The sequence below is a fragment of the Nocardia arizonensis genome (assembly GCF_001310275.1).
GTDB classification, from domain to species: Bacteria; Actinomycetota; Actinomycetes; order Mycobacteriales; family Mycobacteriaceae; genus Nocardia; species Nocardia arizonensis.
Map to the genome: position 1 here is coordinate 57,672 of NZ_LGYZ01000049.1, position 114,167 is coordinate 171,838.

101 protein-coding genes and 5 pseudogenes (1 of these 106 only partly in view) are annotated in these 114,167 nt (G+C 68.9%); 48 read left to right on the top strand and 58 right to left on the bottom strand.

Annotated features, from left to right (window positions below; all coding sequences use genetic code 11):
• Positions 1 to 5: 5 nt before the first annotated feature.
• Positions 6 to 764: an alpha/beta hydrolase gene (locus APZ21_RS08300; protein WP_204249066.1), complete on the bottom strand. Its 759-nt coding sequence runs from the start codon at positions 762 to 764 to the stop codon at positions 6 to 8.
• 466 nt (positions 765 to 1,230) lie between these two features.
• Between APZ21_RS08300 and APZ21_RS08305 the strand changes: the two genes are divergently transcribed.
• The 7 genes from APZ21_RS08305 (at position 1,231) to APZ21_RS08335 (ending at position 8,588) form a co-directional block, all read left to right on the top strand.
• Positions 1,231 to 1,662, top strand: a complete 432-nt coding sequence (locus tag APZ21_RS08305) for an Hsp20/alpha crystallin family protein (protein ID WP_054812652.1) — start codon at positions 1,231 to 1,233, stop codon at positions 1,660 to 1,662.
• A 135-nt stretch (positions 1,663 to 1,797) separates the two neighbouring features.
• Positions 1,798 to 3,609: an acetate--CoA ligase gene (gene acsA, locus APZ21_RS08310; protein ID WP_174553573.1), complete on the top strand. Its 1,812-nt coding sequence runs from the start codon at positions 1,798 to 1,800 to the stop codon at positions 3,607 to 3,609.
• 5 nt (positions 3,610 to 3,614) lie between these two features.
• The gene (gene pdhA, locus APZ21_RS08315; RefSeq protein WP_371852297.1) at positions 3,615 to 4,577 is read left to right on the top strand and encodes a pyruvate dehydrogenase (acetyl-transferring) E1 component subunit alpha; all 963 of its coding nucleotides are present in this window, start codon (positions 3,615 to 3,617) and stop codon (positions 4,575 to 4,577) included.
• Positions 4,574 to 5,542 carry an alpha-ketoacid dehydrogenase subunit beta gene (locus APZ21_RS08320; RefSeq protein ID WP_054812653.1) on the top strand — a complete coding sequence of 323 codons (969 nt, stop codon included), beginning with the start codon at positions 4,574 to 4,576 and terminating at the stop codon, positions 5,540 to 5,542. Before pdhA ends, APZ21_RS08320 begins: the two co-directional genes overlap by 4 nt.
• Position 5,543: 1 nt before the next feature.
• Complete coding sequence (locus tag APZ21_RS08325) at positions 5,544 to 6,929, top strand: 2-oxo acid dehydrogenase subunit E2 (RefSeq protein ID WP_054812654.1); 1,386 nt, start codon at positions 5,544 to 5,546, stop codon at positions 6,927 to 6,929.
• Between the two features lie 2 nt (positions 6,930 to 6,931).
• Positions 6,932 to 7,216 carry an acyl carrier protein gene (locus APZ21_RS08330; RefSeq protein WP_054812655.1) on the top strand — a complete coding sequence of 95 codons (285 nt, stop codon included), beginning with the start codon at positions 6,932 to 6,934 and terminating at the stop codon, positions 7,214 to 7,216.
• 1 nt (position 7,217) lies between these two features.
• Complete coding sequence (locus APZ21_RS08335; protein ID WP_054812656.1) at positions 7,218 to 8,588, top strand: phosphoribosyltransferase family protein; 1,371 nt, start codon at positions 7,218 to 7,220, stop codon at positions 8,586 to 8,588.
• A gap of 31 nt (positions 8,589 to 8,619) precedes the next feature.
• Here the strand turns inward: APZ21_RS08335 and APZ21_RS08340 are convergent, their stop codons facing one another.
• The 6 genes from APZ21_RS08340 to APZ21_RS08365 are packed head-to-tail and all read right to left on the bottom strand — an operon-like array spanning position 8,620 to position 13,578.
• Positions 8,620 to 9,108 carry a hydrogenase maturation protease gene (locus APZ21_RS08340; RefSeq protein ID WP_054812657.1) on the bottom strand — a complete coding sequence of 163 codons (489 nt, stop codon included), beginning with the start codon at positions 9,106 to 9,108 and terminating at the stop codon, positions 8,620 to 8,622.
• Positions 9,105 to 10,397, bottom strand: coding sequence for a Ni/Fe hydrogenase subunit alpha (locus tag APZ21_RS08345; RefSeq protein WP_054812658.1), 1,293 nt, complete (start codon positions 10,395 to 10,397; stop codon positions 9,105 to 9,107). The genes APZ21_RS08340 and APZ21_RS08345 overlap by 4 nt, the downstream gene beginning before the upstream one ends.
• Positions 10,381 to 11,154 (bottom strand): NADH-quinone oxidoreductase subunit B family protein, encoded by a 774-nt coding sequence (locus tag APZ21_RS08350; RefSeq protein ID WP_054812659.1) that lies wholly within the window; start codon positions 11,152 to 11,154, stop codon positions 10,381 to 10,383. Before APZ21_RS08350 ends, APZ21_RS08345 begins: the two co-directional genes overlap by 17 nt.
• On the bottom strand, positions 11,154 to 11,984 hold the full coding sequence (locus tag APZ21_RS08355; protein ID WP_054812660.1) for an FAD/NAD(P)-binding protein: 831 nt from the start codon (positions 11,982 to 11,984) through the stop codon (positions 11,154 to 11,156). The genes APZ21_RS08350 and APZ21_RS08355 overlap by 1 nt, the downstream gene beginning before the upstream one ends.
• Positions 11,981 to 12,463, bottom strand: a complete 483-nt coding sequence (locus tag APZ21_RS08360; RefSeq protein WP_204249067.1) for a Crp/Fnr family transcriptional regulator — start codon at positions 12,461 to 12,463, stop codon at positions 11,981 to 11,983. Before APZ21_RS08360 ends, APZ21_RS08355 begins: the two co-directional genes overlap by 4 nt.
• A complete protein-coding gene (locus APZ21_RS08365; protein WP_054812661.1) occupies positions 12,460 to 13,578 on the bottom strand; it encodes a 4Fe-4S dicluster domain-containing protein in 1,119 nt (372 codons plus the stop codon). Before APZ21_RS08365 ends, APZ21_RS08360 begins: the two co-directional genes overlap by 4 nt.
• 206 nt (positions 13,579 to 13,784) lie before the next feature.
• On the opposite strand from APZ21_RS08365, the gene APZ21_RS08370 reads away from it, so the two are divergent.
• Positions 13,785 to 14,441, top strand: coding sequence for a hypothetical protein (locus tag APZ21_RS08370; protein ID WP_054812662.1), 657 nt, complete (start codon positions 13,785 to 13,787; stop codon positions 14,439 to 14,441).
• A 144-nt stretch (positions 14,442 to 14,585) separates the two neighbouring features.
• A complete protein-coding gene (locus tag APZ21_RS08375; protein WP_307586990.1) occupies positions 14,586 to 14,861 on the top strand; it encodes an SHOCT domain-containing protein in 276 nt (91 codons plus the stop codon).
• A 73-nt stretch (positions 14,862 to 14,934) separates the two neighbouring features.
• Here the strand turns inward: APZ21_RS08375 and APZ21_RS08380 are convergent, their stop codons facing one another.
• The 3 genes from APZ21_RS08380 to APZ21_RS08390 are packed head-to-tail and all read right to left on the bottom strand — an operon-like array spanning position 14,935 to position 18,275.
• Positions 14,935 to 16,389, bottom strand: a complete 1,455-nt coding sequence (locus APZ21_RS08380) for a serine hydrolase domain-containing protein (RefSeq protein WP_082392934.1) — start codon at positions 16,387 to 16,389, stop codon at positions 14,935 to 14,937.
• Positions 16,389 to 17,411 carry a universal stress protein gene (locus APZ21_RS08385; protein WP_239476546.1) on the bottom strand — a complete coding sequence of 341 codons (1,023 nt, stop codon included), beginning with the start codon at positions 17,409 to 17,411 and terminating at the stop codon, positions 16,389 to 16,391. Before APZ21_RS08385 ends, APZ21_RS08380 begins: the two co-directional genes overlap by 1 nt.
• 54 nt (positions 17,412 to 17,465) lie before the next feature.
• Positions 17,466 to 18,275, bottom strand: coding sequence for a hypothetical protein (locus APZ21_RS08390; RefSeq protein ID WP_156370866.1), 810 nt, complete (start codon positions 18,273 to 18,275; stop codon positions 17,466 to 17,468).
• A gap of 239 nt (positions 18,276 to 18,514) precedes the next feature.
• Between APZ21_RS08390 and APZ21_RS08395 the strand changes: the two genes are divergently transcribed.
• Positions 18,515 to 18,922: a hypothetical protein gene (locus APZ21_RS08395; RefSeq protein ID WP_054812665.1), complete on the top strand. Its 408-nt coding sequence runs from the start codon at positions 18,515 to 18,517 to the stop codon at positions 18,920 to 18,922.
• 240 nt (positions 18,923 to 19,162) lie between these two features.
• Here APZ21_RS08395 and APZ21_RS08400 read toward each other — a convergent pair whose 3' ends face one another.
• Positions 19,163 to 20,332, bottom strand: a complete 1,170-nt coding sequence (locus APZ21_RS08400) for a site-2 protease family protein (protein WP_054812666.1) — start codon at positions 20,330 to 20,332, stop codon at positions 19,163 to 19,165.
• 351 nt (positions 20,333 to 20,683) lie between these two features.
• On the opposite strand from APZ21_RS08400, the gene APZ21_RS08405 reads away from it, so the two are divergent.
• The 3 genes from APZ21_RS08405 to APZ21_RS08415 all read left to right on the top strand — a co-directional run bounded on the left by APZ21_RS08405 (position 20,684) and on the right by APZ21_RS08415 (position 23,450).
• Positions 20,684 to 21,595 carry a universal stress protein gene (locus APZ21_RS08405; protein WP_054812667.1) on the top strand — a complete coding sequence of 304 codons (912 nt, stop codon included), beginning with the start codon at positions 20,684 to 20,686 and terminating at the stop codon, positions 21,593 to 21,595.
• A gap of 200 nt (positions 21,596 to 21,795) precedes the next feature.
• On the top strand, positions 21,796 to 22,371 hold the full coding sequence (locus tag APZ21_RS08410) for a TerD family protein (protein ID WP_054812668.1): 576 nt from the start codon (positions 21,796 to 21,798) through the stop codon (positions 22,369 to 22,371).
• Positions 22,372 to 22,637: 266 nt separating this feature from the next.
• A complete protein-coding gene (locus tag APZ21_RS08415) occupies positions 22,638 to 23,450 on the top strand; it encodes an SAM-dependent methyltransferase (RefSeq protein ID WP_239476547.1) in 813 nt (270 codons plus the stop codon).
• Between the two features lie 73 nt (positions 23,451 to 23,523).
• Here APZ21_RS08415 and APZ21_RS08420 read toward each other — a convergent pair whose 3' ends face one another.
• Together APZ21_RS08420 and APZ21_RS08425 are read right to left on the bottom strand one after the other, a co-directional pair.
• Positions 23,524 to 24,318 (bottom strand): hypothetical protein, encoded by a 795-nt coding sequence (locus APZ21_RS08420; RefSeq protein ID WP_156370868.1) that lies wholly within the window; start codon positions 24,316 to 24,318, stop codon positions 23,524 to 23,526.
• 111 nt (positions 24,319 to 24,429) lie between these two features.
• The gene (locus tag APZ21_RS08425; RefSeq protein WP_082392946.1) at positions 24,430 to 42,597 is read right to left on the bottom strand and encodes an amino acid adenylation domain-containing protein; all 18,168 of its coding nucleotides are present in this window, start codon (positions 42,595 to 42,597) and stop codon (positions 24,430 to 24,432) included.
• 927 nt (positions 42,598 to 43,524) lie between these two features.
• Here APZ21_RS08425 and APZ21_RS08430 point away from each other — a divergent pair.
• A complete protein-coding gene (locus APZ21_RS08430) occupies positions 43,525 to 44,385 on the top strand; it encodes an oxygenase MpaB family protein (RefSeq protein WP_054812757.1) in 861 nt (286 codons plus the stop codon).
• Positions 44,386 to 44,859: 474 nt separating this feature from the next.
• Positions 44,860 to 46,089: an FAD-binding oxidoreductase gene (locus APZ21_RS08435; RefSeq protein WP_054812758.1), complete on the top strand. Its 1,230-nt coding sequence runs from the start codon at positions 44,860 to 44,862 to the stop codon at positions 46,087 to 46,089.
• 163 nt (positions 46,090 to 46,252) lie between these two features.
• Here the strand turns inward: APZ21_RS08435 and APZ21_RS08440 are convergent, their stop codons facing one another.
• From APZ21_RS08440 to APZ21_RS08450, 3 genes are all read right to left on the bottom strand, one after another.
• Positions 46,253 to 46,591, bottom strand: a complete 339-nt coding sequence (locus APZ21_RS08440) for a hypothetical protein (protein WP_156370870.1) — start codon at positions 46,589 to 46,591, stop codon at positions 46,253 to 46,255.
• Positions 46,592 to 46,737: 146 nt separating this feature from the next.
• The gene (locus tag APZ21_RS08445) at positions 46,738 to 47,565 is read right to left on the bottom strand and encodes a SigB/SigF/SigG family RNA polymerase sigma factor (RefSeq protein WP_082392936.1); all 828 of its coding nucleotides are present in this window, start codon (positions 47,563 to 47,565) and stop codon (positions 46,738 to 46,740) included.
• Between the two features lie 164 nt (positions 47,566 to 47,729).
• Positions 47,730 to 48,830 carry a glutamate--cysteine ligase 2 gene (locus APZ21_RS08450; protein WP_054812671.1) on the bottom strand — a complete coding sequence of 367 codons (1,101 nt, stop codon included), beginning with the start codon at positions 48,828 to 48,830 and terminating at the stop codon, positions 47,730 to 47,732.
• 246 nt (positions 48,831 to 49,076) lie between these two features.
• Between APZ21_RS08450 and APZ21_RS08455 the strand changes: the two genes are divergently transcribed.
• Entirely contained in the window at positions 49,077 to 49,775 is a 699-nt protein-coding gene (locus tag APZ21_RS08455; RefSeq protein WP_054812760.1) for a PAS and ANTAR domain-containing protein, read from the top strand.
• Between the two features lies 1 nt (position 49,776).
• Here APZ21_RS08455 and APZ21_RS08460 read toward each other — a convergent pair whose 3' ends face one another.
• From APZ21_RS08460 to mbp1, 3 genes are all read right to left on the bottom strand, one after another.
• Positions 49,777 to 50,577, bottom strand: coding sequence for a DUF72 domain-containing protein (locus APZ21_RS08460; protein WP_054812672.1), 801 nt, complete (start codon positions 50,575 to 50,577; stop codon positions 49,777 to 49,779).
• Positions 50,577 to 50,972 (bottom strand): F0F1 ATP synthase subunit epsilon, encoded by a 396-nt coding sequence (locus APZ21_RS08465; RefSeq protein ID WP_162240322.1) that lies wholly within the window; start codon positions 50,970 to 50,972, stop codon positions 50,577 to 50,579. Before APZ21_RS08465 ends, APZ21_RS08460 begins: the two co-directional genes overlap by 1 nt.
• 327 nt (positions 50,973 to 51,299) lie before the next feature.
• Positions 51,300 to 51,542, bottom strand: coding sequence for a microaggregate-binding protein 1 (mbp1, locus tag APZ21_RS08470; protein ID WP_054812674.1), 243 nt, complete (start codon positions 51,540 to 51,542; stop codon positions 51,300 to 51,302).
• Between the two features lie 125 nt (positions 51,543 to 51,667).
• On the opposite strand from mbp1, the pseudogene APZ21_RS08475 reads away from it, so the two are divergent.
• A pseudogene (locus tag APZ21_RS08475) lies at positions 51,668 to 51,841 on the top strand (DUF4383 domain-containing protein); the annotation flags it as partial.
• 51 nt (positions 51,842 to 51,892) lie between these two features.
• Here the strand turns inward: APZ21_RS08475 and APZ21_RS08480 are convergent.
• Positions 51,893 to 52,444, bottom strand: coding sequence for a response regulator (locus APZ21_RS08480; protein WP_082392937.1), 552 nt, complete (start codon positions 52,442 to 52,444; stop codon positions 51,893 to 51,895).
• Positions 52,445 to 52,820: 376 nt separating this feature from the next.
• Between APZ21_RS08480 and APZ21_RS33850 the strand changes: the two genes are divergently transcribed.
• Positions 52,821 to 52,967 carry a hypothetical protein gene (locus APZ21_RS33850; RefSeq protein WP_156370874.1) on the top strand — a complete coding sequence of 49 codons (147 nt, stop codon included), beginning with the start codon at positions 52,821 to 52,823 and terminating at the stop codon, positions 52,965 to 52,967.
• A gap of 64 nt (positions 52,968 to 53,031) precedes the next feature.
• On the opposite strand, the gene APZ21_RS08485 is transcribed toward APZ21_RS33850, so the two are convergent.
• Positions 53,032 to 54,171, bottom strand: a complete 1,140-nt coding sequence (locus APZ21_RS08485; RefSeq protein WP_054812677.1) for a glutathione-independent formaldehyde dehydrogenase — start codon at positions 54,169 to 54,171, stop codon at positions 53,032 to 53,034.
• Positions 54,172 to 54,418: 247 nt separating this feature from the next.
• On the opposite strand from APZ21_RS08485, the gene APZ21_RS08490 reads away from it, so the two are divergent.
• Entirely contained in the window at positions 54,419 to 54,658 is a 240-nt protein-coding gene (locus tag APZ21_RS08490; RefSeq protein WP_156370876.1) for a hypothetical protein, read from the top strand.
• Positions 54,659 to 54,683: 25 nt separating this feature from the next.
• Here the strand turns inward: APZ21_RS08490 and APZ21_RS08495 are convergent, their stop codons facing one another.
• A complete protein-coding gene (locus APZ21_RS08495) occupies positions 54,684 to 55,619 on the bottom strand; it encodes a helix-turn-helix transcriptional regulator (RefSeq protein WP_054812679.1) in 936 nt (311 codons plus the stop codon).
• A 477-nt stretch (positions 55,620 to 56,096) separates the two neighbouring features.
• On the opposite strand from APZ21_RS08495, the gene APZ21_RS08500 reads away from it, so the two are divergent.
• The 3 genes from APZ21_RS08500 to APZ21_RS36285 are packed head-to-tail and all read left to right on the top strand — an operon-like array spanning position 56,097 to position 57,952.
• On the top strand, positions 56,097 to 57,110 hold the full coding sequence (locus APZ21_RS08500) for an iron-containing redox enzyme family protein (protein ID WP_054812680.1): 1,014 nt from the start codon (positions 56,097 to 56,099) through the stop codon (positions 57,108 to 57,110).
• The gene (locus APZ21_RS08505; protein ID WP_054812681.1) at positions 57,097 to 57,771 is read left to right on the top strand and encodes a HemK2/MTQ2 family protein methyltransferase; all 675 of its coding nucleotides are present in this window, start codon (positions 57,097 to 57,099) and stop codon (positions 57,769 to 57,771) included. Before APZ21_RS08500 ends, APZ21_RS08505 begins: the two co-directional genes overlap by 14 nt.
• The gene (locus APZ21_RS36285) at positions 57,752 to 57,952 is read left to right on the top strand and encodes a CDGSH iron-sulfur domain-containing protein (RefSeq protein ID WP_054812682.1); all 201 of its coding nucleotides are present in this window, start codon (positions 57,752 to 57,754) and stop codon (positions 57,950 to 57,952) included. Before APZ21_RS08505 ends, APZ21_RS36285 begins: the two co-directional genes overlap by 20 nt.
• Positions 57,953 to 58,018: 66 nt before the next feature.
• Here the strand turns inward: APZ21_RS36285 and APZ21_RS32835 are convergent.
• From APZ21_RS32835 to APZ21_RS08535, 7 genes and pseudogenes are all read right to left on the bottom strand, one after another.
• Positions 58,019 to 58,180, bottom strand: a pseudogene (locus APZ21_RS32835) (Orn/Lys/Arg family decarboxylase); the annotation flags it as partial.
• Positions 58,181 to 58,468: 288 nt separating this feature from the next.
• Complete coding sequence (locus tag APZ21_RS08515; RefSeq protein ID WP_054812683.1) at positions 58,469 to 58,855, bottom strand: CinA family protein; 387 nt, start codon at positions 58,853 to 58,855, stop codon at positions 58,469 to 58,471.
• Positions 58,836 to 59,675, bottom strand: a complete 840-nt coding sequence (locus APZ21_RS08520) for an SDR family oxidoreductase (RefSeq protein WP_054812684.1) — start codon at positions 59,673 to 59,675, stop codon at positions 58,836 to 58,838. Before APZ21_RS08520 ends, APZ21_RS08515 begins: the two co-directional genes overlap by 20 nt.
• A gap of 31 nt (positions 59,676 to 59,706) precedes the next feature.
• A complete protein-coding gene (locus APZ21_RS08525; RefSeq protein ID WP_054812685.1) occupies positions 59,707 to 59,949 on the bottom strand; it encodes a DUF6480 family protein in 243 nt (80 codons plus the stop codon).
• Positions 59,950 to 60,009: 60 nt separating this feature from the next.
• A complete protein-coding gene (locus APZ21_RS08530) occupies positions 60,010 to 60,633 on the bottom strand; it encodes a flavodoxin family protein (protein ID WP_054812686.1) in 624 nt (207 codons plus the stop codon).
• A 62-nt stretch (positions 60,634 to 60,695) separates the two neighbouring features.
• Positions 60,696 to 60,863, bottom strand: coding sequence for a hypothetical protein (locus tag APZ21_RS35040; RefSeq protein ID WP_169812067.1), 168 nt, complete (start codon positions 60,861 to 60,863; stop codon positions 60,696 to 60,698).
• Between the two features lie 214 nt (positions 60,864 to 61,077).
• Entirely contained in the window at positions 61,078 to 61,902 is an 825-nt protein-coding gene (locus APZ21_RS08535) for a SigB/SigF/SigG family RNA polymerase sigma factor (RefSeq protein WP_082392940.1), read from the bottom strand.
• Positions 61,903 to 62,294: 392 nt separating this feature from the next.
• Between APZ21_RS08535 and APZ21_RS08540 the strand changes: the two genes are divergently transcribed.
• The 3 genes from APZ21_RS08540 to APZ21_RS08550 are packed head-to-tail and all read left to right on the top strand — an operon-like array spanning position 62,295 to position 64,605.
• Positions 62,295 to 62,726, top strand: coding sequence for a DUF3618 domain-containing protein (locus APZ21_RS08540; protein WP_054812687.1), 432 nt, complete (start codon positions 62,295 to 62,297; stop codon positions 62,724 to 62,726).
• A complete protein-coding gene (locus tag APZ21_RS08545) occupies positions 62,719 to 63,048 on the top strand; it encodes a hypothetical protein (RefSeq protein ID WP_174553574.1) in 330 nt (109 codons plus the stop codon). The genes APZ21_RS08540 and APZ21_RS08545 overlap by 8 nt, the downstream gene beginning before the upstream one ends.
• A gap of 30 nt (positions 63,049 to 63,078) precedes the next feature.
• A complete protein-coding gene (locus APZ21_RS08550; protein WP_054812688.1) occupies positions 63,079 to 64,605 on the top strand; it encodes an FAD-dependent oxidoreductase in 1,527 nt (508 codons plus the stop codon).
• A 94-nt stretch (positions 64,606 to 64,699) separates the two neighbouring features.
• On the opposite strand, the gene APZ21_RS08555 is transcribed toward APZ21_RS08550, so the two are convergent.
• From APZ21_RS08555 to APZ21_RS08565, 3 genes are all read right to left on the bottom strand, one after another.
• Positions 64,700 to 65,284 (bottom strand): pyridoxamine 5'-phosphate oxidase family protein, encoded by a 585-nt coding sequence (locus tag APZ21_RS08555; RefSeq protein ID WP_054812762.1) that lies wholly within the window; start codon positions 65,282 to 65,284, stop codon positions 64,700 to 64,702.
• Positions 65,285 to 65,331: 47 nt separating this feature from the next.
• Positions 65,332 to 66,732, bottom strand: a complete 1,401-nt coding sequence (locus APZ21_RS08560; protein WP_054812689.1) for an O-antigen ligase family protein — start codon at positions 66,730 to 66,732, stop codon at positions 65,332 to 65,334.
• 412 nt (positions 66,733 to 67,144) lie between these two features.
• Positions 67,145 to 68,005 carry a TetR-type transcription factor C-terminal domain-containing protein gene (locus APZ21_RS08565; protein ID WP_054812690.1) on the bottom strand — a complete coding sequence of 287 codons (861 nt, stop codon included), beginning with the start codon at positions 68,003 to 68,005 and terminating at the stop codon, positions 67,145 to 67,147.
• A gap of 176 nt (positions 68,006 to 68,181) precedes the next feature.
• Here APZ21_RS08565 and APZ21_RS08570 point away from each other — a divergent pair, with 176 nt between their 5' ends.
• Positions 68,182 to 69,393 carry an acyl-CoA dehydrogenase family protein gene (locus APZ21_RS08570; RefSeq protein WP_054812763.1) on the top strand — a complete coding sequence of 404 codons (1,212 nt, stop codon included), beginning with the start codon at positions 68,182 to 68,184 and terminating at the stop codon, positions 69,391 to 69,393.
• Positions 69,394 to 69,444: 51 nt separating this feature from the next.
• Positions 69,445 to 70,206, top strand: a complete 762-nt coding sequence (locus tag APZ21_RS08575) for an SDR family NAD(P)-dependent oxidoreductase (RefSeq protein ID WP_054812691.1) — start codon at positions 69,445 to 69,447, stop codon at positions 70,204 to 70,206.
• A gap of 24 nt (positions 70,207 to 70,230) precedes the next feature.
• Here APZ21_RS08575 and APZ21_RS08580 read toward each other — a convergent pair whose 3' ends face one another.
• From APZ21_RS08580 to APZ21_RS08590, 3 genes are all read right to left on the bottom strand, one after another.
• The gene (locus APZ21_RS08580; RefSeq protein ID WP_054812692.1) at positions 70,231 to 70,683 is read right to left on the bottom strand and encodes a hypothetical protein; all 453 of its coding nucleotides are present in this window, start codon (positions 70,681 to 70,683) and stop codon (positions 70,231 to 70,233) included.
• 47 nt (positions 70,684 to 70,730) lie between these two features.
• Positions 70,731 to 72,248 (bottom strand): sulfatase family protein, encoded by a 1,518-nt coding sequence (locus tag APZ21_RS08585; RefSeq protein ID WP_054812693.1) that lies wholly within the window; start codon positions 72,246 to 72,248, stop codon positions 70,731 to 70,733.
• A 326-nt stretch (positions 72,249 to 72,574) separates the two neighbouring features.
• A complete protein-coding gene (locus APZ21_RS08590) occupies positions 72,575 to 73,018 on the bottom strand; it encodes a winged helix-turn-helix transcriptional regulator (RefSeq protein WP_054812694.1) in 444 nt (147 codons plus the stop codon).
• A 120-nt stretch (positions 73,019 to 73,138) separates the two neighbouring features.
• On the opposite strand from APZ21_RS08590, the gene APZ21_RS08595 reads away from it, so the two are divergent.
• The 4 genes from APZ21_RS08595 to katG all read left to right on the top strand — a co-directional run bounded on the left by APZ21_RS08595 (position 73,139) and on the right by katG (position 77,772).
• Positions 73,139 to 74,053 carry an NADP-dependent oxidoreductase gene (locus APZ21_RS08595; RefSeq protein WP_054812695.1) on the top strand — a complete coding sequence of 305 codons (915 nt, stop codon included), beginning with the start codon at positions 73,139 to 73,141 and terminating at the stop codon, positions 74,051 to 74,053.
• Positions 74,054 to 74,220: 167 nt separating this feature from the next.
• On the top strand, positions 74,221 to 75,021 hold the full coding sequence (locus APZ21_RS08600) for a hypothetical protein (RefSeq protein ID WP_156370878.1): 801 nt from the start codon (positions 74,221 to 74,223) through the stop codon (positions 75,019 to 75,021).
• Between the two features lie 86 nt (positions 75,022 to 75,107).
• The gene (locus APZ21_RS08605) at positions 75,108 to 75,551 is read left to right on the top strand and encodes a Fur family transcriptional regulator (protein ID WP_063125103.1); all 444 of its coding nucleotides are present in this window, start codon (positions 75,108 to 75,110) and stop codon (positions 75,549 to 75,551) included.
• Positions 75,544 to 77,772: a catalase/peroxidase HPI gene (gene katG / locus APZ21_RS08610; RefSeq protein WP_054812698.1), complete on the top strand. Its 2,229-nt coding sequence runs from the start codon at positions 75,544 to 75,546 to the stop codon at positions 77,770 to 77,772. The genes APZ21_RS08605 and katG overlap by 8 nt, the downstream gene beginning before the upstream one ends.
• 68 nt (positions 77,773 to 77,840) lie before the next feature.
• On the opposite strand, the gene APZ21_RS08615 is transcribed toward katG, so the two are convergent.
• From APZ21_RS08615 to APZ21_RS08625, 3 genes are all read right to left on the bottom strand, one after another.
• Positions 77,841 to 78,602, bottom strand: a complete 762-nt coding sequence (locus tag APZ21_RS08615) for an SDR family NAD(P)-dependent oxidoreductase (protein ID WP_054812699.1) — start codon at positions 78,600 to 78,602, stop codon at positions 77,841 to 77,843.
• A gap of 254 nt (positions 78,603 to 78,856) precedes the next feature.
• Entirely contained in the window at positions 78,857 to 79,141 is a 285-nt protein-coding gene (locus tag APZ21_RS08620; protein WP_054812700.1) for a hypothetical protein, read from the bottom strand.
• A gap of 310 nt (positions 79,142 to 79,451) precedes the next feature.
• Positions 79,452 to 79,730: a hypothetical protein gene (locus APZ21_RS08625; protein ID WP_054812701.1), complete on the bottom strand. Its 279-nt coding sequence runs from the start codon at positions 79,728 to 79,730 to the stop codon at positions 79,452 to 79,454.
• Between the two features lie 18 nt (positions 79,731 to 79,748).
• Between APZ21_RS08625 and APZ21_RS08630 the strand changes: the two genes are divergently transcribed.
• Positions 79,749 to 80,402, top strand: coding sequence for a hypothetical protein (locus tag APZ21_RS08630; protein ID WP_054812702.1), 654 nt, complete (start codon positions 79,749 to 79,751; stop codon positions 80,400 to 80,402).
• Between the two features lie 402 nt (positions 80,403 to 80,804).
• Positions 80,805 to 81,182, top strand: a complete 378-nt coding sequence (locus APZ21_RS08635) for a hypothetical protein (protein ID WP_054812703.1) — start codon at positions 80,805 to 80,807, stop codon at positions 81,180 to 81,182.
• A 95-nt stretch (positions 81,183 to 81,277) separates the two neighbouring features.
• On the opposite strand, the gene APZ21_RS08640 is transcribed toward APZ21_RS08635, so the two are convergent.
• From APZ21_RS08640 to APZ21_RS08660, 5 genes are read right to left on the bottom strand one after another with little or no spacing between them, the layout of a single operon-like run.
• Positions 81,278 to 82,525: an ABC transporter substrate-binding protein gene (locus APZ21_RS08640; protein WP_054812704.1), complete on the bottom strand. Its 1,248-nt coding sequence runs from the start codon at positions 82,523 to 82,525 to the stop codon at positions 81,278 to 81,280.
• Positions 82,525 to 83,577: a branched-chain amino acid ABC transporter permease gene (locus tag APZ21_RS08645; protein WP_054812705.1), complete on the bottom strand. Its 1,053-nt coding sequence runs from the start codon at positions 83,575 to 83,577 to the stop codon at positions 82,525 to 82,527. Before APZ21_RS08645 ends, APZ21_RS08640 begins: the two co-directional genes overlap by 1 nt.
• Positions 83,574 to 84,455: a branched-chain amino acid ABC transporter permease gene (locus APZ21_RS08650; protein WP_054812706.1), complete on the bottom strand. Its 882-nt coding sequence runs from the start codon at positions 84,453 to 84,455 to the stop codon at positions 83,574 to 83,576. Before APZ21_RS08650 ends, APZ21_RS08645 begins: the two co-directional genes overlap by 4 nt.
• 3 nt (positions 84,456 to 84,458) lie before the next feature.
• On the bottom strand, positions 84,459 to 85,181 hold the full coding sequence (locus tag APZ21_RS08655) for an ABC transporter ATP-binding protein (RefSeq protein WP_054812707.1): 723 nt from the start codon (positions 85,179 to 85,181) through the stop codon (positions 84,459 to 84,461).
• Positions 85,178 to 85,936 (bottom strand): ABC transporter ATP-binding protein, encoded by a 759-nt coding sequence (locus tag APZ21_RS08660; RefSeq protein WP_082392941.1) that lies wholly within the window; start codon positions 85,934 to 85,936, stop codon positions 85,178 to 85,180. Before APZ21_RS08660 ends, APZ21_RS08655 begins: the two co-directional genes overlap by 4 nt.
• Positions 85,937 to 86,454: 518 nt before the next feature.
• On the opposite strand from APZ21_RS08660, the gene APZ21_RS08665 reads away from it, so the two are divergent.
• Entirely contained in the window at positions 86,455 to 86,823 is a 369-nt protein-coding gene (locus APZ21_RS08665; protein ID WP_054812709.1) for a hypothetical protein, read from the top strand.
• Between the two features lie 37 nt (positions 86,824 to 86,860).
• Here the strand turns inward: APZ21_RS08665 and APZ21_RS08670 are convergent, their stop codons facing one another.
• Complete coding sequence (locus APZ21_RS08670; protein WP_054812710.1) at positions 86,861 to 87,484, bottom strand: class I SAM-dependent methyltransferase; 624 nt, start codon at positions 87,482 to 87,484, stop codon at positions 86,861 to 86,863.
• A gap of 216 nt (positions 87,485 to 87,700) precedes the next feature.
• On the opposite strand from APZ21_RS08670, the gene APZ21_RS08675 reads away from it, so the two are divergent.
• The 3 genes from APZ21_RS08675 (at position 87,701) to APZ21_RS08685 (ending at position 91,813) form a co-directional block, all read left to right on the top strand.
• Positions 87,701 to 89,032 carry a family 1 glycosylhydrolase gene (locus APZ21_RS08675; RefSeq protein ID WP_054812711.1) on the top strand — a complete coding sequence of 444 codons (1,332 nt, stop codon included), beginning with the start codon at positions 87,701 to 87,703 and terminating at the stop codon, positions 89,030 to 89,032.
• 91 nt (positions 89,033 to 89,123) lie between these two features.
• Positions 89,124 to 90,296, top strand: coding sequence for an aminoglycoside phosphotransferase family protein (locus tag APZ21_RS08680; RefSeq protein ID WP_054812712.1), 1,173 nt, complete (start codon positions 89,124 to 89,126; stop codon positions 90,294 to 90,296).
• A 278-nt stretch (positions 90,297 to 90,574) separates the two neighbouring features.
• Positions 90,575 to 91,813, top strand: a complete 1,239-nt coding sequence (locus APZ21_RS08685) for a cytochrome P450 family protein (protein ID WP_054812713.1) — start codon at positions 90,575 to 90,577, stop codon at positions 91,811 to 91,813.
• A 45-nt stretch (positions 91,814 to 91,858) separates the two neighbouring features.
• Here APZ21_RS08685 and APZ21_RS35525 read toward each other — a convergent pair.
• From APZ21_RS35525 to APZ21_RS08700, 4 genes and pseudogenes are all read right to left on the bottom strand, one after another.
• Positions 91,859 to 92,061 (bottom strand): annotated as a pseudogene (locus APZ21_RS35525) (biotin transporter BioY); the annotation flags it as partial.
• Between the two features lie 219 nt (positions 92,062 to 92,280).
• On the bottom strand, positions 92,281 to 92,553 hold the full coding sequence (locus APZ21_RS08690) for a GlsB/YeaQ/YmgE family stress response membrane protein (RefSeq protein ID WP_054812764.1): 273 nt from the start codon (positions 92,551 to 92,553) through the stop codon (positions 92,281 to 92,283).
• Positions 92,554 to 92,662: 109 nt separating this feature from the next.
• Positions 92,663 to 93,358, bottom strand: coding sequence for a type 1 glutamine amidotransferase domain-containing protein (locus APZ21_RS08695; protein ID WP_054812714.1), 696 nt, complete (start codon positions 93,356 to 93,358; stop codon positions 92,663 to 92,665).
• A 215-nt stretch (positions 93,359 to 93,573) separates the two neighbouring features.
• Positions 93,574 to 94,128, bottom strand: a complete 555-nt coding sequence (locus tag APZ21_RS08700; RefSeq protein WP_239476549.1) for a TetR/AcrR family transcriptional regulator — start codon at positions 94,126 to 94,128, stop codon at positions 93,574 to 93,576.
• A gap of 216 nt (positions 94,129 to 94,344) precedes the next feature.
• Between APZ21_RS08700 and APZ21_RS08705 the strand changes: the two genes are divergently transcribed.
• Together APZ21_RS08705 and APZ21_RS08710 are read left to right on the top strand one after the other, a co-directional pair.
• Positions 94,345 to 95,394, top strand: a complete 1,050-nt coding sequence (locus tag APZ21_RS08705; RefSeq protein WP_054812716.1) for a Rieske 2Fe-2S domain-containing protein — start codon at positions 94,345 to 94,347, stop codon at positions 95,392 to 95,394.
• A 44-nt stretch (positions 95,395 to 95,438) separates the two neighbouring features.
• Positions 95,439 to 96,524, top strand: a complete 1,086-nt coding sequence (locus tag APZ21_RS08710) for an NAD(P)H-dependent amine dehydrogenase family protein (RefSeq protein ID WP_054812717.1) — start codon at positions 95,439 to 95,441, stop codon at positions 96,522 to 96,524.
• A 45-nt stretch (positions 96,525 to 96,569) separates the two neighbouring features.
• Here APZ21_RS08710 and APZ21_RS08715 read toward each other — a convergent pair whose 3' ends face one another.
• Both APZ21_RS08715 and APZ21_RS08720 read right to left on the bottom strand, forming a co-directional pair.
• A complete protein-coding gene (locus APZ21_RS08715; RefSeq protein ID WP_054812718.1) occupies positions 96,570 to 98,918 on the bottom strand; it encodes a glycoside hydrolase family 65 protein in 2,349 nt (782 codons plus the stop codon).
• Complete coding sequence (locus APZ21_RS08720; protein ID WP_156370880.1) at positions 98,915 to 99,652, bottom strand: HAD family hydrolase; 738 nt, start codon at positions 99,650 to 99,652, stop codon at positions 98,915 to 98,917. Before APZ21_RS08720 ends, APZ21_RS08715 begins: the two co-directional genes overlap by 4 nt.
• Positions 99,653 to 100,062: 410 nt before the next feature.
• On the opposite strand from APZ21_RS08720, the gene APZ21_RS08725 reads away from it, so the two are divergent.
• Positions 100,063 to 100,689: a P-loop nucleotide/nucleoside kinase family protein gene (locus APZ21_RS08725; RefSeq protein WP_204249068.1), complete on the top strand. Its 627-nt coding sequence runs from the start codon at positions 100,063 to 100,065 to the stop codon at positions 100,687 to 100,689.
• A gap of 324 nt (positions 100,690 to 101,013) precedes the next feature.
• Positions 101,014 to 101,172 (top strand): annotated as a pseudogene (locus tag APZ21_RS36290) (GNAT family N-acetyltransferase); the annotation flags it as partial.
• Positions 101,173 to 101,295: 123 nt separating this feature from the next.
• On the opposite strand, the gene APZ21_RS08730 reads toward APZ21_RS36290, so the two are convergent.
• Positions 101,296 to 102,294, bottom strand: a complete 999-nt coding sequence (locus tag APZ21_RS08730; protein ID WP_054812720.1) for a zinc-binding alcohol dehydrogenase family protein — start codon at positions 102,292 to 102,294, stop codon at positions 101,296 to 101,298.
• A gap of 179 nt (positions 102,295 to 102,473) precedes the next feature.
• Here APZ21_RS08730 and APZ21_RS08735 point away from each other — a divergent pair, with 179 nt between their 5' ends.
• Both APZ21_RS08735 and APZ21_RS08740 read left to right on the top strand, forming a co-directional pair.
• A complete protein-coding gene (locus tag APZ21_RS08735) occupies positions 102,474 to 103,439 on the top strand; it encodes an Acg family FMN-binding oxidoreductase (protein WP_054812721.1) in 966 nt (321 codons plus the stop codon).
• 287 nt (positions 103,440 to 103,726) lie between these two features.
• Positions 103,727 to 103,957 (top strand): hypothetical protein, encoded by a 231-nt coding sequence (locus APZ21_RS08740; RefSeq protein ID WP_156370882.1) that lies wholly within the window; start codon positions 103,727 to 103,729, stop codon positions 103,955 to 103,957.
• Positions 103,958 to 103,975: 18 nt separating this feature from the next.
• Here APZ21_RS08740 and APZ21_RS36170 read toward each other — a convergent pair.
• Positions 103,976 to 104,053: pseudogene (locus tag APZ21_RS36170) on the bottom strand (VOC family protein); the annotation flags it as partial.
• A 70-nt stretch (positions 104,054 to 104,123) separates the two neighbouring features.
• The gene (locus tag APZ21_RS08745) at positions 104,124 to 104,543 is read right to left on the bottom strand and encodes a DUF6223 family protein (RefSeq protein ID WP_054812723.1); all 420 of its coding nucleotides are present in this window, start codon (positions 104,541 to 104,543) and stop codon (positions 104,124 to 104,126) included.
• Between the two features lie 196 nt (positions 104,544 to 104,739).
• Here APZ21_RS08745 and APZ21_RS08750 point away from each other — a divergent pair, with 196 nt between their 5' ends.
• Both APZ21_RS08750 and APZ21_RS08755 read left to right on the top strand, forming a co-directional pair.
• Positions 104,740 to 105,867, top strand: coding sequence for a sensor histidine kinase (locus APZ21_RS08750; RefSeq protein ID WP_054812724.1), 1,128 nt, complete (start codon positions 104,740 to 104,742; stop codon positions 105,865 to 105,867).
• Complete coding sequence (locus APZ21_RS08755) at positions 105,864 to 106,520, top strand: response regulator (protein ID WP_054812725.1); 657 nt, start codon at positions 105,864 to 105,866, stop codon at positions 106,518 to 106,520. The genes APZ21_RS08750 and APZ21_RS08755 overlap by 4 nt, the downstream gene beginning before the upstream one ends.
• A gap of 175 nt (positions 106,521 to 106,695) precedes the next feature.
• On the opposite strand, the gene APZ21_RS08760 is transcribed toward APZ21_RS08755, so the two are convergent.
• Positions 106,696 to 107,598 (bottom strand): SGNH/GDSL hydrolase family protein, encoded by a 903-nt coding sequence (locus APZ21_RS08760; RefSeq protein ID WP_162240323.1) that lies wholly within the window; start codon positions 107,596 to 107,598, stop codon positions 106,696 to 106,698.
• A gap of 349 nt (positions 107,599 to 107,947) precedes the next feature.
• Positions 107,948 to 108,586, bottom strand: a complete 639-nt coding sequence (locus APZ21_RS08765; protein ID WP_054812727.1) for a TetR/AcrR family transcriptional regulator — start codon at positions 108,584 to 108,586, stop codon at positions 107,948 to 107,950.
• A 232-nt stretch (positions 108,587 to 108,818) separates the two neighbouring features.
• On the opposite strand from APZ21_RS08765, the gene APZ21_RS08770 reads away from it, so the two are divergent.
• From APZ21_RS08770 to APZ21_RS08780, 3 genes are all read left to right on the top strand, one after another.
• Complete coding sequence (locus APZ21_RS08770; protein ID WP_054812728.1) at positions 108,819 to 109,757, top strand: metal-dependent hydrolase; 939 nt, start codon at positions 108,819 to 108,821, stop codon at positions 109,755 to 109,757.
• Positions 109,757 to 110,914 (top strand): hypothetical protein, encoded by a 1,158-nt coding sequence (locus tag APZ21_RS08775; RefSeq protein ID WP_054812729.1) that lies wholly within the window; start codon positions 109,757 to 109,759, stop codon positions 110,912 to 110,914. The genes APZ21_RS08770 and APZ21_RS08775 overlap by 1 nt, the downstream gene beginning before the upstream one ends.
• 506 nt (positions 110,915 to 111,420) lie before the next feature.
• Positions 111,421 to 112,611, top strand: coding sequence for a PucR family transcriptional regulator (locus APZ21_RS08780; RefSeq protein WP_054812730.1), 1,191 nt, complete (start codon positions 111,421 to 111,423; stop codon positions 112,609 to 112,611).
• A 69-nt stretch (positions 112,612 to 112,680) separates the two neighbouring features.
• On the opposite strand, the gene APZ21_RS08785 is transcribed toward APZ21_RS08780, so the two are convergent.
• The 3 genes from APZ21_RS08785 to APZ21_RS08795 all read right to left on the bottom strand — a co-directional run.
• Positions 112,681 to 113,052, bottom strand: a complete 372-nt coding sequence (locus APZ21_RS08785; RefSeq protein WP_054812731.1) for an RsbRD N-terminal domain-containing protein — start codon at positions 113,050 to 113,052, stop codon at positions 112,681 to 112,683.
• Between the two features lie 135 nt (positions 113,053 to 113,187).
• On the bottom strand, positions 113,188 to 113,526 hold the full coding sequence (locus tag APZ21_RS08790) for a histone-like nucleoid-structuring protein Lsr2 (protein ID WP_054812732.1): 339 nt from the start codon (positions 113,524 to 113,526) through the stop codon (positions 113,188 to 113,190).
• Between the two features lie 383 nt (positions 113,527 to 113,909).
• Positions 113,910 to 114,167, bottom strand: partial view of a TetR/AcrR family transcriptional regulator gene (locus APZ21_RS08795; protein ID WP_054812733.1) — the 3' end only. The gene runs 447 nt beyond the window's last position; 258 of the gene's 705 nt are visible here — the last part of the coding sequence; the start codon falls outside the window, past its right edge — the gene reads right to left on this strand; it ends in the stop codon at positions 113,910 to 113,912.

Genomic DNA, 114,167 nt, shown 5'->3' on the forward strand with positions numbered 1-114,167 from the left:
CATCTCTACCGTACGTGCCGCATCGCATCGACCTCACCCGGCATGTGCGCGTCCAGCCAGGCTGTCATCGCGTCCAACGCGAACCGGAATCCATTGAGCTGAGGGCGATTCAGGTATCCGTGCCAGGAATTCGGCACCACGGTGTACGACACCGGGACGCCGGCGGCGGCGAGCTCGGCGGCGAATGCCTCGCCGGAAGCGCGGAGGGTGTCGTGATCGGCGTCCAGCAGCAGGGCGGGCGGCAAGCCGGTGAGATCACCGCCGCCGGGGAAGGCGCCGGAGTCCAGCAGGTCCTCTCGGCCGACATAGTTGACATTCAGCCGGTGGACAGCGGGAGGGGACAGCTGCCGGTAGCCCGCGAGTCCGCGCAGGCTGTCGCGCACCGATTCCGGCAGGGGCGGCAGTTCGGCGTGGTAGAGGCCGTAGCACAGGAGCAGTCCGGCCACGCCGGACAGGCGTTGCGCGCCGGTGACGGCGAGGCAGGCGCCCGCGCTGGCGCCGCCGAGTACGACCCGGCCGTGCTCGGCCGCCAACGCGCGCCCCGCGTCGACCACGTCGTCCAGCCCGGCGGGAAAGTGGTTGACCGTGGATGACGCGGCCCAGGGGAAGCGCGGCGCGAGCCGGTAGTCGACGGTGCGGACCCTGCGACCGGACTCGGCCAGACGCAGCGCGACCATGTGGGATTCGGCCTGATCCAGGTTGCCCCAGACGAATCCGCCGCCGTGCAGCCACAGCACGGCCGCGGCGTCTTCCCGGCATTCCACCGGAAGGTAATCGCGAACGGGAATCTCGCCCCGTCTGCCTCGCAGTGTCCGGTCGCGGGTACGAACCCGCATCCGAACGCTGTCGGCCCCGTCCGTGGCCGCGCGCTCGTCGCTCATCGGCGCCGCGGGTCGTGATCGTCGAGCATGGCAGTCCTGACCTGGCGAGAACATTCCAGCCCGGCAGCCTACTCGACGTCGATCCGCCGACCGGACACCCGGCTCCCGCCACGGCGCGTGCCATCCGGCGACCAGCGCGCTGCGCGACCTGCGAGCCGGGCAGCGCTCCGGGCCCGAGGTCGGCGGTGGGGCTTCGGTGCGGGCGGTGACAGGCCGTCCCGGCGTCACCGTCACTCGCGTCAGAGGACTTCGGTCCTCACGGCCGTCGACCCGAGGCCCCTACTCCCGCCGCCGCCATCGGAGTGGAATAGCGACGGTAAGCGCATACTCGCGACACGAGGAGAATTCCATGAGTCTGCTTCCTGTCCATCGCTCCCGCGGCTCGCTGATGCCGGATTTCACCGACCTGTGGAACGCATTCACTCCCGTCGGCACGCTCACGCCGATGTTCAATTTCCATACGATCCGGTTGGAAGACGCCCTCGATGACGGCCACTACACCGTCCGCGCCGAAATTCCCGGCATCGATCCGGCCAAGGACCTCGAGGTCACCGTCGCCGAGGGACATCTGACCATCCGAGCGGAGCGCAGTGTGCAGAAGGAGGAGAACGGCCGATCGGAGTTCGGCTACGGCTCCTTCGTCCGCACCATCGCGCTGCCCGCAGGCGCCCAGGAGGAAGGTGTCGACGCCGAATACGCCAAAGGGATTCTGACCGTCACGGTGCCTATGGCCGAGGCGAAGCAAGCCGCCAAGAAGATCGAGGTCAAAGCGGGAGAGTAGCCCGCGCCGGTCATCCGTGCCCTGTCCCCCGCCGATCGAACGCCGGGGGACGGCACGGTCGACATATTCGCACGCAACGATCCGCATTCCGCCCTCGACGCCCGGCACGGTGGTCGCGGGTACCCGGAGGCCCACATGACCGACACGAGCGCCCGAACCACCGATTTCGAGCCGTTGACCTGGGAACCGATCGAGAAGACCGCGGACGAGCGCGCCGGCTGCGCGATGACCGACTACGACCTCTCCTGCCGCGAATTCGACTGGCAGACAGCGCGGTCGGCGCTGGCCGGACTTCCGGGCGGCGCGCTGAACATCGCACACGAAGCCGTCGACCGACATCTGGGCACGCCCACGGCCGAGATGACGGCGCTGCGTTGGCTGAGCGTGGCGGGCGGCGGAATCGAACTGACCTACACCGACCTCGCCGTCCTCAGCAACAGGTTCGCCGGTGTGCTCCGCTCGCTGGGGGTGCGGCGCGGCGAACGGATCTGTCTGCTGCTCGGACGCACCCCGCAGCTGTACATAGCCGCCCTCGGCGCGTGGAAGGCCGGCTGCGTCGTATCGCCGCTGTTCTCGGCCTTCGGCCCCGAGCCGGTCCGGCAACGGCTCGAGATCTCTGGGGCGACGACCCTGGTGACCACGACGGAGCTGTACCGGCGAAAGGTCGCGCCGCATCGCGACGCGGTGCCCGCGCTGCGCAACGTTCTCGTCACCGACGACCTCGGACTCGAATCGGGGGGTGGCCTGATCGAGCTGTCGCAGGCCATGGCGTCGGTCTCGGACACCTTCCCCATCGAACACACCGATCCCGAGGAGCCCGCGCTGCTGCATTTCACCAGCGGCACGACGGGCAAACCGAAGGGCGCCGTCCATGTGCACGGCGCCGTGCTCGCACACCGGGTCAGCGCCCGATACGCGCTCGATCTGCGTGCGGGTGACCGCTTCTGGTGCACCGCGGATCCGGGATGGGTCACGGGCATGTCCTACGGCGTGATCGCCCCGCTGTGTCTCGGCGTCACCGTGATCAGCGACGAAGCCGAGTTCGACACGCGACGCTGGTACGACATCCTCACCGCCGAGCGGATCTCGGTCTGGTACACCTCCCCGACGGCGTTGCGCATGCTGATGCGCGGCGGTGACCGACTGCCGCCCGGCGCCGACCTGTCGAACCTGCGCTTCGTCGCGGGTGTCGGTGAACCTCTCAACCCCGAAATCGTGGTGTGGGGCAAACGGGTACTCGGCAGAACGGTGCACGACAACTGGTGGCAGACCGAGACCGGCGCGATCATGATCGCCAACTTCGCGGCCGAACAAGTGCGGCCCGGGTCGATGGGCAGGCCCCTGCCGGGAATCGAGGCCACCATCGTGCGACGCGGCAGCGACGGACGCGCCGCCGTCGTCGACGGGGGCGTCCAGCCCGCCGGGACCGGTGAAGTCGGCGAGCTGGCCATACGCGCGGGCTGGCCATCGATGTTCCGTGGCTACTGGAACGACCACGAACGCTACGAGCGTGCGTTCGTGCGCGACTGGTACCTGTCCGGCGACTTGGCCCGGCGCGACGCGGACGGCTACTACTGGTTCATCGGGCGCGCCGACGACGTCATCGAATCCGCCGGACACCTCATCGGGCCCTTCGAGGTCGAGAGCGTGCTCATGGCGCATCCGGCGGTCGCCGAGGCGGGCGCCATCGGCACCCCCGACCCGGTCGCGGGCGAGGTGGTCAAGGCGTTCGTCACCCTGCTGCCCGGTCACCCGCCCACCGAGGAACTGCGGACCGAACTACTCGCTTTCGGCCGCCGCTCGCTCGGATCGGTCGCGCCCCGACACCTCGACTTCGCCGACCGACTCCCCCACACGCGCAGCGGAAAGGTGATGCGCCGTCTGCTCAAGGCGCGCGAACTCGGGCTGCCCGAAGGTGACACCTCCTCCCTCGAAGGAGCGACGTAGTGGGCATTTCCGACGAGGAACGGATCGCGTTGTTGCGCCAGATGATGCGCATCCGCAGATTCGAGGAGCGCTGCGTGCGGCTCTACAGCGCCGAGAAGATCCGCGGCTTCCTGCACCTCTATATCGGTGAGGAAGCCGTGGCCGCCGGACTCTTCCACGAGATCGGACCCGAGGACTCGGTGGTCTCGACCTACCGGGAGCACGGGCATGCCTTGGCGCGCGGCATTCCGACCGCCGCGCTGATGGCGGAGATGTTCGGGCGCACCAGCGGATGCAGCGGCGGCCGGGGCGGATCGATGCACCTGTTCGACGCCGAGCGGCGCTTCTACGGCGGCAACGCGATCGTGGGCGGCGGGCTGCCGCTGGCGGTCGGTTTGGCGCTGGCGGACTCGCTGCGCGAATCCCCGGCGGTCACCGTCTGCCTCTTCGGCGACGGCGCCGCCGCCGAAGGCGAATTCCACGAATGTCTGAATCTCGCCGCGCTGTGGCGTCTTCCGGTCCTGTTCGCCTGCGAGAACAACCGCTACGCCATGGGCACCGCGCTGGCGCGCGAGCACGCCGCCACCGATCTGGCCTTGCGCGCCGCGAGCTACGGACTGGTTTCCTGGCCGGTGGACGGCATGGACGCCGAAGCGGTGGCCCTCGCCACGCGGCGGGCGGTGCAGTACATCCGCGGCGGCGGCGGTCCGTGCCTGCTCGAGATGCGGACATATCGCTTCCGCGCCCACTCGCTCTACGACGCCGACCGATACCGGGACAAGGCCGAGATCGAGAAGTGGCGGGCGCGCGATCCCATTCCGGCACTGACCCGAGCGCTTCTCGACGCGGGCGCATGCTCCGAAAGCGACCAGCGCGATTGGGAATCGGCGATCGAGACCGAACTCGACGACGCCGTGGCCGCGGCCGAGGCCGGTCCACTCGAACCCACGGCCGATCTCACCCGCCACGTGTACGCGGAAACCTCATGACCAGCTACCGAGAGGCGGTGCGGGAAGCATTGCGCGAGGCGCTGCACCGCGACGAACGGACCTTCCTCATGGGCGAGGACGTCGGCGCGTACGGCGGCTGTTTCGGTGTGAGCCGCGGTCTGCTCGAGGAATTCGGGCCGACGCGTATCCGCGACGCTCCACTCAGCGAATCCGCGTTCGTCGGCGCGGGTATCGGAGCGGCACTCGGCGGGCTGCGCCCGATCGTGGAGGTCATGACCGTCAATTTCAGCCTGCTCGCCCTCGACCAGATCCTCAACAACGCGGCGACACTGCGGCACATGTCCGCCGGTCGGCTCGGGGTGCCGCTGGTCATCCGCATGGCGACCGGCGCGGGAAGACAACTGGCGGCGCAGCATTCCCACAGCCTCGAGAACTTCTACGCCCACATCCCTGGCCTTCGGGTGGTATCGGCCGCGACCGTCGCCGACGCGCGCGGCATGCTGTGGTCCGCGTTGCAGAGCCCGGACCCGGTGATCGTGTTCGAACCGATCGCGCTCTACAACACCGAAGCCGAACTGCCGCCGGACGCGGGAGCCGTCGATATCGACCGCGCCGTCGTGCGCAGGCCGGGCGCCGACCTGACCCTCGTCGCCTACGGTGGGTCGCTGCGCGTCGCCCTCGAGGCCGCCGAGCGGATCGCCGGCGAAGGTGTCTCGGCGGAGGTGATCGACCTGCGGACCCTGCGGCCGCTCGACGAGGACACCCTGCTGGAGTCCATCGCGCGGACCCACCGACTGGTGATCGTGGACGAGGGGTGGCGCAGCGTGGGTATCGCCGCCGAGATCGCCGCTCGCGCCGCCGAGTACGCCTACTTCGACCTGGACGCGCCGATCGCGCGGGTGTGCACCGCCGAGGCGCCGATTCCGTATGCCAAACAACTCGAGGACGCCGCGCTGCCAGGACCGGACGCTGTCGTCGACGCGATCCGACGGGTGGTGAGCTGACATGGTCGATTTCCGCATGCCCTCACTTGGCGCCGACATGACCGAGGGCACGCTGCTGCGGTGGCTGGTCAATCCCGGCGACGCCGTGCACAGCGGGGACATCGTCGCCGAGGTGGACACGACGAAGGCGGCGATCGAGGTCGAGTGCTTCGACGACGGCGTCGTCGGCTCGCTGCTGGTGCCCGAAGGCGCGACGGTGCCCGTCGGCACCCCGCTGGCGACGATCGACACGGCCGCGACAGCGCCGCCACGGCCCGCGCCGGAAACCGCGCCGCCGCCGGAGGCCGCGGGCGCGGTACGCGCCACCCCCTTGATCCGCCGACTGGCCGACGAAGCCGGCCTCGACGTGGCCGAGGTGCACGGATCGGGACCGGACGGGCGGATCGTGCGGGCGGATATCGCGCGGGAGGTCGAGGCGAAGTCCTCGACCGAACACCGCGACGGCGAAGTGGCGGCCGCGGCCGGCGCGTCCGCCGACGCCGGCGGGCAGCGCCCGCCGTCCACGGAATTCGCGCGCGCCTCCGGCTACGCCCGGCGACTGGCCGCCGAATCGGCTGTCGACCTCGCCGCGATCAACGGAACCGGCCCTGGCGGGGCGATCAGAGCCCGCGACATCCGCGCCACCGATATCACGGCGGCCACCGCCGCGGGGCCCGCGCCACGAACCGAGCACACGCCGGTCGAAACGACACCTACCGGCGAAGCCGCGAAGGATCACCGCCACGATCCCGACGCCGTTCGCACGCTCATCGCCGCGGCGATGACCCGGTCGAAACAGACCGTCCCGCACTACTACCTGTCGAGCACGATCGACCTGGACACCACGATGCGCTGGCTGCGAGAACGCAACCGGCGAGCGGCGGTCGCCGAACGCGTGCTCACCTCCGCCGTGCTGCTGTGCGCCACCGCGCGCGCGGCCACGATCGTCCCGGAAACCAACGGGCACTGGGTCGACGACCGATTCCGCCCCGCGACGGCCGTGCACCTCGGCATGGTCGTCTCCTTACCCGGCAGCATCGCCCTGCCCACCATCCCCGACGCCGCCGACCTGAACCCGCAGGCCATGATGGGCGCACTGCGCGACGTGGTCGCCCGCGCCCGCGCGGCACGCCTGCGGTCGACCGACACCGTCCCGGCCACGATCACGGTCACCAACCTCGGCGACCTCGGTGTCGACTCGGTCTTCGGCGTGATCGCCGCCCCGCAGGTCGCCATTGTCGGATTCGGCGCGGTGACCGAACGTCCCTGCGCGGTCGACGGAATGCTCGGCGTGCGCCCGCAGGTGTGCGCGACGCTGTCGGCCGACCATCGCGCCAGTGACGGCGCCATCGGCGCCCGCTTCCTCAACACCATCTCCGAACTGCTCCAACACCCCGAGGAGTTGTGAATATGACGAGTAAGGCACCCTCCCGCACGGTCGCCGAGGACACCGTTCGCGCCTGTCTGCGCGGATTCGCCACGCAGGCCGAGATCGACGCCCTCGATGTCGACGCTCCCCTGCGCAGCACGCTGGAACTCGACTCGATCGACTTCCTGACCTTCGTCGAACGGCTCTCCGCGGCGGGCCGCCGGATCGAGGAGAGCGACTATCCGCGATTGGCGACCATTCGGTCCTGTGTCGACTTCCTCACCGAGGAAGCGCCCGAACTCCGTGACGGCGCGACGGAGACCTGAGATGGCTCCCGAGCCGGTGGCGCGATTCGCCGACCGGCGAGACGCCGGACGCCGACTGGCGGCCCGGCTGGAAGGTGTACGCGGCGAAGATCCGGTCGTGGTCGGCGTGCCGCGCGGCGGCGTACCCGTCGCGCACGCCGTGGCGGTCTGCCTGGCCGCTCCTCTCGATGTGATCGTCGTGCAGAAGCTCGGCCTGCCGCATCAACCGGAGGTCGGCTACGGCGCGCTGAGCGAGGACGGCAGCGTGGTTGTGGACGACCGGATCGTCGATCGCGGCGGACTCACGAGCCGCGAGATGCGCCGGGTAGAGCACAACGCGCGCCACGATCTGCTCCGGCACGCCGCCCGATTGCGCGGTGTGCGACCGCGCTTGTCCCTGCTCGATCGCACGGTGGTGATCGTCGACGACGGCATCGTGACCGGTGTGACCATGCGCGCGGCCTGTCGGGACGCGCGGGCACGCGGCGCCCGCCGCATCGTGGTCGCCGTCCCGGTCGCGGACCCGTACGCCTTCCCGCTGCCCGACGCCGACGAGGTGGTCTGCCTGGCCGCACCGACCCATCCGGACGCCCTCGGCCGCTGGTATCACCGGTTCGAGCAGGTCACCGACGAGGATGTCATCGACTACCTGCATCGGGCGGCCCGACACCTGCCCTACCCCGCACCGCCGTTCGACGTGGACGAACCGCCGCCCCTTCGCGACGAATCGGTCCGAGTCGAAACCGCCGACGTCGCGGTCTTCGCACAGCTCACCGTGCCCGCGAATCCGATCGGCGCCGTGGTGTTCGTGCTGGCCTGCGCCGACGGACGGTTCAGCCCGCGCAACCGCTACATCGCGGGAAGGCTCAACCGCGCGCGTCTGGCGACGATGTCGGCCGATCTGCTCACCCCCGAGGAACAGCTGCGCCGCCGACACGTCTTCGGAATCGACACCCTGACACGGCGACTCGTCTCGACCACCCGGTGGGTCACCGCCCAGCGGGAGGTCGCGGGACTGCCGGTCGGCTACTTCGGCGCGGACACCGGCGCCGCCGCCGCACTGCGGGCCTCGACCGACTCCGCCATGCGGATCGGGGCCATCGTCTGCCGCGCCGGACGACCGGACCTCACGGGGCCGGCGATCGCGGAGGTCCGCGCGCCGACACTGTTCATCGTCGGCGGCATCGACCACGGCCTACTCGAGGCCAACCGCAGGGCCGCGCGGGAGATGTCGTGCGAGACACAGGTCCGGGTCGTACCCGACGCCTCCCGTCGCTGCGCCGAACCCGAAGACCTCACCCAGGTCGCCGACTACGCCGAAGAATGGCTGGTCGACAAGCTCACCGCCGAATCGGCCGCGATCGCCACCGATCGCCGAGCCGACCGACGCTGACCCGCCCAACCGACCGGCCGCACCGCCGAGGTCACCGGCATGGCGGCGGTGTCGGACCGATGCCGAGACGCGCGAGTTCGGCCAGCACCGCCGCCACCGCCTCGGGTTCGGAACGCGCCACTGCTTCGGACAGACCGACGCCGAGGTCGACGCGTTCGGCCTCGACGGCGACGACGACTAGTTCCCCGGGCAGACGACCGAGCGCACGTCCGAGGGGTACCGCCTCCGGGACGCCGAGCGCATGGGAACTCGCGGCATGGGCGAGGCCGTGCAGACCGTCAACGGTGGTGCGCCATATCCGCCCCGGCGTCGAGGGTTCGCAGAGGACGGCGTCGACCACCACGGCCAATTCGGCGCCGGACCACATGTCCAACAACGCGGTCGGCTCGCCGTCACAGGTGCGCACCCGGACATCCGGCAGTGCCAACTCGTCGAGACGAGCGGCGACCACCGGCCCGATTCCGTCGTCGCCGCGGAATTCGTTGCCCACGCCGATCACGACCGCGCGTGGGGCGGTCACCGGCCCAGCACCTCGAGGTCGAGGAAGTGGGCCGAGCAGGAGATGCAGGGGTCGTAGTTGCGGATCGTGCGTTCGCACAGCGCGGTGAGCGCGGCGTCGTCCATGTCGAGGTGGTCGGCCACGACGTCACGCAGATCGTCCTCGATCGCGGTCTGGTTCTGCGCGGTGGGCGGCACGATGACCGCGGCGCGGACGATTCCGTCGGCGTCCAGCTCGTAGCGGTGATACAGCAGCCCCCGCGGCGCCTCGCTGATCCCGTGACCCACCCCCGCGCGCGGCGGCACCGGCACCGACGCACGCGCCGGCGGCTCGTAGGCGTCGATGAGCCGCAGCGCCTCCTCGACCGCGTAGACGACTTCGACAGCGCGAACGAGGATGCTGCGGAAGGGATTTCGGCACTCCGTGCCCAGACCGACCTGTGCGGCCACCTCGCGGGCGAACGGCGAGAGCCGAGCGTGGTTCAGCGAGTACCGGGCCAATGGACCGGTGAGGTATCGCTTGCCGTCGAGTCGGGCGTGCAACGCGGTCGAATGCGCGACCTGGTGCTCGGCCACGTGATCGCCGAACGCCGACGGCGGGAACACCGTTCCGCTGCCGGTGCGCAGGTTGCCGTCCTCGATCGCGTACCGGTCCGGCGCGACGGCGGCGAGCAGGTCGTGGTCGAGCGTGCGGTCCGGGAAATCGAACTCGGCGGCCGCCAGCGCCGTGTCCACGGCGAAGTCCTGTGCGCGGCGCAGTGATTCGGCCACGGGGGTCAGCGCCGCGCGGCTCGGTGTCGAGTAGAAGCCGCCGAGCCGGACGTTGATCGGGTGGATCGACCGGCCTCCGAGGAGTTCGAGCAGCGCGTTGCCCGCCTTCTTGAGCGAAAGGCCCCGCTCGACGAGTTCGCGGTGATCGGCCGCCAGGGAGATGGCGTCGGGGTAGCCGAGGAAATCCGGGATGTGCAGCAGATGGATGTGCAGGGCGTGACTGGCGATCCACTCACCGCAGTACAGCAGCCGCCGCAGATCACGCAGGGCCGGGTCGAGTTCGATCCCGCATGCCTGTTCCAGCGCGTTACAGGCGCTGGTCTGGTAGGCGACCGGGCAGATTCCGCAAATCCGCGCCGTGATATCCGGCGGCTCGGTGTAGGCGCGGCCACGCAGGAATGCCTCGAAGAAGCGCGGCGGCTCGTAGATGCGCAACTCCGCGCGGTCGACCCGTCCGCCGTCGACGGTCACCCGAAGCCCGCCCTCGCCCTCCACCCTCGCCAGCGAGCCGACCCGTAACTGCCTACTGCGATGGCTCATCGTCGCTCCTGTCGGCGAACTCGGGGGCAGCGGCGGCGTAGGTGGCGAACACGCGGTCGATGTCGTCGGTCGACATGCCGTTGACCCGCAGGATCGGCAGCAGCGCACCGACGTTCGGCTTCGTCATGGGGCCGAAGCAGCCGTAGCAGCCGCGCTGGTAGGTGGGGCACAGCGCGCCGCATCCGGCGTGGGTGACCGGTCCGAGGCAGGGGGTGCCGTTCGCCACGGTCACGCAGGTGTTGCCGCGCCGCTTGCATTCGGTGCACACGCTGGTGTCCGGTAGATCGGGGGCTCGTCCTTCCAGCAGCGCGCACAGGGTCCGCACCAGTTGGCCGCGGTCGATCGGGCATCCGCGCAGTTCGAGATCCACCCGAACGTGCGCGCTGATCGGCGTCGCGGTGGACAGCGTCGCGATATGTTGCGGACTGGCGTAGACGACGGAGGCGAACTCGGCGACGTCGGCGAAGTTGCGCAGCGCTTGAATGCCGCCGTGGTTGGCGCAGGCGCCGATCGCGACGAGTACCCGTGACTGTGCGCGGATCTCGATGATCCGCCGCTGTTCCTCCGGGGTCGTGATCGAGCCCTCCACCAGCGACACGTCGTAGGGCCCCGGCCGGACCGCGCTGCTCGCCTCGGTGAAGTGGGCTATGTGTATCCGGCCCGCGAGCGTCAGCAACTCGTCCTCGCAGTCGAGCAGCGTGAGCTGACAGCCGTCACAGGAGGTGAATTTCCAGACCGCGAGCGTGGGAGTGTCCATCACAGCTCCCGCACCGAGAGCAGGGGTTCGGCCACCGTATAGTCCACCACGGGCCCGTCCCGGCAGAGCAGCAGTCCACCGAGCTGACAGTGCCCACACCGGGCGACACCGCACTGCATATTGCGTTCCAGCGAGACCCGGATATCGCCGGCCGCGACGCCCTTGCGCAGCAGCGTCTGCGCGCACAGGCGCATCATCGGCTCGGGACCGCACAAGAAGGCCGTGGTGCGGGCCGCGTCGAGGGCGAGCCGGGCCAGCGGTTCGGTGACGAAACCTACCGGCCCGTTCCAGCCGGGCGCCGGCCGATCGACGGTGTGGTGCACCTCGGCCGCGCCCGATGCGTGCCAATGCCCCTGATCGCGCCGGAACAGGATGTCGGCCGGGGTGCGGGCGCCGGTGAGCACCACCACCCTGCGGTATGCCGCGCGCCGGGCGAGCGCGCCGAGCACCACCGGGCGCAGTGGCGCGAATCCGACTCCGCCACCGACGATGACCAGATCGCGCCCGTCCGCGGACTCGATGTCCCAGCCCATGCCGAACGGCCCGCGCACTCCGATCAGGCCGCCGACGCGGGTGTCGCACAACGCGCGGCTGATCGCGCCGACACCGCGGACGGTGTGCTCCACGACGTCGTCGCCCGCCCGCGGGTTCCCGCTGATCGAGATCGCGACCTCGCCGATGCCGTACCGATACAGCATCATGAACTGTCCCGCTCGGAACCGCGGCGCGGCGGTGGCGACCGGCCGCAACCGCAGCGTCACCGTGTCCGCCGTCTGCGGCGTCCTTTCGACGACTCGGTACGGCCGCATGACCTCGTCGACGCGGTTCATCGTCTCGCCTCCACCCGGAGTTCGGCGGGCTCGGCGTAGAGGTCGAGCAGGCGGGCCCTGGTGGCGTGCAACCGATCCAGCACCGCCGTCAGCAGCATCCTGGTCAGGGCGTGGCCGAATTCGGGATCGGTATCGCCGAAACGGGTCAAGGTGGCCGCGTCGAACTCGATCGCCCGGACCGGTTCGGCGGTGCGGGCCCCGAACTGCCATCGGTAGGGCGGCACCAGCCAGGACCAGCCGAGCAGATCCCCCGGACCGAGCGTCTGCACGACGACCTCGCCGCGTCCCGGTACGTGCGCGTCGAGCACCACCTGCCCCTGCGCGATCAACCAGCATCGGTCGGCCCGACCGCCTTCCACAAGCAGCCGATGCCCGCCCGGATAGCGGACTTCGCTCGCCGTCCGCGCCAACGTCGCCAGATGCGCGGCGTCGAGTTCGGACAGCGGGGCGAAGCGCGCCAGTTCCGCGGCCGCGATCACGTCGGGCTCTCGGCATCGGCGGCGAAACGCGCGACCTCGACGGTCAGATCGATGCCCGCCGGACACCAGGCGATGCACCGCCCGCAGCCCACGCAGCCCGAGGTGCCGAACTGGTCGTACCAGGTGCTCAACTTGTGGCTGAGCCATTGCCGGTAGCGGGCGGCGCCGGACTGCCGGACACTGCCGCCGTGCAGGTAGGAGAAGTCCAACTCGAAACAGGAGGCCCAGCGCTCCCAGCGTTCGGCGTGGTCGCCGGTGAGATCGGTGACGTCCTCGGTGCTGGTGCAGAAGCAGGTCGGGCAAACCATGGTGCAATTGGCGCAGGTCAGGCACCGGGAGGCGATCTCGTCCCAGCGCGGTGACTCCCGGGAGTCGCCGATGAGCGCGCGCACGTCGACATCGGGCATGGTGCGGCCCATCCGGTCGGTGGCCGCGATGACGGCCGCCCGCGCGTCGGCGAGTTCCGCCGGTCGCGCGGTTCGCGTGGCGAGTGCGGCCAGTACGTCGTCGCCCGCGTCGCTGCCCACCTCGACCAGGAAGCGGTGCCCGAACTCGTCGACGCGCTCGGTGAGCGCCAGGTCGTATCCCGCCCCCGCGGCCGGTCCGGTCCCCATCGACGCGCAGAAGCACACGCCACCGGGTTCGGTGCAGTTCACCGCGATCACGAACAGCCCGCGCCGCCGAGCCGCGGCGGCCGGATCCGGGTATTCGCCCCCGTCCAGTACGTGGCTCAGCACGGCGATCGCCGCGAGATCGCAGCCGCGCACACCGAGCAGTGCCAGCGGCGTCCGCGGTTCGTCGGCCGTTTGCAGGGTCAGGTCGGGGCCGGATTGCCACACCTTCCGGCGGGGCGGATGCAGGAATTGCTTCCACGATCCGGGTCCGGCGGAATGAGCGAACACCGCTTCGTCCGGGCGGCGGAACACCCGGTAACGACCGGGCGCGGTCTCCACACCCCATCCCCCGGGCAGCTCCGTCCCGGACTCGAGGTCGTCCAGCACGATCGCGTCGTCGCGAAGGCGCGGGCCGATCACGCGGAATCCGCGCGCTCGCAACACCTCGATCATGTGGTCGAGGCCGGCGCGGTCGATCATCACGGTATCGCCGATACTCATGCCGACACTCCCGTCGCTGGGTGTTCGCCCGATTCGAGTCTGGTCGTATCCGAACGCGAGGGTCAGGGCCGAAGGTCCTCTCGACAACGGCCCCACGCACCGGAAGAGCCGTCGCTCAGCCGCTCGTCGAAACGAAGACCATGGTCGATTCCGGCACGGGTCGAAGTGCCCTTCAACCGTCTCCGATTCCGCGAGACCGTATCGGTATGAACAAGACGACGGCGATCGGAATCGGGATCGCGACATACCTTGTCGGACTGGCGGTGGGCTACCAGGCGCTGGTGCGCGATCGCTGCCTCAACTGGGGTTCGACCTCCGACGAGGTGAAACGAACGATGCCCGGCGACGATCTGCTGCCCACACCCGACATCGTGACGACCAGATCCGTCACCATCGACACCGAACCCGCCGCGATCTGGCCGTGGCTGGTGCAGATGGGCCCCGGCCGCGGCGGCGCCTACACCTACGACTGGATCGAGAATCTGCTCGGGCTGGACATGCACAGCGCCGAGGAGATCCTGCCGCAATTCCAGAACCTCGCGGTCGGAGACGAATTCACACTCGGCGAGAGCGGACCGACACTGCGCGTGGCGGTGCTCGAACCCGAACGGGCACTGGTCTTCCGCTCGACCGACGGACATTGGGTCTGGGCTTTCGGGCTCTACCCGGACGGCGGCGGCACACGATTGGTCAGCCGCAACCGGATCGCGTTACCCGGCGCCGCCGCACCCGTCCGGCTCTTCAACCGGTTGATCATGGAACCGGGGAGCTGGGTAATGGAACGAAAGATGTTGCTTGGCGTCGAACAACGCGCCGAACGCGGCACCGCGACCGTACCGGTCGTCGCCGCGGGTCGGACCTGAGCAGCCGAGGAGCAAGAAGGCGGACGTGATGGACATGGGTTCACCGATGATGCAGGTGATGCACGCGATCATGATGTGGATGCAGGACCTCGGCCTGTTTCCGCCGATGACTATGCCGATGTGAATCGGTGGAGAGTAGCGGTGATGATGTGGTACGGCCCGGGAATGGGCGGATGGGGCTTGGGGCTGATGGCCGTGAGCATGATCGTGTTCTGGGCGCTGGTGATCGCGGGGATCGTCCTCCTGGTCCGTTACGCCAACGGTGCGCCGCCGTCCACCACGGTGACCCCCCACCGCCCGGACCCACAGCGGATCCTCGCCGAACGGTACGCCCGCGGCGAGATCGATGACGAGGAATACCTCCGGCGCACAACGACTCTCGCCACCGGCGCGGCGCACTCCGACGGCGCCGACGGCTGAGCGGGCCGCACGCCGGCTCGCTCGTCGCCCCCTTGCCACGGGGGCGCACTGCGACATCGGCGGAATTCGACCGTCAGCTACCGGAGGATCGGGCCGATCGCGTCGGGCGGCGGTGCGCCGTGATCGGTGCGGCCTCCAGGTACATCGCGGTGGAACCGGACAGGGGCGAGGGCGCGAAGACGACGCGCAGGCTGCCGAGACCGTGCTCGGCGAGGTCGACGCGGAAGACCCACGGGTCGTCGGGATCGTCGGGGTGCAAGGGTATGCCTCGATACAGCGCGGGCAGCGGGCTGAGCACGCGCAGGACCAGTCGCCCCCCGCGGACCTGAACACGCAGGCCCGCGCCGACCATCGCTCGGGTGCGCACGTCGGTGAGCCGTCGGGGCACGCGGTAGTCGCCGCACAGCGCGTCCCAGATCGCAGGCCGCTGGGGGAGGTCCTCGCGGATGCCGTCCTCCTCGGTACCGAGTAGCCGCCGCATCAGGTTCGAGGTCTCGGCGGGCAGCCACAGCACCGCTCGATGCGCGCCGTTGGTGAACGCCATCACCCCGACTCTGTCCTCGGGCGCCACCCATATCTGCGAGTCGAAGCCGGTGAGGACGCCTTGGTGTTCCACCAGACGATGCCCGCCCAACTCGGCGCGGAAGAAGCCCAGTCCCATGCCCGGTAGCCGCGAATCCGGTTGATAGTGCGGCTCGAACATCATCGCGAGGGTGTCGGCGGCGAGTACCGCGCCGAACTCGTTCGCGCCGCCACCCATCAGCGCCGCGAGATAACGCCCCATGTCGCGGGCGGTCGAGTACGCCGATGCCGCGCCCGCGGTCACCATTTCGCGCATCGGGACGGCCCGCGGTCCGCGGCGGTGGAATGTGTAGCCGGTCGCCAGGCGCGCCTGCGGATAGCCCCACGGCGACAGGCTCGTGTCGTGCATACCCAACGGTTCGAAGACGTGCTCGCGCAGGTACACCGCCAGCGGCACGCCGCTGAGATCCTCGACGATCTGCCCGAGGGTGGCGAAACCGTGGTTCGAGTAGGTCCATCGCGTTCCCGGTTCCGCGTGCACCGCCAGCGCGCCCCGGTAGTACTCGGCCAGGGTTGGGACGGCACGCCCCGGCTCGACACTCTCCCCGAAATCGGGGAGCGCGAGCCTGCCGGGGCGCGCGGTCTCGCCGATGCCCGCGGTGTGGGTCAGCAGGTGCCGCAGCGTCGGCGGCGGGAATTCCGGTCTGTCCGTGACCAGACGATAGGCGCGTAGGTATTCCTGTGCGGGCGCGTCGAGGTCGACCCGGCCTTGTTCCCACAGGCGCATGACCGCGATCGCGGTGAACGTCTTCGTGATCGACGCTATACGGAACACCGTGTCCTCGGTGACCGGTCGCCGCGCGGCGGTATTCGACATGCCGTGCGCTGTCAGGGATTCCACCCGGCCGTCGCGAATCACTGCGATCACCGCGCCGACCATCGCGCGACGTCCGAGCATTCCGGCGACCGCGCCGTCCACCTCGCCTCCGATAGCACCCGACACCATCAACTCCCTCCCTCGCCTGGCGTGGCCGCCGACGAACCGGCCCGCGCCACGATCGGCCGCGAGTCCGCTCGGTCGTCCGCACCGACGGCCGTCGTGCGCGGGATGTGCGCCGTCGGCGCGGCGACCGGGTGCACCACCATCACCGGGCACGCGGCGTGCTGGACCAGAGTGTTCACCGTCGAACCGAACAGCAGGCCCGCGAATCCGCCTCGGCCCCGGCTGCCGACGACCACCAACCTGGCCTGTTTCGACATCGCCAGCAAGCAGTGTCCAGGTTCGGCCGTCCGCACCTGCCTGCGCACCCGCACGCGCGGATACCTCTGCCGCCCTCTCGCGAGCCGTTCGGTGAGGATCGCGTCGGCGAGCCGGTCGGCTTCGTCGTCGGGACGGCCGGTCCTGTCGTCGAATCCCGCGTAGGCCCAATCGTTTCGGCAGTGGACGGCGACGAGTTCGGCCCCGCGCGCGTCGGCCTCGGCGAACGCGGCGGCGATCGCGGCCGCGCAGGACGGATCGTCGTCGACGCCGACAACCACCGGTCCGACCCGGCCGATCGCGCCGTCCGCGTCCGTTTCGCCCCGGACCACGACGACCGGTCCCTCGGCGTGAGCGGTCACGGCAAGCAACGTCGAACCCAGATGCGCGATCGTCCCGGTATTGCCGGTCGCACCGAGCACCACGGCGTCCGCGTCGTGACTGTGCTCGATCAGCAGACGTCGTCCGCTGTCGGTCGCGAGCTCGCTCGACACGCGCAGGCCGGGTGCGACGGCCAGCGCGATGTCCTCGGCGCGGGCGAGCACCCGTTGGCCCTGCTCACGCACCGTGTCGATGACCGAGGGCAGCAGAATCTCGTAATCCCCTGCCACCCAACTGGTTCCGATCGACTCGCAGCCGTGGACGATCAAGAGTTCGCGACCGCGCGCGGCCGCGAACTCCGCGGCCCACCGCAGGGCGGCCCACGATCCCTGTGACCCGTCGACGCCGACGACGACGCGGTCCGAACTCACCGCGGGGGATACGCTCATCGCCGTTCCTTCCATTGGAGCCGATCTCGCCGCCCGGGCACGCGTCCCGGGCCGTCAGGACATCTCCCCGCTCGGCGGAGGCGATCCGGGTGACCTGACCACTCCGATTCGACCAAGCCCCGCCCCGGCGAACCAGGGACCGCGGTCCCGTCGGCGCGGGACATTCGTCGCCATCGACGATGGCGAAAGTAGGCGCACCAGGAACCAGCCGGTGATCGCGGCCATCACCGCGGCCATCAGCACACCGCCGACCACCCCGATGGCCAGAACCACCACCCGCGTCTGTCCCGGCTGCCACAGCGGGGTCGTGAACGCGGTGAAGGCGCCCAAACCGCCCAACCAGGCCAGCGCGGTCGCCCAGATCCACCGGACCGCGCCGGGTATAAGTCTCCGCAGGACCAGCCACTGGGCCACACCGATCGAGGAAAGCAGCACGGCGCCGCCTATCGCCGCGGCCGCGACCACGGCGATCGGGGGCCAGCCCGCCAACCCGTCGGTCAGCATCGGCACGGTACCCACCGACCACGCGACCAGCGCGCCGCATATCGTCGCCCCGATCCATCGGATCGACCGGAACTCGGCGATCACGGCGCGCAGGACGCGAGCCTGGAACCAGCCGAGGATTCCACCTTCGATCACGCCCGCGAGCAGCAGAGCCGCCGCGGCGATCGACGCGGCGGCGTCCACGGTCAGCGCGCCGGCGGACGCGGGGGCGAGAAATCCGAGGAATTCCCCCGCCGTGACCCCGACGAACCAACGCCGCCACAACGTCCGACGGCCACCGTCGGCGAGGGGCCCGCTCGAACCTTCGACTCGCGCCGACGATGCCGAATCGGCATTCGTGGACCGATCTTTCCGGTACATATCCCGAGTCTCACCGATCCGGGTCGTTCCGGGCAGGGGTACAAGGCCCTCTCTTCGGCATCGACCGCACGACACCGGCCGTACGACCGCCCGTCGCGGCGGCGGGACCGAAGGCGGCCGAACCCGGGGCGACGTTGGTCCTCACCGCCGGGGTACTGCGCCTCTGCCGGACCGAGGGCGACAACGGCGACACTCGACGCGGACCTCTACCATCTACGGCCCGACCTAGCGGAGGCACCATGTCGACCCTGGCGCAGCGACGCACCGAACGTCGTCTGCGCACGGCGCTGGCCGGAATCGCCGCCTTCGTGGCGTTCTGGGCATACGCGGGTGCGATCGGACTCGCCTGCGGCGCGATCGACCTCGGCGCAGACGCCACGGCCCGGCTGCCGTTCGGCAGTCCGGTGTTCGCCGCGACGATGCTGACCCTGGTGGTCGCGATTCCCATGACGGCCACCGTCCCCGCCGCCGCCCGCCCCGGCCCCGGCGTCATCGCCATCGGCGCGGGCAGCGGTCTGCTGCTGGTCGGCTGGATCGCGATCCAGCCGTTCGTCGTGGACCGGGTCATCTGGCTACAGCCCGTATTCGGGGTGCTGGGGTCGGTGATGTGCGTCCTCGCCTACGCGCTGTGGCGGCACCGCCACTGAACGAACCGAACCACGCCGACGGAAGGAAGACATCGTGAACTGGCCCCTCGCGGTGGTGATCATCGCCATCGTCTTCGCACTGATGGTAATCATCACCACATATCTGTCGACCAAACGCCAATGACACCTCGCGACCAGGTACCGCCCGCGTCCGCGACCCGGCACCGGTAGCGCCGCCGACAGCGTGACCGGCCGGTCATGACCCCGGCCGGTCACGCGGCGCACCGCGACGCGGCTTCGTCACCGCGAACCTTTCGAGTGGTCTACCGGTGTGCGTGCCGGGCGCGGCGACAGCCCGAGGGCGGTGCGCTGACAGGTCGCGGTGAGGTCGGTGGAGGTCACCACCCCCGTTATCCGGCCATCGGGTCCGACCGCCGCGACGAGATCGAGGTTCGGCCGCAGCACCGCGCGTGCGACCACATCGCGGAGCAGGACCTCGTCGCCGACACGCATGGTCGTGGGCAAGGGCCGGGCCACCGCGCCCACCGACGCCGAGGCGCGGGTGGTATCGGGCAGTCGAAGCACATCAGACCACGACAGGACCGCGACCGGACGACCGTCCGCGTCCACGACCGGGAATACCCGATGGCTGGTGTCGGCCACGGGAGAGTTCAGGAACTCGACCAGCGACCAGGCCGCCGGGACGGTGACCGGGTCGGCGGTCATGACGTCGCGGACGCGAAGGTCGCCGAGGCGATGACGCAGTCCCGCGAGGGTGAGTTCGGCATTGGCGGCGCTGAACAGGAACCAGCCGAGCAGCATCAACCACAGTCCGCCCGCGTTGCCGATCACCAGCAACTCCGCCGCACCCAACGCGAGCAGGCCGCCGCCGCACCAGCGGCCGCCGCGGGCGGCGACGGTCTCGGCCCGCAGCCGGTCACCGCTGGCGCGCCACACCACCGCGCGAAGTATCCGTCCGCCGTCCAGAGGTGCGGCGGGTATCGAATTGAACACGGCCAGCACGATATTCATCGCCGCCAACCACCCGAGCGCCGATGCGACGAGTTCGCCGCCCGCGACCGCGCTCACCGCCGCGGCCGCGAAGAACACCGCGCCCAAGCCGACGCTCATCGCGGGTCCGGCCGCCGCGATGCGCAGATCCGCTCCGGCGTCGGGCGCTTCGTCACGCAGTTCGGACACCCCGCCCAGCAGCCACAGGACGATCCCCTCGACCTGCACGCCGTTGCGCCGGGCGATCACCGAGTGCGCGAGCTCGTGCGCCACCAGCGAACCGAACAGACCCGACGCACCCGCCACGGCCACCAGCCACGCCCCGATCGATCCACCGTAGGCATGGGTGAGCGCCCCACCCAGCATCCACGTGAACAACCCGACGGTGATCAGCGCCGACCAGTGCACCCCGATTCGGATACCCGCGACGCGACCCAGAGGGACCGTTGCTTTCAACATCCCGACACTCCTCTCCACGACTCACCGGCACCGCGACCGGCTCATGCGTCAAGCCTGATCCCGTCTCCGCGGCGGCCCTAGGGACCAAGGTCGGGGGCACGGAGGCCACTCGTCCCGCACACCGCGGCCGTACACTCGATTCGGGTCGGGCGTGGGGTCACCGCCGAGGGGGTTCTTTGGTCACACACGGCGGGGCAGGACTGCCCTTCTGACCGAACCACGAATCCGACAGTCTCGGGACATGACGATTCCCGCACACTACGCACGGGGCGCGGTCCCCGCGGCGCCGTCGGGTGTGCACCGCGGCCGCCGTCGCGGCTGACGGCAAGTACTCGCCGGAAAGGTCTTGCGATGAACACCCGACCCGATGTCCCCGATTCGAATGTTCCCGCGCCGGTTGTCGTCGGCGTCAACGGTTCCGCGGGCAGCCGTCCGGCCCTGCGCTGGGCCGCCGAGACCGCCGCACGCCGTCATCGCCCGCTGCGCGTCGTCTTCGGCCTCGACCTGTTCCGGCTGAGCACGACCGTCGAAGGACGCGAGGTCATCACCCCGTCGATCATCGACTCGGTGCGCGAGAACGCCCGCACCGTGCTGGCCGAGGCGGCCGGGGTCGCCCGCGAGATCGCACCCGACCTCGACATCGACACCGAGGTCTGCGACGACTCCCCCGCCAAGGCGCTGATCGAACGATCCGAATCCGCGCACCTGGTCGTCCTCGGCGCCACCGGCGACGCGGGCACCCTCTCCCACCTCGGCTCCACACTGCTCAACGTGACCAGCCACGGTCACGGGTCGATCGTCGTCGTACGCGGTACGGGGACGGACTATCCGCACGAGGGACCGGTCGTGGTCGGCACCGACGGCAGCCCCATCAGCGAAGCCGCGATCGCCGCGGGATTCGCCGAGGCGTCCGCGCGCGGTACGAGTCTGGTCGCCGTGCACTCCTGGAGCGATTGGGACGCGGGGGAATTCGTCGGCAAGCATCCCATCGTCATAGACGCGAACCAACTCGAGACCGCCGAGCAGGCCATACTCGCCGAACGTATGGCGGGTTGGCAGGAGAAGTACCCGGACGTCGAGGTCACCCGCAAGGTGTATCTGGCCGGCCCGGTCCAGACGCTCATGCAGTGGTCCGCGCACGCGCAACTGCTCGTGATCGGCAGTCGCGGTCGCGGCGGATTCGCGGGCCTGCTGTTGGGCTCCACCAGCAACTTCCTCGTCCAGCACGCCAATTGCCCGGTCCTGGTCGCCCATTCGGGGTGAGCCACCGGCGTGCCGCCGTTCCCACGCTCGCCGCGCCGTCGCCTTCGAGTCCGCTGAGGGTTTTCGGCGCGGCGAGCGTTCGCGCGACCGATCCGGCTAACCTGGCGAGTGCCCCGCCGCGGGTGGTATCACTCGGGTCCAGGTCCACGGCGGGACGACGGTCACGAACTGCGATCTATCGGAACGAGAAGGGAATCGATATGGGTGTGTCGCTGGCCAAGGGCGGCAATGTGTCGCTGTCGAAGCAGGCGCCGAATCTGACGGCGGTCGCGGTGGGTCTGGGTTGGGACGTGCGTTCGACCACGGGCTCGGACTTCGACCTCGATGCCAGTGCGCTGGCGACCGGACCGAACCAGAAGGTGCTCTCCGACCAGCATTTCGTCTTCTACAACAACCTGCGCTCCCCCGAGGGCAGCATCGAGCACACCGGCGACAACCTCACCGGTGCGGGCGAGGGCGACGACGAGGTGATCAACGTCGACTTGGCCGCCACGCCGCCGACGATCACCAATATCTTCTTCCCCGTCTCGATCCACGACGCCCAGGCCCGCCAGCAGTCCTTCGGGCAGGTCCGCAACGCGTTCATCAGGGTCGTCGACCGCGCCACCGGCGCCGAACTGGCCCGCTACGACCTCACCGAGGACGCTTCGACCGAGACCGCGATGGTGTTCGGCGAGCTCTACCGCAGCGGCGCCGAGTGGAAGTTCCGCGCGATCGGACAGGGCTACGCCTCCGGACTGTCCGGTATCGCCCGCGACTACGGCGTCAATATCTGATCCTCCACCGGTACGCCGGAGATCTCGTGGCTTCCGCTCCCCGGGGCCGTGCGCCGTCGACGACACCCGCGCCCGACCCCGGCGCCGCCGGATGCCGCGCGACCCCGGGAGCGGACCGACGCCGGAATCAGAGACCGATATTCGCGAGATCGTCCGTGGCGCGGGCACCGGAATCGGGATGGGACAGCCGAATTCGCCTGGGCGACAGGTGCGGATACCGTATACCCCGATACGGAAACCCGTTCCAGTGAGAAGGAGACCTCGCCGTGTCCGACGGCCCCATCGACCTGCGCACCGACGTGGCGCACCCGGCACGGATGTACGACTACTTTCTCGGCGGCAAGGACTTCTACGACGCCGATCGCCTCGCCGCCGAACAAGCGCTGCGAGACTTTCCCGCCGTCCGTTTGACGGCGCGCACCAACCGCGAGTTCATGCGCCACGCGACGCGGTTTCTGGCGGGGCAGGGTATTCGCCAGTATCTCGATATCGGCACCGGGATTCCGACCGAACCGAACCTGCACCAGGTCGCCCAGGAACTCGCGCCTGCGTCGCGGGTGGTCTACGTCGACAACGACCCGATCGTGCTCGCGCACGCCCGTGCGCTGCTGGTCAGTTCCCCCGAGGGGAAGACCACCTATCTTCAGGCCGATGCCGCCGACCCGGCGGCGATAATCGGCGCGCCGGAGTTGACGGAGACGCTGGATCTGTCGCAGCCGGTGGCGGTCTCGCTCATGGCGCTGCTGCATTTCGTGCCGGGCGATGTCTACGAGATCGTGAAGACGCTGATGGAGCCGTTGGCGCCCGGGTCGTATCTCGCGATCTCGCATGTCACCACCGAATTCGACGACGGCGCAGACGATTCGGAGGGTATGGCGCGATTGTTGCGAGTCTACCGTGATCGCGGGATTCCGGTGCGGCCCCGCGACCGCGACGAGGTCGAGCGGTTCTTCGACGGGCTCGAACTCGTCGAGCCGGGTATCGAGGTGATCCACCGGTGGCGCAACGACGGAATCGAGCACCCCCGCGGCCACGACAAGCAGGTGTCGCTCTACGGCGGGGTCGGAAGGAAACCCTGAGTCCCACGGGTCACCGCGCCGCCTTCGGATGCCGGACAGCCCGGACCGGTGCGGGCGAGCCGGCGCGCGGCGTTCAGCCCACGGCAGGCGGCGGATCAAGCGGCTCGTTCCACCCCTGGACCGCGCCGACGACGGCCCCGACCACGGCGCCGGTGACGACTGCGGGCGCGACGACGAACGCGGCGACCATGGCCGCGCCCACCACCGGCCCGACCACGAGACCGGTGGGCAGGAACGGAATCCCGAGGACGAATCCGCCCACACCGCCGACGAGTGCGCCGACGGCCGCCGCCACCGGTGCGATCGCCACACCGCCGACAACCGCGCCGATCACACTGTCACCGACCACTCGGTCCGCCACCTCGTCGGAGCGTGCCGGGTCGACACCGGAGCTGTCGAGCACATCCGACAGTCCGTCCACGACCTCGGCGGCACCCGAATTGATCTGCGCCGCCGCCTCCGGCGCGACGGTGCTCGGACGGGTGAGTTCGATGCTGCCGATGCGGATCTCCTCCGCCCGGGGCAGCGGCGGCGCATCGGAATCGGACTGCGGTGGGACGTCGACCGGCTCGGCCGCGGGCATCGGTGCGACGGCGCCGGGGGCCGGGCCGAGTACCGAGCCGACGAGTCCGGCGAGATCGACACCGGGCAGTGTGGGCAGGAGCCCGTCGACGGGCGGCGGGCCACCCAAGGCAAACACGGCGGGTCCGGGCGCCTCGGCGACGGCTACGGGCGCGGCGAACGGGTGGGCGTCGGCGAGTGCGGGTGCGGTCCCGGCGACTGCCGCGACGACCGCGCCGCCAAGCAGGACCACGGCGGGGCGTAGGGCGCAAGTGCGTGCGGCGACCGGCTTGTGGGCTGTGCCCATGAGCTACCTCTCTCCTGAGTAGAGACCTACCGTTCTGCATTCGAAGCCGCGCGGCGCTCGGATCGGCGGCAATCGGAAATTGCCGCCGATCCGTGAGCTGCCGTCCCGGAATCAATCCAGATGTGCGTTGAGGGTCTCCGCGATCTGGGCGACCGCGGCCGCCTCCGTCATCGCCAGGTGGGTCGCGTCGACATCGATATTCGTGATCCGGCCACTGACGAAGGGCGCCCATCCTTCGTGTCCCGCCGCGTCGGACCGCCGCTCTCTGGTCGCGGTGAAATAGACCAGGTCGACGTCGACGACCGGTGGCTGCCAGTCGGCCGCCGCCTGGATCGACAGGTTGTAGGCGTCGGTCAGGCGTTCGATCGTCGCGGCGTCGATTCCGAGGCCGTCGCCGAGGCGTTCGGCGATCTGCTCGGCGGCCTCCTCGGCCGTCGCGTCGGGACTCACGAAATCGATACCCATGACCGGGCCGAGATTGCTGATCAGCTCGCCCGCGGTGATCGTGGAGACCGCGGAGGCATCGAAACCGTCCGCCTCGGAGTCCAGCATCGCCAGCAGCGCGACCTGCTCCCCCGCCTCCCGCATGGCCGCGGCGACGGCGTGGGCGATCTGGCCGCCCAGCGACCAGCCGAGCAGATGGTAGGGGCCGTGCGGCTGAACGGTGCGGATCTCGTCGAAGTAGCGGGCCGCGATCTCCGCGATCGTCCTCGGACCGGTGTCCTCACCGCCTATCTGCGGCGCCTGGACACCGTATATCGGCCGCCCGTCGGCGACGTAGTTGTCGAGGGTGTGGTAGCACCAGGCCAGACCCGAGGCGGGGTGGACGCAGAACAGCGGCGGGCGCTCGCCGCCGGGGCGGATCGGCAGCAGGACCTCGAATCCGAGCGCGTCGGTGTCGGCGGCGTCGATGCCGGTGCGCATGCCGGTCTCGATGCGCTTGGCGAGATCGGCCGGGCTCGGGTCCGACAGCATCCAGCTGACCGGGATCTCGAAGTGCAGTTCGCTCTTCAGTTCGCTGACCACCTGCACCGAGCGCAGCGAGTTGCCGCCGAGCGCGTAGAAGTCGTCGTCGGCGCCGACCTTGGGCACGCCGAGCACCTGTTCGAAGGTGTGCGCGATCTCCTCCTCGAGCCAGGTCGACGGTTCCCGGAACTCGCCCACCGTGAGCGTGGGCTCCGGCAGTCGGGCGCGGTCCAGTTTGCCGGAGGCGGACAGCGGCACCGCGTCGATGACCATGACGGTGGTGGGCAGCATGTATCCGGGCAGTTCGGTGGCGGCGTAGGCGAGCACCTCGGCGGTGTCGACGGTGGCCCCCGCGGCGGGGACGAGGTAGACGACCAGGAAGTCGACCGTGTCGGTGGTGGCCACGGTGGCGACGGCCCGCGAGACGGCGCGGTGTTCGGCGAACACCGCCTCGATCTCGCCGAGCTCGATGCGCAGGCCGCGCAGCTTCACCTGGAAGTCGGTGCGGCCCAGATATTCCAGTTCGCCGGTGAGCCGCCTGCGCGCCAGGTCGCCCGTGCGGTACATGCGACGGCCTTCGGCGTACGGGTCGGCCACGAATCGTTCCGAGGTCAGGCCGGGGCGCGCGTGGTAGCCGCGAGCGATCTGGTTGCCCGCCAGATAGAGTTCGCCCGCGACGCCGGGCGGTACCGGCCGCAGCCGCTCATCGAGAATGTAGGCCCGTACATTCCACACCGGTGTGCCCATGGGCATGGGGCCGGTGTCGGACTCGCGGACCGGGTGGGCGGTCGCGTGCAGGGTGAATTCCGTCGGCCCGTAGAGGTTGTGCAGTGCGGTGTCGGGCAGCGCCGCCCGTGCCGCGGCCACCACCTCCGGGCCGAACGCCTCCCCGCCGACGAGCAACACGCGCAACGAGTCCAGCGCTGCCGCGGGTGCGGCGTCGGCGAATACCGCCAGCATCGAAGGCACGAAGGACGTGGCCGTAACCCGTTGGGCCGCGATGGTTTCGGCGAGGTAGGCGGGATCGGTGTGTCCGTCCGGGCGTGCGACGACAAGCCGGGCGCCGACGGCGAGCGGCGCGAAGAGTTCCCACACCGAGACATCGAAGGTGGCGGGGGTCTTCTGGAGCACCACGTCGTCGGCGGTGAGTTCGTAGGTCCCGATGATCCAGCGCAGCTGGTTCACCACGGTGCGGTGCGTCACCGCGACGCCCTTGGGCCGTCCGGTCGACCCGGAGGTGAACAGGACGTAGGCGACGTCGTCGGGCCGCAGGCAGCCGAGGCGGTCGGCGTCGGTGACGGGTGCGTCGTCGAAGACGGACAGGTCGAGATCGTCGAGGGAGGACAGGACCACGTTCGCGCCCGCGGTCTCGAGCATGTACTCGATGCGGTCGGCCGGATAGTCGGGGTCGACCGGGACGTATCCGCCGCCCGCGGCGTGCACCGCGTACATGGCGACGATCTGGTCGGGTGAACGCCGCATGCGCAGCGCCACCAGCGATTCGGGACCCACGCCCCGCGAAATCAGCCAGCGGGCCAATCTGTTGACGCGCGAGGAGAATTCGGCATAGGTCGACGACCGGTCGCCGAAGGTCAGCGCGGGCCGGTCCGCGAAGCGTAGCGCGGCCTCGGCGAAGATGGAGGCGACGGTTTCCTGTGGGTCGAGTGCGTGATCGGTCGCGTTCCAGCGCACCAGAACCGTTTCCCGTTCTTCGGGGTCGAGCAGGTCGACGTCGTGGACCGCCTGCGCGGGGTCGGCAACCAGCGCGTCGAGCAGACGCCGGAAGCGGTCGACGAACGCGGTGACGGTCGCCGGGTCGAACAGATCGGTCGCGTAGGTGACCACGCCGGTGATGCCCGCGGGTGCGCCGGTGTCGTCGTAGCGGTCCGATACCGAGACCTGGAGGTCGAACAGTGACGTGGCGGTGTCGGCTTCGACGCCCGACATGCTCAGCGCGGGCAGTTCGAGCTCGGTCGAGGTGACATTCTGGAAGGCCAGCATCACCTGGAACAGCGGGTGGTGGGCATGCGACCGCACCGGGTTGAGTTCCTGCACCAGCCGTTCGAACGGGACGTCGGCGTGGCCGAAGGCGGCCAGGTCGGTGTCGCGGACCTGTTCGAGCAGCCGCGTGAACGACAGGCCCGGTGTCACCCGCGTCCGCAGGACGAGGGTGTTGACGAACATGCCGACCAGGTCGTCGAGTTCGGGTTCGCCGCGTCCCGCGTACGGTGTGCCGATCGTGACATCGTCGGTGGCGGCCAGCCGGGCCAGCACGGCGGCGAGCGCGGAGTGGAAGACCATGAACAGGGTCGTGTTGTGTGCCCGCGCGACTCGCTGTAGTCCCGCGTGCGACTCGGCGTCGACGGTCAGCGGGACACTCGCGCCCGCGTAGGACTGGACCGGCGGACGCGGCCGGTCGGTCGGCAATTCCAGAAGTGCGGGCGGATCGGCCAACTGCGTTGTCCAGTAGTCGATCTGGGCGCGCAGGAGCGATTCGGGGTCGTCGTCGGCGCCGAGGACGACCCGCTGCCAGATCGAGTAGTCCGCGTACTGCACCGCGAGCGGCTTCCAGGACGGGGTCTGCTCGCGCAGCCGCGCGGTGTAGGCGATCATGACGTCGCGGGCGAGCGGGGTCAGTGACGATCCGTCACCGCAGATGTGGTGCATCACCACGGCCAGCACCCATTCGTCGTCGCCGAGTTCGAACAGGCGCACCCGCAACGGCGCCTGCGCCGTCACGTCGAACGGGGTCGCCACCACCGACGAGACCGCCTGCGCCAGTTCGGGTTCGGTGACCGAGGTGACGGCCATCGGCACCGTGGCCTCGGCGGCGGGGATGACGAACTGGGTCGGTTCGCCCGCCACGTCCGGGTAGACGGTCCGCAGGATCTCGTGGCGGGTGACCACATCCGCCATCGCCGCGTGCAGCGCGTCGATATCCAACTGTCCGCGCAGACGCAGGACGATGGGGATGTTGTAGGCGGGCGAGTCGGGCTCGAACCGGTTGAGGAACCACATGCGCTGCTGGGCGTAGGACAGCGGAATGTGTTCCGGGCGCGGCTGCGCCGTCAGCGGGATGCGGGCGGTGTCGGTGTGGGATTCGGCGCGGGCGGCGAGTTTCTCGACGGTGGATGCCTCGAAGATCATCGAGACCGGGACGTTGGTGTCGAGTGCGGCGCCGATCCGCGCGACCACGCGGGTGGCGATGAGGCTGTTGCCGCCGAGTGCGAAGAAGTCGTCGTCGGCGCCGACGCCGCTGATGCCGAGCACCTCGGCGAACACACCGGCCACGATCTCCTCCACCGGCGAGGCCGGTGCGCGGAACTGCCTGGCCGCCAGGACGGGCACGGGCAGTGCCCTGCGGTCGAGCTTGCCGCTCGGTGAGAGGGGGATCTCGTCGAGGACCATGACCGCGGCGGGGACCATGTACGGCGGCAGCGACTCGGCCAGCGAAGCCCGCAATTGCTCACCGGAGACGGTCGCCGCCCCCGCGGGCACCACGTAGGACACCAACCGCAGCGGTGTGTCGCCGTCGCGGCGCGGCACGGTCACGGCGAATCCGACGTCCGGGCGGGCGCCGAGTGCGGCGTCGATCTCGCCGAGTTCGACCCGGAAGCCGCGGATCTTGACCTGGAAGTCGTTGCGTCCCATGAATTCCAGCGCGCCGTCGGGGTTCCAGCGCACGAGGTCGCCGGTGCGGTATACGCGGCTGCCCGGGTCGCCGAACGGGTTCGCGACGAACCGCGCCGCGGAGACGCCGGGCCTGTTCAGGTATCCGCGTGCCAGCGCCGGACCGGCCAGGTACAGCTCGCCGCCGACCCCGACCGGGACGGGCCGCATCCGGGTGTCGAGCACGAGTGCCCGCATGCCGGGGACCGGCCCGCCGATGGTCGAGGGATCACCCGGTCGCAGTCCGCCCGTGGCGGTGGCGACGATGGTGGTCTCGGTCGGGCCGTAGAGCACCCGGAACTCCCGGGCGGCGGCAGCGTCGGTGCGTGCCCAGCGGTGCACCAGGTCGGCGGGCACCTCGTCGCCGCCGGACAGCACGACCCGCAGGTCGTCCAGGCCGGCCGGGTCCACCGAGGCCAGTGCGGCCGGGGTGACGAAGGCGTGGGTGATCCGCTCTTCGCGCAGCAGTTCGGCGAGTTCGTGCCCGCCGCGCAGCGCCGGGGGCGCCACCACCAGCGTCGCCGCGCCACTCACCGCGAGCAGGATCTCCAGCAGTGAGGCGTCGAAGGAGGGCGAGGCGAAGTGCAGCACCCGGGAGGTGTGCCCGAGCGCGGGATCGGATCGCTGTGCGAGGCGATAGTGCGCGATACCGGAGTGGGTGACGGCGACGCCCTTCGGCACGCCGGTCGAACCCGAGGTGAACACCACCCACGCGGGATTCGACACACGCAGCGGACGCGTCCGCTCCGCCTGCTCGATCGCCGAGGACTCGAGCTCACCGAGTCGGGCGGTGACGGCGGCGTCGTCGAGCACGATCCAGTCGAGGCCGTCCGGTAGTCCCGGGCGCGCGGCCGCGACCGTCACGCCAAGTGCCGCACCGGAATCCGACACCATCTGCTCGATGCGCGCCGCGGGGTAGTGCGGATCGACCGGTACGTACGCCGCACCGGATTTCACCACGGCCCACCAGGCCGCGACGGATTCCACCGACCGCTCGACGGCCACCACGACGCGCCGCTCGGGGCCCGCGCCGGCGCGAATCAGCAGGCGCGCCAACCGGTTCGATCGTTCGTCGAGCTCGCGGTAGGTCAGCCGCGTCTCACCCGAGACGACGGCGACGCCGTCGCCGTTGTCGCGGACGGCCGCCGCGAACACCTCGGGCAGCAGTACCGGCGCCGTCGCGACGGGCGAACCCACCCGCGACAGCAGCGCCGTGCGTTCGTCCGCGTCCATCCAGTCGATATCGCCGATCGGCGTGGTCGGGTCGTCGACGATTTCTTCCAGCACCCGGGTGAAACGGCGGACGAAGCCTGCGATGGTCGACTCGTCGAACAGGTCCTTGGCGAAGAACATCATGCCCGAGATGCCCTTCGTCGCGCCGTCGTCGGCGTAGGAGTCGGAGAGCACCAGTTGCAGGTCGAACTGCGAGATCCCGGTGTCGAGGTCGACTTGGGCCACCGTGACATCGGGCAGGGCGACCTCGACCGTGGACAGGTTCTGGAACGCCAGGGCGACCTGGAACAGCGGATGCTGCGCCGCCGACCGCTGCGGGTTCAATTCCTCCACGACCCGCTCGAACGGCACGTCCGCGTGTTCGAATGCGTCGAGGTCGGTCTCGCGGGTGCGATCGAGCAGGTTCGCGAAGGACTCGGAGCCCTCGAGCGGGGTGCGCAGCGCCAAGGTGTTGACGAACATGCCGACCAGCGCGTCGAGTCCCGGTTCGCCGCGACCGGCGACCGGGGTGCCGACCACCACGTCGTCGCTGCCGCTCAACCGGCCGAGCACCACCGCGAGCGCGGCGTGCACCACCATGAACAGCGAGGCGCCTCGGGCGCGCGCCAGAGCGTGGAGCCGCTCGTGCAGGCGCGCGTCGATCTCGAGCGGCACCCGCCCGCCCACGAAGGAGGCCGCCGCGGGGCGGACCCGATCGGTCGGGAGTTCCAGCAGGTCCGGCGCACCGGCCAGGGTCGAGCGCCAGAAGGCCAGTTGCGCGTGCATGAGCGAGGCCGGGTCGTCGGCCGCGCCCAGCATCCGCCGCTGCCACAGGGCGTAGTCCGCGTACTGGACCTCGAGGGGTTCCCACGCGGGGGACCGTCCCGCCAATCGGGCCGCGTACGCCGCCATGACGTCGCGGGCAAGCGGTCCCATGGACTGACCGTCACCTGCGATGTGGTGGACCACCAGCACCAGCACGTATTCGCCGCTGTCGCTGTCGCTGTCGGTGTCCTCGCGTTCGAACAGGCCGACGCGCAGGGGCACCTGGGAGGTGACGTCGAATCCGCCGAGGACGAATTCGCCCACCACGTCCGCGATGGAGTCCGCGGGCACTCGCCGCGAGCGCACCGGCACATCCGCTTCGGCGAGCACCAGTTGCCGCGGCTCGCCGTCGGTCTCCGGGTAGATGGTGCGCAGCACCTCGTGCCGTGCGACCACATCGCGCAGGGCCGCGCGCAGCGCGTCGGTATCGAGTCGTCCGGTCAGCCGGAGCATCACCGGAATGTTGTAGGTGGCCGACTCCGGCTCGAGCCGGTTCAGGAACCACATCCGCTGCTGGGCCAGCGACAGCGGGACCGGATCGGGACGCGTCTGCGCGGTCAGCGGGATTCGGCCGCCGCTGTCGAGCGCCCCGGCCAGCGCCGCCAGTCTCCCGACGGTCGGCGCTTCGAACAGCGACCGGACCGGCACGCGGACGCCGAGGGCCGCGCCCACCCGCGCCACCACAAGCGACGCGCGCAGTGAGTCGCCGCCGAGCTGGAAGAAGTCGTCGTGCACGCCGACTCGTTCCAGGTCGAGCACCTGCTCGAAGGCCGTCGCCACGACCGATTCCAGCCACGTCGACGGCGCGGTGAACACCCTTGCGGGCACGACCGGTTCGGGCAGGCGCGCGCGATCGAGTTTCCCGTTCGCGGTCAGCGGCACCTCGTCGATGACCACGACGGCCGACGGCACCATCGAGGAGGGCAGGACTTCGCTCACCGAGGCCCGCAACTCCTCGCCGGAGACAGTGGTCCCCTCGGCGGGCACCACGTAGGACACGAGCGTCACCGGCCGGTTGTCGTCGCGGCGGGCGAGGGTGGCCGCGAAGGCCAGGTCGGCGCGGGCGGCGAGCGCGGCGTCGATCTCGCCGAGTTCGATGCGGATACCGCGCACCTTGACCTGGAAATCGTTGCGTCCCACGAATTCCAGTCGTCCGTCCGACCTGCGCCGCACGATGTCGCCGGTGCGGTACATCCGCTGTCCCGGCGTCCCGAACGGTGATGCCACGAACCGCGCCGCGCTCGATCCGGTCCTGCCGATATAGCCGCGGGCCAGGCCCGGACCCGACAGGTAGAGCTCACCCGCCACTCCGACGGGCACCGGCCGCAGCCAGGTATCGAGCACCGCCGTCGCGATCGAGCCGACCGGCCCGCCGATGGTGACGGCGCCTCCGTGCGCCGACACGCGGCCCGCGGTGGCCCAGATGGTGGCTTCGGCGGGCCCGTACAGGTTGATCATGGTCCGGCCCGGCGCCCACTGCTCGACCAGTTCCGGCCCGACCTGTTCACCGGCGGTCGCCAGCACCCGCAGTTCGTCGAGGCCATCGCGCGGTACCGTCGCCAGCGCCGACGGTGTCAGCACCGCGTGCGAGACATGTTCGCGCCGAATCAGTTCCGCCAGGTCGCGACCGCCGTACACATCCGGCGGTGCGACGACGAGCCGCCCGCCCGACCCGTGCGCCATCAGCATCTCGAACAGCGAGGCGTCGAAGCTGGGTGAGGCCACGTGCAGTACGGTCGAATTCCGGTCGACGCCGAGCACGCGGCGCTGCGCCGCGACCAGATCGGCCAGGCCCCGGTGACCGACGAGCACGCCCTTGGGCTGTCCCGTCGACCCGGACGTGTAGATCACATAGGCCGTGCGGTCCGGGCGAATCGGTTCGCCCCGTTCGGCATCGGTGATCGGGCCGGAGTCGGCCGCGGCCACGAGCCGAGCGGTGTCCGCGTCATCGACGACCAACCAGTCGACGGTATCGGGCAGCCGCACCCTCGAGGCGGAATCGGTCAGCCCCAGTGCGGCATTCGAATCCGACAGCAGGAATTGGATGCGTTGGGCGGGAAGTCCCGGGTCGACGGGCACGAAGGCCACACCCGCCTTCGTGGCGGCCCATACGGCGACGATCGCGGCCCGCGAGCGCGGCAGGACACTGGCGAGCACGGCCGGTTCCCCGCCGACGCGCCGCAACAGCATCCGGGCCAGCCGGTTGGACTGTTCGTCCAATTGCCGGTAGGTCATCGCGGACTCGCCGGAGGTCACCGCGACGGCATCGGGTGCGTTCGCGGCCGATGCCGCCAGAATGTCCGGCAGCGCGACCGCGGGCCCGGGATTCTCCCCCACCGCGATCGCCGATTCGTCCGTGCACTCGACGGCGCTCAGCCGGGCGGTCGAATCCTCGGCCGTGCGGCAGAGCATTTCGACGAAGCGGTCGAGGATTTCACGGGCCCGCTCGGAATCGAATTCGTTCTCGAAGTAGCGCAGGGTGATCTGTAGTCCCTGTTCCCCGTTCTCCTCGTACCTCGGCGCGACGACCAGGCTCAGCGGGTAGGGGGTGGCGTCGACGCCGGTGACCTCGTCCACGCGCAGACCGGCCGAGTCGACGAGGCGTTGCAGGCCCGTCCGGTCCAGCGGGAACGACTGGAAGGCGAGCGCGGTGTCGAACAGTGCCTGCACACCGGCGCCGCGGTGGATGTCGGGCAGACCCACGTGGTGGTGGTCGAGCATTCGAGCGTGCTGTTCCTGGATGCGGATCAGCAGATCCCGCATGGACAGCGCGGGCTCGAGCCGGACGCGGACGGGGATCGTGTTCAGGAACATGCCGAGCGTCCGATCCACCCCAGGCAGGTGCGGCGGGCGGCCCGAGACGGCGGCGCCGAAGATCACCTCGGTCTCGCCGGTCAGTATCCGCAGGCTCATGGCCCACGCCGCGGCGACGGCGGTATTGACGGTGACGGCCGCTTCCGCGGCGACGGCCCGCAGCTGCCCGAACCGTTCGGCCGACAGTTGCGCGTCGACCTCGCCGGCCGAGGCGCTGTCGGTCACGGTGTCACCGCGACCGACCAGCGTCGGCGACCGCACATCCGAGAATTCCCGCGCCCACGCGTCCTTGGACACTTCGGCATCCTGGCGCGCCAACCACGCCAGATAGTCGCGGTAGGAGGGTGCGGGCCCGACGGCTCCGATATCGGCCGGTGAGCCGTAGTTCTCGAGCAGTTCCCGCATCAGCAGCGGCATCGACCAGCCGTCCAGTATCACGTGGTGGTTCGTGACCAGCAGTCGGAACGCGCCCGCGCGGAGGCGGATGAGCGTGAACCGGATCAGCGGCGGCTCGGACAGGTCGAAGCCCGCCGCCGCGTCCGCGGCGGCCACGGCGTCCGCGTCGCCGCCGCCGGCTACGTCGATCTCACGGAAGTCGACGTCGGCGTGTTCGAGCACGATCTGGCACGGCCCCGCGGTGGTCTCCGCGTACGCGGCGCGAAGGATGTCGTGCCGGTCGACCAGCGCCTGGGCGGCCCGGCGCAGGCGTCCGCCGTCGACCTCGCCGGAGAATCCGATCATCGTCTGAACGGTGTAGTTGTCCACCGTTTCCGGGGCGAAGATCGAATGGAAGTGAATTCCGTACTGCATGGGCGAGAGCGGCCACACGTCGGCGAGGTCGCGGTAGCGCTGCTCCAGATGTTCGATATCGGACGGCGCGAGCTCGACCAGCGGGAAGTCCGACGGCCGCAACGGGCGTCCCGGCACCCGGGGGCCGGGGGCCTGCTCGAGCGCGGCGGGCGTCGAATCCCCGCGCGCCATCGCCGCGAGGGCGGCGACGGTCTTGCCCTCGAAGACATCTCGCGGCGTGATCACCAGCCCGGCGACCTTCGCCGAGGCCACCAGCCGCATCGACACGATGCTGTCGCCGCCGAGGGTGAAGAAATTACTGTCGGCGGAGACGGTCTCCAGATGCAGTACTTCGGCGAACAGTCGCGCCATGAGCTGTTCGACGGGGGTGGACGGGGGCCTGCCGCCGACCGTTTCCGCTTCGAATGCGCGTTCCCGCAGGGCGTTCCGATCGATCTTGCCGGTGGTGGTCAGTGGCATGGCATCGAGTTCGATGATGGCCGCGGGGTTCATGTACGCCGACAGCTCGTCGGCGAGTTCGGCGTGCAGCGCGGGCACGTCCAGCGTGGCGTTCGGCGCGGAGACGACATAGGACACCAGCACCGGCTCGCCCGCGGGCCCCTGCGCCACGACGGTGGCGACACTCGAGACCGCGGCACGGCGGGCCAGGTGCGCGTCGATATCGCCGGGTTCGATCCGCAGGCCGTGGATCTTGACCTGCTGATCGGTGCGGCCGAGATACTCCAACTCCAGGCCGTCGCGGCCACGTACCCAGCGCACGGAGTCGCCGGTTCGGTAGATCCGCGCGCCGCGGGCCGAGCGCGGGTCCGCGACGAAGCGCGACGCGGTCACGTCCGGCCGGTCGAAGTAGCCGCGGGCGAGTCCGGGTCCGCCGATGTAGAGTTCGCCCGCGACCCCGACCGGTACCGGCCGCAGCCACATGTCGAGAACCGTCGCCGACACGCCGCGGATCGGTCCGCCGATCGATACGGGTTCGCCGGGTGTCAGCGTGTCCGAGCCGGTCGCCCAGATCGTGCATTCGGTCGGACCGTAGTGGTTCATGAGCCGACGCCCGGGTGCCCACCTGTTCACGGTGTCGTACCCGGTCGCCTCGCCGACGACCGCGATCACGCCGAGGGACGGCAGCGCGGCGGGGTCCATCGTGTTCAGCGCGGACGGGGTGATGATGGCGTGCGAGACCTTCTCCGCCCGAATCAGTTCCGCCAGATCGTCACCGGCGTACACGTCCGGCGGCGCGATCACCAGGCAGGCGCCGCTGCCGTGTGCCAGCAGCAGTTCCGACACGCAGGCGTCGAAACCCGGTGAGGCGACCTGCAAGACCGCCGAATCCGTGTCTACGCCGAAGGATTCGGCCTGCGCGGCCACCAGGTCGGCCAGACCACGGTGCCCGACGTGTACCGCCTTGGGCTTACCCGTCGATCCCGAGGTGTAGATCACGTAGGCCGCGCTGTCGGCGCGCAACCTCCCGGCCCGCAGGCCGGTCGTGCACGGCGGTTCCTGTTCGGCGTCCACGGCCACCCAATCGACCGTGTCCGGCAGCCGGGACGCGACGTCGGCGGTCGTCACCCCCAACTCGGTCCGGGAGTCGGCAACCAGTTCCGCGATCCGATTGGCGGGATTGGCGGGATCGAGCAGGACGAACGCGGCACCGGTCTTGGCCACCGCCCAGATCGCGACGACCAGTTCGATCGACCGGGGAATCGCCACCGCGACAAAGGATTCCGGGCGCGCGCCGCGGCCGATGAGCAGGCCGGCGAATCCGTCCGCGCGACGGTCGAGCTCGCGATAGGTCATGGCGGTGCCGCCGAAACGGACGGCGGGCGCGTCGGGATGCAGCCGCACGCTGGTCGACAGGATCTGCCGCAGCGTGCGCGTCGGCTGGGGCGACTCGCCCTCGACCGACAGGAGTTCGGCGCGTTCATCGGCCCGGCAGGTGGAGACCGCGGCGACCTTCCGGGCGGGATCGGCGGCGATCTGCCGCAGGATCAGCTCGAAGCGTTCGAGCAGCGTGCGGGCGTCCGCGAGGCTGATGCGGTCGGTGGAGAAGCGCAATGTCACCGTGTAGCCGCCGGTGTCGCCGTTCGGCCGCGGCGGGGTCACCTGGAGGCTCAGCGGATACGGCGTGGCGTCGTGTGCGTCGACATCGATGAACCGCAGACCGGCCTCGCCGAGGGTCTGGGCGAGCCGCTCCCGGTCCAGCGGATAGGACTCGAGCACCGTCACCGTGTCGAACATGTCGGCGATTCCGGTCACCCGCTGCAACTCGGCCAGACCCACGTGCCGGTGCCCCAGCATGGCGGCCTGTTCGGCCTGGAAACGGACCAGCAGATCGGCCACGGCCTCGTCGGGATCCATGCGCACCCGGACCGGCAGCGTGTTGATGAACAGGCCGACCATGCGCTCGACATCGGTGACCTGCGGCGGACGATGCGACACCACATTGCCGAACACCACGTCCGACCGGCCGGTCAGCACCGCGACCAGCAGCGCCCACGCCGTCTGCAAGGCGGTATTGGCGGTGACGCCGTGCGAACGCCCGAGCTCGAGAATCGCCGCGGTGGTGGCGGCGTCGAGATCGAGGCCGACCGCGTCGTCGCGCCCCGGGCCGGTCAACACCGGCCCGGTGACCCGGGTCGGGCCCTCGAGACCGTCGAGCACCTGCTGCCACGCGGTGATCGCCGCGTCGCGATCCTGCGCGTGCAGCCACTGCACGTAGTCACGGTAGGACCGCGGCGCGGGCAGGTCGGCGGCGTCACCGTCGGAGCTGTAGAGCGAGAGCAGGTCGTGGATCAGCAGCGGCATCGACCAGCCGTCGAGTACGAGGTGGTGGTTGGTGACCAGCAGCTGGAACTCCTCGGCGCCGGTCCGCACGAGATGGAAGCGCAGCATGGGCGGATGGGCCGGGTCGAACGGTCCCGCCGCGACGGTGGCGAGGCGCCGGAATTCGCGCTCGCGCTCCTGTGGGTCGGCGATGTCGGTGATATCGGAGTGCCGCCAGTCCACCGCGCATTCGGACAACACGATCTGGCGCAGTCCGTCGGCGCTCTCGACGAAGGCGGTGCGCAGGCTGTCGTGCCGGTCGATGACCGCTTGGGCGGCCCGCCGCATGCGGTCCGCGTGCACGTGCCCCGCGAGCGTCAGTGCCGCCTGCACGACGTAGCCGTCGACGCTGCCGTCGTCGTAGATGGCGTGGAACAGCAGACCGGATTGCAGCGCGGTCAGCGGCCACACGTCGGTCATCGACGGATAGTCCAGCACCCAGCGGTCGATATCGTCCTGGGAGGTCACGACCAGCGGGAAGTCCGAGGCGGTGAAGCCGCCCGCGGTGTCGGACCGGACGTGCTCGCTCAGCGCCCGCAGCGCGCGCAGCCACAGGCCCGCGAGATCGTCGACCTCCTCCGCGCTCAGCACCCGGCTCGCGAATTCCCATGTGGCGTCGAGTCGAAGTCCGTCCGTACCCCCGACGGCGATCGCGTCTAGACCGAGGACGGCGGGCAGCGTCATCCGCGGATCGCTGGTACCGGTCAGCGAGGTGAACTCGCGGGTCGGCGTCCACGGGCCGGAGTGTTCGTCGGTGCCCATCCGGCCCAGGTAGTTGACGCTGATCTGCGGTTCGGGCGCGTCCCCGAGTTCGGCGCGCCCCCGGGAATCGAGGTAACGCAGCATGCCGTAGCCGATCCCGTTGTCGGGCACCGCCCGCAACTGCTCCTTCACCTGCTTGATGGCGCGGCCCGCGGCGGGCCCGCCCGCGAAGGCGTCGTCGAGGTCGACCTCGCGCAGTTCGAGACGGACCGGGAACCGGGTGGTGAACCAGCCGACGGTGGCGCTGAGATCCGCGCCGGGCACGGCCTGCTCCTCGCGTCCGTGCCCCTCCAACCAGATCAGGTCTGCCCGGCTCGCCATGTCGCGCGCGCGTCGCCATCGGCCCAACGCCAGTGCCAGCGCCGCGAGCAGCGGGTCGTTGGCGCTGCCGTGGAAGCGGGCCGGGATGGTGGTGAGCACCGCCTCGGTGACATCGGCGGGGACGAGGGTCCGTATCCGGCCCGCCGTGGCTCCCACGTCGCGCACGGGGTCGGTATCCCTTTCCCCGAGCGGCTTCTCGCCCTGTGCGAGAACGTTTTTCCACCGCTCGAGTTCGGCCCCGCGCCGGTCCGGCAGGTGTTCGACCATGCCGTGCGCCCAGCGCCGGAACGAGGTGGTCGCGGGCGGGAAGTCCGGTTCGCGATCCTCGCGGGCGTGCTGCCAGGCCGTCGCGAGGTCGGTGAGGATGATGCGCCACGACACCGCGTCGACGGCCAGATGATGCACGACCACCCACAACAGGTCCGGGCGGTCCGCGCCGTGATCGCGCATCCACACCAGCCGCACCAGGACGCCGGCGCGGGGATCGAGTCGGTCCGCGGCCGCTTGCAGATGGCCGTCCACTTCTTCGGCGTCGCGCCGTTCGAGCTCGACGTGGACGATCGCCGCCGCCGCGTCGACCTCGCCGCGTTCGAGGACGTCGAGGTCCACATCGCCGGATCCGCTTTCGGTCAGTACCGCGCGCAGGATGTCGTGACGGTCGAGCAGGGCGCGCAGGGCCCGCGCGAGCTCGGCCGGTTCGATGTCGTCGGGGAGCTGGACCAGCGCGGCCTGGGCGAAGCGGTCGTAGTGGCCGCGCGCGATCATCGCGTGCATGATCGGCGTCAGCGGCATCGATCCGACACCGCCGCCGGGCAATTCGGCGAGTAAGGGTTCGTCGCCGACATCGGTGGCCGCGGCGGCCAGCGCCGCGACGGTCTTCTGCTCGAACACGTCCTGCGTGGTGAACGCCAGACCGGCGGCCTTGGCCCGGGTCACCAATTGGATGGACAGGATGCTGTCGCCGCCGAGGGCGAAGAAGCTGTCGTCCGCCCACACCTGCGGCACGCCGAGCACGTCGGCGAACAGTGCCGCGACCACGGTTTCCCGCGGTGTGGCGGGCGGGCGGCCGACCGACGCGGCCCCGAAGACCGGTTCGGGCAGCGCGGCGCGGTCGAGCTTGCCGAAGGCGTTGACCGGCAGCTCGTCCAGCGGCACGACCACGGCCGGAACCATATGCGGCGGAAGGGATTCGCGGGCGAAGCGCTCGATCGCGAGCGTATCGATCCGCCGATCCCGCACCGGCACGACATAGGAGGCCAGTACCAGTGCGTCGGCATTGTTGCGCACGGCCACGGTGACCGACAGGTCGACGTCCTCGTGGCCGGACAGCACCGCGTCGATCTCGCCCGGTTCGATCCGGTAGCCGCGGATCTTCACCTGGAAGTCGCTGCGGCCCATCAACTCCAGTGTCATCGACGCGTCCTCGCCGACCCAGCGCGCGATATCGCCGGTCCGGTACATCCGCTCCCCCGCGCGGCCGTACGGGTCGGCGACGAACCGGGCCGCGGTCTGGCCGACCAGATTGCTGTATCCGCGCGCCAGACCCGGCCCCGCCAGATACAACTCGCCCGCGGTGCCCTTGGGGACCGGTTGCAGATGCGGATCCAGCACCAGGGCCGACACGCCCCGGATGGGACCGCCGACGGTGTGCGGGCCCTTGGGGCTCAGCACCGTGCCCGCGGCCGTCACGGTGGCCTCGGTCGGCCCGTATTCGTTGTGCATGGACCACGACTGCGTCCACCGCTCGACGACGTGCGGCGGGCACACGTCGCCGCCGACCACCACCGCGCGCAACGCGGTCAGCATGCTCGGGTCGACGGTCGCGAGCATCGCGGGCGTCAGGGTCAGATGGGTCACGCCCTCGGCGGCGAGCAGCCGGGTCAGCCGTTCGCCGCCGATGACCTCCGGCGGCACGATCACCAGCGTGGAGCCATTGGCGAAGCAGGTGAGGAACTGCTCCATGGACGCGTCGAAACTGGGCGAGAGGGCATAGGACACACGCGAGGTCGCGTCGACACCGTAGGCCGCACCGCGGTCGGCGATGAGGTTGGCGAGTCCGGTGTGGGTCACCTGGACGCCCTTCGGCACGCCCGTCGAGCCCGATGTGTAGGTCATGTACGCGAGGTTGGCGGCGCGCAGCGGGCGGGTCCGCTCGCCGTCGCGGATCGGACCGTTCGGGGCGTCGTCGCACAGCAGGCGGGTCGCGGCGTCGTCGAGAACCACCGGGTGCGCCGCCGCGGGCAGCCGGGATCGGAAGGCGTCGACGGTGATCACCACCGGCGCGCCGCTGTCGGCGATCATGTGCTCGATCCGCTTGGGCGGGTACTCCGGGTCGACCTGCACGATCGCGGCACCGCACTTGGCGACCGCCCACGCCGCGGTGATCGACTCGATCGAGCGGCGCAGCACGATGGCGACCGCGGTGTCGGGTCCGCACCCCAGCCGGATCAGATGCCGTGCGAGCCGGGAGGACGCGCTGTCGAGTTCGCCGTAGGTCAGGGTTCGACCCGAGCAGGAGACGGCCGCGGAATCGCGGTGACGGCGGGCGCTGTCGGCCAGGATGTCGGGAAGCAGCCGGGTGCCGAAGCTGCGCGGGCCGCGCACGGGCAGCAACGCGCGGCGTTCGGTCTTCTCCAGCAGCGGCAGGGCGGCGACCCGATTGTCGGTGCCGCCCGCGAGGAACTCGTGCAGGAACATCAGGAAGCGCCGGTGGTGTCCGGCCAGCTCGTCCTGCGCGTAGACGTTCGGATTCCCCTGGAAGTCGATGTGGGTGCTGTCCCTGCCCGCGCCCGGGTAGATATTGACGAACAGGTCAGCGGTGGGTCCAGAAGTCAGGACGTGCAGGCGTCCGGTCGTCTCGCCGAGGACGACGTCGTTCTCGATCATCATCAGGTTCACGGCGGGTCCGAACGATGCCGCTTCGTCGCGCGCGATCCCCATGTCGTGGAAGATGGCCTCCTGCCGGTAGCGCTGTCTGCGCAGTGCACTGGTCAACTCGCCCTGAACGGCGCCGATCACCGCGCCGACGGTGCTGCCTGCCACCGGGACGCGCAGCGGGACCACATTCGCCACCATGCCGCCCGACCGGCGAAGCACCGCGGAGTGCCGTCCCGACACCGGCAGGCTGAGCAGCACTTCGTCGCTGCCGGTCATTCGGGCCAGATAGGTCGCGAAGGCCGCGACGATGACGGGCGCGACGCTGGTACCGCGTTCGCGCACCGTGTCGTCGAGCAGCTTGGCGGTGTCGTCGGACAGCGGGGCGCTCACGAGCGTCGGGTGAATGGTCGGCTTGGCGACGCGACCGGCCAGGCTGACCACCGCGGGCGCGCCCGCCAGATGTTCGGTCCAGTACTTGCGATCGTTGTCGAAGCGGGTCGAACCCTGATACGACAGGTCCTGTTCGACGATCTCGTCGAGGCCGCCCGCCTTCGACGGCGGCGGCGCCTCGCCGTTTACCCGAGCGTTGTATATCTCCCGGATGCGGTGCAGCATCGTTACCGCCGCGTAGCCGTCGAGGGCGATGTGGTGCGCGCGCTGATACCACAGGTAGTGGTCGGGTCCGACCACGAAGATGATGCTCGTCATGAGCTGGTCGGTGAACAGGTCGAGCGGGGCCGAGTAGTCGGCCACCATCATTTCGTGTGCTGTCGCAACAGGATCGGCGTAGCGACGCACGTCCACGATCGTCACCGGCGCCTCGGCCGTCTCGCGGATGTACTGGCGGGGTTCGCCGTCCACCTCCATCAGATGCAGATTTCCGGAGCCGAATTCCCGCCCAGCGTCTTTACACGCTTCCACAAGCAATTCGGGTTTCAATTCGCCAACGATCTCGACATATTGTGCAACGGAAATAGGTGAAGCTCCGGCGAGATGTTGCGCGAACCAGATTCCGCGCTGCGCCGCGGACAGCGGAAGAGTTTCGAAAGAGGTCGGCAGATCCGATCCGTTGCGGTGTGCACCGGAGCCCTCGCCTCGAATCAGGTGGCCCGGAAACTCGGATGAGCCGACCTGCGGTGATTCGGACCGCCTCGGAGTGCTATCGAAGTTGCGCTGAGATGTGGTCACCTGGACTCCATGCATTTTGTTCCAGGGCGCGACCGACCACGAGGGCCGGTGTTGTCCCGGAGTTCCGCGCATCATCGCTGTGACAAGACGCGGCGAATTCGATTCAATGGCTCCGAGTGCCGTCCGTGCGGATCGTCACCCCCGAAAGGGATTCGAGCGGGCGGAGAGCACGTTGGAGCCGTGGGTCCCGACGGCGCAAGCCGCGGTGAAGTGCCCGCCTACTCAGCCGACAGGGGTCGACACAAGGCGCGGACCAGTGTGTTTGAGTCGAACTCGGCAGGTTCGAAGTGTGCCGCCGCCCGGCGCCGTACGCGCCGGGAGTTCGAGAGGGCCGAACCGGCCGGGGTCGTCACGGGGTTCAGCGAGCAGGGAAATACCATCATTGTGTTTCATGGATGCACCGCACAAGCCTGAGGGGCAGCGTTCGCTGCCAATTGATTCCAGCCGAACGACTACTCTGTCATCGACTTTGTTCCCTGTATTCGTTACACCCCCGACAAACGGGATGATCCCGTCGTGTCGCCCGCCGGCCGATATTCCGACCGACAGCCGCCGAACCTCTTTCAGTTTCGACGACCTGCTTGAAAGAGTGATCATATCGGGGTGGCAGAGGGTCCGCAATGGCCGCTTTTCAGAGTATTGCCAGAGAACAGCCAAGTACGCCGCCCCATCCGGCGCGCGAACGCCGAGCCCGCCTGAAATCGGCCACTGACCGGGCGAATATCGGTCCTCGGCGAGTACCGATATTCGGCTCGTACAATATGCGACCCATAAGAATTTCCTGAGACCCGCCTGCGGTCCGTAGCCTTCGAGTCGCCCCGGTGTGGGCGACCACCGCACCGGGCCACACGTCGCAACCCGCCGCGTCCGCCGCTGTTGCCTGCGACACCCAGGATTGAGAGACTAAGTTGGTAATCATCTCATCCATTCATGGAGTGCGACATGACCCCGCAGGCCCGACCCGTTCCCCAGCACGATTCCGTGGACGACGATCCCGCCGTCCGCCGCCGCTATCTCGCGGGTCCGGCCGCACTTCTCGGCGGCCCCGCAAATGTGGTCATGCAGTTGAGCCTGGCCCCGGTCGGACGCGGCGTCGTCGAGAGCACCGTCGACAGCGGCAGGTACACGCTGCGTCCACGCAAACGAGGCAAAACCACCCTGACCTACCTGGCGGTGGCGATGCTCGGCACCGACGAGGATCGCGCGGCATTCCGCGAGGCCACCAACACCTCGCATCGGCACGTGCGCTCGACCGCCGCCAGTCCGGTGAAGTACAACGCCTTCGATCCGAAGCTGCAACTATGGGTCGCCGCCTGCCTCTATCGGGGCGCGGCCGATTCGCTCGCCTTGCTGTTCGGTCCGCCGGACGAGGACTTCGCCGACCGGTTGTACCGCGAGTCCGCGCGATTCGGCACCACCTTGCAGGTGCCGGAGTCGATGTGGCCCGCCGACCGGGCCGCGTTCGCCGAGTACTGGGCCGCCATGATGTCGGAACTCTCCCTCGACGACGAGGTCAAGGCATATCTGCTCGATCAGGTCATCGGCCTCGGCCCGTACGGACGCCTGCAACGCGTCACCCTGCGGCCCGTGAACCGCTTCTTCTCCACCGGGTTCCTGCCACAGCACTTCCGCGACCAACTCGGTCTGCCGTGGGGACCGCGCAGGCAGCGGGCCTTCGAGGTCACGATGCGCGCCATCGGCATGGTCTGCGCGCTGCTCCCCGACCGGTGGCGGCTGTATCCGTTCGAGGATTACCTCGAGGACATGCGACGCCGTCGCGCACTGGGTAAACCGCTGGTCTGAGCGTCGCGGCGGCGAACACGCGCCTTCCGCACGTCGGATCGGATGATCACCGCACGGAAGGCGCGAAATCCAGTAAGTGATTACTGATTCTCTGATGTGTGGGCACTCCGGGCACATCCGAATCCACCCAAAGGCGACCCGCCGCGCCCGAGCGGTCGACACGCCATACGGTTGTGAGTTCTCCCAACCCGGAACAACATATGACGCCGAGTTGGCCGGTGCGCATCGCACGAAGGCCGGGTTCCCACAGGTCGGCGAATCGGCGCAATCAGTCACCGCGGAAGTGATAAGTTATTGATGATTCCGATCCTAGCGGCCGAAGCCGATAGACCCGCGTTCGAGCGACGAACGTACGGCGGGCGAACGGCGACCCGACGCGTCGGCTCGGCGCACACGAATCCTGTTCTCCCCGTGCGGATCAACGATCTCTCGACGGCCGCCACCGCGCGGCCGGACCAAGTGAAGGAAGCAACGATGTCTCTGCCCTCGGACGAGAAGTTCGCATTGGAGGGGCACCACGCCGATATCGTGCGCGCCACGCTCCCCCTGGTCAGCGGGAGTATCGATGAAATCACCACGGTGTTCTACCGGACGCTGTTCGACCATCATCCCGCGCTGATCCGCGACCTGTTCAACCGCGGCAACCAAGCCGACGGTGCCCAGCAGCGAGCCCTGGCCACCGCCATCGCGCGTTTCGCCGTCCATCTGGTCGATCCCACGGCGCCGTCGCCCGCGGCGGCACTGTCCCGCATCGGCCACAAACACGCGTCGCTCGGCATCACCGCGGGCCAGTACCGGATCGTCCACGACGAGTTGTTCGCCGCGATCGTGGCGGTACTCGGTGCGGACGTGGTGACGACGCCGGTGGCCGAGGCATGGGACCGGGTGTACTGGATAATGGCCGACGCACTCATCGCACTCGAGCGCCGACTCTACGAACGGGCCGGTGTCGAGCCCGGCGAGGTCTTCCGCGAGGCCGTCGTCGTCTCCCGGGTCGAGGACGTTCCCGATGTCGCGGTCTTCACTGTCGAAGCCGCGGATTCGATCGGACCGCTGCCGCACTTCGCGGCCGGTCAATACATCTCGGTGGCGGTGGAACTGGCCGACGGCGCGCGCCAGCGCAAGCAGTACAGTTTGATCGGTCCATCGGACGGACGACGGCTGTCCTTCGCGGTGAAGCGGATTCGCGCCGAGGGGGGCAGGCCCGCGGGCGAGGTGTCCAACCGGCTGCACGACACCGTCGCCGAAGGCGATCGGCTGCGGATCTCCCTGCCGTTCGGCGACGTCACCGTCGACCCCGCGGCCACCACCCCGCTGGTCCTGATATCCGCCGGAATCGGGGTCGCTCCGATGATCGGCATACTCGAACACGTCCTCGAGCACGCGCCGAACCGCCGCGTGCTCGTGGTGCACGCCGACCGGTCCCCGAGCACCCATCCGCTGCGCACCAGACTTCTCGAACTCACCGCGCGGCTCCGCGCGAGCACGGTCGAGCTGTGGTACGCCGAGTCCGCCGACGGCGCGGGCCACGGCCGATTCGCGCCCGAGGACCTGACGCTGCCCGACGACGCGGACATCTACGTCTGCGGACCGACCGATTTCCTCCGTACCGTGCGAAAGGGATTGTCCGACAGAGGCATCTCCGACCACCGCGTGCACGTCGAACAGTTCGTCCCGGCCGATGGGCGTGCCCTGTCGGTCTGACCCGAGCGCGCCCATCGAGACGCTCGGCACCCGGGACGATGACCCGTGGGATCGGCTCCGCGCCCGACGCGCGGTCGTCACCGACGGCCGGCCGAGCCGTGACCGGACCTGCGCCCCTATCCGCATCCCTGCGTCCTGGAATCGGTACGACTCCGGCCTCGGCCTAGACGGGCGGGCATTCCCGGATGGTGGCGGCATGGCCGCGGAGCAGGTCGGGGAGTTGGGCGAGGCCGACCGCGGGCAGATGGTGGGTGAGAATCCGTGCGTCGGTGCCTATTTCGAGATTGCAGCGCACCGAGGCGGCCGGGTCGACGCGGGCGATGACGCGGGTGAGCGGGTCGATCGACACCCGGGTCGCCAATTCGTCCAGGGCCGCGGCGATTTGGAGATGAGTGCCTTCCAGATACGGATTCCACCAGAGGCCGTGGCTGCCCGGCCACGCCAGTTCGACCCGGCAACTCAGGCGCCGGGCCGGACCTATCCCCGGCAGTCGCTGAAACATCGCCCACGATTGTCGCCCGCGAACATTGTTCCGACCGGCATCATCGATCTCGAAGCCTTGTCGCGGCGTGTCGCGATTCGGTCGCCGACCACGCCGCGGACGCACCGGGCACGTCGCCACCACGAGCGACGTGCGCCCGCGCGGGTTCACCCGTCGTTGTCGCTCACGGCGGCGCGCAGGTCGCCGAGAATACGGGCCAGCATGCGCGAGATGTGCATCTGCGACACACCGAGTCGCTCGGCGATCTGGGCCTGTGAAAGATCGCGGAAGAAACGCAGATACAGCACCCGGCGATCCTGGTCCGGCAATTGCGCCAGCAATGGCGAGGCGACCATCGTCTGCACCGTCAACTCGTATTCCGAATCCTCCGCGCCGTAGGTTTCGGCGAACGGCGCGGCGGAGGCGGTGTCGTCGTCCTCGATACGGGGGTCCAAGGAATCCGCTCGATACGCATTGCCCGCCATCAACGCCTGGGTGACCTCGGAAAGGTCGAGATCCAATTCGACCGCGATCTCGATCGCGGTCGGCATTCGTCCCCACGATTGGGCCAACGATTCGATCGCAGGCCCAAGCATCGACTGGATTTCCTTGATCCGTCGCGGCACCCGCACCGCCCAGGTGTGGTCACGGAAATGCCGTCGCACCTCGCCCATGATCGTCGGCACCGCGAACGCGAGGAAGGAATCGCCGCGCCGCGGATCGAAGCGGTCGACCGCCAAGACCAGTCCCAAGCCCGCGACCTGGTTCAGGTCCTCGTAGTTCTCCCCCCTGCCGGTGAACCGGCGGGCGATATGGTCGGCCAACGGCAGGCACCGCCGCACGATCTGGTCCCGCAGAGCCCGCCACCGGCTGGTTCCGTACGGCAATTCGGAGAATTCACGCAGGAGCGGTTCGAGGTTTTCGTATGGATCCGTTCCGCGACGCCGCCTGTCCGCGATATCGGATACCGTCCGCGTGGAAGACGGATAGTTCATGACGAACCTCCCACGGCCCCAGTCGCCCGACGTCAACAGCTTGGTCTCACTACTCGATCGTTGGACCGCACTTCCAGCTTGCACCGAGCGCAAGTCGAGCCGGTGCACAAGACGAATATTTATGCCGAGTCGATACCGAAACCGAAAAAATACCTCCGCCGAATTCAGCAATTCTCCAAGGTCGCGCGCGTGATTTCGGCTACCACATCGCCGACGTCACCGCGGGAGCGCAGCGCCCGGAGCTGCCGCCGCGCGCCGTTGCCGCGTTCACCCAGCGCGGCGACCTCCTCGGTCACGAAATCGTGATCACCGAATTCCCGCAGTACGGGTCCGAGCACTTCGAGCAGTTCCGCCAACAACTCGCGGTGAGGGACGACGCGGCCGCGCACCGGATGCAGTCCGTCGCCGTCCAGGCCCGAGTGCGCGGCGTTCCAGTACGCGGCGCGCAGGACTTCGGCGGGGATCGGCGGCCCGGCGACGCCGCGGTCGAGGGCACGCGTGCCTGCGGCCACCGTGGCCCTGACCAGAGCGGCCAGCACCGCGGTCTCCGCGGTGGTGGCCGGTATGTCGCTGACCCGAATCTCCACGGTGGGAAAGGATTCCGAGGGCCGGACGTCCCAATAGATCATCTTGTTGTCCAGGATGCTCCCGCTCGCGCGCATCATGGCCACGATCGATTCGTAGTCGGCGACGGAGCCGAAGTACGGCGGCGGACCGGCGCTCGGCCATCGCCGCCACAGAATGTTGCGCCAACTCGCGTACCCGGTCTCGACACCTCGGTATACCGACGAATTCGCGGTCAGTGCCAAGAAGGTCGGCAGCCAGGGCCGGATGTGGTTGCCGACGAGGATGGCGGTCTCGCGATCGGGAATGCCGACGTGCACATGGCATCCACACAATCCCTGTTCGTGCGCGAGCATCCCGAAGGTGCGGGCGATGCGCTGGTATCGCGGCGTGTCGGTGACCGGATATTCCTCGGGCACGGTCGGCGGCACCGCGACGGCCAGCAGACGCGCGCCGTTGTCGGCCGCGCAGCCCGCGACGGTCCGGCGCAGTGCGCGCAGTTCCGCGTACAGGTCACCGATCTCGGAATGAACCCCGGTGCTCGTCTCGACCTGGCAACTCGTCAGCTCCAATTGCAGGTCGACGCCCGCCCGCCCCGCCGCCTCGGCCACGAGGCAGTTGCGCGGTGCGGGAGCGCCGGTGCGTGGGTCGGCGAGCAAGAACTCCTCTTCCACGCCGACGGTCGGCGCGCCGCCCGTCACGGTCGGTCACCCACCGGTCCACACGGTGACTGCGCGATCATCCGGTGCTCCTCTCGACCTGCGGATGAGGCGGGAACGAAGGTGCTCGGACCGTACCCCGATCGTCGGAGACCAAACACGTTTGCCGGGGGTGTTCGAGTCGGTCCCGGCGCGGTAATGCCGGATTCCGGTCGCCCGCGGTCGCCGTCGGCCGCGTCGCGGTCCCGATTGCCAACTCGCCGTCACCGCGTGACAATCTAACCCGTGCTGGATAAGTCCGGTCCACGTGGCGCGCATTCGGCCGAAGCCCCGGTCTCGGCCGACGGGCCGCTGGTCGGCACATTCCGATTCTGGTTCGCCGACCAGTCATGGGAGTGGTCGGACGAGGTGGCGCTCATGCACGGATACGAGCCGGGCACGACGACGCCGACGACCGAATTGCTGCTGCGGCACAAGCATCCTGACGATCGGGCCGAGGTCGAACACGCACTCGACTACGCGCGAAACACCGCTCAGTCGTTCTCCAGCAGACATCGCATCATCGACACCGCGGGTCGGATCCATCACGTGCTCGTCGTCGCGGATCGCGCCTTGGACGAGTCCGGCGACGTGGTCGGCACCGCGGGCTACTACATCGATCTGACCGCCACCCTCGCGGACACCGCCCGCGAGACGCTCGACGACACGGTGCCGGAACTGATGCGCGCGCGGGCCGAGATCGAACAGGCCAAGGGTGTGCTGATGCGGATGTACCGCATCAATGCCGATCAGGCTTTCCGGGTCCTGCAATGGCGATCCCAGGAGACGAACACCAAACTGCGGGATCTGGCCATTCGCATCCTCGCCGATCTGGAAACCGTCGCGCCCGCGCCGCCGGGCGTCCAGATCGAGTTCGATCACATGTTGCTGACGGCACACGAACGCGTCGGTGACGAGACGACGGCGCACCGGCCGCCCGGGTCCTGACTCAGCCCTCCTCGGCACGCACCGGATCTCGCAGCCGGGGAACGCCGATCTTCGGGGTGCGGCCCACCACCGCACCCGCCGACGCGGCGAAGCGGGCGAAGTTCACGGCATCGTAGACCGCCGCCCCGCCCGGGTCGTTGTTGAAGTACACGAAGACGTCCTCGTCGTCGGACCACGTGTCACGCAGACGCGTCACCCATTCGCGCAGAACGCGCGGCTCGTAGCGGGGCCGTGGGCGCGCGCATCCGGCGTGCAGGCGCAGATAACCCCAATTCGCCGTCCGCCACAGCGGACTCACCGGCCTGGACTCGGCGTCGGCCCAGCACAGCGCGGCGCCGTGGGCGTCGAGTACCGCGCGCACGCCCGGCGTCCACCACGATTCGTGGCGTGGTTCCACCGCCACCCGTGCCGTGGGCGGAAACACGCGCAGGCACTCGTCGAGGAGGGTGGGCTCGGCACGCAGAGTCGGCGGAAGTTGCAGCAGGACCGGGCCCAACTTGTCACGGAGGCCGAGCGCGCGGTCCATCAGTCGCCGCACCGGTTCGTCGGGGTCGCGCAATCGTTTGACGTGGGTGAGGAAACGGCTCGCCTTGACCGCGATACGAAATCCCTCGGGTGTGCGGTCGCGCCACGCGGCGAAGGTCGCGCGGTCGGGCAGCCGGTAGAAGGAATTGTTCACCTCGACCGTCGAGAACCCGCGCGCGTACTCCTCCAGCCAGGACCGTTGCGGAAGTTCGGGCGGATACAGCACGCCGCGCCAATCCCGGTACTGCCAGCCGGAGGTCCCGATCCACTGCACCATCAGCGACCGGCCACGGGGCGGACACGAGCGGCCACCGCGAGACGCAGATTCGCGCGGCGCAGCGCCGACAGAGCGTCGTCGTCCCCCCGGTCCTCGCGAAGACGCTCGGCGGCATCGCCCTGGGCGGCGCGGGCCCGCCGCACGTCGATCCGATCGGCGAATTCGATCGCGACCGCGTCGATATCGATGACATCGTTCCTGACACGCAAATGACCGCCGTGCACGGCGGCGAGCCAGTCGCGCGAGCCCGCGTGCACGGTCAACGGGCCGATATCGAGGTCGGCACGGAAATCACCGCCCCCGGGCTCGATGAGCAGCTCACCGTCGTCGACGGGCACGCGCAATGCCGTGGCGGCGAACGCGAAGTCACGATATCCCGGGACACGCAGGGTCACCGTGAGCGTATTCGTCACCCGGCGCCGAGCGCGCGTGACCGGCCCGCGCGTCATGTCCGGGCACCCACGGCCGAGGATGCCACGAGATCCAAGCGGAGGACGACGGATTTCATGATGTACTCCCGTGATCGCCGACGAACAGATACTCGCGGCGTCACTACCCCGTCGACGGCACACCAAACATGTAATCGCCACGGCGCGAGGAGAATCCGTTTCGCCCCGGTCGGTGCGAACGCTGTACCGGGTTCCGTCCCGGAGTCGGGATCGGTCCCGCGGCTCGGACACGAATGGGCCGGGCGGCACAACCGCCCGGCCCACTGGACGCGATCAGCGATTCTGATGCGCCGACTGGCGTGTTTCGTTCGCGTCGGCCTTCGCGCGCGCCTTCTCGGCAGCGGCTTCCTTCTCCGCGGCCTCGCGCTGTGATTCGGCCTTGTCCTGCTGGGCGCGGCCCTCCCGCTCGAGGTCCTCGTGACCGGTCACCGCGCCCGCGGCCTGCTTGACCTTGCCTTTGGCGTCCTCGACGACGCCTTCCACGCCTTCACGGACACCACCGGTGTGCTCGGGCATGCCTACCTCCTGATGTCGGTAACACTGACACCGGTCGCCTACCCCGGTATCGCGGTACGAATCAGGCTCGGTGGAATCGCCGGTGAGTCACGGGTCACTGGCCGATGACCGCGCCGCTCCCGCCGCACGGACTCACCGTCGACCAGACGAGCGACGCGAATTTCGTACCGGTCGACACCGCGGACAATTGGCTGCACTTCGGTCTCGGTGTCGGCATGGTCGCGCTCGGAGTTCTACCGCCGAGGCGCACAGCGAGCGGCGGCCAGCTGTCCGATCATCAGCCGGGAATCATCGAATAACCGTGCCGCTCGGCCGCTTCCGCCACCGGGACTCGAATCCCGCGCGGCCGGTCAGACCTCGTGACCCTCGACGAGGGTGACCGCCGCGCGCGGGGTGGCGGGGCGGAGCGGGGCGTGGGATTCGGGGAGCGGCCGGGTGGTGGCAAGGGGCAGCGGGGCCGACGAAGTGGGCAGGTAGGTGTCCACTCGGGCCAGCAACTGCCGGATGGTGAAGGGTTTGGGGATGTAGTCGTCGGCGCCCGCCTCCATGGCGGCCTCGATCAGTTCGGGGTCGCGGGTGGCGGAGACGACGACGATGGGGATGGCCGTCACCGCGCGGATCGCCCGGCACACCGCGACGCCGTCGACGTCGGGGAGTACCAGGTCCAGCAGTACCAGGCGGGCGCGCACGCGCGCGAGTTCCTCGACCGCCTGCTTGCCGGAACTTATCCAGTGCGGGCGCGTACCGTTCGCCGACAGTACGATGCCGATCATTTCCGCGGTCGCGGGGTCGTCCTCGATGAGCAATACGTCGGCAGGCACCGCCCAGTAGTCGCGCATGCACACGCGCCGACGCTGTTCGTGTTCTGCCGGACGCCGCGACGCCGATGGATACTGACTCATGCGCAGGTCCTCCAGACATTTACCGCAGAGCGCTCATCTCCCCGGGCGCTCCCGTCGGCGGCGACCACCATGCATTGTCGCTATCGACGTCGAGTGACCTCCGACGGTATTGCGGGTAACGGCAAGTCGCAATACCGGACGGTCGCATTACGAGTGCGGATCGATGTCGGTATCGTAGCGCGATCACTCCGTTGCGCAATTGATAGCTGAAAACGGAACATGTAACCGAATCGTTGCCGGATGGGCTTGTCATTCGCCTTCCGTGGGAAGAATTCCCGCGCCTTCGTCCTTCGCTCCATTCCCGGTCGGCCTCGCGGGTCGGCAACGGGCAAGCCGGTCGGAGTTAGAGCGCGAGGCCGGCGGGTAGCGCACAGGTATGGAGTTACTCATCATCATCGGATTGGTCGTCCTGGTCGCCGCCGTCGTGCTGTACCGCCGTTTCAAGGGCACCGGCCGCGACCTCGACGTGACCACCGGTAATCCCCCGCACAACGACGACGAGAACTACACGCCCCCAGCATGACGGCCCGAGTCGCCGGGCCGCGGGGGTTGCGACACGGATACGGCGGATTCGTCCGTGGCGGAGATCACGCCGTGGGGTGCAGCACGACCTTGGTCCAGCCGTCCGCGCGTGCGTCGAAATGCTCGTAGGCCCGTGGCGCCTCCTCGAGGCGCAGTTCGTGGGAGACGAGGAACGACGGGGACGCCTTACCGGTGTGGATCAGATCCCGCAATCGGCGGTTGTAGCGTTTGACGGGCGCCTGGCCGGTGCCGAGACGTTGGCCCTTGAACCACAGTTGTCCCCAGTCGATGGCGAGTTCCCCGTCCTTGGCCAGATCGTCCGGCGCCTGCGGATCCTGCGGGACGAAGACACCCACCACCCCAAGTCCGCCGGTCGGCCGGACCGAGGCGATGAGATTGTTCGTCGTCAGTTCCGGCTGTTCGTGACCGGCCGGGTCGTGGGCCTGATAGCCGACGCATTCGCAGCCGCGGTCGGCTCCTTCGCCGCGGGTGTGTTCGAGTATCTGCTCGACCGGCGAGCCTTCGGTGTCATCGATGGCAATCGCGCCGATCTGTTCGGCCAGACGCAGCCGGTCGGGTCGGCGGTCCACCAGCATGACCCGGCTCGCGCCCTTGATCTGCGCGGAATAGGCGGCCATCAGTCCGACCGGACCGGCACCGTAGATCGCGACGGTCTCGCCCGCTCGCACGCCCGCCAGCTCGGTGGCGTGCCAGCCGGTGGGCCAGATGTCGGAGAGCATGACGTAATCGAGTTCCTTCTCGCGAGCGTCATCGGGCAGGCGCAGACAGTTGAAGTCCGCCCACGGCACCCGCAGATATTCCGCTTGGCCGCCCGCGTACGGGCCCATGTCGGCGTATCCGTACGCTGCGCCCGCCGCGCCAGGATTGGCGGTCAGGCAGTGACCGGTCAGCCCGTTCTCGCAGTTCCGGCAGAAACCGCACGCGACATTGAACGGCAGGCAGACTCGGTCGCCGACCTGGATACGGTCCACGCCGTTCCCGATCTCCACGATCTCGCCGAGGTTCTCGTGCCCGAGCACCGTGCCCTGCTCGACGTCGGTGCGCCCTTCGTACATGTGCAGGTCCGACCCGCAGATATTGGTCGAGGTGACCCGCACCAGCGCATCGGTCGGACGTTCGATCCGGGCGTCCGCGACGTCCTCGACCGACACCTCGTGCGGTCCCCGGTACACAACGGCTTTCATCGTCTCTGTCCTCCTCGGCCGTGAAGTCTGTGTGCTCGTGCGACTCGCGGCACGCTCTCGGCGTCGAATCGCGCGATGCTCTCCTACCCCCGGGGTCGAAGCGTCAATCAGCTCGGCCACGACCGGCCGCCTACCCCGGATTCGATCGTCACCGGGCGGGTATCGCCGTCGCGACAGCGATATTCGACTCGGTTCGCGGTTCGGCGGCTGCCGGGTGCACGTCGAGTCCACGACCCTGGGGATGTTCATGACACAGCTCGAACCGGTGAGCCGCGCGGCGGCGGACGACTTCGCACAGCGGCACACGCGAACGGTGGTCGCGCTGCACACCTTGCAGAACGAGCGAATTCGGGAACTTCTCGCGGAATTGGTGACCGACCGGGGCGGCGACCGTTCGGCGCGGTATGCCGAATTGCGCCGCTGGCTCGCGGTGCGCGAGGCCACCCGCGATTCGATCACCGACGCGACGGAACGCTCCCGGGGCTGAATTCGGCGGCCGGGACCGTCCCCGCTCAGGCGTGCAGCGCCTGCGCGGGCGCTCGGCCATAGACGCGGCGGTAGGCGATGGCGAAACGGCCCGGATGATTGAAGCCCCAGTCCAGGGCGATCGACGCGATCGTGCGACCGTCGACGGAGTCGGCGGCGAGCAGGTCCTCGTGGGCCGCGGCCAATCGCAGCCGCCGCAGATACTGCACCGGCGTGCAGTCGAGGTGGCGGCGAAACGCCAATTGCAGTGCGCGAACGGTGACGAACGCGGCCCCGGCGATATCGGTGACCGAAACATCCTCGCGCAGATGGGATTCGATATAGGCGATGGCCCGCCGCACGGTTTCAGGATGCGCGTCGCGCCGATCCTGCGCGGTGTCCTCGACCACCGCCGTGGTCGGCATGGTCTCCAGCACGGTCGCGGCGAGATAGTCGGCGGCGGTTCCGGCGACCAGTGGTGACACCGGTCCGGCGGCGATGTGCTGGAGGTGTTCGATCACCCCGGCGAGCCGGTGTTCGGCCGCGACCGACACCGGGCGGTGACCGCGGAATCGCACCGGACCGCCCGCGTCCGCGCCTCCGACGCGGTCGAGCAGCGCCGGATCGAACATGGTGATCGTGTAGCGAGGTGCGCGGCACACTCCGCTGAAGGGCAGGTCCGGCGGCGTCAGCAGCCCGACCTGGCCGGGGGTGAAGACGTCCCAGCCGGTATCGCGGTACTTCTCCTCGATGTTGCCGCGCTGCACCGCGCACAGACATACCTTGTCGAGCGGGTCCGCGTCGTAGCTCATGTCGAAGCCGAGATCGAGCCGGTCCAGGCTGACCGGACCGAGCATGTCGCGGCGGATGTGCGCCCTCGCCTGCGCGGAGCCGTCGTTGCCGATGCTCATCGGGGTGTAGGCGCGGTTGAGGAAATCCTCGGTAGCGCCGAGGTCCTCGCTGTCGAAGGTCATGTTCTGCATGTCGAGTTCGCTTCCTCCTCGGCTTCCCGCGAGAACAACTCCATTCCCACCCGACCCACGGGCGGTGTCGTCGCCGATCCGGCACACCGTGTGCCGGATTCCTACCTCCATCGCATCGCTCGACATTCGCCGTGTCAAGCGGCCGATCATGACCAATGCGGGATCGCGACACTCGTGAGGTGCGTTTTCGCGGTACGAACCGAATCCGTCACAATGCGGGCCGGACGGCCGGTTCGGTTAGCTCGGCGCGACCGGTGCTCGCGGACCGGTGGCGGTGGACACGGCCGCGATTCCGGCCGCCCGATACGGCCGACGCCGCCCGCGTGTGATCGCCGAAATCCGGGGTATACAGCATCTCCGCCGACCGACGGGTGGTTGACAACGATCATGCCGGGTAGACCGCCGAGGTGACCGCGTGGATCCGCAGAGCTGCGGATCCACGCCGTCACTATCGAGTGCGAGTTCGGAGGACATCACATGACGACCGTCGTTTCGACGTCGATACCGGCACTTCCCGCCCCAAGGGGAGAGCTGTCGGCGTCGCTGCGCGAAGTGCTCGGCACCGACCCCGGTTCCGCCGTTCCGGTCGGGCCCGCGGCGGACCCGTTCGGGGAGGACCTGCATCTGGCTCTGCACATGTGCTACGAACTGCACTACCGAGGCTGGGCTGGAGTCGATATCGACTGGGAGTGGGACCCCGCGCTGCTCACACTGCGGGCCGCCCTGGAGAAGACCTATCTCGAGGCGCTGCGCGCCTCGGTGCCCGGCGGCGACGATCTCGACGCCGAACTCGACGCGCTGCTGCGGACTCCCGTCGAACCGGACGGGCCGAGCGCCCATCTGCGCGACGAGGGCGGGTGGCCGCAGATGCGCGAGTATTTCGCGCATCGCTCGATCTACCACCACAAGGAGGCCGATCCGTATATCTGGGTGGTCCCGCGGGTGAGCGGACAGGCCAAGGCGTCGCTGGTGGCGGTCGAATTCGACGAATTCGGCGGTGGACGCGGCGAACGGGTGCACGCCCGGCTCTACGCCGATCTGCTGGCGGGCGCGGGTCTGGACACCGGTTACCTGCGCTACCTCGACGAGGTGCCCGCGCCGATGCTCGCTCTGGTCAACATGATGTCGCTGTTCGGATTGCACCGCGCCCACCGCGCGGCCTCCATCGGACATTTCGCGAGTGTGGAGATCACCTCGCCGCCGGGGGCGGCGCGGATGGTCGACGCACTCGAGCGGCTCGACGCCGACGCGGCCTGCGTACGGTTCTATCGCGAGCACGTCGAGGCCGATGCCGTGCACGAACAGGTCATGCGCCGCGACGTGATCGGCGACCTGCTCGCCCGGGAACCGGATCTGCGGGCCGATGTCGTCTTCGGCATCCAGGTGACCAATCTGCTCGAGGACCGTTTCGCCGACCACGTGCTCAGCGCGTGGCGCGACGGTCGAACCTCGTTGCGTCACCCGATCGAGGTGGTCGATGAACAGCGGTGAGGAAGTCCGACGGCTGATCCGGCTACCGGGTGTGTACCGGCCGCAGGCCGACACCTGGCTGCTGGCGCGGGCGCTGCGGGACGCGGGCCTGCGGCCCGGCGGCGTGGGAGCGGATCTGTTCACCGGAACCGGTGCGCTGGCGCTGGCGCTGGCCGAGATCGGATTGGCCCGGGTGACGGCGGTGGATCTATCGCGCCGCGCGGCGCTGTCGGCGCGCATGAACTGCGCGCGCGCCGGAGTCGCCGCCCGCGTACACCGCGGCGATTTCGCCGATGTACTGCGGCACACCAGTTTCGACGTCGTGACCGCCAATCCGCCCTATGTCCCCGCGCCCGACGGCGCGGTCGGCGGGCGCGGCCTGGCCTGGGACGGCGGCCACGACGGGCGCGCCGTCCTGGATCGGCTCTGCGCGCTGCTACCGCACCTGCTGCGTCCGCGCGGGGTCGCGCTGATCGTGCATTCGGCGCTCAGCGGCGTGGAACACACGCTCGAGGATCTGCGCTCGCGCGGGCTCAAGGCGGCGGTCGTCGCGCGCGACACCGTGCCGTTCGGGCCGGTGATGCGCAGGCGCGCGGACTGGCTCGCGGCCCACGGCCGTATCGCGCGCGACCAACGACACGAAGACCTGGTGGTGATTCGCGGTGACCGCATCCGATGGTGAATTCCGGCGTGTCACCTACACCGCCGATGGACCCGCACTGGTCGAAGGCCCCGTCGAGGTGGTTACCACCGACGGCCGCACGCTTCGGTGCGACCGGTTCCAGGTAGCGCTGTGCCTGTGCCGCCGGTCGAAGAACTATCCGCTCTGCGATACCAGCCACCGACGGCGCACCATATCGTGAGAACACCGCACGTGACGGCGAGATCCCTTGCCGCGCAGTTCTTTTCGGCTGCGCCGAGTCCGGTGATCAGTCGCGTGCGACGACCCGGATCGTGCGCAGGGACGGATCGGCGGCATCGGGCACGTTCATACCGCCGTCGACGCCGGTGCGCAGGTACTCGACCACGCCGTCGTCGAGCACCTCCCCCGGCACGGCCACCGGGATTCCCGGCGGATAGGGCGTGAGCTGTTATTCGTCCAGTGCTTCCAGCATGGGAGCTCGTGCATGGTCCACGATGGTCGCTGCGTCCGACAAGCGCTCGGCTACCCGCCCGTCCCGCGACCAATCACCGCGGTGGCGACGATCCGCGCGCCCCGGACAACGCGAAACCGCCACCGTCGGATGCAGGGGTGTGGATCACCGACGGTGACGGCCGCGGGATGCGATCTCCCACTACGAACAGGGTGGGCGACTGACTCGAATCCCCTACGCGGGAATCGCATCCAGGCCGCGTTTACCCGGCTTCCCGCGAATCAATCAGCGCTCGGTCGAATCCGCTCCCCCGTCGGCCGGGCCCGCGTCCAGAGCTTTCGCCATTCCCTCGAGCGCGCACCGGACCGTGCGGGCGACGACCCGGACCGGATCCGCGTCGAAATGGTGATGCCAGGTGGTCACCCCGGACTCCGAGGCGGTGGCGAACCACACCGATCCCGCCGGTTCGCCGTCCTGTGCGCCGGGTCCTCCGACACCGGTGACGGCGACCGCGAAGTCGACGGCGAGCAGGTCTCGGACACCGGCCGCCATCGCCGCGGCGGCCTCGGCGGAGACCACCGCGACGTCGGGCATGCCGAGCACGCCTCGGCGCAGCGCCTCCTCGGCGATTCGGCGGACCAGCTCGGCGGTTTCAGAGGATGGGTCGGCCACCGGTGACCGCCAAGCGCGCGCCGGAGATGTAGCTGCCATCATCGGAGGCGAGCAGTACGTAGGCCCCCGCGAGTTCGGCCGGCTGTCCGGCGCGTCCGAGAGGTGTGTCCGCGCCGAAGTTCGCCACCTTCTCCACGGGCATGGTGGAGGGTATGAGCGGGGTCCAGATCGGGCCGGGCGCGACGCTGTTGACCCGTATCCCCTTCTCCCCCAGCAATTGGGCCAGGCTGGCGGAGAAATTGGCGATGGCCGCCTTGGTCGCCGCGTAGGGCGCCAGGGTCGGGGAGGGCATATCGGAATTCACCGAGGAGCTGCCGATGATCGAGGATCCGGGCGGCATGTGCGGCAGCGCGGCGCGAACGAGGTGGAAATAGGCCCCGATATTGAGCCGGAAGGTGTAATCGAACTCCTCGTCGGAAATTTCCTCGAGGGTCTCGTGGGTCATCTGATAGGCGGCATTGCTGACCAGGATGTCGATCTTGCCGAATTCGGAGACCGCGCGGTCGATGACCGACCGGCAGTGCGCGGGTTCGGACAGGTCGCCGCCGACGAGCACACAGCGCCGTCCTTCGCGTTCGACCAGTTCGGCGACCTGTTTGGCGTCCTCGTGCTCATCGAGATAGGCGATCAGCACATCGGCGCCCTCGCGGGCGTAGGCGATGGCGACCGCGCGCCCGATGCCGCTGTCGCCACCGGTGATCACCGCGGCCCTGCCCGTCAGTTTGCCGGAGCCGCGGTAGGAATCCTCGCCGCAGTCCGGCAGCGGCGACATCTGATCCTGACGGCCCGGCGGTTGCTGTTGCTGTTCGGGAAATCCCATGGTCGTTCCCTTCCGCGGGTGGGTGTGTGCGTCATCCGACAATGGTGATCACCAGTCCGACCGCCGCCGCGGCGAACAGGACGACGAGTCCGATCGTGACGGCGATGGCGAGGATGCCGGTCGGTGGGAACCGGTTCCTGGTTCTCGGTTCGGGCGCCGACAAGCCGCTGGTCTGCGGTGTCTCGGGTGGTGTGCGGCCCGGCGCGACGCCGCCGCCGCGTTCGAGATCGGGAGTGCGCGCCGGGTCGGGATCCATGGCCCCGGGCTCTGTCATCCGGCTTCACCTCTTTCTGGTGTATCAATGGCATTCACTCGACGGCATTCACTCGGCGTGCTACCCCGGATAGGGCGGGTACGGCTCCGACCGCAGCGCACGGGCCAGATGCGCCGCATTGCGGGCGACCCCCGCGTTGACGCGCGCCACCGACTCGGGCGTCTTGTCGAGGTCGTTGTAGTCGACCCCGCCCATCGCCTCGCCGTTCCAGTACGTCGCGCCCTGGGCGGGCACCGTGTAGCCGATGTCGTTGAGCGCCTGGAACAGGTCGGCGACGATCTTGTGCGCCCCGTCCTCGTTGCCGACCACGGCGGCGATACCGACGCGCCCGACCATTCCGGGCCTGCCCTGCTCGTCGGTCCGCGATAGTTCGGCGTCCAGTCGTTCGAGCACCCGTTGCGCGACCGAGGACATATGGCCCAGCCAGGTCGGAGTGGCGATGAGCAGGATATCGGCGTCCCGGATCCGTACGCGCAGGTCGGGCCAGGCATCGCCCGCGCCCTCGTCGGCGGTGACGCCGGGAAACACGTCGTGATCGGCCACGCGTACCGTCTCGCCGGCGACTCCGTGACCGCTCAGTTCCTCGAGTACCTGGGTGGCGAGCAGTTCACTGCTCGACGGCGCGGGCGACTTCTTCAGACTGCACACCAGCGCCAGCGCGGACGGGGGCGGATCGACGGGCATGGCGGAAAACCTTCCGTGGACGATACGGTCATCCGGCGCCTACCCGCCGCCCGGTGGGCCAATCAGGACGCGGCCCGCTCCGAACGACCCGATGCGGCCGAGCCACGCTCGCGCGTCCCCTCGCTCATCACGGCGTTCCACCACGACGCCAACGGGCTGGGATCGGGCCAGACCACGACGGGACCGTCGTCGTCACGGACAACTTGCGGGGTCGAGGCGGATTCGCGCATCGGTGTGTCCTCACTGTTTCCGGTCCGCGTGGATCGTCCTCACGCGGACGCATCACGATCGGATCGGGTATCTACCCGACGCATCCGGCTCCAAACACGAGCCTCAAGGGTCGGTGTCCTCAGTCGGGGACCGACCCGGGCACGTCGGCGGCGAAACCGAGGCGCCGCGGCACCTACCCGGCGATCACCGCGGCGACATCCCCGGACGTCTGCGTCAACGTCGCGCGGCGCAGCGCAGGTCCTCGAGGATGCGGGCCAGCATGCGGGAGATGTGCATCTGGGAGACTCCCAGCGTCTCGGCGATGCGAGATTGGCTCCAATCCCGGAAGAACCGCAGGTAGAGCACCCGCTTCTCGGTTTCGGGAAGTTCGGCCAGCAGCGGTGAGGCGATCATCGCCTGCGCGGTCAGTTCGTAATGCGGATCGTCCTCGCCGAGGGTGTCGGCGGCCGCGGGCAACGCCCCGTCGTCGTCGCCGGTTCGGGTGCCGTCGATCGAATCGGTGTTGTAGGCGTTGTCGGCCAGTACGGCTTGGGTGACCTCGGTCAAGTCGAGGTCGAGCTCGACCGCGATATCGGTGGCGGTCGGCATCCGACCCAGGCGCTGGGCAAGCGACTCCACCGTGGGACCGATCATCTGCTGAATCTCCTTGATCCGCCGCGGAACCCGCAACGCCCAGGTGTGGTCGCGGAAGTGACGGCGGATCTCGCCCATCATCGTCGGGATGGCGAAGGCGAGGAACGAGTCGCCGCGGTCCGGGTCGTAGCGGTCGATCGCCAAGACCAAGGCGAGCCTCGCGACCTGGTGCAAGTCGTCGTAGGCTTCGCCGCGGCCGGTGAACCGGCGCGCGATATGGTCGGCCAGGGGCAGGCAGCGGCGCACGATCTGCTCCCGCAGCGCCCACCAGCGCGGGCTGCCGTCGTCGAGTCGGCTGAATTCGGTCAGGACCGGTTCGATGCCTTCGTAGGAATCCCTGCCTCGGCGGCGACGATCGGCCTTGTCGCGGCCGGGAGCGGGGGCAAGCGTCTTCGGGTTGTTCATCACAAACCCTTCCGGCGGCCTGAGAGAAGGGTTGCGTGCGGCTTGGGCTCCACCGCGCACAACCGGAGCCGCACCAACTCCACACTCCTCCCCCACCCGGCCCGCTGTCAGTGCACGAAACGAAGAAGTAGCACTCGGACGGGACGAAAAGCGCAATCGGTCGGGTGCATCGCCTCCTCGGCGGGTCCGCACGCGGACGGTACCCCGTCAAGACTCGGCTGACCGGCGCATCCGACGGGCCGCGAATCCGCCCGAGCCGTCCGTTTCACGGCGGTGTCGGCGGGTAGGCGGCGGACAGGGAGGTGAGAGGACATGGTTCACCACACGGAGAGCCGATCGGATATCGAGGGAGTACGCGAGGACGTGGCCGCGATACGGAACAGGAGTCCTGAATGAACGACCGACCGGATTTGCCCGACACGCCGGAATCGATCCGCGCCGACCGCGATCTGACCCGCGAGGAGTTGGAGCGGACCGTCTCCGAACTCGCGGACCGGGTCGATATCCCGGCGCGTGCCGAGGAGAAGTTGCACGACACCGCCGACGCGGCCCGTGAGAATGCGGCCGAGGTGCGTGACAAGGTCGTCGAGACGGCCAAGAACGCAGGTGCGCAGGCCGCGCACGTGGCACCCGCGGTCGGGGAACCGCTGGAGGACATCGGCAGACATGCCGCGGATTCCCTGCGGCGCAACCGTTTCCGGGTCGCGGCGCTCTCAGCCGGGTCCGCCGCGGTGGTCACCTGGATCGTGCGGAGCGCTGGGTCTGGCCGCCCTCACGAAATGTTCCGACGACGACACCGCCAACGACGATGTCGTGATGAGTAAGCCGGAGGTGTCCTCGCTGCCTACCTCCGCCCCCTCGGCGAACGGCGACGTCGGCCCCGAGGCCGCGCGACAGCTGTGCGACATGATCGGTTCCGAGACACGCGATTGGGACGATCAGGGCGCGGCCATCGCCCGGGTGAGTTTCAACGGCACCGTCCAGAACTGGGCCGCCCGCAACGACGGCCGCAACGACGACGTCATCCGCGACAAGTCCATCGTGGACAGCATCACCACACAGACCTGCCCGGATGTCCGGCAGCAGGCCATCGACGTTCTCGACACCGACAATCTCGCGGGCGCGCTCGTCGGTTTCGGCGGGTAGCGCCCCACGCACGAGGAAGAAGCCCGCACCATGACATCGCTGTGGTCCACCGACACACCGGCCCGACTGCCCCTCACCCCCGGCAAGCGACACGATGTCGCCGTCATCGGCGCAGGTCTCACCGGCTTGGTGACGGCGCTGCTGCTCGCCCGCGCGGGCCGCGACGTCGTTGTCCTGGAGAGCAGACGCGTCGGTGCGGGCACCACCGGCGCCACCACCGGCAAAGTGTCGCTCCTGCAAGGTATTCGAGCGCAGCGGATCGCGCGGATGCACGATGTGCGCACCCTGCGCCACTATCTCGATGCCAACCGGGCCGGACAGCAGTGGCTGCTCGACTACTGCGCCTCGCGCGGAATCGCCGTGCAGCGCCACGCCGCGATCACCTACGCGGGCAGCGAGCAGGAGACCGCGACCGTCCGTGACGAATACGACATCACCCGGGCGGCGGGGCTGCCGACCGAGTTCATCGATACCGTGGAGACGCCGTTCCCGTCCTTCGGCGCGGTCCGATTGGCCGATCAGGCCCAGTTCGATCCCATGTCGGTGCTGATCGCCCTCGCCGCCGACGTGGAGGCCAATGCCGCGCCGATCCACGAGACGACGCCGGTACGGGGAGTGGGGCGCGGCACCGACGGCGACCACGTCATCCATACCGGTCAGGGCGAACTCCGTGCCCGCACGGTGGTGCTGGCGACCGGAACGCCCATCCTCGACCGCGGCGGCTTCTTCGCGCGACTCACGGCGCAGCGCTCCTATCTGGCCGCGTTCCGGGTCGAGGAATCCTTGCCGCCGGACATGCTGATCAGCGCGGGCTCACCCACTCGATCACTGCGCACGGCGCCGTCCGAACAGGGAACCCTGCTGTTGGTCGGCGGTAATGGTCACGAGGTCGGCCGCGAAGAGCGCACCGACCGGCTCGCCGACGATCTGGTCGAATGGACCGAGCGCTGGTTTCCTTCCGCCGAACCGGTCGCCCGCTGGTCGGCGCAGGACTACGCGCCGGTCGCCGAACTCCCCTATGTCGGACCGCTGCTGCCGGGCCACGAGCGAATCCTGGTCGCGACCGGTTTCGCCAAATGGGGACTGACCAATGGGGTGGCCGCGGCCCTGGCATTGGCGGGCCGACTCGAGGGGACCGCACCGGAATGGGCCGCGACCTTCACAACCTGGCGGCCACCGGCCCTCCGCGTCATGCGTGCCTACGCCTCCGCGAATACCGCTGTACTGCAACAGCTCAGCGGCGGCTGGTTGGCCGCCGCCCGCGACGGCGGCCCGGCGGGCGAACCGGCCGAGGGCTGCGGGTACGTGCGCCGTTCCGGCCTGCGCCCCGTGGCGGTATCTACGGTAGACGGTGTCACAAACCAGGTTTCGGCGATCTGTCCGCACCTGTACGGCATCGTCGGCTGGAACGCGGCCGAGAAGTCCTGGGACTGCCCCCTGCACGGCTCCCGATTCGCCGCCGACGGCACCCTCATCGAAGGACCCGCCACCGAGTCGCTGACCCGAAAGGACGCCACGCACTCCTCGGCAGGTCTTCCCATCGAACGGGATTCGTGAATCGGCTATCAGCCGACCGAGGCCAAAGTTCGCGGTGGACAACACAGCCGCAGCGAGGGCTGACTTCCACGGTGCCATGTCCTACCAGAACTCGCTAGCTCCTTCGGGGAAGCGAGGACGGCAGCGGGTGGTCCGGCTCGAGCGCAGGCAACCCGTCGATGCTGTGACCGTTGTCCCCCGCGATCCGTCGCGCGAACTGCTCGTCCGACTGCCCGGTGTTATGGGCGTCGAGCACCGGACGCTCGTCCACGAGATCGTAGTAGGGCACCGCGTATCCGCAGGCGTCGGCGATGCGCTCGACATCGATCACGATGGCGGCCCGCACGCCCGTGTGGTCCGCGCCGAAATGGGCGACGAGTTCGGGGAATTCGGCATCGTCGGGGCGGACCACCCGACCCGCGCCGAACAGCCGCAGTATCCGCGAATTTCGCGTGAACGAGCAGAACATGACCGTGATGCGTCCGTTGTCGCGCAGGTGCGCGATGGTCTCCGCACCGCTGCCGTACAGGTCGAGGTAGGCGACCGTGTGTTCGTCCAGCACGGCGAAGGTGTCGCGATACCCCTTGGGCGACACGTTGACCCGCCCGCCGACCGCGGGCGCGGTCGCCACGAAGAACATGGCCTGCTGTTCGATGAAGCCACGCAGACTCTCGTCGATCCCGGGGAATATCTTCGCCACCGGCACCCCTTCCACACCCGAGCCGATGTCGAGCCTACCGCGCCGGGTCAGGCCGTCTCCGCCCGCGTCGGGGTGCGCGGTATCCCGGTGGCGGGGGTGCCGGAGCGTTTCGCGGGCGGGGCCGCGATGGTGATGCGGGGCAACGGCATCGTCACGTCGAACATGGACGCGGGCCGCAGGTGCGGCTGAGCGACCGGCGCGGGCCGGTCGCGGCGGGTCATGAGTACGGCCAGGGTTATCGCGGTCACGAAGGCGACGCGGTGGTTGGCGGCCGGATTGTCGACCAGGTTCATGATCACGAACGCCGAAAGCCCCGCCGCGACGGCGGGCGCGGTGGGGGTTCCCCGACGACTCGCCTCGACGGCGGTCCAGATGCCGATGACGGTAATCGCGACGACCGCGCACATGCCGAGCACACCGGCCTCGATGGCGTAGTTCAGCCACAGGTTGTGCGCGTGCTGATAGGTCTCCGTACCGGAGGTCTCCTCGTTGAGGTAGGCGCCCGCACGTCCAGGCCCGACGCCGAGCGGATGCTCGCCCGCGATGCGCACGCCCGCGATCCAGACATCCGCGCGCACACCGACCTTGCCACCCCGGGTCACCAGCGCGAACAGCGCACCCGCGGCGAGCACGGCCACGACAGCCGCCGACAACACGTACAGACGTTTCGGGACCGTCGGATGTCTCCCCGATTGCAGCCGCCGCAGCAGGACGAACACCACCAGACTGCCGATCGCCGCGAGCACGCCGGCACGCGACCCGGTGAAGATCACCGCGAGATAGCCGAGGGCGACCAGTCCGACGCCGAGCAGCCGCGCCGAGAGGTCCACCGTCGCCGCCACGCCGGCCGCGGCGATCGGCAACAGCAGGACCAGGAACGCGGCGAGGAGATTCGGATTGGAGAAGGTGCCGGTGGCGCGGATCATCGCGTCCGCGTCGCAAATGTCGTCGGACCCGTCGATCGCGCCGCGACAGAACCCGGTCGGCGTCGCCTGCACCACCTGCTGCACGGCGACCCCGCCGGCGATGCTCACCCCGACGACGGCCAACAGCACGATGGCGGGCCACGGGTCGGGGATCACCCGGCTCACCCCCACCGCCAGGTAGTAGACGGCGACCACGGTGCACAGGCCGCGCCAGGACGCCCACTGCTGCCCGGCGAGATGGTTGGCCGCGGCCGAGGCGACGAGCAGTACGGCCAGGGGTATGTCGAGATCGGTGCGCCACCGCGACTCGCCGGTGGCCAGCACCGCTATCAGGCCGATCAGCACCGCCAGCCGCGTCGGCGTCAGCAGCCACACGATCGGCTGTTCGGGAAGGATATTGACACCGCAATTCAACGCCACCAGCGCCAGGCACAGCAGCGCCACCGCCCGCGCGGCGACAATACGCGGCGCGACACGCGGTGGACGCTCCGCTTCGGCGGCAGCGGGCCCGAGAGGACTCACGGACCATATATCTCAAACCCGAATGTCCACATTGCCGCCAATACGTGATCTACGGGTGAGATCTTCGCATCGGTACGGACTCGACCGCCCTTCTTCGCCTCGACCGCCGCAGGAGGAGTCGCGCCGGGTCCATGACGATGACCGAGGACACCCTCCGGTATCTCGCGGGCGTGGACGGCCCGTCCTGAGCAGTTCCGCGCGACCCTGACCGCGGCGGGTTTCACCCGGATCGAGGACCGCACCGCGTCACAGTTGCTGGCCGGCTACGGTGTGGGAACTGGCAACGGCCCGACCGATTCGGGGCCGCACCTGATCCACGCTCGCGCATCCTGACCGGCGCGGCCGGCGCCCGCGGCAATCGCCGAACACCACGTACCGGGTCGCACCGGCCCGGTGGCTGCGGCGCGGAGTCCTAACTCGGCGCAGTGGTGTGGCCGAGTAGGGAAAGGGCGAATTCGGCGTAGTCTCGGGCGATCCGCTCCGGGGTGGAGGGACCGTCGTCGCGGAACCATTGCGGCAGTGAGGTGCACATGGTCGCGATGGCGCGGCCCGCGGTGCGGAGGTTACCGGTGCCGAGTGCGCCCTCGGCAGCCGCGCGATCGATCGCCGCGTCCAGGATGTGCTGGACCCGGTTGCGGGAGTCGGCGATTCGGCGATGGTTGGCCTCGGTGAGACTGCGCATCTCGCTCGCGCCGATGAAGGCGAGTTTGCGCCGGTGAGTGTGGAACAGCGCCAGCGCCTCCACCAGCAGTGCCACATTCTCGACCCCGGTGTGCGCCTGCTCCCCCGCCGCGGCGACCCGCCAGTGCAGTTCGTCCATGGTGAGATCGAATATGCGAACCAGCAGATGCTGTTTGTCCGGGTAGTGGTGGTAGACGCCGGGCACGCTCAGTCCGGCGCGTTTGGCCACCGCCCGCATGGTGGTGCCGTGGTAGCCGGTCTCCACGATAGCCTCGACCGCCGCCGCGAGTACCGGATCGAGTTCCAGCGGCGGGAAGACGCGCCAGTCCCCCGGCTCTACCACTTCGGCGCGACCCGGCCCCGCCCCGCGGCGGATCTCCGCGGCGGCGTCGGGTAGCAGCCGGGCGGCAGGCACCCCGAGTGCGCCGGCCAGCACGTACAGCCGCGATACCGAGACCTCGGTCTTGTCGTTCTCGATCGCGCTGACGGTGGCCGGGCTCAGCTCGAGTCGGCGCGCGAGCTCGCGCACCGTGAGCCCCGCCGCGCGGCGGGCGTCCCGGATCGCCGCGCCGGGACCGGAGGGTTCTGCCATCCGAGCATCTTGTTCGGAATTACCGAACAACGCAAGTCCACGAGACGAACCGTGAATCACGCATTGACCCCGTCGAATTCGCTGTGACATAGTAGCTGACGGCTGTGACCGAGCGATCGTTCGGTAAGTTCAGCGACGAGTTCACGATACGACGAGTTCACGAAACGAGGTGCGGCGTGCCGATCGATCTCGACTACTCGCCCGAGGTGTCGACGCTGGTCGACCGAACGCGGGAATTCATCCGCGAGGTCGTCCTGCCCATCGAGGACGAGCACGGGGGCGACATCACCGCCGCGGGTTCGGACACGATGCGCACCCGATTGCAGGAGGCGGCACGGGAGGCGGGCGTCTTCGCCCCGCACGCGCCGCTCGAATTCGGCGGCCTCGGGCTCGGCATGTCCGATCGCGCGCCGGTGTTCGAGGCGGCGGGCTACTCCCTGTTCGGCCCCTTGGCGCTGAATATCGCCGCGCCGGACGAGGGCAACGTGCATCTGCTGGCCGAAGTCGCCTCGCCCGAACAGAAGTCGCGCTTCCTCGAACCGCTCGCCACCGGCGCGGTGCGCTCGGCCTTCGCCATGACCGAACCCGCCCCCGGCGCGGGCTCCGACCCGTCGGCCCTGCGCACCCGCGCCGAGCGCCGCGAGGGGCAATGGTCCATCACCGGGCACAAGTGGTTCATCACCGGAGCCGACGGCGCCGATTTCTTCATCGTCATGGCCCGCACCTCGGGCGAGCCGGGCGAGCGCGGCGGCGCGACGATGTTCCTGGTCCCCGCCGACAGCCCGGGTCTACGTGTCGGACGGCACATCTCGACACTCGACCGGTCCATGGTCGGCGGTCATTGCGAGGTCGACTTCGACGATGTCCGCGTTCCCGATTCGGCCGTGCTCGGCGCGGTAGATCAGGGCTTCGCCTACGCGCAGGTCCGGCTGGGTCCGGCGCGCATGACCCACGTCATGCGCTGGCTCGGCGCGGCGCGGCGCGGCCACGACATCGCGGTCGCCCATGTCGCCCGGCGCGAGGGATTCGGCGGCAGGCTGGGCGATCTCGGCATGATCCAGCAGATGGTCGCCGACAACGAGATCGACATCGCCGCGACCCGCGCGTTGCTGGTGCGCGCGTGCTGGGAGCTCGACCGGGGCGAGACCGCGGGCGATTCCACCTCGATCGCCAAAACCTTCGCCGCCGAGGCCATCTTCCGTATCGTGGACCGCAGCGTGCAGATGTGCGGCGGACTCGGCGTCTCCGACGATCTGCCACTCGCGCGGCTCTCGCGCGAGGTGCGCCCGTTCCGGGTGTACGACGGGCCGTCCGAAGTGCACCGCTGGGCACTGGCCAAACGCCGTATCGGCGCCGCCAAGCGCGCGCTCGCCGAGGTCTCCGACTGATCCGTCCGACATCGAGTTCGGGCAATCGACAAGAACAAGGGATATCCGACGATGGGATTCATCGACAAATTCCGCATGGACGGCCGGGTCGTCGTGATCACCGGCGCGTCATCCGGATTGGGCGTCGCGTTCGCGAATGCCTTCGCCGATGTCGGCGCCGACCTCGTCCTCGCGGCGCGGCGCGTGGACAAACTCGAGCAGACCGCGGAAGCCGTTCGCGCCGTTGGCCGCAGCGCGCTGACCGTCGCCACCGATATCGCCGATCCGGCGGCGACGCAGCACATGATCGACGCGGCCATGGAACGTTTCGGTCGCGTCGACGCGCTGATCAACAACGCGGGAATCGGCACCGCGCATCCGGCCCTGCGCGAGACGCCCGAACAGTTCCGCGAGGTGATCGACATCAACCTCAACGGCTCCTACTGGGCCGCGCAGGCAGCGGGCCGCGTCATGCTGCCCGGTTCGTCGATCGTCAATATCTCCAGCATTCTCGGACTCACCACCGCCGGACTGCCGCAGGCCGCCTACAGCGCGAGCAAGGCCGGACTCATCGGCCTCACCCGCGATCTGGCCCAGCAGTGGGGCGCGCGCAAGGGCATTCGGGTGAACGCCATCGCCCCCGGCTTCTTCCACACCGAGATGAGCGATCAGTACAAGCCGGGCTATCTCGACGCCATGACCGAGCGAATCGTGCTGGGGCGCATGGGCGATCCGTACGAACTCGCCGCCGCCGTGGTGTGGCTGGCCTCGGACGCGGGCGCCTACGTGACGGGTCAGACCATAGCCGTCGACGGCGGTGTCACCATCACTTAGACCAATTGCCGAAATACGCTGTGATCAAGCGGTTTTCGGGAGCCGTCGGTCGATGAGGTCGAGCCAGGTGTTCGGCTCACGGACATACCAGGCGACGCTGTCGCCGCCATAGGTCACACGGAGCAGATCGCGACGGATGGACTTGCCCGCGTGCGACCGGACCAGGTCTACGGCGGTGACCGACGACAGCGGAATGTCGACCGGGGTGTCGGCGCCCGCGCGGGCGAACCACAGACGGGTGTCGGTGAGGACCAGGGCTCCATTGCCTCGGATCTGCGCCCCGCCCCGCGAGGCGAGGCCGAAGTAGTTGGCGGTGAGGTCGCGGTGCACCACCTCGTCGGGGGCGAACTCGCTCGCGAGTTTCGCCTCGCCGGATTTCTCCAGCCTGGCCAGGACGACTCGGCTGACGACGAGGACGATGGCGAGCACGACCGCGACGACGGCGATCACCAGGACGACGATCTCGAGGGCATCCACCGCCGCAGCCTAGCGCCTTCCGGGCGATCCGTTCGGGCGAGTCGAGTTCAGCGACAGGTCGCGCCCGCGCAGGCGGTGAGTTCGGCGAGCCTGCGGTCGAGTGCGGTCACGACGTCCTGGTGCGCCGCCCTGCCCTCGGGGGTCGCGAGGAGGTTGGTGAGCTGATACGGGTCGGCGCGCAGGTCGTAGAGTTCGTATTCGCGCTCGTCGAGCGGTCGTTCACGTTCGTACCAACGGACGTAGAGGTAGTCCTGGTTGCGGACACCGACCCAGGACGGCATGTCCAGGATGTACACGAGCGGGGTTTCGGTGCCCGGGATCTGTTCCTGGGCGATGCCGTCGCGTCCGGTGTAGCCCGCGCCGCCGTATTCGGCCGCGAAATCGGTGCGCCAGGAGGCGGCGTCCCCGCCCAGCACCGGCCGCAGGGAGCGGCCGTCGACGCGGTCGGAGGCGGGGATGCCCGCCCAGTCGAGGATGGTGGGCGCGAGGTCGATCGACAGCGCCATGGCGTCGGTGCGGCCGGGGCCGATGCCGGGGCCCGCGATGGCGAGCGGGACACGCATGGACTCCTCGTAGGGCGCCATCTTCTGGGTGAGTCGATGCGCGCCGAGGCTGTAGCCGTTGTCGGAAGTGAAGATCAGGTAGGTGTTGTCGAGCTCGCCGGTACGCGAGAGCGTTTCGACAATGCCCGCCACCATCTCGTCGAGCGCCTTCAGCGAGCCGAGGCGGTTGGTGTAGTCGGCGTCGTTGGTCAGCTCGATGGTGGCCGCCCGCTCGACGGCGGTGTCGACGAGCCAGGTGGGCTTGTCCGAGACATCGGCCTCCTGATAGTTCGGCGAACGTGGCGCGGCCGTCGGGCGGGTCTCGGGTATGTGGCGCGGCGCGGGCGGAATCGGGAAGTGCGGCGCGGTGGAGGCGGCGTACCAGAAGAACGGCCGCCCGGAGGACGCGGCGTCGGTGATGAATCGCTCGGATTTGGCCCGGATCACATCGGTCTCGTAATCCCGCGGCGTGACACCGTATTTCACGAGTCGGCCGTTCTCGTTGAGCGTGTAGTTGTAGCCGGAGTAGAGGAAGTTGTCGACGCCGGCGTTCCAGTCGTCCCATCCGGGCGCAATGTGGTTCGGATCGTGTTCGAGGCCGTTGAGGTACTTGCCCGCCATCCCGGTGCGATAGCCGGCGTCGTGCAGCGCGGTGGCGATCGTGTGGGATTCGTTGCCGTTGCGGACGAACGCCTCGAATCCGCCGACCTCACCCGCGTTGGTGAGCACACCGGTGTTGTGGCCGTACTCGCCGGTGAGGATGGACGAGCGCGCGGCGCAGCAGATCGGCATGGGCGCGAATCCGTCGGTGAACTCCATCCCGCGGTCGCGGATGAGCTCGGCGGTGCGCGGCATGGCCTGCCAGACGGGCGTGGTGACGGCGTCCAGATCGTCGGCCAGGATCATCACCACATTCGGCCGCCGGTCCGGTTGGGCCCCGGCGCCGGACACACACAACGCCGCCGCCGAGATCGCCGCCATCGACACGATCAGCGTCCGACGCAGCCATTGAGCGGAATACATGCGAACTCCTCGGATCGGATGGCGCGGCCCGGCACGACGGCGCCCGAATCGGTACGACCCTAACCAGTCGAAGCGCCGAATCGGCACCGCCACACCGCATGATGTGGCGATCCTCATCCGGCCTTGCGCATCGTCGTCCGGTCCGCATCGCACCGCCGACCCTTCGCGGGCCGCGGTCGCGGGCCGGTCCGATGCGGCGGCGGTCGGCGACCGCCCGGCGGGCACGCAGCTCGGCCGTGGTCGGCCAGTACTACGGCGAAATCGAAACGCGCACAAGCGACATCGCCCGTACGGCGGGCGCGAGAGCGGATCGAAATGCCCGCCTGTCAGGCGACCCGGCTGTCGTAGTCGACGCGAGAGGCGATCACCTCGTCCATGTGCGCCTCGGCCCACGCCTTGATATCACGCACCACCTGGTACAGCGACAGCCCCAGATCGGTCAGTTCGTAGGTGACCGTGACCGGCACGGTCGGTGTCACGGTGCGGGTGAGCAGTCCGTCGCGTTCCAGTGAGCGCAGCGTCTGGGTCAGCATCTTCTGGCTGACCCCGGCCAACCGCCGCGACAGTTCCGAATAGCGCATCGTCCGCGGCCGGCCGGTGCTCACGTGATCGGGTCCGTCCGGGCCGTCGCCGCCAAGGGCCGCAAGCACCAGCGCGACCCATTTGTCGGATATGCGGTCGAGCAATTGGCGGCTGGGGCACTTGGCCAGGAAGGCGTCGTAGTCGTGACGCGCCCTTGCCCGCTTCTGGGCCGCCGTCGTGGTCGGCATCGCCCGCTCCTTCGCATCGTTGGTGACTTACGCACTTTCAGGTGCGTACTTCCCATTGGAGAGTTACCTATCGATAGTGGTCCGTGTCAGCCGAGGAACACAAGTCCAGGAGGAAAAGTCATGGGAGAGCGGACCTTCCGCACCGCCGTCGTCCGCGCGCCGGGCGGACCCGATACCATCGAGATCATCGACGCGCCGGTCGCCGAACCCGGGCCGGGCCAGGTGCGGGTGCGCGTCGCCGCCGCGGCGGTCAATCCCGTCGACCTCGCGGTCGCGGACGGGGTGTTCCATGCCATGGGCCTGGTGCACCAATCCGAATACACCGGTCTTGGTTGGGATTTCGCGGGCACGGTGGAGGCCGTCGGCGCGGGCGTCGAGTTGACCGCGGGCGATCGGGTCGCCGGTATGGTGGCCGGTTTCGACCGCGATTTCGGCACGTACGCCGAACAGCTCGTGGTCGCGGCGCGCGATGTCGCCGTGGTCCCGGACGGATTGACGCCGGAGGCCGCGTCGACGGTTCCGCTCAACGCGCTCACCGCCGATCAGATTCTCGACCTGCTCGCGACGCCCCCCGCCGGTGGCCGCCTGCTCGTGACCGGCGCGGCGGGCGCGGTCGGCGGCTATCTGGCCGCGCTCGCGCCGGAACGCGGTTGGCGGGTCACCGGCTCGGCCCGCACCGAGGACGAGGGGTTCGTGCGCGGGCTCGGTATCGATTTCACCGCACACGCCGAACCGGGCTGGGACGCGGTCGCCGACGCCGCGGCGCTCCAGGGGCAGGCGTTGGCCCTGGTCCGCGACGAAGGCGTCTTCGTCGGCGTGCGCCCGGGCGATGTGCCGCCCACCGAGCGCGGGATCACCGTCCGCGCGGTGCAGGCGCATGCGGACGGGACTCGCCTGCGCGAGCTGCTGGCTCGCGCCGCCGCCGGTCAGCTGCCCGCCCGCGTACACGCGGTATTGCCGCTGGACCGGGTCGCCGAGGCCCACCGGGCGATGGCCGAGGGCGGAATCCGCGGGCGCTACGTGCTGCGCCCCTGAGCCGGTGCCGTGCCCCCGGCGCATTATTCACGGCGGCGGGGGCACGCGCCAGACTTCCTCCCCAAAGATGGTGCGCGCGTCACACTTTGACGGCGAGCTGGGTCCCAACAGGAACCCGACTGCGGTAGTGTGCACGCCGACGGTAACCGCCTGCAACGGGGGTGTCGATGAGCAATGCCACACGGGCGCAGGATCGCTACGATTACAGCTGGACCATAGTCCACACCGACGCGCGCGGAATGCGCCGACTCGTCGAGTCGGGTCGTGGACGATTCGGCACCGCGGACTCGTTCACCAACGCCACTTTCAGCAGCCACACCGCGGTCGGCGCGGCGATCTTCGACGACGCGTGCGACTACGTGACCGAGAACCACTTCTGCGAGATGCTCGACGCCCGCATCGATGACACACCCGAGCCGGTGGCGGTCGTCGAGGTTTCGGTGGTGGTGCTCGACGGGGACGGCGCCGAGCGCGCGACATTGACCGGTGTGCCCTACTACCGCCAGGTCACCGACGACGACGTCGCCGAACATCTGATCGGGATGAGTCAGGCCGCCGTCGAAGACGAACGCCGCCGACTCGCCCGCGACCTCGACGACGAGCCGGAGGTCGGCGCCGCGGATTTCGGCTGGTACACCGAGAGCCACACGTACGAGGCCGTGGCGTTCGGCGAGACGCTCGACGAGCAACGGCGCGAACCGATCGACGCGCTGCGCCGCACGGCCGCCCACCTGCGGGCCGAGGTTCACGAACCCGATTTCTGCCGGGAACAGCTGGCGCGCGCCGAACACGATCTCCTCGAGACCGACCCGACCGCCGAGCGCCTGACCGTCGACGTGCGCCGCGCCCGCGTCGATCGCTGGCGGCGTCAGCTCGAGATATCCGCCGAGGCGTATCTGGACGCCGCCGCACTCGACGCCGCCGCCTCGAATCTGCGTCGCGCCGCGCGCGCGGACAGCGACCGCTGAACCGGTTCCACCGAGCGCGCGCCCTTTTTTGATTCATTCCAGAATTTCTCTTGACTCATTCCAGAAAAGGGATAAGACTTCGGTACGTGCCCACGGCTTCGGAGTTCCAGCACTTGCTGCGGGAGTCCTCGCTGCGCGTCACCCGGCCCCGGGTCGCGGTGCTCGGCGCGGTGCACGACCATCCGCACGCCGACACGGATTCGATCATCCGCGCGGTGCGGTCCGCCCTGCCGGAGGTGTCCCACCAAACCGTGTACGACTCGTTGAACGCACTCACCGCCGTCGGGTTGGTGCGGCGTATCCAGCCCTCGGGATCGGTGGCCCGATACGAGACACGCGTGAACGACAACCATCATCACATCGTCTGCCGAGCATGCGGGGAGATCGCCGACGTCGACTGCACCCTCGGCGAGGCCCCCTGCCTGACCGCCTCCGACGACCGCGGTTACTCGATAGACGAGGCCGAGGTCATCTACTGGGGCCTGTGCCCGAACTGTTCGGAATCGCGGGCATCACGATCACATCCGTGATCACAGCCCACATCACCCATTTCATGGAAGGAATGCTGTGTCCGAAAGCGAGAACCCGGCGATCGCGTCTCCCACTCCCAAGACCGAACACCGCCCGCACACCAACAAGGACTGGTGGCCGGAGCAGATCGATGTCTCCGTGCTGCACGCCCACTCGTCCAAGGCGAACCCCTTGGGTGAGGACTTCGACTACGCCACGGAGTTCGAGAAGCTCGACGTCGACGAGCTCAAGGCCGACGTCGCCGCGGTACTGACCGACTCACAGGACTGGTGGCCCGCCGACTTCGGTAACTACGGCGGCCTGTTCATCCGCCTCAGCTGGCACGCCGCGGGCACCTACCGCATCGCCGACGGCCGCGGCGGCGCCGGTCAGGGCCAGCAGCGCTTCGCCCCGCTCAACAGCTGGCCCGACAACGGCAACCTGGACAAGGCGCGGCGTCTGCTGTGGCCGGTCAAACAGAAGCACGGCAACGCCATCTCCTGGGCCGACCTGCTGGTGTTCGCGGGAAACGTGGCGCTCGAATCGATGGGCTTCCAGACCTTCGGCTTCGGCTTCGGCCGCCCGGACACCTGGGAGCCCGAAGAGGTCTTCTGGGGGCCGGAGGACACCTGGCTCGGTGATGAGCGCTACAGCGGCGAGCGCGAACTCAGCGGGCCGCTCGGCGCGGTGCAGATGGGTCTGATCTACGTCAACCCCGAAGGCCCCAACGGGCAGCCGGATCCGCTGGCCGCGGCCCGCGACATCCGCGAGACCTTCGGCCGGATGGCGATGAACGACGAGGAGACCGCCGCGCTGATCATCGGCGGGCACAGCTTCGGCAAGACCCACGGCGCAGGCAATGCCGACCTGGTCGGCGTCGAGCCCGAGGGCGCGCCGATCGAACAGCAGGGCTTCGGCTGGAAGAGCGCCTACGGCACCGGTAAGGGCAAGGACGCCATCACCAGCGGCCTCGAGGTCATCTGGACCGCCACCCCGACCCAGTGGGGCAACGGCTTCCTCCAGAACCTTTACGGCTACGAGTGGGAGCTGACCAAGAGCCCCGCGGGCGCCTGGCAGTGGAAGCCGAAGGACGGCGCGGGCGAGGGCACCGTGCCCGACCCGTTCGACGGTCCGGCGCGCACCCCCGGCATGCTGACCACCGACCTCGCGCTGCGCGTCGACCCGATCTACGGCGAGATCACCCGCCGCTGGCTGGATCACCCGGAGGAACTGTCCGAGGCGTTCGCCAAGGCGTGGTACAAGCTCCTGCACCGCGACATGGGCCCGATCAGCCGCTACCTCGGCCCCTGGGTGCCCGAGCCGCAGCTGTGGCAGGACCCGGTCCCGGATGTCGACCACGCCCTGGTCGACGCCGACGACGTCGCGGCGCTCAAGGCCAAGGTCCTCGAGTCGGGCCTGTCGGTTTCGCAGCTGGTCAAGACCACCTGGGCCGCGGCGGGCAGCTTCCGCAGCACCGACAAGCGCGGTGGCGCCAACGGCGCGCGCGTGCGGCTGGCCCCGCAGAAGGACTGGGAGATCAACGAGCCCGCCGTCCTCGCCGAGGTGCTGCCGGTGCTCGAGGGCATCCAGCGGGACTTCAACGCCTCCGCCGACGGCGGCAAGAAGATCTCGCTGGCCGATCTGATCGTGCTCGCGGGCTCCGCGGCCGTGGAGAAGGCCGCCGCCGACGCGGGCTTCGAGGTCACCGTGCCGTTCGCGCCTGGTCGCACCGACGCGACCCAGGAGAGCACCGACGTGGAGTCGTTCGCGGTGCTCGAGCCCCGCGCCGACGGCTTCCGCAACTACGTGCGCGCCGGTGAGAAGGCGCCGCTGGAGCGGCTGCTGCTCGAGCGCGCCTACCTGCTCGACGTGACCGCGCCCGAGCTGACCGTGCTGGTCGGTGGTCTGCGGGTGCTCGGCGCCAACCACGGCGGCACCGAACACGGCGTGTTCACCGACCGTCCGGGCGTGCTGAGCACCGACTTCTTCGTCAACCTGCTCGATCAGAGCACGGAGTGGAAGGCGTCGGAGTCGACGGAGAACGTCTACGAGGGCTTCGACCGGGCGACCGGCAAGGCCAAGTGGACCGCGACCGCCAACGATCTGGTGTTCGGTTCGCATTCGGTGCTGCGCGCGGTGGCCGAGGTCTACGCCCAGCGTGACGCGGGCAAGAAGTTCGTCGACGACTTCGTCGCCGCGTGGGTCAAGGTGGTCGACAACGACCGCTTCGATCTGGCCTGAGTGATATCCCGCTGAACCCGGGCCTGCCCTTCGGGTCGGCCCGGGTTCTCGCGTTCACGCCGCGGCGATCACTTCGGGGCGAAGCGCATACCGGCGTCCAGGCGCAGGCACTGGCCGTTGAGCATGGCGTTGTCGACGATGGCGCCGACCAGTTTGGCGTACTCGTCGGGCCGTCCCATGCGCTTGGGGAAGGCGTTGCCCGCCACCAGCGGCGTCACGACCTCCTGCGGCACGCCCGCGAGGATGCCGGTGTCGAACAGCGACGGCGCGATGGCCAGCACGCGCACGCCGACCGAGCCGAGGTCGCGCGCCATGGTCAGCGCCATGCCCGCGATACCGGCCTTGGCGGCGGTGTAGGCGACCTGACCGATCTGGCCCTCGAAGGCCGCGATGGACGCGGTGTTGATGATGACCCCGCGCTCGCCGTCGGCGTTCGGCTCGCCCTGGCTCATGTGCCACGCCTGGAGCCGGTTGAGGTTGAATGTCGAGATCAGGTTCAAGTTGACGATGTCGCTGAAGGTCTCCAGGTCGTGCGGCCCGGTCTTGGTCAGCGTGCGCTTGGCCGCACCACCGCCCGCGGTGTTGACCGCGATATCGAGTCCGCCCAGTTCGGCGACGACGTCGGCAAGGATCTGTTCCATTCCGGCGTGATCGGTGACATCGCCCGCGTAGAACGAACCACCCAGATCTGCCGCCACCTTCTGCCCCTCGCTCGCGGTGCGGTCCACGATCACCACGCGGGCCCCGCGGGCGGCGAGCAGTTCGGCGCTGGCGCGCCCCATGCCGGACGCGCCGCCGACGACGACGGCGCGGGCTCCCTGAATCTCCATACTCGTTCCTGTTCCTAGGCTCGGTGCTACCGTCCCGACGGTATAACGTGTTCTAGAAAAAGCACCAGCCCCGCAGGACTCGACCACCGCCGCCGTGGTCGCCCGCGTTCTCGCCGGTCGATTCGACGGCCCACCCCGCGACCGCCGCCGGCTGCCCGGCAGGCGCGGACGCACCGAGCGGACATATTCGCCCGCCGTGCCGCGGCGCACCGCGATCGACTCGGAATATGCCCGCTCGATTCGAGAGCTGTTCGCTATTCGGCCGGATCGCCCTCCGAAGCCTCGTCAGCCTCGTCAGCCTCGTCGTCGGCTTCGTTTCCTGCCTCTTCCTCGGATACGGCGTCGTCATCGGATTCGTCGTCCGCGTCGTCGTCGGATTCGTCCTCGGATTCGGTCCGAGAACCCTCGTCCGACTCGTCCTCGTCGGATTCACTGTCGGAATCGTCCGCGAACTCGTCGGCGACGAATTCGTCGTCATTCGCTTCGTCGTCGGCCTCGTAGCCGGGATCGTCTTCGTCGGGGGGAATGGGTTGTGCCATGCGTCAATGGTCCACCGGAGCACCGCACCGCGTCGCCGAAATCACGCAACCTGGACGGCACCGCGTCGCGTGTCGCGATTCATGGCGTGTCCCAAGGAATTACGACGCAATCACCTCGACCTGTTTCGCACCCGCGAATTCGGTGTCACGTAGTTCAATTGCAGATGAACAGTTTTCGCTTCATCCACCGAAGAGATCGGACGAATTACGCTCGGCATCAATCGGTTCCGTAATGGAATACCTTCGGGCGAATCCCGGAATTCTCGAACGATCGTACCGAAACCATTCCTTGTCGGTCGACGACTTCCCATTACGCCCGAACCGACGACCGATCTCGAATCGCCGTCCCGCGACGCCGCCGCAGCAACCGGCGTAGGCGATCACGCAGACCGGCGATGGAGCGCGGTCCGGGGTCGGCGGGCCGCTCGTCCGCCTCCACCGTCGCCGCCTGCGCGAGTCGCGCGTGCAGTTGTTCACGAACCTGGTCCGGGGTGTACGCGCGACGGCGGCGCTCGGCCCGCACGACAACCACACCGGTGGCGACCACACCGGCCGCACCCGCCAATCCCACTGCCTTCCACCACCTCATACCGCATAGGCTACGGCCATGACGGGTAAGGGCATCAGTCTGGACCGGGCTCTCGAGCTCACCAGAACCGGCGACATCTGGCTTTTCCGCGGACATTCGACCGCGGACCGGGTGATCAGGATGACGACCAACAGTCCGGTGAACCACGTCGGCATGTCCGTGGTGATCGATGACATGCCCGCCCTGATCTGGCACGCGGAACTGGGAAAGTCGTTGCCGGACCTGTGGTCCGGGTCCGCGCACCGCGGTGTGCAACTGCACAACCTGCACGACGCCGTCCTGGTGTGGGCGCACCGCTACGGCCAGCAGGCGTGGCTTCGGCAACTGAACCTCCCGGTCACCGTGGAGATGGAGGACAACCTGCTGCGCACCATCGCCCGACTCGATGGAACCCCGTTCCCGTCGACCGCCGCGCTGGCGGGCCGCTGGTTGCGCGGGCGCGGCGCCCGGCTGCCGAAACTCGGACGCCGGGCCGCCCGCGAGTTGGAGAGCGCCTACTGCGCGGAGGTCGTCGCGGCGACCTATCAGTCGATGGGTCTGCTGCCCGCGCACCGCGACGCCAACTGGTACGACCCGGGCCGCTTCTGGAGCGGTGACGGACTCCGTCTCGCGGGTGGCTACGAACTCGGTGGCGAGATCGCCGTCGAGACGCCGCCCGCGCCGGGAGAATGACCCCGGCGTCGCCGCCCGAACTCGATCAGGTTGAAGCTGACATGGAATATCACCCGTTTCGGGTGAGCATCGCGTCGGGGTCGGCCGCTACCGTTGCGGTGAACCGCATTGTTGGACGCGGCCGCCGACCCGGTCCGGGAATCCGGCGGTCGCTTATTGCAGGTTGCCCTCGCCGCCGTGTGCGTTCCTTCCCTGATGCACACGGTGCGCGCGGCCCTCTTTCATCCGCGCCGAGCCCTGTCGAGCCCACGATTCCTGGGTCTGAAGCATTCTCATTTCAACTCTAGACTTGCCGATGTTCGGGCGGCGACTACCTGCCGCCACTACCGGATAGGCAAACTTGTGACGAAATTCCCACTTGTGACGAAATTCCCAGTGGCCCGGTATATCTCGACAATCGGGGTGACCGCGGCGACCGTTGTCCTGCTCGCCGCGCCACACGCCGCCGCGGCATCGAATACCTACACCATGTCGGTGACGGGTTCGAGTCACGTGGCCGGGTGCGCTTACACGCTGTCGATCGACAACCCGCCGGCTACCGCCTCGGCCGCCTTCTACGACAACGGCCAGCGGATCGGCCCCTCCTCCGGCTCGGGGAGCCTCACCGGCCGACTCGAGACCAAGTGGACGCCCGCCACCGCCGGAACCCACACGCTCACCGCCTCCATGGGCTACCTGAGCACCGCCGTCTACGTCGACCCGCTGACCGTCGAGGTCACCTCGACCGGCACCTGTGCGGGTGGCGGGCTCGGCTCGCTGCTGCCGAGCATCTCCGGCTGATCGTTCGCACGCCGCGTCCGGGGCCGTACGTGACGACCCCGGACGCCGCGATGCCGGGCACCGCGTGGCGGAGCCCGGCATCGGGGGTGGTGTCGCTACTTGGTGGTGTCGATGATGTCGCCGACCAGGCTCCAGCGGTCACCGCTCAGGCGCTGGATCTGCAACGCCTCGATCGGGAAGGAATCACCGGGGCCCGTCTTCAGCGAGATCCCCGGCAGCAGCAGATCGACCGACACATTGTTCAGGTTGCGCATGGCGTCGCGCAGACCTTCCCGGGTCGGGCAGCCCGCCGCGGCGAAGGTCTTGGCGAAACTGTCCGCGGTCGCCCAGCCCAGCAGGGCGTAGCCGCTGGTCGGGTCGATGCCCTGGCCGTAGCGGGCGAGTTTGTCCTTGTACTCGCGCATGGCCGGATCGGAATCGCGGGACGGATCGGCGGGATCCTTGACGAAGGCGGCCGAGACCACGCCCTGGATGTTCTCCAACCCGACCGGCTTGAGGGTGGTCACCGAATTGGAAACCGTGGTGAGGATGTGCAGGGGATTCCAGTCGGTGGCGCGGGCGTCGGCCGCGAGGGTCTGCGCGGCGAACTTCGGCGTCGAGAAGTTCAGCAGTACATCGGCTTTCGATCCGGCGAGGGTGCGCACCTGCGGTTCCACGGTCGGATCGGTGACCTCGTAGCTCTGCTCGGCCACGATCTTCACCCCGCTGTCGGCGATCGCGGCGCGGAAGCTGTCGAGCAGATCCTTGCCGAAGTCGTCGTTCTGGTAGAGCACCGCCACCGTCGCATCGGGCCGTTCCTTGCGGACGTGCCGGGCGAACGCACGGCCCTCGGACCGGTAGCTGGGCTGCCAACCGATGGTCCACGGATGTTCGGTGTCGGTGCCCCATTTGGTCGCGCCGCCCGCCACGAACACCTGCGGGACCTTGCGCTGGTTCAGATAGTCCCAGACCGCCGAGGACGTGGCGGTGCCGAGGGTCTGGAAGACGGCGAACACCTGGTCCTGCTCGACGAGTCGGCGGGTCTCCTCCACCGTCTTGGGCGGCTGGTAGCTGTCGTCGCGCAACAGGTATTCGACCTTGCGTCCGCCGAGACCGCCCTTCTCGGCATTGAGGTAGTCGAAGTAGGCGTGCACGCCCTTGCCCGCCTCGCCGTAGGCCGACGCGGGCCCCGACAGCGGATACACACCGCCAAGCTTGAGCGTCGTGTCGGTGATGCCTACGGTCTGCTGACCGCGGCACTCACCTTCGGCCGTGGTGACGCTGTCACCGCGCCCGCCGCACGCGGTGAGTGCCAGCACGGCCGCCGCGGCCACTCCGACCAACCGAAATGCCCTGGTTACCATTATTTTTCGCCTTTCCGAACGAGCACGGGAATGATTCGACGAACGATGCGGCCGACGAGTCCGGCCAATCCGGTCGGCGCGAGGTACATCAGGGCGATGACGACGATGCCGAAGATCACCCCGGGCGCGGCCTGGTTGACGTCCTGGGCCACGCTCGGCACGTATTGCACGAACAGTGCCCCGAGCAGCGCGCCCCACAGTGATCCGAGACCGCCGACGACGATGCCCGCGAGCAGGGTGATCGACAGGCCGACGGTGAAGGAGTCCGGCGAGACGTAGGCGATCACCCAGGTGTAGACGCATCCGGCGACGCCGGCCAACATGGCGCTCCAGGCGAAGGCGAGGCTCTTGTAGAAGGCCAGGCGCACACCCATCATCTCCGCCACGATCTCGTTGTCGCGGACCGCCCGCAACGCGCGACCGACCCGCGACCGCAGCAGTCCCGCGACCAGCACGAAACACACCGCCGCCGTGCACAGGGCGAGGAAGTACAGCCACTGGTCCTCGGCGAGACCGGTCCAGGCGGGCGCCTGCGGCTTGGACACCGTCAACCCCATCGATCCGCCGGTGATCGAGTCGAATCGTTTGAGCAGCGGCACCGTGAAGATCGCAATGGCCAGCGTGACCAGCGCCAGGTACAGTCCGCGAAGCCGCAGTGCGGGAATGCCGACCGCGAGCCCGAGTACGAAGGTCACCGCGGCCGCGAGCGGCAGCGCCGCGAGATACGGTACGTCCCAGCGATCCATCACCACGGCCGCGACGTAGGCGCCCGCGCCGAAGAACGCGCCGTGGCCCAGTGATATCTGGCCGGTGTAGCCGGTCAGCAGATTCAGCCCGAGCAGCGCGATCGCGTAGATCATCACCATCGACAGCTGGAAAGTGTAGAACGGGGCCAGCTGGAACGGGGCCGCGCAGGCCACCGCGAAGAGGGCGGTGACCGCCAGCGGATTGCGATGCCGAGTCACGAAGGCGATCCAGCGGTTGCGCCGCGCGGAGGACGGCGCCGGGGCAGGCTCGGCGGCCGCGGCGGGCCGAATGTCGATCTCGCTCATACCCGTTGCACCGCCACCGTGCCGAAGAGTCCCTGCGGGCGGATCAGCAGGACCGTGACGATGATCAGCAGTGGCACGCCGATCTTCAGTTCGGTCCCGATCACGTCGATGTAGGCGCCCGCGAGTGTCTCGGTGACCCCGACGACGAGTCCGCCCACCACCGCGCCGACCGGCGAGTCGAATCCGCCCAGGGTCGCCGCCGCGAAGGCGTAGATCAGCACGCCGCCCATCATGTTGGGTTCGAGGAACAGCATGGGCGCGGCCAGGATGCCCGACACCGCCCCCACCAGGGCGGCCAGTCCCCACCCGAGGGCGAGTACCATTCCGACCCGAATCCCGTTCAGCCGCGCCGATTCCGGGTTCGCGGCCACCGCCCGCATGGCCAGCCCGATCTTGGTGAAGCGGAACAGCGCGAACAGCAGTGCCATCACCGTGGTGACCACGGCGAGCACACCGAGACTCTCATAGCTCGCGCTCACCCCGCCCGTGCTGATCGCGCCGTCGGGGAACGGACTCGGGAACGATTTGAGCTGGAACGACCAGATCCACCCCGCGACGGCGTTGATGAAGAAGAACAGCCCGACGGTGACGATCACCAAGGTCAGTTCGGGAGCGCCTTCGACGGGCCGGATCACCACCCGCTCGATGAGCATGCCACCCGCGAAGGAGATGGCGAGCGCGGTGATCATGGCCGCCCACAGCGGCATTCCGGTCTGGCCGAGGGTCCAGGCGAGGAAGGCGGAGAACATGGCGAGCTCGCCCTGGGCGAAGTTCGCGATGCCGGTGAATCGGTAGATGAGGACCAGTCCCAGCGCCAGGCTCGCGTAGATCGCGCCCGCGGTGAGACCGCCCAGAATTTGTTCGATCAATTGGTTCATGGGTCAGACCTGGTATCCGAGATAGGAACGGGCGATCTGTTCGTCGGCATTGATGTCGGCCGGGGTGCCCGACAGCACGACCCGGCCCGTCTCGAGCACATGCGCCCGATCGGCCATGGCGAGCGCGAGGTGCGCATTCTGCTCCACCACCACGACGGTGGTGCGCTCGGTCCGGTTGACGGTGGCGATAATGGCGAACAGTTCCTGGGTGACCAGCGGCGACAGTCCCAGTGACGGTTCGTCGAGCAGCAGCAGCCGGGGGCGCATCATGAGCGCGCGGCCGAGCGCGAGCATCTGCTGCTGTCCACCGGACAGTCCGCCCGCCTGCTGGTGGAGTTTGTCTTTCAGGATCGGGAAATAGCCGAAGACCCGCTCGAGATCCGCGCGGACGGCGGCGTTGTCGCGTCGGGTGAACGCACCGAGACGCAGGTTGTCTGCGACGCTGAGTGGCGCGAACGTGCCGCGCCCCTGCGGCACGTGGGCGACGCCGAGCCGGGCAACCGACTCGGGATTGCGCCTGCCCAGCGGCTCGCCGTCGATCCGCACACTGCCCGCGCGGGCGCGGACCATACCGCTGACCGTGCGCAGCAGTGTGGTCTTCCCCGCACCGTTGGGGCCGAGGATCGCGCAGACCTCACCGCGCCCGACCGACAGGCTCACACCATGCAGAACCTGCGCCGCGCCGTATCCTGCGCGCAGATCGTCGATGACCAGGAAATCGCTCATGCCGGCGTCCCGAGGTAGGCGGCGATCACATCGGGGTGGCGCTGCACCTGTTCGGGCGTGCCCTCGGCGATGACCCGCCCGAAGTCCAGGCACACCACCCGATCGCAGATGCCCATCACGAACCCCATGTGGTGTTCGACCACGATCACCGTGAGTCCGAGCTCGGCCCGCAATTCCTTGACCAGCGCGGCGAATTCGGCGACCTCGCCGTGACTCAGTCCGTTGACCGGTTCGTCCAGCATCAGCAGCCGCGGTCGGCAGGCCAACGCTCTCGCCAATTCGACGCGCTTGAGCGTGCCGAACGGCAGCCCGGTCGCGGGATGGTCGGCGACCGCGGTGAGACCGAGGCGTTCGAGTACCTGCTGCACCTCGGTGTCGAGTCGGTCCTCCTCACGTCGCACCCCGGGCAGTCGCAGCGCCGCGCCGACGAATCCGGCCTTCGCCCGGTGGTGCGCACCGACCAGAACGTTGTCGCGCACCGACATGTGCTCGAACAGGCCGAGATTCTGGAATGTCCTGGCGATGCCGAGTCCGGCCAGTTCGTCGGGGCGGCGGCGGAGCAGGGCGACATCGCCGTAGGCGACCGTGCCACCGTCGGGTCGGCCGCGACCGGTCAGGCAGTTGAACAGGGTGGTCTTTCCCGCGCCGTTGGGGCCGATGAGTCCGAGCATCTCCGACTCACCGACATCGAAGCTCACATCGTCCAGTGCGGTGACACCACCGAACCGGACGGTCACATTTCGTATTTCCAGCACGTCTTCCTCCGGTCCCGGGCCGCGTCGGTTCAACGCGAGTTCGGGTGCGCGCTACCTGAATTCGCAGGTCAGGCTGCACATTGCGCTCAGATCAAACCAGACGGCCGACACGGCGGGCGGCTTCAGTGCGGATGGCGAATAGGTCAAGAGAAAAATCCCAAATGTCCGGGTTCGCGGGCGGTAGATGGTGTATTCGCATCGCTCGCGGATCGCGGGTTCCCGACAACCGAAAGAACCCGAACCGGTGGCACTTCCGCTCGATGGCGGTCTACCCACCGGAGCGCACCGCGGAAACCTCGGCATCGAAACGACGTGCGGGACTCCCGCCGACACGATCGGAAAGTCACCGACGACGCGAACGGTCCACGGCGCCCGTGGGTGCGTATCCGCAGGCCGATCGTTCGAGTGCGGCGAATCGCCGCGGTACGCGTCGGTCGCGGAGGCCGGGGCCGAGCGCTTCTACAGTCTCCGACCGGTAGCGCTCGACGCCGATCGGACGAGACGAAAGCGAGGGCCGGGTGCGCACGATTGTCGGTGTGGTGGCCGCGGTCGCGGTGGCGGGTGTGCTGGGCGGGGCGGACGCGGCGAGGGCGGCGCCGCCCGACGCGGCGCCGAAATGCCGGATCCAGGCACACCGCTGGCAGTTCCTGACCGACGCGGTATTCGACGGCAGCGGATTCGTCCTCGCCGACGGTGCGGCCCGCGCCGCCGCCGACCGGGATCGGATTCCGGTCGCCGATCTCCCGGCGAACCGCCTCATCGTCGGAGCCGGACAGTCGCCGCGCGCGATCGCCTCTCCCCTACTCGTGATCACCGTGGCGGGCGTGCGAGGCGTCACCCACGTCGCCGACGTCTCCTGTGCGGTGCCCGACGCCAACGGCCGGTAGCCGGGCGCCGACGGCCGTGCGGAATACGCGCACCCGGTCACCCGCCGCGGGTGAAGATCGCGACCAGGAATTCGGAATCCTCGGCGAAGGGCCGTAGATCCCAGGTCGACAGCAGCAGGTCGCGGCGCAGGCCCGCGGTGTCGGCGTCGGCGAGGAAGTCGACGAATTCGTAGCCGCGGCCCGCGCCGAAGCCGATGGCCGCCCGCCCGGTGGGCGCCAGGTGCCCGGCGATATTCGCCAGCACCGCCACCCGGGTTTCGGGCGCGAGGAATGGCATGACATTGCCCGCGCTCACGACGGCGTCGAAATCGGCGTCGACGCCGCGCGCGGGCAGATCCAGTTCGGCCAGGTCGCCGACGAGCCAGCGCGGGCCCGGGTGGTCCTGTTCCGCCGCGGCGATCAGCACCGGATCGACATCCACGCCGACCACTGTGTGTCCGGCGCGGTGCAGATGAGCGCCGATACGTCCCGCGCCACAGCCCGCGTCCAGCACGCGCGACCCGCGCACGAGCATGGCATCCACCATCCGCGCCTCTCCGACGATGTCGTGCCCATCGGCCGCCAGATCGCGAAATCGCCGCACGAAACCCGCGGAATGCGCCGGGTCCGCGGCGACCACCTCCTCCCACCTGCTCGGTATGCGTCCGCCGCCTGTGCCCACTGCCGTCTCCTCGTCCGATCCGCTACCGCTGAGCACACCCTAGACGGCGTTCGCGCCCCGCCGGTCGTCGCGGGGAGCCGATACGAACACGCCGCGCCGGAGTGCGGGAACCTCATCCGAGACGTTCGACCGATCAGTACGCTGTCCGCGTGGTCGCCCGACCCGGCCCGCCGCGTGTCAGGGGGCCGGCACCGGTTCCCTCGGAAGCAGGAGTTCATGCGCTCGCACACTCGCCGCCGCGCCCTCGCCCTCCTCGCGGCCGCCACCGCCGCCGTGCCCGCCCTCGGCGGCGCTCCCGCCGCCCAGGCCCGTCCCGCACCGCCTGCCCGGGTAGCGCCGCTCGGCGCGGATTTCCTGTGGGGTGTCGCCGCGTCGGGATTCCAGTCCGAAGGGCATGCGCCGGACAGCAATTGGTCGCGGTACGTGGCGCAGGGCAAGACCGCCGATCCGTACCTCGATTCGGTCGACTTCTACTCCCGCTACCGCTCCGATGTCGCGCTGGCGGCGAATCTGGGCGCGCGGGTGTACCGGATCGGGATCGAGTGGGCGCGCGTGCAACCCGCGCCGGGGGTATGGGACGAGAACGGCCTGCGGTTCTACGACGATCTGATCGGCGCCATCACCGCCGCCGGGATGCGCCCCATGCTGACCCTGGACCACTGGGTGTACCCGGGCTGGGAGGTCGATCGCGGCGGCTGGGCCGATCCCGGAATGGTCGCGAATTGGCTGGCCAACGCCCGCACCGTCGTCGACCGCTACGCTCCGGCGAATCCGCTCTGGGTCACCTTCAACGAACCGTCGATCTACGTACTCCACGAGACCCGCTACGGCGGCATCTCCCCCGCGGACGCGCCCGCGATGTTCGACCGGATAGCCCAGGCGCACAACAGCATCTACGACCACATACACGCCGTGCAGCCCGGCGCGATGGTCACCAGCAATGTCGCCTACATCCCCGCCGCCGAGGACGCGGTGAACGGCGCGACCCTCGTGGACCGGATCGCGGACAGACTCGACTACATCGGCATCGACTACTACTACGGTCTGTCGCCCGAGACCCTGGCCGCCTCAGCCAGTTTCACCGAGCTCTGGAAGAATCCGCTCCAGCCCGAGGGCATCTACTACGCCCTACAGCACTACGCGCGCCGCTATCCGGGCAAGCCGCTCTACGTCGTCGAGAACAGCATCCCCACCGAGAACGGACTGCCGCGCGCCGACGGCTACACCCGCGCGGACAACCTGCGCGACACCGTGTACTGGCTCCAGCGCGCCGCGGCCGACGGCATCGATCTCATCGGCTACAACTACTGGAGCCTCACCGACAACTACGAGTGGGGTTCCTACACACCGCGTTTCGGCCTCTACACCGTCGAGGTCCTGACCGACCCCACCCTGACCCGCACACCCACCGACGCGGTCGCCGCCTACACCGCGATCATCCGCGACGGCGGCGTCGCGGCGGACTACCGGCCCACCCGCGCACCCGTCGCCTGCTCGTTCGTCGACGGCCTCGCCGGCTGCGCCGATCCGGTCACCGTGCCCCGCTGAACCCGCACCGGGCATCGCGTCAGCAGCCGCTCCCGGTCGCGCTCGCGCAAAGATGCTGCCGTACAGCATGTTCGGCGGTAACCTCCGGCAAATGAATCACAAGCTCTGGTTGCTCGGGCGCTCCGCCTGCGTCGGCGCGCACGTACTGGGCGAAGCCCTCACCCGACCGAAGGCGCGGTCCATCGATGACGTCCCGGTGTCCGGTCAGACGATCACCCCCGAATGGCTGACCGCGGTCCTCTGTCGTGACACGCCCGGCGCGGAGGTGGTCTCGTTCGCGACGTCCAACGGCAGCGAGGGCACATCGACCCGCATCGCCATCGAGGTCGACTACAACCCCGCGGGCCGCGAGGCCGGACTGCCGACGCGGTTGTTCGCCAAGACCACCACCGCCATGTCCCAGCGCATCCTGCTCGGCGGCGGCAAGATGATCGACGGGGAGACCCGCTTCTTCCGCGACTTCCGCCCGCAGGTCGACATGGAGGCCCCCATCGGGTACTGGGGCGCCGCGCACGCCGGATCGTGGCGGTCCATCGCGCTCATGGAGGATGTCGCCGCCACCCGCGGCGCGCGATTCATCGAGCCCACCGCCCGTGTCACCCGCGAGCAGATGGAGGATCTGGTCCGCAACCTGGCCCGGCTGCACCGCACCTTCTGGGCGCGGCCGTCGATCGAGGTGCTCAAGACCACGACCGAGGCCCTTCAGGCGTATCTGGCCGCCATCGACATGAAGAAGCGCTGCGAGGTCGGGCTACGTCGCGCCGAATCGGTGGTCCCCGAATCGCTACGCGGTCAGAGCGATCGATTGTGGGCGGGCGTGGAACGCGCCATCGACAAGGCGACCACCGAATTCCCGCCGACCCTGCTGCACGGCGACCCGCATATCGGCCAGACCTATGTCACCGGCGAGGGACGCATGGGCTATGTCGACTGGCAGGTCGTCATGCGCGGCGGCTGGGCACACGATTTCGCCTACACCGTCAACTCGGGATGCGATCCCGAGGATCGCCGCGCCTGGGACCGCGACCTGCTGGTGGCCTACCTCGACGAACTCGGCGACCTCGACGGGGGCGCCCCCACCGTCGACCAGGCGTGGGACGCCTACCGCCAGCAGTCCATGTTCGCCTACGCCGCATGGGCTTTCACCATCGGGCGCGCCGCCTACCAGCCGCGCATGCAGTCCACCGAGACCTGCCTGACCCTGCTCGAGCGGATCACCACCGCCATCGACGACCACCGCTCACTCGACGCGCTCGGCGTCTGACCGTCGTTCGCGCGCCGCCCATACCGGCCGCGGCGCGCGAACGCCCGATTTTGCTCGGAATTCCCGGGATACCGACTCGTCCGCTCCGTTCGGCGCGAATACGCCACTCGGCCATGTTCATTCGGGACCGCTCACCTCGGGTCAACATGTTCGCCGTCGGCGACGTAGAGTGGTCGAGGCTTCGATGCCGTTCGGATCACCGGCACCGTCGCCGGAGCTCGGCCCAGCGTGACTCTTATTCGAATCCTCTGCACAGAAAGACACATCGGGAGTTCTGCTTGAGCACAACATCCGCCGTCGACCGGTGCCCGGTCGCACACGGCTCACCGATCCTCTCCGACGAACCGCGCGTGCCGCTGCACTCGCCCGAATTCGCCGCCGACCCACACGATTTCTACGACAGCATGCGCCGCCGGTACGGTTCGCTGGCTCCCGTCGAGCTGTCGCCCGGCGTACCCGCCACACTGGTCATCTCCTACCGCACCGCGGTGCGCATCCTCAACGACCCGGAGCATTTTCCGGCCGATCCGCGCACCTGGCAGCAGAGTGTGCCCGCGGACTGCCCGATCCTGCCGCTGCTGGAATGGCGGCCGATGGCAAGCCGCAGCACCGGACTGGAATTCGTGCGCTACCGCCAGGCCATCACCGCCAGTATCAAACAGGTCGACCTGTTCACCACACGTCAGGCGGTCGAGGAGACGGCCCTGGGACTGGTCAACTCCTTCTGCGGCGACGGTAAAGCCGATCTGATCAGCCAGTACGTCTTCCCGCTCGTCTTCGCCGCGGTCAACCACATGCTGGGCTGTCCGCCCGAGATCGGGCAGCAGGTCGCCGCGGGCACGGCGGCCCTGCTCGAAGGGGTCGACGCCGAGAAGGGCAACCAGATGCTCAGCGATGCGCTCATGCGTCTGGTGGCGCTGAAGAAATCCGAACCAGGCCGCGACCTCACCTCGGCACTGTTGGAGCATCCGCTCGACGATGTCGAAGTGTCACATCATGTTTCGCAGGTCTACGGCACCGGCATCGAGTTCGAGCTCAACTTCGTCGTCAACACCCTGCTGCTCATCCTGACCGACGACCGTTTCGGCGGCAGCGTCGTCGCGGGCAACCTGTCCTCCCGCGACGCGCTCGACGAGGTCCTCTTCAACGACCCGCCGTTGGCGAATCTGCTCGTCACCTATCCCCGCCAGCCGGTCCTCATAGACGATGTCTGGCTGCCCGCCCACCAACCGGTGGTCATCAGCATGGCCGCATGCAACAACGACCCGGCCATCCGCGCGGAAGACCTCACCGGCAACCGGGCGCACCTCGCCTGGGGCATAGGCCCGCACGCCTGCCCCGCCCAATCCCTGGCATACCTCATCGCCCAATCCGCCATCGACCAACTCCTCGACGTCCTGCCCGAGATAACCCTCGACCCCACCGCGGGCTCCCCGACCTGGCGGCCCGGCCCTTTTCATCGAGCACTCACCACTCTGCCCGTGGTCTTCCCGCCCGCGACCCCCTTGCTCGTCTAGCCGCGCGGCGCGTCCGCCACACCTGTCGCGCCTCGACCACCGACACAGGTAGATGGTCACCGGGCCGCCGAACGCGTTGATCAGCAGACCGAGCACGATCGGGTACCTGGGCACGATGCGGGCGGTGAGCGCACCGACGACGAACGCGGCCGGAATCCAGCCGTGAGAGAGCCCGCCACTCGGACCCGCCGCGCGGTGAGGCCGGTGCGCCCGCCGGACAGCGGCGGCAGGCCGATCATGGTGAGCGCCCGCCGTCGCCCGGCGGGCTGGATCACACCGCGTTAACCACCGCCGCCCTCCATCGCGATAACTCCAGTGACGGCCCCGGATCATCCCCTTCGAACCGGGGCCGTCTTCCCCGGGCGCGCGCCTACCGCACGGTGTCGGTCACGGCCGCCCGCACATCGAACCGCCCGGTGACACCGTGGTCACCGGGCGGACGAATCAGGTTCTCGCTCGCGGGCGGGTCACCGCACCGCGCGCCGCCCGGTGACCAGCCCGACCAGGAACAGCAGGATCACCGCGCCGCCGAGGCAGGTGAAGAAGCTGAACCACAGACCACCACCCTCGACGTCGACGCCGAGCAGCTTGAGCAGGAAGCCGCCGAGCAGACCGCCGATCACGCCGACCACGATATTCAGCAGGATGCCCTGCTGCGCATCGGTTTTCATGATCTTGCTGGCGATCCATCCGGCCAGTCCGCCGATGATGATCCATCCGATGATGCCAAGTCCGAGCATTGCCGTACTCCTGTCCGTGGTGGGCCATCTCTGGTAACCGATGCGCCCTTCGCCGGCGGCATACCCGGTCGCATCCGGCTCAATCAGCCCCGGATTCCACACCGGACGATCACCTCAGCGCCCGCACGATCTCCGCGGACAGCGGACCGGCGGACGCCGGATTCTGCCCGGTGTAGAGCGTGCGATCCACCTGGATGTTCGGTTCCCACGGCGCACCCTCGCGCACGTCGAGTCCCATCGCCGTCAGCCGATCCTGGAGCAGCCATTTCGCCTTGTCCGCGAAACCCGACTGCGCCTCTTCGGCATTGGTGAACGCCGCGACACGGTAGCCGACGAACGGCGAATCACCGTCGGCGTCGGCGGTGGCCAGCAGTGCTGCGGGCGCGTGGCACACCACGCCGAGCGGCTTGCCGGAGGCCAAGGCGGCCTTCAGCAGCGCGGCGGAGTCGGCGTCCTCGGAGAGATCCTCCATGGGGCCGTGCCCGCCCGGATAGTAGACCGCGACGTAGTCGTCGAGATCGACCTCGTCCAGGCGGCGAGGACGGGTCAGTTCGGTGGCGGATTTCAGCGTCTCGGCCACCCGCACCGCGCCCGCGGGGCCGCCGTTGACCTCGCTGGCGAGGCTGGCGCGGTCGACCGTCGGCACGACACCGTCCGGGGTCGCGACCACGATCTCGTAGCCGGCGTCGGTGAACGTCTCGTAGGGAGTGGCCACCTCCTCGGCCCAGTACCCGGTCGGATGTTTGGTGCCGTCGGCCAGCGTCCAGTGGTCCACACCGGTGATCACGAACAGAATCTTCGACATCTCGCGCCTCCTGATTCCCGAGTGTTCGGTTACCGACTGTCTCGACCGCCACCGCGCTCGGCGAACGGGTGGCTAACGCGACGCTACTCCCCCGCGGAGTCCATCGGAGCCGATGCGCCACGTCCGGGGGATCGCCACGGGCCGCCGAACGGCGCGGTCCGCGATCCGGCCCGGTCGGCACGCCGACCGCCTCGCTCGAGCGCTCGGTGGATCGCTCAGCTTCCCAGGTAGGCGACGATTCCGCCGATGAGCCCGGTCAGCGCGTCATCGAGGTCGCCGTAGGTGCCGAGGGTGCGCTCGGAGGTGATACCGCGCATGGCGGCCGGAATCAGCGCGGCCACGTGGCGAATCTTCACCGGATCGACGCCGAGATCCGCGAAAGCGCGTTCACACGCCTTGTCCCAGTTGGGCTTCCAAGACGCCAGCTCCGCGGCGGTCAACGGGTAGTCGCGTTCGAGTTCGGCGTTGTCGCGAGGCAGCGCGGCGCGCAGGGTCTCGATGGCCAGCGATTCCGGGCGGCGCAGCCCGACGGCCATCGTGTTGATGAGCGCGGCGACCCGTTCGTGCAGGGTGCCGTCGGGTTTGACACCCGCGGGCAGGTCCCCGCGTTTGTCGGCGGTGTGGCGCAGCACCGCCGCCCACAGTCCGTCGATGTCACCGAACTGGTATTTGACTACCCCCCAGGTCGCGCCGATGTCGCGGGCGATCCGGTTGCCGGAGACCGCCGCGGGATCGCCGGTGGCCAGCGAGGCGATCGCGGCCTCGAGCATGGCCTCCCGCGATTGGATTCCGCGCCTGTTCGCGCGCCTCCCGCGTACCGCTACGTCCGTCACGACGGTCGATGCTACCGCGCTCGAGCTGGGCGATCCAGTTTCAACGATGCCTCTTGTATTTTTTCAAAGAGGGTTCTACTGTCGTGATCGCCGAGCGTGGGGTCCGACGATCCACGCCGAGGCGTACAGCCCTCGAGAACGTGGAGGATCGAGATGGCGAAACCACCGTTGTCGATGGAACCGACGGGATGGTTCCAAGTGGCGTGGTGCACCGAGATCGAGGTCGGCGCGGTGCACAAGATGAAGTACTTCGGACGCGAGATGGTGGCGTGGCGATCGGCCTCCGGCGAGCTCGCGGTCTTCGACGCCTACTGCGAACATCTCGGGGCCCACCTCGGCTACGGCGGGCGCGTCGAGGGCGAGAACCTGGTGTGCCCGTTCCACGGGTGGGAATGGAACCGCGAGGGCCGCAACGTCCACATCCCCTACGAGAGCCATCCGAACAAGGGCCGCCGCATACGCGGCTATCCGGTCGTCGAGCGCAACGAGGCGGTCTGGATCTGGTACGACACCCGTGGCCGCGCACCGTATTTCGAGGTCCCGGACATGTTCGAGGCGTTCGGTGACGGCAAGACCGCAGCGGACTACTACCCGCCGGTGCCCGCCGCGACGCTGTTCCGGCCGGGTCTGGAACTACATCCGCAGTACGTCATGGAGAACGGCGTCGACTTCGCGCACTTCAAGGTGGTGCACAAGACGCCGTTCGTGCCCGAGTTCACCCGCCACGACTTCTCCGGGCCCATCTCCTATGTCGACTTCACCATCGCCTTCGACGAGTCGGTCACCGAATCCGAGGTCGACAGCGGCGTCGAATCGCTCAACGCGGGCCTGGGCTGTTCGATCACCAAGAGCTGGGGCATGGTCGACAACCGCACCATGCCCGCGGTGACCCCGGTGGACGAATACACCTGCGACGTGCGGTTCACCGTGTGGATCGGCCGCAAACCCGGCGACGACAGCCCGGAGATCGGCCGCTACGGAAAGACCATGGCCGGCTTCGTCATCGAGCAGTTCGAGGCCGACGTCGATATCTGGGCACACCAGCGTTACTCCGACCCGCCCGCGCTGTCGCCGAAGGAATTCCAGGGTTTCAAGGCGCTGCGCGAATGGGCGCTCCAGTTCTACCCCGACGGCGGCCCGACCGGCACCGACCCACAACGGCCGAACAGCGGCGCGGTGCGCCCGGCGACCACCAAGGCTTGAGCCTGCCACCGACCCACGCACAGACGCGAGAACAGAGGCACCCCATGAGCACTTCCGGCAAGATCCGGGTATTCCAGGTCGCCACCGGCAATCTCGGCACCGAGATGATCGGGCGCATCCGCGAGCACCCCGATCTCGAACTCGTCGGACTGCACTGCTATACGCCCGACAAGATCGGCCGCGACGCGGGCGAGATCGTCGGCCTCGCCCCGGTGGGCGTGACCGCTACGGGATCGGTCGAGGAGATCATCGCGGCGCGACCCGACGTGCTCACATTCCACGGCGTCTTCCCCGACGAGGACCTCTACGTGCGGGTGCTCGAGGCGGGTATCGACATCGTCACCACCGCGGACTGGATCACCGGCTTCCACCGCGACAACAACCATCCGCATCCCTCGGGCCGCAAGGTCAGCGAGGTGATCCAGGCCGCCTGCGAGCGCGGCAACTCCACCTTCTACGGCACCGGCATGAATCCGGGCCTGTGCCAGATCCTCGGCATCGTGCACACCGCCGATGTCGCCGAGATCGAGAACATCACCGTCACCGAGTCGGTCGACGTCTCCTGTCACCATTCGGTCGACACCTGGAAGGCCGTCGGCTACGGCCGCCCGGTCGACGATCCGACCATCCCGGATTCGCTCTACAAGTACACCGCGGTCTTCGCCGACTCCGTCCATCTCATGGCGGATGCCTTCGAGCTCGAACTCGACGAGGTGAAATTCAGCTACGAACTCGGCGCGTGCACCAAGGATGTCGACCTGGGCTGGTACTTCATGCCCAAGGGCTCACTCGGCGCGAACTACATCAAGTACCAGGGCATGGTCGACGGCGTGCCGCGGGTGGAGACCCATCTCGAATGGCAGATGACCCCGCACACCGACCCGTCCTGGGAGATCAAGGGCTGCTACATCACCCAGGTCACCGGCGACCCGAACATCTACAGCAAGCACATGATCTTCCCGCGCAAGGGTATGGACCTGTCCAACCCGGAGAATTTCGCCTCGATCGGCATGACCGTCACCGGTCTGCCCGCGCTGAACTCCATCAAATCCGTCGTCGCGGCCCGACCGGGCATCATCACCAGCGCGGATCTGCCCCTGCGCGGGTTCGCGGGGCGTTTCAAGCTCTGATCCATTCGTGTTGTGGCAGCTCGACGGACGGCGATACGCGGGCGGTCAGCGCCCGCGTCGATAGGGCTCGCGTCCCGGCGGCAACTCGGGACCGGGCAATGACGGCGACCGCGGTATGTCCAGCACCAACGGGTCCTCGCCGAGGGCGAAATACCGGCCGTGGTGCCGCAGGTCCACCGGCGGGCCGGACAACAGGCGGTAGGTGGCCTGCTCGGGGTCCATCTCCACCGATATCCGGCTCTCGCGCCACAGGATTCGAAACGTCATCCTCGTCAGCGCCGGTGGCAGGTGCGGCGCGAAACTCAATCCGTCGGCGCGCACGCGCATCCCGCCGAATCCGCTCACACAGCACAGCCAGGTTCCGGCCAGCGCGGCTATGTGCAGACCGCTGCCGACATTGTCGTGCAAATCGTGCAGATCGGTGAGTCCGGTCTCCACGAAATAGTCGTAGGCCAATTCGCGGTGTCCGACCTCGGCGGCCACCACCGATTGCGCGCACGCCGACAGCGAGGAATCGCGCACGGTCAGCCGTTCGTAGTAGTCGAAGTTGCGTGCCTTCTGCTCGGTGGTGAATACGTCGGGGCACAGATACATCACCAGGGTGAGATCGGCCTGTTTGACGACCTGTCTGCGATACAGGTCGAAATACGGATAGTGCAGCAGCAGCGGATAGTTCTCCGGCGGCGTCGCCGCGAAATCCCACCGCGCGTGTCGGGTGAATCCGGCGGCCTGTTCGTGCACACCCAGATCGTCGTTGTAGGGCATGGCCATGATGTCGGCGCAGTCGGTCCAGTTCTGTATCTCCGCGGCCTCGACGCCGAACCGCTCGGCGAGATCGGGGCGGCGGCGGCAGACGTCGGCGGCCGCGTACAGATTCTGCTGCGCCATCACATTCGTGTAGACGTTGTTGTCGGCCAGTGCGGAGTACTCGTCGGGGCCGGTGACGCCGTCGATACGGAAGGAACCGTCGGTGTCGCGGTGTCCCAGGCTCGCCCACAGACGTGCCGTCTCCACCAGAAGCTCTGCGCCGCAACCGGTTGCGAATTCCTCGTCGGCGGTCGCCGCCAGATAGCGCAGTGTCGCGTGCGCGATGTCGGCCGAGACGTGCATCGCCGCGGTTCCGGCGGGCCAGTATCCCGATCCCTCCTCGCCGTTGATGGACCGCCACGGGAACATCGCCCCGGCCTGACGGAGTTCGCGCGCGCGCCGCCGCGCCGGCTCCAGGGTCGAATGGCGCCAGCGCAGTGCGTCGCGGGCGGCCACCGGCATGGTGTGGGTGAGTACCGGCAGGACGAAAATCTCGGTGTCCCAGAACGCATGCCCGTCGTAGCCGGGACCGGTCAGCCCCTTGGCGGGAATGGCGCGCGATTCACCACGCGCGCCCGCCTGCAAGACATGGAACAGCGCGAATCGGACCGCCTGCTGCATTTCCGCATCGCCGTCGATTTCGACATCGGCATTGGACCAGAAATTGTCCAGATAGGCGCGCTGACGTTCGAGCAGCCTATCCCAGCCGGTTTCCATTCCCGCAGCCAGCGCGGCGTCCACCTGCGCGCGCAGCGCGGGCACCGACCGTTGGCCCGACCAGCCGTAACCCACATACTTGGTCAGGCGGATACTGTCGCCGCGCGCGACGTCCACCGCGATGGTCAGCCGCGCGAGATCCTCCTCGGCGTGTATGTCGGTGCGCGGGGTCCGGGCGGCGACCAGTTCGTGATCCATGCCGGCCGCCATGCGCAGTGCGGAGGTGCGGGTGTGGTGTACCAGCAGCGCCGAGCAGTCGCGGGTAACGGCGAAATCGGCGACCAGCGGACGGTCGAGCGCCGCGGCCAGGCGCGGATCCTGACCGGCGGTGACGATCGGTTCATTGGTGAGCAGATCCGATTGGATGACCAGATCCAGATCGTCGTCGAGCGCCTCGACCTCGTATCGAATGGCGACCAGCGCGCGCTCGGTGAACGACACCAGCCGCTCGGTGCGCAGGCGCACCCGCCGGCCGGTCGGCGAGGTCCACACCGTCTCGCGGCGCAGTGTGCCCGACCGGAAGTCCAGCACCCGTACGTGTTTCTCGGTGTGCCCGTAACGCAGATCCATCGGTTCGTCCTCGACGAACAGGCGGATGATCTTGCCGTCGGTCACGTTGACGACGGCCTGACCGTGCTGCGGATAGCCGTATCCGGGTTCGGCGTAAGGGAAGTCGCGTTTCTCGTAGAAACCGTTGAGATAGGTGCCCGGGGTGCCCACCGGCTCCCCTTCCTCCAGGCCACCGCGCAGGCCGATATGGCCATTGGAGAGGGCGAATACCGACTCCGTGCGTGTCAGGTCCGCCAATTCCGATCCGCTGCGGCGCAATTCCCAATCGGCGATATCGAATCCGCCCAGTCGCCGGTTCACCGCTCACCCTTCAGTTCCGACAGGTCGGTGACGACGATATCCGCGCCGCCCACCGCGAGCGCCTTGTCGTGTCGCCCGTCGCGGACCCGGTCCACGCCGACGACGTAGCCGAATCCGCCCGCCCGGCCCGCCCGGACCCCGGATACCGCGTCCTCGAACACCGCCGCCCGGCCCGGTTCGACACCGAGGTCCGCGGCGGCGGCGAGGAACGAATCGGGTGCGGGCTTGCCCTTCAGTCCCCTGCGGGCGATGGTGGTCCCGTCTACGCGGATGTCGATGAGCCGATCGAGGTTCGTGGCGGCCAGCACGGCCGCGGCATTGGCCGAGGAGGTGACCACGGCGACCCGGAGTCCGTGTTCGCGCACGGCCGAAACGTAGTCCACCGAACCCGGATAGGCGTGCACGCCCTCGCGATCGATCATGGCCAGCAGCAGTTCGTTCTTGCGGTTCCCCACTCCCCATACCGTCGGTGCGTCCGCGGCGTCGCCCGGCTCGCCGTCGGGCAGGGTGATCCCGCGTGCGCGCAGGAATTCCCGCACCCCCTCCTGGCGCGGGCGGCCGTCCACGAAGTCCAGGTAGTCCCGCTCGTCGAAGGGCCGGTAGCCCGGTCCCGCACGGTCGGCGAGGAATCGGTCGAACACCTGTTTCCACGCACGCCTGTGCAGCGCCGCGGTACTGGTCAGCACACCGTCCAGGTCGAACAGGGCGGCTTCGATCGAATCCGGCAATCCCATCACCACGGCGGCACCCCATCGACGCAATCATCACCGATCACCACGATCGTGCGATACCCGCTCCCCCGGCGGCCAACCCTCGGCGGCGCGTTCGGTGTGGCGAATCCGATGTGAGACTCGTCATTTCGGTGTCAGTTGGCAACCTGCGGATTCGTCATACGTGTCAGTAACAATCGTCACCGGATGTCAGCAAACGGCTGGTCAAAGGCCGATTCCGGGTGGCTGGATCGCGCCGGGGAGCGCGCTGGAAATCGCATGCTGAAGTGTCAGCGGCGACTCGTCACCACTGACAAATTGAGTTTGCGGCGGTTCGACGCCCCGGGAGCGCGGTGGGCGCGCCGACGGGCTCGTGGCGGGCATCGCCTACCGGCTCACCAAACCCTGCACCACCGACACCCGGACCCGTGACGATGAGTGACCTGCCACAATGCGCCATGCCCACTTCCGTCCAGGACCCGGTGATCGCCGTGGTGTCCGGCCCTCCGGGGTCTGGGAAATCCACCCTCGCCCACGCCCTGGCCGAGCGCGTCGGGATCCCGGCGATCATCCGCGACGAGATCAAACAGGGAATGGTCGCCGCCACCACGCCGCCGCGTGACGGCGACTACGACGACCTCAACATCGCGGTCCTGCGCACCTTCTTCGACGTGCTGACCACGCTGGCCCGCGGCGGTGTCAGCGCGGTCGCCGAAGCCGCGTTCCAGGACAAGCTGTGGCGACCGAACCTCGAGCGTGTCGCCGAGTTCGCCGAAATCCGCATCATCCACTGCACCGCCCCACAACCAGTGCTCCACGACCGGATCGCCCATCGCGCCGAGCACGACACCCACCGGCGCGCCCACAACGACGCGGGCCTGCTCGCCGAGATCGCCGCCGGAACCCGCACCGCGGATTCCTTCGTGCCCGTGAGCATGGACGTCGCGCAGCTGAGCGTGGACACCACCGATGGCTACCAGCCGGGGCTCGACGCCATCGCACAGTTCGTCACCACGCCCGGCCGGACCAGGCCCCGGCCGATCGGTGAGCAGCTACGGTGATCGTCGGCGTGCCGACCAGCGGTTTCGGTTAGAGTCTGCCGCTATGGGCTCCCGGACTCGTAAGACCACGACGCCGATCGATGGTGCCGCGCTCGGCCGGGTGGCTGCGACCGCGCGCACCCGCCCGGAGTCGGCCACAGCCGCCTCCGGCTTCGGTCGAAATCCGGTTGCGTGTGCCGACCGCAGCGCAGCAGCATCGAGCCCATGACCGCCGCTGCGCTGATCGTGCGACCGCTGCAACCGCACGACGAGGAAGCCTTTCTCTACCTCCGGGCGGCGATCACCACCGACGGCACGATCTTCGCCAAGGACTACCTGCCCGGCATGGCCTGGTCGGAGTACTACATCGTCGATCCCCGTCACCGCAGAAACGGGTACGGGACCGAGATGCTTCGCCAAACACTATGCCTGGCAGGCAATCTCGGTATCCGTCCCGCTCTGCTCACCTGCCGGTCCGACAATGCTGTATCTCGCGGTGTCATCCACGCCTGCGGCGGCGGCCGGCCCGCTTCTCATACACTATTCGGGAGGCGGGCCGACGCGCCGGTGTGCCAGGGACGGTATGACATTCGGAGCATCGACCCGTTCCGTACTCGATCCGTCGGTTCAGGGAATGAGCACCGCCGCACCGTCGAATCTGCCGTGGGCGAGGTCACCGAGCGCGTGGTCGGCACGGTCGAGAGCGTAGCGGTGTGTCGTGACGTGCAACGGGTGGTCTCGGGCGAATTCGAGGAATTCTTCGGCCTGGCGTCGGGTGTTGGACGTGACGCTGCGAATCTGCCTTTCGCGGAACAGATGTCGCTGATAGTTCAACGGCGGGACATCGGTGAGATGGATGCCGGCCAAGGCGAGCGTACCGCCCGCGTCGAGCGCCGCCAAGGCGGGCGGGACCAGGTCGCCGACGGGCGCGAACAGGATCGCCGAATCGAGCGGTTCGGGCGGCGGATCATAGGCCCCCTGCACCGAGTGCGCGCCGAGCGACAGGGCGAGATCGCGGGCGGCTTCGCCACGGGTCATGACATGCACCCTGGCCCCGTTCGCCAAGGCGACCTGTGCGGTGAGATGGGCGCTGCCGCCGAATCCGTAGATGCCGAGCACTCCGCCCCGGGGAAGTTCCGCGCGCACCAGTGCGTGATAGCCGATGATGCCCGCGCACAGCAACGGCGCCAGGTGTTCGTCGTCGTATCCCGGCGGTAGGCGCAACGCGAAATCCGCCGACACCGTGGCATATTCGGCGTATCCGCCGTCCGCGTCCCATCCGGTGTAGCGGGAGTTCGGGCACAGGTTCTCCGCACCGCGCAGACAGTACTTGCAGATCCCGCAGGTGTGGCGCAGCCACGGAATTCCCACCCGATCGCCCACGGCGAGGCCGGCGCTCTCGGACGGCACCGCGATCACCTCGCCCACGATCTCGTGGCCCGGCACCACCCCGTCCCGGTGCACCGGGAGGTCGCCCTCCACGACGTGCAGATCGGTCCGGCACACGCCGCAGGCGAGCACCCGCACCGCGATCTCACCGGGGCCCGGTTCCGGCATCGCGGCGTCCTCCATCGCGATCGGGGACGTATCGACCGGCCCCGGCGTCCGCACTCTCCATGCCCGCATTCCCCCACTGTGACACTCCGCGGCGGAATGCGCAGTCGATCATGGCCGCGTGGCGTGGAACGCGGTGGATGGCTCGGTGGCGGCGCCACCGACGGGCGCGTATCCGGCATGCTCGCGGCCGGGTAAGTATTGTTGACAGGTCCCCGGCAACAGCGCTCGGTGCCCACCGAGGAGGCGCGATGGAACCCACCACTCCTGACGAGGCCACGGTCCGCGCGGTGGTGGAGCGCGCCGACCGTGCCCCTTCCCTGCACAACAGCCAACCGTGGCGCTGGCGTTGGGACGGCCGCCGTCTCGCCTTGTCGGTCGACGCCGGACGGTTGCTGCCCGATACCGATGCCTTCAACCGTCAGGGCATCATCGGCTGCGGCGCGGTCCTGGACCACGCGATGACGGCTTGGGCCGGACGCGGCTGGGACATCCGGGTCGAGCGATTCCCGCAGCCGAGTGACCGCACCCATTTGGCGACACTGGAATTCCGCGGCCGCCGCGAACCACCGGCCGCCGAGGTCCAACTCGCGGCCGCCATCGAGGACCGCTACTCCGATCGCGCGCCGTACGCCCCGGCCGAGCAGTGGCCCGAGCTGACACCGCTGCTCATCGAACTGTGCCGACGCCGCGACATCCGCCTCGTGCCCATCGACGACCGCACCCGCACGGAACTCGCACGGGTCTCCTCGAGCGCCTCGGCGCTGCGCCGCCGCGACCCCGGCTATCAAGCCGAACTCAACTGGTGGCTCGGCGGCGCGGGCCCCGACGCGGGCGTCCCCGCCTCGGCCCTGCCGCCGCGCACCGACACCGCGCCGGTTTCGCTGAATCGCGAATTCCTCCCCGGCACCGCCGATCTCGGCAGCGAGTCGGAGGACCACAGCCATATCGTCGCCCTCGCGAGCCACGACGACGCCATCGAGTCACTGCTGGCCTGCGGCGAGGCGCTGTCGGCGATCCTGCTGGAATGCACCGCCGCGGGCCTGTCGAGCTGCGTCATGAGTCATCTCACCGAACTGCCCGCGGGCCGCGCGCGGGTGATAGACGCCATCGGCGACCCCCACCCGCAGATCTTCGTCCGCGTCGGCGTCGCCACCGCGCCGCGACCGCCGCGCACACCGCGCCGCCCGGTCACAGATGTGCTGATCGCGGGCTGACGGCTCGCCGCCTGCCGTCGAACCCCTTGCGCGGCAACGACGGCCACCGATGGCCGTACGCGCGCCGCGCGCACGCCTGGCAGTCCGGCGGCGACGAAAGCACGGCATGACGGGTCATCCGACCGCGACACACGCCACGATCGGCCACCGCCGACGCGGGCACAAAGACCCTCCACCCGGGGACCGATGCCTGCGGTCGCCCGATCAGCTCCCGGCCTAGGTTCGAATGGAAGAAACATCCCGGACCCGAAGGACCTCGGCATGACCAGCGACCCCAGGTGACCACCATGACAATCTCCACCCGGCACGACCCGGACTCCGCCGCCCCGCTCGGGATTCCCGCCATCCTGCTGGCCGTGACAATGCTGATCACACCGCTGCCGATGGTCGACAAATTCTCCACCTGGTGCGCCGACTACGGCTGGCTCGTCTACGCGGCTCTTGCCCTGTTCCTGGTCGGCGCCCTACTCCTGCTGCGCTGGGGCATGGTCGTCCGCCGCGCCGATTCCGGCAGCTGATCGCGCGGGTGTCGCGGCGCGCGACTCGGCGGGCTGAAACAATTCGATCAGGTTGCCCGCGGGGTCGGCGATCAGGATCTGGCGCCCGCCGGGGCCGGGGTCGAGGGCGGTGAGAGTCGCAAGCAGATAGTGGACGCGGGTGGCGATTTCAGCGGCGGCGCCGAGGTCAGCCGACACGGTCGGCGCGAGTAGAGCGGTTCAGGGTCAGTCCACCGAGAACCACACCGACGAGCCCGAGCACCACGGCGGCGAAAGCCCCGACGATCCCGTTGCCGGTGCCGGGCCCGCCGTCGGCCGTGGCCGCGAACACCACGCCGAGGACCACGCTTATCAGGCTCGACCCCAGCGCCGCGATGGCCGAGCGCCGCCGGTTGACGATGCCCATACGTCCGGCGCGGGCCAGGGCCACGCTGCCGATTACCACGCCGATCAGCCCTACCAGCGCGGTCAGGGTCGGTCCCACTCGCCCGGGAGTGATGCCTGCGACAGCGGCGGTCTGCTGGACCGAGGCCGTCGCCGGTGCGGCGAATGCGACACCCGCGGACAGGGCGGCTGCCACGGCAGCTGGAAGGCGGCGGACGGACATGACGGGCTCCTTCGTCGAACGACTCGATGTCACTTCATGATGTCGCCGGACCCGCCGCCGATCGTCCCGCAGCCGTGGACAATTCGCACTACCACCGCCGCCACAGGAGATCGCGTGGCACTACCGCGCGCGCGGTAGCCGATCGATACTCCGCGCGCGGGAGTCGCTCGCGCGAACTCCCGGTTAAGGTGAAGACATGGCCAGGGCGCGGATCCGCATCGGAGACTGCGCGCTCGCCGTCGCGGCCGCAGCGGTGCTGCTGGTCACCGCGTTGTCCGGGCAGCACTCCCAGCACTCCCCCACGGGTCTCGGCGCACTCGGTTACGCGCTGTTGATACTCGGCGGTCTCGCACTGGTCGCGGCCCGCGAGGCACCGGTCGCCGTGCTGGCCGTGACCGGATCGTGCGTATTGGGTTACCAGGCAATAGGTTTCGAGGTTCCCGCCGTCGCGTATCTGATCGCGGTCTATGCCACGGTGCGGGCAGGAAACAGGCGCGGCGCGGTGGCGGGTTCGGTGTTCATGGTGGCGACGCTGCCGTTCGCGACGCTGGTCGCGCACCACGACTGGTCCGTGGGTGATGCGTTCGCACACGCCCGGGACGCGCTCCAGTTGGCCTGGTTGATCGCGGCCGGCGCGGCCGGTGAGGCGCTGCGGCAAGCCGAACGGCGGGCAGACGAGGCCGAGCGCACGCGCGAGGAGACCGCGCGCCGCCGCGCCGACGAGGAGCGGCTGCACATCGCGCGGGAGCTGCACGATTCGCTCACCCACCAGATCTCGGTCATCACAGTGCAATCCGAGGCCGCCGTTCACGTGGCCCGCAAAAAGGGCGAAGAAGTGCCGGAGGCCCTCCTGGCGATCCGAGAGGCCGCACGTGAGGCGGCCCGTGAACTCCGAGCGACACTGGAAGCACTGCGCGAGGACGAACTCGCACCGCGCCACGGGCTCGACCACGTTCCTGAACTGGTGAGACGGGCCCGCACAACGGGTTTGGACGCGACGCTGACGATCGAAGGACAACGCCACGACGTTCCGGCCGCGGTGGACCGCACCGTCTACCGAATCGTTCAGGAATCGCTGACCAATATCGCCCGGCACGCCGCCGGGGCGAGGGCATCGGTCCGCATCGACTACCGAACCGACGCCCTGGTCGTACACGTCGATGACGACGGCAAGACCACCACACCCGGTACGCTGCCGGTGCACGGCGTCGGACTGCTCGGGATGCACGAACGGGTCACCGCACTCGGCGGTCGGCTGCGCGCGGCGCCGCGCGGCGACGGCGGCTTCTCCGTCCGGGCCGAACTCCCGGTGGAGCCGACATGATCCGCGTTCTGCTGGTCGACGACCAACCGCTCATCCGCAGCGGATTCCGCGCTCTTCTCGACCTCGAGGACGATATCGAAGTGGTGGCCGAGGCCGCCGACGGGAGCGAAGGGGTCGCGCTCGCCGGGCAATACCTTCCCGACATCGCGCTCATCGACATACGGATGCCCGGCGTGGACGGCATCGAGGCGACCCGGCGGATCGCCGCCGACCCCGCGCTGGTCGGCGTGCACGTCGTCATCCTGACCAACTACGGCTTGGACGAATACGTCTTCCACGCGCTGCGAGCCGGCGCGGCCGGCTTCCTCGTCAAGGACATTCGCCCAGAAGACTTCCTGCACTCGGTGCGCGTCGCCGCCCGCGGCGACGCACTGCTCGCGCCCTCGATCACCCGTCGCCTGATCAACCGGTACGTCACGCAACCGTTGTACACCGGCGCCGGACTGAAAGAACTGACCACCCGCGAACGTGAGGCGGTAACCCTCGTCGCCCGTGGCCTGTCCAACGACGAGATCGCCGACCGGATGGTCATCAGCCCATCGACCGCGAAAACCCACGTCAACCGAGCCATGACCAAACTGCACGCCCGCGATCGCGCCCAACTCGTCGTCCTGGCCTACGAATCGGGGCTGCTCGCTCCGCGCGATCGCTGACACCGCGCTCGGCCGGCTGTTCCGCGTCGGTCACGAGCCGATGATGTCGCGGGCGCGGCCGACGATGAGCGCGGGGAGGCGGCGAAGTCGATCATTCCGTGACGTCAACGACTCGGGTTGACCGGTTGGTGAACAGCTTCGGCCATATGCGGGGATCGGGTTCGGCCCTACGAACTCACTTTGACGTGGAGGCGAGCCGGTCGCACGAGGCGCGTGCGCAGCCGAGCGCGTCCAGCACCAGCTCGGCGATGGCGCGGCTGCCCGCCGGTGTCGGATGCCGTTCGGGTGTCGACCCGACGGCGGTATTGCCCGCGAACCAGCGCCGGTCGACCGGCGCGCACGATTCATGTCCCGCGGCCGCGTCGCGCACGTCGACGAACAGCGCGTGGTGCGCGAGTGCCTGTGCGCGCAACACGTCGTCGACGCCGCGGAAGAAGTTCGACACCCAGGCCGCGTCGGGCGTGGAGACGGTGGCCGCGTCGCCGCATCCGCTCGACCCGTAGATCCCGCCGTGCCCGACCACCACCACGGTGGCCTTGGGCGCCCGCGCGACGACGGCGTCGAGGTCGGCGGCGACGAGACCGTCGAGTTCGGTGAGTTTCCGGTCGATGCGCTCCTGCGCGCCACGGTCGAATCGGCATCCGGCGTCGACGGTCTGTTCGGGCGGGAAGCAGGCGGCCACCAGACCCCACCACCGCAGGTCGTTGCCGCCGATGCTGATGGTGACCAGCGTCGTGGTCGCGCGCAGCGCCTCGACCTGCGGTGCGGCCTCGCGCCGTCGGCCGTTGGCGGCGGTGGTCACCTGCGCCGAGTCGACGACGTTCGCCGAGGTCGCGCCCGAGCAGGTTACATCGATGAAGGCGCGCGGCCGCAGCGCGTTCGCGACCTGCACGGGATAGCCGTTGCCGCTGCGTCCGCAGCCGTCGAACCCGCCGCCGACGCCGCGGTCGGGCGCCGCGGCGCGCGAATCGCCGAGGGCGACATATTCGATGGCACTGTCGGTTCGCGGCGTACTGCCGACGATCAACGCCAATGCGGCGAGAACAGAACCCAATACCGGAATCAGACGTCCGGCCATATCCGTCATGGCGTGGAAAACGTGGAGGTCTCGCCGCTCCCGTGACTATCGGCTGGTCGAAGCGCCGGGCCGCCGCCTCGGAATGCGATCGAACGGGGTCTCGAGGCGGAAGACGGTGTTGCTCATGACGCTGACAGATCTCTCATCGCGATATCGGACGCGGAACGTGCTCGCCCCGCGGCCCACTCAGTGGACCATCGACCCCCGCTCCGATGCGACGGGTCGACTCATTGTGATCGCAATGCGCGGACCGCGCGTCACCGCCCCCGCACATTCGGCGGCGATGGGTCGAGGCCGATCCCCGGCGGTGATCACGAACCGTGTCGGCTCGTTCTCCGAATGGGCCGCCCTACCCGTGATCCACCTGTTCGGTCCCCGACCGCTCGGCGGCTTGCGCCGCGATGGCACTGCCCATCCAGCGGCGCAGATAGCGGCGCAGATCGTCCTCGGCGCGCGGCGGGTTGCCCGGGGAGATGAAGAACGACTGCATGGTGCGCAGGACGAATTCCACCAGGTCGTGGCGGGAGGACTCGTCGTATCCGTACCGTTCCCAGTCGACGTCGAAGCGGTCGAGCATCGCCATGCCGAAGCTGTGCGCTTCCTTGGAGGTGATGTCCTCGGTGTGGTCGTTGGCGTAGGTCTTGGAGAGCACGATGCCCAGGTGCGGGATCTGACGCACCGCGGTGAGGGTGAATATGACCCCTTCGGTCATGGCCTCGGCCGGATCGCGAATCCCGCTGACCTGCCGCGCCAGCCGGTCCAGGAAGCCGTCGACCGAGGCGAAGGCCGCCGCCTGCATGAGCGCGTCGGCGCTCGGGAAATAGCGGTACACGGTCTGGCGGATGACGCCGAGCGATTCCGCGACATCCGCGATGCCGATCGCCGCGCCGGTGCGGCCGATGAGTTCGACCGCGGCGGCGACGATTCGAGCCGACGCCTCCTCGTCACTGCCCGGCGGGTTGCCGCCCCACCCGCGCCTACCTGCCACCGCCCGCCACCTCGACTCGAACCGTATCCGTTTGGGTGCCACAACGTCCGCGACCGGAGACCGCGCAGCTCAGGGAACCTGACGGTACCACAGGGCGCCAGACATGACGTTCTCCCAGCTCAACACGATATTCCGATTCTTATCATACAAATAGAACAGGTTATGTATGATTTAGCTGCTTCGGCCCCGAGGGGTCCGGCCCGACCGTTCCCGCACGACAGAGGATGAGCCAGTGACCGACCTACAGGTCCGAAAGATGCGGTTCGCATTCGCCGACTACGACGTGCCGTTCCTGTGGAACGAGCAGAACCCGGCCTTCTCCTCGATGGCCAACGCCGTATCCTTCCTGGCGATCGGCTTCGAGAAGATGATCGTCAACATGATTCGCGAGGCCATGCCGCGCATCACCGACCCGGCGGTGGCCGAGGAGGCCGACGCGTTCGTGCGTCAGGAAGGCCAGCATTCGACCGCGCACCGCCAGCACGTCAACGGCCTGATCGAGCGGTTCCCCGGCTTGCGGGAAACCCTCAACGAGGTCATCGGGGAATTCGACCGCCTCACCGTGGAGACCTCCCTGGACTACCGACTGGCCTACACCGCCGACCTCGAGGCGACCTTCACGCCGGTCTTCAAATTGATGCTCGACAACGAGGCGACGCTGTTCCGGCCCGGCGACGACCGGGTCGCCTCACTGTTCCTGTGGCACTTCGTCGAAGAGGTCGAACACCGCAGTTCGGCGCTGATCATCTTCGATTCGATCGTCGGCAGCGATGTCTACCGCATGCGCATGGCGCCGTCGATCTTCCGGCACGTCATGAAGGTCATCCGCATCGCGTGCGAGGGCTTCAACGAGCATGTGCCGCTGGAAGATCGCGGCGTCGACGCCCTGTCGATGTTCGCGACCTACCGTCGGATGCAGCGGCTGCGCAAGTGGCTGCCCGGCGTCACCTACGTGGACCGCGGGCCGATGCCGCGCGCCTTCGACGACCTGCCGCTGCGTGAACAACTCGTCGCGCTGGTCGGCGTCGTCCGCAGCCAACTGCCCAAACACAATCCGGAGCACGAGAACCTGCCCGAACTCGCGGGCGTGTGGTTCGACCGATACGACGCGGGCTACGACGTCACGCACTGGTACACCGCCGACACCCTCGGCACCCAGCGAGGCAACTGATGGCCGAACACTGTGCCGCGACCTTCGCGGAATTGGCCCAGCGACTGGGTTTCTCGTGCGACGAGGCGGGCGGACCGGTGGAGTTCCGCAATCCCTTCGGCCTGGAGAACTGGACGCTTCCGGTCCTCGAGTTGACCATCGTGCTCGGCGCGGTACTCGCACTGGTCTACGCGATCGACCGCTGGCGTCGCCACCGTGATCCCACCAACCTCGTGGTGTGGTTCGGAGCGACCGCCTACCTGTTCATCATCGAACCGCCGCTGTACTTCCCGGCGGCCTTCGGAATCGACGAACACGTCGACACGATGTTCGCGCACAACGTGTTCACCGTCGACTTCCTGTGGGGCCGACTGCCGATATACATCGTCGCGATCTATCCGTTCATGGCGACGATCGCCTTCGAGATCGTCCGCGTGCTCGGGGTCTTCCGGCGCTACGGCGTGCTGGTCGGCGCGGTCTGCGTAGGTTTCGTGCACCACGCCTTCTACGAGGTCTTCGATCACATCGGACCTCAATTGCGCTGGTGGGCATGGACGGTCGACAATCCGCTCAACCAACCCATGTTCGATTCGGTGCCGCTGCCGAGCGTCGTGGTGTTCGCGGCGCTGTGGCCCATGTCGTTGGCGTTGTTCGTCCAGCTGATCGTCGGTCGCCACGTGGATCGGGGACAGTCGTTCACCGGCCCGCAAATCGTGTGGCGCACCATCCTCGTCGGCGTGCTGGGTTCACTCGGCACCGGCATACTGCCCATTCCCGCAACGGTATTCGGCGCGGGCAGCACTACCGCGCGCGGCTTCCTGTACGCGGCGGAACTGGTCGCTGTCACGGTCGTCGCGGTCGTGGCACTCGGCCGTCAGTGGCTGCGATTGCGCCGGGAGCGGCCCGCCGAGAGCTACACCAATCGGTTCGTCCAGTACTACGGCATCGCCTATCTCGCGGTCATGGCGCTGCTGTGGGCCAGCGCGCTGCCCGACTTCCTCGCCGCGGAGAACGGGATCACCGCGAATGGCGACCCGATCGGCAACCTCTGGTACACCATCGCCTGCTTCGTCATCGCGACCGGCTGCCTGGTCGCTACCTTCACGATTCCCCGGAGCGCGGCCGAACGGGCCGGGGGGCGGGCCGAGAACGATCTCGAGGCCAGTCCCGCGTCGTAGGCGCCTCCGGGCCGCCCACCGGAGGGCCCTTGCCACCGCGCCGGGCGGCACCGCCCGGCGCGGTATACACTTCCCTCCGGGAGCGGGTCGCACCCCGCGGCTACGAATCCAGACGACCGGGTACTGAGTCAACCCCGGGACTCGGGATGAGCTGTCAATTCGTGGCGTCTCAGGGTTGGGCGCGGCTCCACGGACCGTGACCCCTTCGGGGTTCCCGCCCCCGCCAATCGTCCCGGGTTCTGCGCGTTCCGCGCCCGGGAACTCGCCCCCGTCGGCTGCTCGGAGACGCCGACGGGGTCCGCGCAAGTCGGTGCGAAAGCATATGCGTCCCCGATCATCCGGGCCGGGCTAACGCGCGTCGCACGATGGTTCGTGTGAGACCCCACAAAGCGGCGGCGGCGCGCGTCGGCGCTCTGACAGGTCACGCGAAAAGGGCTGCACGTCCGCTGCGGAAGGGGCTACCGTGGCCGCTCAGGGGTGCCGAACCCGGTAGCAGAGGAGCCACCATGACGGTCGATGATGTCAGTCGCGCGGCGTCGCTCGACGATGTCACGCTCGAGGACGTACGGATGCTCACCAGACAGGTCGTCGGGCGGGTCACCAGCGCCTACGGCCCGGCGACCGGCGATGTCTCGAGCGGCGACGTCACCGCCGTGACCCGAATCTGCCTGCAACTGGCGGTGAGTATGCTCGACGGACACGACATCGCCGACAAGACCAGGCAATTGGAGAACGCCGCGGCAGGCTGGGCGCGCGAGGGCGTGCCGATCGACACCGTGCAGCGCGCGGTGCACGACGGCTTCGCCCTCGGACTGGATCTCATGGTGGGGCACGCGCAGATCACCGACCACTTCGTGGACGGCACGAAACTCGCGGTGGAAATCCTCGACACGATGAATTCGGCCATCTCGGTCGGGTACGTACGGGAGCTCCGCACGGTCGGCGGCGAGCAGCACACCGCGCTGCACACACTGACCTCCGCGCTGTTGAGCGGGCACAGTTCGGCGACCATGGCCCGCGAATGCGGCGTCGAGATCGCGGACGCGTATTCCGTGCTCGCCCTTGCCATTCCCCCGCATCCGGAGGAGCGCGACCCGCGGCTGGACGCCAAACTCGTGGCCCGCCGAACCCTGCGCCGGGTACTGCTCCAGTTGAGCGCCTCGCGCGGCGAGCCGCCGCTGGCGCTGTTGAACGCCGATGGCGGCACCGTGCTCGTCCCGCAGACCGAGCGCTCGGACGCGGGCCTGGAGTCGCTGATCCGGGAACTGTCGGAGGCGGCGCGAGTGCCCATCACGGCGACGGTGGTCGACGCCGCGGCCACCCAGATTCCGCAGGCCGCCGAACAGGCGCACGAATTGCTCGATATGGTGCGGCGGCTGCGCTGCGCGAACGGACTGTATCGCTTCGATGATATGGCGCTGGAATACCAGTTGACCCGCCCGGGGCCCGGACGCGAATACCTGGGCGCCCTGCTCGATCCGCTCGACGATCACCCTGATCTGCTCGAGACGTTGCGGCTGCACATCGCCAACAACCTCAACCGCCAGCGCACCGCACGGCTGATGCACGTCCACACCAACACGATCGATTATCGATTGAAAAGAATTGGCGCGTTGATCGGATTCGACCCGACCCAACCATCCGGTTTGTGGTACTTACGGTCCGCGCTCGTGGCCCGCAGTTATCGCACCGCCTGAATCCACCGCTCGATGCCGCGTATGGGTTCGAATTCCGGTACGCGGTTCACCGCCGGTTGTCGGATGAGTTCACGGCGATCCGTACGCCCGGTTCACCGTGGCGGTCAGCAATTCCAGGATCTCCGACATCCGCACGCCATCGGCTCTCGGCTCCGAAACCGAATATCGTGCCGCCGCGGCGACGGCGTCGAGAGCCCGCCGGACACTGTCGTGCACCGCGCGCAATACCGCCTCGACCGGAACGCCCTCGCGCGCCCGCTCCGCCACCGCGAATTCGAGTCGTGCCAGGACCAGACCCGATTCGTCCAGGTCATCCAGTAACGCGATGGCCCGATCCAGTCCGTCCCGTAGCGCGGCGCGGAACTCGGCCCCCGCCTTGCCGAGGGATCCGCGCGACACCGTGGGACGCCACTCGGAATCCCACCGACCATTCACGTCCATCGCACTCCCTCCGCGGCCGAAACCTCGTTGCCGACGGTAACGGGGTGCTGCCGCGATATTATGGACGACCGCCCGACTCGGGCAAACCTCCGAAAGGCAGCGAATCCCGCTTGTGAGGTGTCCCAGCGGCCCGACTCAGGCCGTCGCGCGCTCGTACGCCTCGACCACGCCCGAGGCGACGCGACCCCGCGCGGATACCGGGTGTCCGTTCTGACGAGCCCAATCGCGAATGATCGCACTGCGTTCACGATCCGCGGCCGACGGCGCCTTGACGATCAGGGACCGTTTGGTCCGACCTCCGGTGCGGCGCGCCTTTTCGATCCAGATCGCCAGCGAATTGCGAAGCTCCGTGGCGTTCGGCGTGGACAGGTCGATTTCGTAATCGACGCCATCCAGGGAGAATTGCACGGTTTCGTCGGCGATCGAAGTTCCGTCGAAGTCGTCGACCAGGGTGACAGTTACCTTCTCGGCCATAGGAGCCCCCTTGTGTCTAATTCAGCACTGTCGTTCGGTGTATTTCCGCGATGCTGTCAGCAGAATAGCGCGCGAGCGCCGAACGCTCGCGTTCAGCACGAGATGAGAAGTATGACACCGCCCCGAACGGGGTACTCCGGGGGGTCGAAAAGCGCCTCGGCGCGCAGGTCGGCGCGGGTTCGACCGTAATCGCGCCGAGCCGTTGCGGTTTCGATGTCCGGTACTCGTTTCGTATGTCCGGCCCCGCCCCGCGCCGTGCCCTCGCACCGCGGGCAAGCGCGACCGCACCGCGCGATGACGCGCGCCGCGAGGGCATTCGCGGGCCGGTGCACGGTGGTCGACCGGATCGGCGCACACCCGACGGGGACAGTCACCCTGCCGCATCACGATTCGTCGCGAAAGCCGACCAGGGCGAGCAGCCGGTCGAGTTGGAGCTCGAACAATTCGTCGCGATCGGCGAAGGTGTCCGAACCGTACTGGCCGAAGACGTCGAAGGTGACCGCGCCGAACAACGACGGCCACACCGTAACCCCGCGCACGATCAGCCAGTCGGGCAGATCGAGTCCGAAGAACTCCCGGATCACCGCGAAACTGCCCGCGAGCGCGGCGGATACGGGCTCGTCGCGGTCCGGCGCGGTCAG

Excerpts from the sequence above, each read along its gene's own strand:
- APZ21_RS08460 (WP_054812672.1), bottom strand. The coding sequence starts at position 50,577 with ATGGTGCAGTGGATCGGGACCTCCGGCTGGCAGTACCGGGATTGGCGC.
- APZ21_RS08345 (WP_054812658.1), bottom strand. The coding sequence starts at position 10,397 with ATGAGCCATCGCAGTAGGCAGTTACGGGTCGGCTCGCTGGCGAGGGTG.
- APZ21_RS08370 (WP_054812662.1), top strand. The coding sequence starts at position 13,785 with ATGAACAAGACGACGGCGATCGGAATCGGGATCGCGACATACCTTGTC.
- APZ21_RS33850 (WP_156370874.1), top strand. The coding sequence starts at position 52,821 with ATGGAGTTACTCATCATCATCGGATTGGTCGTCCTGGTCGCCGCCGTC.
- APZ21_RS08705 (WP_054812716.1), top strand. The coding sequence starts at position 94,345 with ATGGCGAAACCACCGTTGTCGATGGAACCGACGGGATGGTTCCAAGTG.
- APZ21_RS08640 (WP_054812704.1), bottom strand. The coding sequence starts at position 82,525 with ATGGTAACCAGGGCATTTCGGTTGGTCGGAGTGGCCGCGGCGGCCGTG.
- APZ21_RS08545 (WP_174553574.1), top strand. The coding sequence starts at position 62,719 with ATGAGTAAGCCGGAGGTGTCCTCGCTGCCTACCTCCGCCCCCTCGGCG.
- APZ21_RS08505 (WP_054812681.1), top strand. The coding sequence starts at position 57,097 with ATGAACAGCGGTGAGGAAGTCCGACGGCTGATCCGGCTACCGGGTGTG.
- APZ21_RS08525 (WP_054812685.1), bottom strand. The coding sequence starts at position 59,949 with ATGACAGAGCCCGGGGCCATGGATCCCGACCCGGCGCGCACTCCCGAT.
- APZ21_RS08500 (WP_054812680.1), top strand. The coding sequence starts at position 56,097 with ATGACGACCGTCGTTTCGACGTCGATACCGGCACTTCCCGCCCCAAGG.
- APZ21_RS08365 (WP_054812661.1), bottom strand. The coding sequence starts at position 13,578 with ATGAGTATCGGCGATACCGTGATGATCGACCGCGCCGGCCTCGACCAC.
- APZ21_RS08700 (WP_239476549.1), bottom strand. The coding sequence starts at position 94,128 with ATGCTCGAGGCCGCGATCGCCTCGCTGGCCACCGGCGATCCCGCGGCG.
- APZ21_RS08690 (WP_054812764.1), bottom strand. The coding sequence starts at position 92,553 with ATGCTCGGACTTGGCATCATCGGATGGATCATCATCGGCGGACTGGCC.
- APZ21_RS08420 (WP_156370868.1), bottom strand. The coding sequence starts at position 24,318 with ATGGGCACAGCCCACAAGCCGGTCGCCGCACGCACTTGCGCCCTACGC.
- APZ21_RS08495 (WP_054812679.1), bottom strand. The coding sequence starts at position 55,619 with ATGCAGAACATGACCTTCGACAGCGAGGACCTCGGCGCTACCGAGGAT.
- APZ21_RS08535 (WP_082392940.1), bottom strand. The coding sequence starts at position 61,902 with ATGAACAACCCGAAGACGCTTGCCCCCGCTCCCGGCCGCGACAAGGCC.
- APZ21_RS08650 (WP_054812706.1), bottom strand. The coding sequence starts at position 84,455 with ATGAACCAATTGATCGAACAAATTCTGGGCGGTCTCACCGCGGGCGCG.
- APZ21_RS08590 (WP_054812694.1), bottom strand. The coding sequence starts at position 73,018 with ATGCCGACCACGACGGCGGCCCAGAAGCGGGCAAGGGCGCGTCACGAC.
- APZ21_RS08350 (WP_054812659.1), bottom strand. The coding sequence starts at position 11,154 with ATGGACACTCCCACGCTCGCGGTCTGGAAATTCACCTCCTGTGACGGC.
- APZ21_RS08375 (WP_307586990.1), top strand. The coding sequence starts at position 14,586 with ATGATGTGGTACGGCCCGGGAATGGGCGGATGGGGCTTGGGGCTGATG.
- APZ21_RS08785 (WP_054812731.1), bottom strand. The coding sequence starts at position 113,052 with ATGGACGTGAATGGTCGGTGGGATTCCGAGTGGCGTCCCACGGTGTCG.
- APZ21_RS08430 (WP_054812757.1), top strand. The coding sequence starts at position 43,525 with ATGACCCCGCAGGCCCGACCCGTTCCCCAGCACGATTCCGTGGACGAC.
- acsA (WP_174553573.1), top strand. The coding sequence starts at position 1,798 with ATGACCGACACGAGCGCCCGAACCACCGATTTCGAGCCGTTGACCTGG.
- APZ21_RS08380 (WP_082392934.1), bottom strand. The coding sequence starts at position 16,389 with ATGGTGTCGGGTGCTATCGGAGGCGAGGTGGACGGCGCGGTCGCCGGA.
- APZ21_RS08595 (WP_054812695.1), top strand. The coding sequence starts at position 73,139 with ATGGGAGAGCGGACCTTCCGCACCGCCGTCGTCCGCGCGCCGGGCGGA.
- APZ21_RS08720 (WP_156370880.1), bottom strand. The coding sequence starts at position 99,652 with ATGGGATTGCCGGATTCGATCGAAGCCGCCCTGTTCGACCTGGACGGT.
- APZ21_RS08385 (WP_239476546.1), bottom strand. The coding sequence starts at position 17,411 with ATGAGCGTATCCCCCGCGGTGAGTTCGGACCGCGTCGTCGTCGGCGTC.
- APZ21_RS08620 (WP_054812700.1), bottom strand. The coding sequence starts at position 79,141 with ATGGCACAACCCATTCCCCCCGACGAAGACGATCCCGGCTACGAGGCC.
- APZ21_RS08550 (WP_054812688.1), top strand. The coding sequence starts at position 63,079 with ATGACATCGCTGTGGTCCACCGACACACCGGCCCGACTGCCCCTCACC.
- APZ21_RS08410 (WP_054812668.1), top strand. The coding sequence starts at position 21,796 with ATGGGTGTGTCGCTGGCCAAGGGCGGCAATGTGTCGCTGTCGAAGCAG.
- APZ21_RS08400 (WP_054812666.1), bottom strand. The coding sequence starts at position 20,332 with ATGTTGAAAGCAACGGTCCCTCTGGGTCGCGTCGCGGGTATCCGAATC.
- APZ21_RS08760 (WP_162240323.1), bottom strand. The coding sequence starts at position 107,598 with ATGGCCGGACGTCTGATTCCGGTATTGGGTTCTGTTCTCGCCGCATTG.
- APZ21_RS08680 (WP_054812712.1), top strand. The coding sequence starts at position 89,124 with ATGAATCACAAGCTCTGGTTGCTCGGGCGCTCCGCCTGCGTCGGCGCG.
- APZ21_RS08625 (WP_054812701.1), bottom strand. The coding sequence starts at position 79,730 with ATGAGGTGGTGGAAGGCAGTGGGATTGGCGGGTGCGGCCGGTGTGGTC.
- APZ21_RS08425 (WP_082392946.1), bottom strand. The coding sequence starts at position 42,597 with ATGCATGGAGTCCAGGTGACCACATCTCAGCGCAACTTCGATAGCACT.
- APZ21_RS08480 (WP_082392937.1), bottom strand. The coding sequence starts at position 52,444 with ATGAGTCAGTATCCATCGGCGTCGCGGCGTCCGGCAGAACACGAACAG.
- APZ21_RS08325 (WP_054812654.1), top strand. The coding sequence starts at position 5,544 with ATGGTCGATTTCCGCATGCCCTCACTTGGCGCCGACATGACCGAGGGC.
- APZ21_RS08330 (WP_054812655.1), top strand. The coding sequence starts at position 6,932 with ATGACGAGTAAGGCACCCTCCCGCACGGTCGCCGAGGACACCGTTCGC.
- APZ21_RS08675 (WP_054812711.1), top strand. The coding sequence starts at position 87,701 with ATGCGCTCGCACACTCGCCGCCGCGCCCTCGCCCTCCTCGCGGCCGCC.
- APZ21_RS08630 (WP_054812702.1), top strand. The coding sequence starts at position 79,749 with ATGACGGGTAAGGGCATCAGTCTGGACCGGGCTCTCGAGCTCACCAGA.
- APZ21_RS08600 (WP_156370878.1), top strand. The coding sequence starts at position 74,221 with ATGAGCAATGCCACACGGGCGCAGGATCGCTACGATTACAGCTGGACC.
- APZ21_RS08335 (WP_054812656.1), top strand. The coding sequence starts at position 7,218 with ATGGCTCCCGAGCCGGTGGCGCGATTCGCCGACCGGCGAGACGCCGGA.
- APZ21_RS08645 (WP_054812705.1), bottom strand. The coding sequence starts at position 83,577 with ATGAGCGAGATCGACATTCGGCCCGCCGCGGCCGCCGAGCCTGCCCCG.
- APZ21_RS08575 (WP_054812691.1), top strand. The coding sequence starts at position 69,445 with ATGGGATTCATCGACAAATTCCGCATGGACGGCCGGGTCGTCGTGATC.
- APZ21_RS08445 (WP_082392936.1), bottom strand. The coding sequence starts at position 47,565 with ATGAACTATCCGTCTTCCACGCGGACGGTATCCGATATCGCGGACAGG.
- APZ21_RS08540 (WP_054812687.1), top strand. The coding sequence starts at position 62,295 with ATGAACGACCGACCGGATTTGCCCGACACGCCGGAATCGATCCGCGCC.
- APZ21_RS08740 (WP_156370882.1), top strand. The coding sequence starts at position 103,727 with ATGACAATCTCCACCCGGCACGACCCGGACTCCGCCGCCCCGCTCGGG.
- APZ21_RS08655 (WP_054812707.1), bottom strand. The coding sequence starts at position 85,181 with ATGAGCGATTTCCTGGTCATCGACGATCTGCGCGCAGGATACGGCGCG.
- APZ21_RS08520 (WP_054812684.1), bottom strand. The coding sequence starts at position 59,675 with ATGGGATTTCCCGAACAGCAACAGCAACCGCCGGGCCGTCAGGATCAG.
- mbp1 (WP_054812674.1), bottom strand. The coding sequence starts at position 51,542 with ATGCCCGAGCACACCGGTGGTGTCCGTGAAGGCGTGGAAGGCGTCGTC.
- APZ21_RS08730 (WP_054812720.1), bottom strand. The coding sequence starts at position 102,294 with ATGCGGGCATGGAGAGTGCGGACGCCGGGGCCGGTCGATACGTCCCCG.
- APZ21_RS08490 (WP_156370876.1), top strand. The coding sequence starts at position 54,419 with ATGACACAGCTCGAACCGGTGAGCCGCGCGGCGGCGGACGACTTCGCA.
- APZ21_RS35040 (WP_169812067.1), bottom strand. The coding sequence starts at position 60,863 with ATGCGCGAATCCGCCTCGACCCCGCAAGTTGTCCGTGACGACGACGGT.
- APZ21_RS08485 (WP_054812677.1), bottom strand. The coding sequence starts at position 54,171 with ATGAAAGCCGTTGTGTACCGGGGACCGCACGAGGTGTCGGTCGAGGAC.
- APZ21_RS08775 (WP_054812729.1), top strand. The coding sequence starts at position 109,757 with ATGGCCGAACACTGTGCCGCGACCTTCGCGGAATTGGCCCAGCGACTG.
- APZ21_RS08790 (WP_054812732.1), bottom strand. The coding sequence starts at position 113,526 with ATGGCCGAGAAGGTAACTGTCACCCTGGTCGACGACTTCGACGGAACT.
- APZ21_RS08755 (WP_054812725.1), top strand. The coding sequence starts at position 105,864 with ATGATCCGCGTTCTGCTGGTCGACGACCAACCGCTCATCCGCAGCGGA.
- APZ21_RS08615 (WP_054812699.1), bottom strand. The coding sequence starts at position 78,602 with ATGGAGATTCAGGGAGCCCGCGCCGTCGTCGTCGGCGGCGCGTCCGGC.
- APZ21_RS08435 (WP_054812758.1), top strand. The coding sequence starts at position 44,860 with ATGTCTCTGCCCTCGGACGAGAAGTTCGCATTGGAGGGGCACCACGCC.
- APZ21_RS08395 (WP_054812665.1), top strand. The coding sequence starts at position 18,515 with ATGTCGACCCTGGCGCAGCGACGCACCGAACGTCGTCTGCGCACGGCG.
- APZ21_RS08390 (WP_156370866.1), bottom strand. The coding sequence starts at position 18,275 with ATGTACCGGAAAGATCGGTCCACGAATGCCGATTCGGCATCGTCGGCG.
- APZ21_RS08725 (WP_204249068.1), top strand. The coding sequence starts at position 100,063 with ATGAGTGACCTGCCACAATGCGCCATGCCCACTTCCGTCCAGGACCCG.
- APZ21_RS08565 (WP_054812690.1), bottom strand. The coding sequence starts at position 68,005 with ATGGCAGAACCCTCCGGTCCCGGCGCGGCGATCCGGGACGCCCGCCGC.
- APZ21_RS08530 (WP_054812686.1), bottom strand. The coding sequence starts at position 60,633 with ATGCCCGTCGATCCGCCCCCGTCCGCGCTGGCGCTGGTGTGCAGTCTG.
- APZ21_RS08585 (WP_054812693.1), bottom strand. The coding sequence starts at position 72,248 with ATGTATTCCGCTCAATGGCTGCGTCGGACGCTGATCGTGTCGATGGCG.
- APZ21_RS08710 (WP_054812717.1), top strand. The coding sequence starts at position 95,439 with ATGAGCACTTCCGGCAAGATCCGGGTATTCCAGGTCGCCACCGGCAAT.
- APZ21_RS08750 (WP_054812724.1), top strand. The coding sequence starts at position 104,740 with ATGGCCAGGGCGCGGATCCGCATCGGAGACTGCGCGCTCGCCGTCGCG.
- APZ21_RS08305 (WP_054812652.1), top strand. The coding sequence starts at position 1,231 with ATGAGTCTGCTTCCTGTCCATCGCTCCCGCGGCTCGCTGATGCCGGAT.
- APZ21_RS08695 (WP_054812714.1), bottom strand. The coding sequence starts at position 93,358 with ATGTCGAAGATTCTGTTCGTGATCACCGGTGTGGACCACTGGACGCTG.
- APZ21_RS08780 (WP_054812730.1), top strand. The coding sequence starts at position 111,421 with ATGACGGTCGATGATGTCAGTCGCGCGGCGTCGCTCGACGATGTCACG.
- APZ21_RS08355 (WP_054812660.1), bottom strand. The coding sequence starts at position 11,984 with ATGAACCGCGTCGACGAGGTCATGCGGCCGTACCGAGTCGTCGAAAGG.
- APZ21_RS08735 (WP_054812721.1), top strand. The coding sequence starts at position 102,474 with ATGGAACCCACCACTCCTGACGAGGCCACGGTCCGCGCGGTGGTGGAG.
- APZ21_RS08320 (WP_054812653.1), top strand. The coding sequence starts at position 4,574 with ATGACCAGCTACCGAGAGGCGGTGCGGGAAGCATTGCGCGAGGCGCTG.
- APZ21_RS08405 (WP_054812667.1), top strand. The coding sequence starts at position 20,684 with ATGAACACCCGACCCGATGTCCCCGATTCGAATGTTCCCGCGCCGGTT.
- APZ21_RS08745 (WP_054812723.1), bottom strand. The coding sequence starts at position 104,543 with ATGTCCGTCCGCCGCCTTCCAGCTGCCGTGGCAGCCGCCCTGTCCGCG.
- APZ21_RS08440 (WP_156370870.1), bottom strand. The coding sequence starts at position 46,591 with ATGTTTCAGCGACTGCCGGGGATAGGTCCGGCCCGGCGCCTGAGTTGC.